Consider the following 106,059-nt stretch of genomic DNA (forward strand, 5'->3'; position numbering starts at 1 on the left):
ACTTGGTGATTGCTGCGGTCAGCGTCGTCTTGCCGTGGTCAACGTGGCCAATCGTGCCAATGTTGACGTGCGGTTTTGTACGCTCAAACTTTTCCTTTGCCATTCCTCAGGCGCCCTTTTGCGATTTGGGGGACCCTTGGTCCCGTGGTTACATCTGCGCGCGCGAGATATTTGGTTCAAAGCGGAAAATCAAGCACATCCTGAGGGAAATCCTCAAAACTATGCCGGGTTTTGTATCGCCTGTCCGGATTCAATCGGTTGGATCAGGCCGGGGCGCAGGTCGAACCAACCGTTGTCCTTGTGCTCTTCAGCCAGCCATTCCTCGACGCGGTCCGCCACTTTCAGTGCCAAACCGCTCATCTGCTCTTCCTTGGTGCGTTCGTTGCCCGAGCCCTTCAGAGCGCTGCCACCGGTCGTATCTTCGAGGACCTGGAACTGCTTGCCCTTGGCCAGAAACTGTTTCTTGCCGACATCGTAAACGTTGACCAGGACGATCGCTGTGCTTTTGGGGTTGTAGATCACCGGAATGCCGGGAGGCGCCAACATATAGCCTTCGAGGCTGATCCCGATGTCATACTCCTGCGAGCCCTGATAGCGACCAAGGCGGATATCGACGGCCTTCTGGATCGCTTCGGTCCACTCTTGGGGCGTCGCGTCCCGAGACACCGGCCCCTGGACGGCCTTGTCGGCAAACGCATAGTTCACGCGCAACTTGAATTCGCCCAGATCTTCCGGCTCTTCATAGAGTTGCGTCTGCGTGCAGGCGCCCACCAGGGCCAGTCCGGTAATCAGGGTCAAAATGCGCAACATTGTCTCGTCTCGATAGGCCTGTTTTTCTTTGATCTAGCGCACCGATGCAGCTTGTGCCAAGCCGTATCGGCAGATTTCCACCGTGGTCGGCGCAAGATCACGAGAACTTGTAATCGCGCGGGAACCCATAGGGCGGTTTTTTTCCGACGCTTGCGCGCTTTGCCAGCCATTGAGACATATCTGCCTCATGCCGCGTCTTGTCGCCGCCCATTGACCATTTCAGACCGTCCTCCCAGTTGAACGTCGTCAGGTCGGACAGGCCACCATCCAGCTCCAGCGTGCCCTGGCGCCCGCGCGCCATGTTGTATTTCTGCAGACGCACGCCCTTGCCACGCGTCATCTCGGGCAGTTCGGAGACCGGGAACACCAGAAACTTGCCGTTCTGTGATACCACAGCGACGTGATCGCCTTCGATCGGCTTGCAGATCACCGCGCGCTCGTCATCCTTGACGTTCAGCACCTGTTTGCCGTTGCGGGTCTGGGCCAGCACCTCGTCCTCGGGCACCATGAACCCGTTGCCAGCATCCGAAGCAACCAGAAGTTTGCGCCCCGGTTTGTGGATCAGGATGTCGACGATCTGTGCCTCGTTGGGCAGATCGACCATCAGGCGCAGCGGCTCACCCATTCCCCGGCCACCGGGAAGGTTCGCGGCGCTGACCGTATAGACCCGCCCGTTCGATGCGAAGACCAGCAGCCGGTCGGTGGTTTCCGCGTGGAAGATAAACCGCGGCCCGTCGCCGTCCTTGAACTTCAACTCGCGGTTCAGGTCGATATGGCCGGTCATGGCGCGGATCCAGCCCATCTGCGAGCAGACGACCGTAATCGGCTCTTTGTCGATCATCGCCTCAAGCGGCACGTCCTCGACCTCGCCTGCTTCGGCAAAGCGCGTGCGACGCGCGCCGCCCTCATAATCCTTGCCGAAGGTCTTCTTGGTCTCTTTCAACTGCTCGGCGATCTTGGCCCATTGCAGACCCTCATCCGCCAGCAGATCCTCAAGTTCTGCGCGCTCTTCCATCAGCGCGTCACGCTCGCGCACCAGTTCCATCTCTTCGAGACGACGCAGGCTGCGCAGGCGCATGTTCAGGATCGCGTCGACCTGAACTTCGGACAGTTCGCCCTCGCCCGGTTTGGGCGAGACATAGTCGGCCTCGCTGGTGGCGCGCACATGATCGATGCCCCAATTCTCGCGCATCAGCGCGGCTTTGGGGTCGTCGTCATAGCGGATGATATCGATCACCCGGTCCAGATTCAGGAAGGCAACAATGAAGCCCTCCAATACCTCAAGCCGGTGGTCGATCTTGGCCATCCGGTGACGCGAGCGGCGCAGCAGCACCTCTTGCCGGTGATCGAGGAAGGCGCGCAGCACCTCCTTCATCGAACAGACCTTGGGCGTCACCCCGTCGATCAGCACGTTCATGTTCAGGCTGAACCGCACCTCGAGATCCGAGTTGCGATACAGCATGTTCATCAACATCTCGGGGTCCACGTTCTTGGAGCGCGGCTCGAGGATGAGGCGGATGTCGTCGGCGGATTCGTCGCGCACATCGCCCAGGATCGGAATCTTCTTGGTCTGGATCAGCTCGGCGATCTTTTCGATCAGCTTGGATTTCTGAACCTGATACGGGATCTCGGTGACCACGATCTGCCACTGGCCGCGGCCCAGATCCTCGACCTCGTATTTGCAACGCAGCCGGAACGAGCCGCGCCCGGTGCGATAGGCCTGCGCAATATTCTCGGCCGGTTCGACGATGACGCCGCCCGTCGGGAAATCGGGCCCCGGCACATAGTTCAGCAGCGTGTCGTCACGCGCGTCGGGCGTCTTGATCAGATGCAGGCAGGCGTCGCACAGCTCGGCAATGTTGTGCGGCGGGATGTTGGTCGCCATGCCCACGGCAATGCCCGAGGCGCCATTGGCCAGAAGGTTCGGGAACTGTGCCGGCAAGACGACCGGTTCGGTCAGCGTGCCGTCATAGTTGTCGCGGAAATCGACGGCGTCCTCGTTCAGCCCCTCCAGCAACGCCTCGGCAACGATGGTCATCCGGGCCTCGGTGTAGCGCGAGGCCGCAGGGTTGTCGCCGTCGATATTGCCGAAGTTGCCTTGCCCGTCGACCAGCGGGTAGCGGACGTTGAAATCCTGCGCCAGACGCGCCATCGCGTCATAGATCGCGGCGTCCCCGTGCGGGTGATAATTACCCATCACGTCACCCGAGATCTTGGCCGACTTACGGAACCCACCGGTCGAGCTGAGTCGCAGCTCGCGCATGGCGTAGAGGATTCGCCGGTGAACCGGCTTCAGCCCGTCGCGCGCATCGGGCAGCGCGCGGTGCATGATGGTGGACAGCGCATAAGTCAGATAACGCTCGCCAATTGCCCGCCGCAGCGGTTCGGCCACCTCGCCTCCGGCGTCGGGGGCCTCCATGTTGGGGTCGTCGATCGTGTCGTTCATAGATGATGTGATACGACGCCCGGCGCGCGTGGTAAAGCAACCAAGGCATATTTTGCTGGGGACAAGTCGCGGTTTTTGCAACAGGGGGAGCCAACCCGGCGATTTCCCCCGATTTTCGACTCGGGACCCGAACTATGGTAGGATCCCAACAATTGAATGCTGCCTTTTTCTTGTTGTTATGATTACCGGGGGATGCGCCATGACGCGCCTTATGCTTGTTACTTTTGCCATGCTCGGCTGGTTCTTCTACGTCATGAGCGGTGGATCCGAATTCGAACCGCGCGGCACGCGCGCCGAGGCACCACCCGTCGTTGCGGCGGCTGAGAAACCCGAGCCCAGGCCACTGGTCCCCTCCCCGGCAACCGAACTTGTGACGAAGGTGGCCCTGCGCCCCGCCAAGCCGTCCGAACCCAAGCCGGAACCGATCCCAGCAGCCGATGCCGTCGATACCGAGGCGTTGCTGGCGCAGATCGCCGCCGGTCTGAATTCTGATCTGTCCAGTTTCGACAATACCGGCGGTACCTTCTCGCTGGCGTCGCTGGATGAAAACGCGGCCGTCCAGGTTCTGGACACCGAGTCCGAACCGGAAGCAGCAGCCCCTGCACCGTCAGAGCCGCCGAAAGACATTCGCATCGTGTCCGGCACTCGCGTGAACATGCGCGACGGCCCCGGCACGATCTATCCGATCATCGGCAAAGCGCGGATGGGTCAGCAGGTCGAAGTTCTGAGCGAGTCCGGAACCGGTTGGCTGCGCCTGCGCGTGTTGCCCGAGCAACAGGTTGGCTGGATTTCCTCCTCGTTGATCCGAAAAAGCACAAATTGACGTGATGCCGTCATTGCCGGAGGCCGATCCTCGCAATAGTTTTTGCCGAGGACGACTTTGGGGCAGACATGCAGAAATCCATCCTCATCACCGGATGCTCATCCGGCATTGGTCTGGACGCGGCACACGGAATGCGTGCGCGCGGCTGGCGTGTGTTTGCCGCCTGCAGACATCAGCGCGATTGCGACAGGCTGAGGGCTCAAGGCTTTGACAGCCCAAGAATCGACTATACCGATGCCGAAACGATCACTTCGGGATTGGACAATGTTCTCGAAGCAACGGGCGGCACGTTGGACGCGCTGTTCAACAACGGTGCCCATGGGCTGCCCGGCGCGATCGAAGACGTGCCCACCGACGGGTTGCGCCATATCTTCGAGACCAATGTTTTTGGCTGGCACGAACTGACCCGCCAGGTGATACCCGTCATGCGTGCACAGGGCCACGGCCGCATCGTGCAGAACTCGTCGGTACTGGGTTTGGTTGCCTTTCCTTGGCGCGGCGCCTACGTCGCCACGAAATACGCTATCGAAGGCCTGACCGACACGATGAGGCTGGAGCTGCGCGGCACCGGCATCAAAGTGGTGCTGATTGAACCCGGTCCCATCACCTCTAAACTGCGCGAGAAGGCCATACCGATTTTTGAACGGTTCATAGATTGGGAAAGCTCGGCCCTGCGCGACAAGTATGAGGAGTCGCTGCTCAAACGTCTGTACGAAGACTCGGGCCCCGACCGGTTCGAGCTGCCGGCGTCTGCGGTAACCGACAAACTTGCCCGCGCGCTCGAGGCAAAGTCGCCCAAGGCTCGATACTACGTGACCACACCGACCTATATCGCGGGTTATTTGCGCCGCATTCTGCCAACGGGTACGATTGACCGCATCCTTTCGGGTATCTGAGACGAAATTACCCGTTCGCTTTCGCGGGCCGCCCCGCTAGATGGAGCGGCAAGGATACAACAAATGCGGACGGTGAGTTCATGGACCTTCTAATGGGCGTACTTCTTTTGGCCATGGCGGCGGTCGTCGTTGTTCTGGCCATCGGCATATCCAATTTCGGCAAGGGCGGCATGGCGGCTGCCAAGAAAAGCAACAAGATGATGCGGCTGCGCATCCTGTTTCAGTTCATTGCCGTGGTGCTGATCGTGCTCTACGTCTATCTGCGTGGACAGGGAGTGCAGTAGATGGTCGTTCTGAACAAGATTTATACCCGCACCGGCGACGACGGCAAAACCGCGTTGGGCAATGGCGAACGGGTTGCGAAGTACTCGGGCCGCGTGGCGGCCTATGGCACGGTGGACGAACTGAACGCCTTTGTCGGCGTGGCTCGCACCGAGGCCGAGGGCGAGGTCGATGCGGCGCTCGCACGCATCCAGAACGATCTGTTCGACCTGGGCGCTGACCTGTGCCGCCCCGACATGGAAAAAGATGCCGAGGCTGATTACCCGCCCTTGCGGATCGCCCCGGCCCAGATCGACCGGTTGGAGTCGGAAATCGACGCGATGAATGCCGACCTTGAGCCACTACGCAGCTTCATCTTGCCGGGCGGATCAAAGCTGGCGGCGCATCTGCATGTCTGCCGCACGGTCTCGCGGCGCGCCGAGCGCCTGGCCGTCGAATTAACCAACATGGAACCGGTGAACGAGGCCGCGGTGAAATACCTCAACCGCCTCAGCGACTGGTTTTTCGTGGCAGCCCGTTGCGCCAACAATGGCGGCCGCGATGACGTCTTGTGGGTTCCGGGCGCGAACCGCTGAAAGCGGCACAACGTCCAGTGGACGTTGTGGCGACCGGAAGGGCGAAGCCCCGGCCCGAATGGCCGGCGCGAACCGCTGAAACCCGAGCTTCTTGAACGCGTTTTCGCACCATCCGGCGCGGCAAAACCGCCCATCGGCCGGGTAACAATCTTTCGTTCCTTCACGTCAAAAAGCGTGAAACGCGACGTCCCCACGACATGACGTGACGATTTTGCCCTGTCCCGACGCCCCGCAAGGCGCTATCTAGGCCGACGAGAGCATTGGTGGAGTCGCATTGCGGCTTGCCGTTTTTGTAAGGAGCGTACGCAAAAATGAAGGTACTTGTGCCTGTCAAGCGCGTGATCGACTACAACGTGAAAGTTCGTGTCAAAGCGGACGGCAGCGGTGTTGATCTCGCCAATGTCAAAATGTCGATGAACCCGTTCGACGAGATTGCCGTCGAAGAGGCGATCCGCCTGAAAGAAGCCGGCAAAGCCGACGAGGTCGTGGCCGTTTCGATCGGCGTCAAGCAGGCGCAGGAAACGCTGCGCACCGCGCTGGCCATGGGTGCTGACCGCGCCATTCTGGTGGTCGCGGCTGATGACGTCCACCAGGACATCGAACCGCTGGCCGTCGCTAAGATCCTGGCCAAGGTGGTCGAGGAAGAGCAGCCTGGACTGGTTCTGTGCGGCAAGCAGGCGATCGACAACGACATGAACGCCACTGGCCAGATGCTGTCGGCTCTGCTGGGCTGGAGCCAGGGCACCTTCGCGTCCGAGCTGGACATCGAAGGCGACACTGCCAAGGTCACGCGTGAAGTTGACGGCGGCCTGCAGACCATCAGCGTCAAGATGCCGGCCATCATCACCGTCGACCTGCGCCTGAACGAGCCGCGCTATGCGTCGCTGCCGAACATCATGAAGGCCAAGAAAAAGCCGCTGGATGAAAAAACCGCCGCCGATTACGGCGTCGACGTCACGCCGCACCTCGAAGTCGTCAAGACCGAAGAGCCGCCGGCACGCGCCGCTGGCATCATCGTGGGCTCGGTCGACGAGCTGGTCGGGAAACTCAAAGAAGCGGGGGCTGTGTAATGGCTGTACTTCTGCTTGCCGAAGTCAACAATGGCGAACTGGCGATCGACGCAACCGCCAAGGCGGTCACCGCTGCCAAGCAGCTGGGTGACGTGACCGTTCTGGCCGCGGGCGGCTCGGCCGCCGCTGCCGGCGAAGCCGCCGCCAAGATCGACGGCGTGTCCAAGGTTCTGGTCGCTGAAGACCCGTCGCTGGGTCACCGTCTGGCCGAATCGACCGCCGCGCTGATCGTCAGCCTGGCCGACGGCTATGAGCATATCGTGGCGCCCGCCACCACCGACGCCAAGAACGTCATGCCGCGCGTGGCCGCGCTGCTGGACGTGATGGTGATCTCGGACGCGTCCGGCGTCGTTGACGGCTCGACCTTCGAGCGCCCGATCTACGCGGGCAACGCGATCCAGACCGTCAAGTCGAACGATCCCAAGAAGGTCATCACCTTCCGTACGGCCAGCTTTGATGCGGCCGGCGAAGGCGGATCTGCCCCGGTCGAGACCGTATCGGTCGGTGAAAACCCCGGCCTGTCGGAGTGGGTCGAGGACAAGGTCGCCGAAAGCGACCGTCCAGAACTGACCTCGGCCGGCGTCGTTGTCTCGGGCGGCCGTGGTGTTGGCTCTGAAGAAGACTTCAAACTGATCGAAGCCCTGGCCGACAAGCTGGGTGCCGCGGTTGGTGCGTCGCGTGCGGCAGTCGACTCGGGCTATGCCCCGAACGACTGGCAGGTGGGTCAGACCGGCAAGGTCGTTGCACCCGATCTGTACATCGCGGTTGGCATTTCGGGTGCGATCCAGCACCTGGCCGGCATGAAGGATTCGAAGATCATCGTCGCGATCAACAAAGACGAAGAAGCTCCGATCTTCCAGGTCGCGGACTATGGCCTGGTCGCGGACCTGTTCCAGGCCGTGCCGGAGCTTACCGAAAAGCTGGGCTGACGGTCCTTCTTTTCGAGAACTCAAGGCCCGCCAAATTGGCGGGCCTTTTTCATTCGAGGTCTCGGATCGCAGGCAGCAAACGTTCGGCAATGGCCCGGTGCGTGGCTGGCCCGATCATATATTCCGCCATCGGTTGCTGCATCGTGCCGAACAGCATGTCCTCAAGATCATCCGAAGCACCTGAAGGGCGCACCGTCATCTTCACGGTTGGCACCCCTCCATCCGACACCCCATCAATCATGGCCTGTGTAATTGGTACCGGATCAGATACCCCGCGCGCATCCAGCCCGACTGCCGGGCTGTGATCCCAGTCCAGCCACAGCAGCAGAACCCGGCTGGTGACGTTGTCCAACAGGGTGCGAAGCGCCACTGCCCAAGCCCGCCGCAACTCGGCGGCCACCATTTCGAACCGTGCATCCGAAAAGGCCAACAACCTGGACATAAGGTGCCGCACAAAATGAACGTCGGCGAAGTCAACTTCGGGGTACAAGGCGGAAAGGTCCGAGGTCGCCTCGAGCACCCGATCATTGCGTCGGAGATGAACACGGTAGAACCGGTTGGACTGGTTCAGCGCCGATGGCAGTTGCAGAACGCAAACCTCGGCGCCATTCATCAGGCTCAGAATTTCCGGATCCCGCGCCAACCCCTCGGCACCCGTGAACAGACTGCCCAGATTCAGACACTGCATTTCCAGCCGCTGCTCCAACGCGGCGGGAAACGGAGAATCGACGAACCGACCGAATGTCTCGGTGCCGCCGACGCAGGCCACATATGGTACCTGCAACGCTCGCTTTGGCCCGCGAAACCACAATTTTGACGCCCCGTACCGGCAGACGGATTCCTCGACACCAGTCGCGCCCGACTCATGATAACTCATGTCAGCCACCCATTTTCTTCACCCAATCGCCATTCTGCGGCCTTAGGTGTTTAGAAAACTCTAATGTGCGCATTTGAAGCGAATTGGACCGGTCCCAACCCCTTGCCGCGCAACCCGGACTGCCGATAATGTCCCCCCTGAACCTTGATGCGGAAGGCAGTTCAATATGGACGTGAAATCAGTCGGAGTAATCGGCGCGGGCCAGATGGGCAACGGAATCGCCCATGTGATGGCGTTGGCAGAGTATAACGTTCTGCTGAACGACATCAGCCAGGATGCGCTGGATGCTGCCATTGAAACGATCAAGGGCAACCTGGCTCGTCAGGTGTCACGCGGCAAGATCGGTGACGACGAGATGCAGGCCGCACTGCAGCGGATCAAGACCACGCTGAACCTTCCGGAGATCGGCCAGACGGACCTCGTGATCGAAGCCGCGACCGAGCGTGAGGCCATCAAGCATGCGATTTTCGAGGATCTGCAGCCGCATTTGCAGGCTCACACGATCCTGACGTCGAACACCTCGTCCATTTCGATCACAAGGCTTGCCAGCCGGACGGATCGGCCGGAGCGGTTCATGGGGTTCCACTTCATGAACCCGGTTCCTGTCATGCAATTGGTCGAGTTGATTCGCGGTATCGCCACCGACGAAGAAACCTTTGCTACCTGCAAGGCCGTGGTGGATCGGTTGGGCAAAACCGCCGCCAGCGCCGAGGATTTTCCGGCCTTCATCGTGAACCGCATCCTGATGCCGATGATCAACGAGGCCGTCTATACTCTGTATGAAGGGGTCGGCAGCGTTCAGTCGATCGACCAATCCATGAAGCTGGGCGCCAATCATCCCATGGGCCCGCTGGAACTGGCCGATTTCATCGGGCTGGACACCTGCCTGGCCATCATGAACGTCCTCCATGAAGGGTTGGCGGATACAAAGTACCGCCCCTGCCCGTTGCTGACGAAATATGTCGAGGCCGGCTGGCTGGGCCGCAAGACCGATCGCGGGTTTTATGACTACCGTGGCGAGGTTCCGGTCCCGACGCGCTAAGCCGTCAAGGGACCGACCCGCTCGCCCGCGATATTTTCGCGCCAATGAACGGTGGATCAGGCTTGTGGTGACTGCCCCAAGGCCAGCGTGTGTTTTCTGAGCCAGGCCATGAATCCGCGCGGGTCGCGTTCGAGCAGTTTCATGTCCTCATCCGAAATCGGCTCTCCGATTACCGGGCCGATCGGTTTGTTGCAGGACCGGACGATCTCATGCAGCAGAAGTCCCTGACGCAGAATTGCCGATAGTTTGTTGGCAATCTGGTACCAGCGCGAGTTGCTGCCGGGGAAGTAGATGGGCAGGACCTTAGCACCGGATCGCCGGATCATCTTAGCTGTGAACACGTTCCATTCGCGTTCCTGAGCGGGGCCGAACCAGGTGTCGGAAGACATCACCACCCCGGATGGGAACAGCGCGACGACACCACCGTTCTTGAGGTGCTCCATCGCTTTGCCCCGCATCTCGAGCATCTTGCTTTGGGCTTCGGGGTCATGTGGAAACGGGACCGGGATCATGAACGAGGTCGCGGCCTCATCCAGCCCGGTCAGAACCGAGCGGGTCAGGATACGGTAGTCCTGGCGCACCCGTCCGATCAACTCGGCCAGGATCATGCCGTCCACCATCCCATGCGGGTGATTGGCTACCACCACAACGGGCCCCTCTTTCGGAATGCGCGCAATCTGGTGTTCGGGCGTGGTCAGGTCGATTCCCATGATACCAAGGGCACCACCCCAGAATTTCTGGCCGCGATACTTTTCATTCTGCTTTTCGAACTTGTTGACCATGCGCAGAATGGTCAGCTTGCCTGTGCACCATTCGATCGCCTTGATGGCCGTCGAGGTCCAGGCGTCGTCAAACGAATTTGCGTAGGTCAGCGTGCGGCGGTCGTAGATTTCGCCCGCTTCCGCGGTCTCGGCCACCACCGTGTTGGTCTTGGTATCGTGCGTGGTTTCCGCCAATTCCTGGTCTTCCCGTTCTTGTTTCGTAGCAGTGCCCTGCGTCAGAAACCTTCGCCGAACTTGTCGTTCACCAATGCTTCCAGCGCGACTGCCAGCGCCTCAGCATCCGGCCCGGACGTTTCGACGTCAATAGTCGTTCCACGCGAAGCCGCCAACATCAAAAGGCCCATAATGCTGTCACCCGACGCGGACATTCCGTCTTTGGACACTTCGGCGCGGGCGTCAAACCCTTCGACCACCTCGACCAGTTTGGCTGAAGCGCGCGCGTGCAAACCCTTTTCGTTGATTATTTTCAAGCTTTTGGTGGCCATATTCAATCGATCCGATGTCAGTCCAATGTCACATTTTGCGCATTGATGTACTTTCGTCCAGCCTCCATGGCCCTACGGACGGCGTCCCCGACCGGAAGTTGGCGGCTTTTGGCCAGTTTGATCAGCATCGGAAGGTTGGCGCCGTAAAGAATTCTGCGGTCCTGCGGCGCACAGGCGCGTAGACTGAGATTCGAGGGGCTGCCCCCGAACAGATCGGTCACGACAACAACTCCGTCGCCGACATCCACAGCATCCGCGGCCCGGCAGATTTCGGCCTGCTTTTCCTCGCGATCATGATCGGCGTCGATCGACACTGCCACAAGGCCGGGTTGCTTGCCCACGACGTGCTGCATGGCCGCCAGGTATTCCTGGGCCAATCCGCCATGCGCCACGATTACAATTCCGATCAATCCGGCCTCACATTCAACGATCGACGTTCCATCTCGCGGTGTCTAATTGCCACCGGCTGCCCCTGCTCTGCAAGGGCTTTTGCGACCGCTTCGGCCATCGCGACCGAGCGGTGTTGACCCCCGGTACAGCCAAAAGCGACCGACAGGTGCGTTTTGCCCTCGGCCTTGAAGGCGGGCAGCAGAGACAGCAACAGTTCCACCACCCGTTCGAAGAAGGCGGCATAGTTTGTGTCAGCCTGAACATAGGACGCAACGTCCGGATTGCGACCATCAGCCTCGCGCAGTTCCGGACGCCAATAGGGATTGGCCAGAAATCGGCAATCGAACACCATGTCCAGACCCAGCGGCAGCCCCCGTTTGTAGGAGAAGGACTCGATTGAAACGGCCAGATGCCGGCCCCCTTCCGGCGCGAACCAGCGTTCGACCTCGGATCGCAGCTGGTGCACGTTGAGCACGCTGGTATCGATCAGAGTGTCGGCGATCTCGCGGATCGGCTCCAACAATTCCTTCTCCTGACGGATACCGGTTTCGGGGCTGGCATCGGTTGCGACCGGATGACGGCGCCGGGTTTCCGAAAATCGGCGCAACAGCACTTCGTCGCTGCAATCCAGATAAAGCGTGGATAGGTCCACCTGGCTCATCCGACCCAGTTTGGCGACCAATTCGATAAAACCGATGGTCGAGAAATCACGATTGCGGGCATCGATCCCCAACGCCATCGGCCGGGAAGGATCCGCGCCCTCCATCAAGCGCAGCAACATGCCCATCGGCAAGTTATCGATGGCCTCATAGCCCAGATCCTCGAGCACATGAATCGCCGTCGACCGGCCCGCGCCCGACGGACCTGTCACCAGAACGATGCGCGTTTGTGCTGTCATGTGCTTGGCCATTGCGGATCGACGCGCCCCATTTTCATCAGTTGAACAAGTGCTGACGCCAAGTTGGGGACGCCTGCGGCTCGAAGCAAGGGAACAGGATGTCCCAGGACAAGAACCTGTCGCGGCTCCGGCAGTCGCTGGGCTTCCACCTGATCCAGATCCACGATCCATTCCAACGGAACGGGGCCGCAGGCCGTGGCGCGCAGCAGGCCGACGCCGCGGGCTTCGACCAATCCACGGATCTGAGGGACCGCATCCGCCATCACCCGGTCGCCCGACAGGGTTAAATTCACACGATCATCGGCGACCAGGTCCGCGCCGAAACCCATCATCTGCAATGCAAGTGCCGATTTTCCGGCCCCGGACGGCCCCGAAATCAGGGCGCCGCGGCCAGCAACGGCTACGCATGTGGCGTGCACGCAGACCGGATCATCGCTGGGCATCTCGGGAAGGCGCAAAGCGCACATCGCCTAGAGGGGAAGACCCACGACAAACCGCGCACCTTGCGGGTCCGACGTGATGTCCGCCTCGGTCGGACGGATGTTCTCGGCCCAGATGACGCCGCCGTGGGCCTCGACAATCTGTTTCGAGATCGCCAGTCCAAGGCCCGAGTTGTTGCCGAAATGCTCGGCCGGGCGCTGCGAGTAGAAGCGCTTGAAAACCTTGGTCAGAGCCTGGTCCGGAATACCGGGGCCGGTGTCTTCGACAACAACCAGAACCCGGTTTTCGCGTTGGCGCACCCAAACGCGGATCGCGTCGCTTTCCTCGCAGAAGGAGATGGCATTTGTGATCAGGTTCACGAATACCTGCGCCAGACGGGCCTCGAGCCCGTTTATGACGATGGGCTTGGACGGCAAATCCGTAATGTAGTCGATCCCCTTCGACCGGGCATCTTCGCCCAGGTACTGACCGATATTGCCTATCAGCTTCAGAAGATCGAAGGGCTGCTCCTGCTCTTTGACCAGTTCAGCATCCAGGCGGGACGCGTTCGAGATGTCGCTGACAAGGCGGTCCAACCGGCGGACATCGTGCTCGATGACGCCCAACAGTTTCTCACGTTGATCGTCGCGCTTGACCATTCGCAGCGTACCGACGGCCGATTGCAGGCTGGCCAAGGGGTTCTTGATCTCATGGGCGACATCAGCCGCGAACTGTTCGTTGGCGTCTATCCGGTTGTAGAGCGCCGTCACCATTCCCCGCAGCGCGCGGCTAAGCCGACCAATCTCGTCCGGGCGGGCGCTCAGGTCGGGGATGCGGATACGACCGGGATTAACCCCAGTGCCGCGGTCTTTGCCCATTTCGGCCGCAGCGGCCAGATCCGCCAACGGGTTCGCGATGGTCGAGGCCAACACAAGGCTGAGACCCACCGAGACCAGCAGGGCAACGACAAACATCTGCAGAATGCGCTCCTGCTCTTTCCGAGCCAGCGCGTCGATTTCTCCGGCGGGGCCGGCCATTGCGACAGCCCCCACAGGGGCGCCATCCAGAACGATCGGCGACGCCGCCACAATCACGGTGTCTCCGGCCGCGTCAGACACGGCGTGAACCTGCATGTGGCCGTCCAGCGCGTTTGGTATGATGTCCTGAACCCGCTGTGCCAGCGTCGGCGCCTCGGTTTCAGATCCGGTGGTGAAAACCGAATACAGACCATTCCAGACGGCGGTCAGGGCATCAGAGATCAATGTGCTGCCAGTCGGAACATCCGCTTCGGCCTGAATCAGGCCCGGCAATTCCGCCACGGTCGAGGAACCGCGAGTCCAGCCGATCAACGTGCCGGTGCTGTCATAGACGAAGACTTCGCCGCCCTCGGGGATGCTCAGCCCTGCAAGGGTCGCCTTGACGTTAAGGTCAGAAGCGTCCCGCGATCCGGCGACCTGGCGCAGCTGGGCCTCGAAGACGTTGCTGACCAGTTGCGCGTCTCCGATCAGGTCCCGCGCCGTTTGCTGGACCCTCTCTTTTCGGGTGTCGTCCAGGTACAATAGCCCCGCGACCAGGATCACCAAAGCAATCAGGTTGAACGTGATGATCTTGCGCGCCAGCGGCGAGTTGCGCAGCGTGAACAGAGTACGCCGCGATCGCCGCGCGCGCAGCTCGGCCGACTCGGGGTCTTGCGGGATGACCCAATCATCGCCCAGAACGACGTCACCGTCGCGCAACTCGCTGGATTGCTCGGTGTCACGCACGAAACAAATTCACCTTTGCAGAAAGCCGGCCCGGCTTATTCCTCGTTGTAACGGTACCCGATACCGTACAGCGTTTCGATAGCCGAAAACTCGGGATCAGCCGCACGCATCTTCTTGCGCAGACGCTTGATGTGGCTGTCGATGGTCCGGTCGTCGACATAGACCTGATCGTCATATGCGACATCCATCAGCTGATCGCGGCTTTTGACGAAGCCGGGGCGTTGCGCCAAGGCCTGCAGCAGCAGGAATTCCGTGACCGTCAGCGAAACATCGGTCCCCTTCCAGCTGACCGCGTGACGCAGGGGGTCCATGCGCAGATCGCCGCGCTCCATCACCTTTGCGTCCCCGGTGGTTGCAGCCGACGCATCCCCGTCGGTCGCTTCCTGACGGCGCAGCAGTGCACGGATGCGCTCGACCAGAAGGCGTTGAGAGAATGGCTTTTTCACGTAGTCATCCGCGCCCATCCGCAGGCCCAGAACCTCGTCGATCTCATCGTCTTTGGACGTGAGGAAAATCACCGGCATCTGGGTTTTCTGCCGCAGCCGCTGCAGCAAATCCATGCCGTCCATGCGGGGCATCTTGATGTCCAGAACCGCCATGTCCGGCAGTTTCTTGTTGAACGCATCAAGGGCTGCCTGCCCGTCATTGTAGGTTTCGACCTCGAACCCTTCGGCCTCGAGCGTCATGGATACGGACGTCAGAATGTTCCGATCGTCATCCACCAGTGCAATCTTAGACATAGGGCTGCCCCTTTACCTGCTCACTCACGATGTATTTTTGCTTTTTGTAGGGCATTCTTGGCTTTTTTAAGGCCGCGAATCAATCCGGATGTACGAATCGCGCCACATTGTTCACGATCCTGCGACAAAAAGGTCGTCCTGCGCTTCCGAAAGTGCCCGGGTTTTCCGACCGGAAAATCTTGGTTGCGCTAAACCCGGCCTTGGTTGCGCTAACTGTGCCAAACCGTCCTGTTCATGCCCTAAACGGCCGTGATATGAGGCCCTTATCCGCCGGACTAACCGGCACTACGCCTCATGAGCGCAGACGGCCCCAACCGCCGCAGCGCCGCCACAGGAGAAGACACGAATGACATTTGGACGGGTAAACCCGCAGTTCCGCCTCGAAGATCAAGGCATCGAGGGGCTGGGCAATGTCTATTACAACTTGATGGAGCCGGCGCTGATTCAGAAGGCGCTCAAGCGGAATGAAGGCACGCTGGGCAATGGCGGAGCGTTTCTGGTGTCCACCGGCAAGTTCACGGGCCGGTCACCCAAGGACAAGCACGTCGTCCGGACCGAAAGCGTGGCGGACAGCATCTGGTGGGAAAACAACGCGGAAATGAGCCCCGATGGCTTTGACGCGCTGTACGCCGACATGCTGGCCCATATGAAAGGCAAGGACTACTTCGTTCAGGATCTGGTTGGCGGCGCTGATCCTGCCTATGCGATCAATGTGCGCATGGTTACGGAACTGGCCTGGCACAACCTGTTCATCCGGCACCTGCTGCGTCGCCCGGACCGCGAGGACCTGGACGAATTCATCGCAGATTACACCATCATCAACTGCCCCAGCTTCCAGGCGGACCCGAAAAAGCACGATTGCCGCAGCGAAACGGTGATCGCGCTGAACTTTGACCGCAAACTGATTCTCATCGGCGGCACCGAATACGCGGGCGAGAACAAGAAGTCCGTGTTTACGCTTCTGAACTACCTGCTGCCCGAAAAAGGCGTGATGCCGATGCACTGTTCGGCCAACCATGCTGTGGGCAACCCCGTCGACACCGCCGTTTTCTTCGGCCTGTCCGGCACCGGCAAGACCACGCTTTCGGCTGATCCGGCACGTGTTCTGATCGGCGACGACGAGCACGGCTGGTCGGATCGCGGGACCTTCAACTTCGAAGGCGGATGCTATGCCAAGACAATCAATCTGAGCGCCGAAGCGGAACCCGAGATCTACGCGACCACGTCGAAGTTCGGCACGGTGATCGAGAACATGGTCTTCGATCCCGAAACCCTGAAACTGGATTTCAACGATGACAGCCTGACCGCGAACATGCGGTGCGCCTACCCGCTGGAATACATTTCGAACGCCTCCAAGACGGCTCTGGGCGGGCACCCGAAAAACATCATCATGCTGACCTGTGATGCCTTTGGCGTCCTGCCGCCGATCGCACGGCTGACCCCGGCGCAGGCGATGTACCATTTCCTGTCGGGCTTCACCTCGAAGGTTGCCGGAACCGAACGCGGCGTGACCGAGCCGCAGCCCACCTTCTCGACCTGCTTCGGCGCCCCGTTCATGCCGCGCCGCCCCGAGGAATACGGCAAGCTGCTGCGCGACAAGATCGCCCAGCACGGCGCAACCTGCTGGCTGGTCAATACCGGCTGGACCGGCGGCGCATACGGCGTTGGCAGCCGGATGCCGATCAAAGCCACGCGTGCCCTGCTGACGGCCGCATTGGACGGGTCGCTGGCCGATGCCGAGTATCGCAAGGACGCCAATTTCGGCTTCGACGTTCCGGTGACGGTCCCTGGTGTGCCCGAAGTTCTGCTGGATCCGCGCCGCACATGGGACGATCAGGCCGCATTCGACCGGCAAGCCGAAAAGCTGGTGCAGATGTTCGCCGAGAACTTTGAACAGTATTTGCCGTTCATCGACGAAGACATCAAAGCCGTCGCAATCGGCTGAACCGACATGCAGGGGCGAGGTTGCGGGCCCCTGCGCGCACAATAACGGGTCCTTGCAGTTATTTGTTCTTCCTGCAGTTGCAATGTGACATTGGCATGAACAAATTCGTTGCCCGCCTAAAAATCATGCAGTAAGTCAAGGACCCATTACAAGGAAATAGCCCGGCGCAAATTGCACCGGGCCAAGACTGAAAAAACCTTTGGGCAGCTCGCGCGCGGACACTCACACTCGCAAGATGAGCAGCCTAATCAAGGCGGTAGTGTATTATCAAGGGGATGAGTGTCAACATGAGATATGCCGCGTGATAGGCGACTATCATGGGTCATTTGACCAAGCGGATATCAATTCGTGGCACTGGTAAAATCAGGAATGGAAATGACCGAGATCTCGAAACTGGCGGAACTGCGCAAGTTGATGCAGAGCATGGAACGCACGTTGGGGCTCGAAGAGCTTTCTCCGGTAGAGCGTGACATTTATTACGCGGCCGAAGAGCTGTCGAAAGACACGCGCGAAGTCCGGACCTATGGCCTGATCGAGCACACTTTGGTGCAAAGCGTTTCGCGCCCGACCTTCTTCCGCGCCCTCAAGTCGCTGGTTCAGAAGGGCTACTTGTCTCAAAGCGGAAACGCCAATCGGGGACGGTATGTCGTCAACGCCCCGCGTTGACCGCTGAGCAGACCTAAAAGAAGCATTGCATTATGCGATCGTGGGCCTCTGACACGTTTTTTGCTTCGTTGGCCTATATCGGCGCCTCGTTTCTGACCTTTTGGGTTCTGATGCCCATGCAGAACGTGTTCTTTCCAGAGTACCCAAGCCGCGCCAGCCTGTTATTTCTTCCGCACGGCGTGCGGGTCCTTGCGGCGTGGCTCTTGGGGTGGCGTGCGATACTTGCCATGCTGCCCGGTGTCTTTCTGGTTTTCGCGACACTCGGTGGCTCGGACGTTTTTCTGACCAGCCGCCTGCTGGCCATCTTGATTGCGGTCACGACGGCGCCGGCCGTATTCTATTTGTTGAAATGGCTAGGATGGGATCTGTTTCCCGCCGCTGATCGGGCGCCCTGCTGGGCCTGCATCATGGGGGTCGGAGTCATCACGTCAATCCTGGTGTCCGGCCTGACCAACCTGGCTTTTGGCAGCGCGACGGCCGAGTATTTTGCCTTTTTGATCGGCGATCTTTCGGGACTGCTGTTCCTGATGTTCGGACTGTTTTTTGCCTTCCGCTATTTTGAACGTAAGGGTTGAGCGTTCAACCGAACACCCCCCTGCGCAGCAAGTTCGCACCTGCGATCATCAGAACCAACAAAGTCGCCTTGCGGAACGTGGCCTGATCAATCCGATCATGCATCTGCAATCCCAGCCACATGCCGGCCAAAGCCGGAAGGGTCAGCGCAGCCGAGAACGGCACGGTTTCAGCCCGCAACACGCCTGATCCAATATGCGCCACGACCAGAGCCAAGGCTCCCAAGCCATAGATTACGCCCTGAATGCGCAATTGTTCGGATTTGGGGGTATTCAGCGCAGTCAGATAGGCAACGGTCGGAGGTCCCCAAACGCCTGATATGCCGCCAATGAACCCGGTAACCGCACCGACTGCGGCCTCGATCTTCGGCGATTGTTCAGACAGGCTCAGTTTCACGCCCAGCAGTTGGATCGTGGCAAAGAACGTGACGGGAATTCCGATCATCAGAAGGAAAGCCTGCGATGGAACCAGGCTGATCAGCTGAGCGCTCGCCAACAAAAAAACCAGCCCGACGGAAAGAAAGACCCGGAACTGCCGGATCGAAGACATCGCTGCCGCGCGTCCTTCTCTCAAGGCCTGGATCCCGTTCGTCACAACCGTTGGCAGGATCAGCCCGGCCAGCGCAAGCTGAGGCGGCAGCATCATGCTGAGCCCCGAAATCAGGACCATCGGCATGGCGAAACCGACCATGCCTTTCACCGCTCCGGCCAGAAAGGCGACCGCGAACGCAAGGTAGAGTTCGGGCAGGGACATCAAAGAAAACAGATCCATTGCCCCTACATACCACCGCAGATTTTCTCTGCACCGCAAAATTCGTTACGTAATTTTTGGACCTTTTCGACGCATTTTGTGAATTTTTGTTGCGCTGCAGTTGCAGCATGATATGACCAGATAACCCAGCAAAGGACGTGATTCATGGCCCATGACGGACAAGATATGACGAACATGACTTCTCAGCCGGTTCTGCCTGATCTTCTGACCCTGACGGGGGCCGCGCTGCCGGCGGTTCAGTCCGTCTTTGACCGGGCGCGCGATGCCGTGCGCGCGATGGTCTCGGCCGAGGGTCGCGTCTCGGGCGCTTTGGTCGAGGCGAACCAGACCGCCGCGCATGGGCTGGCCTGGTTGGCGACCTACAACCAGTCGCTGCAGCAGATGCAGAAATGGGCCGAGGCGCTGGACGCCCAGGGCAAGTTCGGCGAGATGGAGCAGTTGCTGCACCAGATCGCCTTTGGCGAATATCTGCACCAGGTCGCCGGCGGCATCCCGATGAACCAGGGCGAGGTCGTGCGCCTGCAGGATCTGGGGCTGGGCTGGGATGCGCTGTCGGGCTTCCAATGCGCCGAGGTACAGACTCTGATGGCACAGGCCAACAGCCAGGCCGCGCGCAGCCGTCTGGTTCAGCTGATGCAAGACCAATCCGGGGCCACCATGTTCGGCGCCTCGGGCCTGGATGAAGAGCTTGAGATGATCCGCGAGCAGTTCCGCCGCTATGCGCTGGATCGTGTCGAGCCAAACGCCCATGAATGGCACCTCAAGGACGAGCTGATCCCGATGGAAATCATCGAGGAACTGGCCGAGATGGGCGTATTCGGCCTGACCATCCCCGAGGAATACGGCGGGTTCGGCCTGTCCAAGGCGTCGATGTGCGTGGTCTCCGAAGAACTGTCGCGCGGGTATATCGGCGTCGGCAGCCTTGGCACCCGGTCCGAGATCGCGGCCGAGTTGATCATCGCGGGCGGCACCGACGACCAAAAGGCCCAATGGCTGCCCAAGATCGCCAGCGCCGAGATCCTGCCGACGGCCGTGTTCACCGAACCCAACACCGGCTCGGACCTCGGCAGCTTGCGCACCCGCGCGGTCAAGGACGAAAACGGTGACTACAAGATCACCGGCAACAAGACCTGGATCACCCATGCCGCGCGCACCCATGTGATGACGCTGCTGGCGCGCACCGATCCCGAAACCACCGATCACCGGGGCTTGTCGATGTTCTTGGCTGAAAAAACGCCCGGCACCGACGACGACCCCTTCCCGACCCCCGGCATGACCGGCGGCGAGATCGAGGTGCTGGGCTATCGCGGCATGAAGGAATACGAGCTGGCCTTCGACGGCTTCCACGTCAAGGGCGAGAACCTGCTGGGCGGCGAGGAAGGCAAGGGCTTCAAGCAGCTCATGGAAACCTTCGAATCCGCGCGTATCCAGACCGCCGCCCGCGCCATCGGCGTGGCCCAAAGCGCGCTGGACATCGCCATGCAATACGCGCAGGAGCGCAAGCAGTTCGGCAAGGCCCTGATCAACTTCCCGCGCGTGTCCGGCAAGCTGGCCATGATGGCGGTCGAAATCATGATCGCCCGTCAGCTGACCTATTTCAGCGCCTGGGAAAAGGACAACGGCCACCGCTGCGATCTCGAGGCCGGGATGGCCAAGCTGCTGGGCGCGCGCGTCGCCTGGGCGGCGGCCGACAACGGGTTGCAGATTCACGGCGGCAACGGCTTTGCCCTCGAATACAAGATCAGCCGGGTGCTGTGCGACGCCCGCATCCTGAACATCTTTGAAGGTGCTGCCGAGATTCAGGCGCAAGTCATCGCGCGGCGTCTGCTGGCCTGAGCGCCCGGCCGTCGCGGTTTCCCCAACTTGACCCGGCCCAGCGCCGGGTCTTTTCTTTTGTACAAATCAAACAGGTTCTCGGGCCCCGATCTTCCGGATTGTACATCCCTGATCTGGACCGTACGCTCCGGCGGAGAACAAAATATGCCTTGGGTTCAGGCACCGGTTTCGGCTAAGTAGCCTGCGAACCGCATCATGCTGCGCCGCCGCAATGCAGATGCCCGAACAAGCCTTGCGGAGAAACCATGGCGCGCCTTCTGATCCTTGTTCTTGGCCTCTTGTTTGCAGGATGCAGCACGCCGTCCGGCACGACCTCGGGCGATGTTGCCGGTCTGACCCGCGCCATTCAGAACCTCAGCCCTGATGTCGATCCGCAGGAAGCCGCCCGCGCGGCGCAGATCGCCCATGACTATGCGCTGCAGCTGAGGGCCGAGTACCGGGTCACCGATCCGGCGATCATCCACAACGCCAAGGTCATCAACGGTTTTCGCGAACGCGGGCTGTGCAATGACTGGGCCGAGGACATCCTCAAGCGCCTGCGGAAAGAGAACTTCCGCACGCTGGACCTGCACTGGATCACTTCGCCGCCGACCCCGTTCCGGATCATCCACCACTCGGCCGCGATTAGTGCCAAGGGCGACGGGCCATATGACGCGATCGTTCTGGACGGCTGGCGCAACGGGGGTCACCTGTTCTGGGCCCCGGTGCGCGAGGACACACGCTACAACTGGCGCCCCCGGATGGAGGTGCGCGCCGAACTGCTGGCGCAATGACGCCAAGTCGGGATAGAAAGCCCTTATGCTGCGCCTGAGCCTGATCCTGCCCGCCCTTGCCCTGCTGCAATGTGACCGCGACGAAAGCGTCGCCGCCTATGGCGCAGCCGACCGCACCTGGGTGCTGCAGGAGGTGAACGGCCAACCCTATGACGCCAGCGCCCTGCTGCGCTTTCCCGAAGACGGCAAGATTGCCGGAAACGCGCCCTGCAACAGCTACTCGGGCACATTGAACGCGCCCTATCCGTGGTTCGAAATCACCGACCTGTCCGCCACCCGCGCCGCCTGCGCCGGGATTGAGGCCGAAGGGTTCTATTTCGCCGCGCTGCTGGCGATGACGCAGTCCGAGGTGTCGGGCGACGTGCTGATCCTGCGCAACGAGGACGGGCACGAGATGGTGTTCAAAGCCGCCGAGTGAACTGATCGACAAAGCGGGCACGAGCCTCGGGCAGCGGCGTGTGACCCAGCGATGGCGCCACGCGATGCGCCAGAAAATAGCCGGTCGTCCGCAGCCCGGCGGCGATCTCGTCATCCGGGGCGGCCCCCTGCCCGCGCAGCACCGGCGGCAGAGGCAACAGCCTGTCGGCCCAATCCCCGGCGCCTTCGGCGCTGACCGCCCGGCCGGTCTTGGGCGAGACATAGGCCAACCCCTCGTTCGTGCCGTTCACGGCGCAGCGGGTCAGGTCCAGCCCAAAACCCAGCTCTTCAAGCAGGGCCAGCTCCCAGCGCAGGTAAGCCAGCGGCCAGATCTCGTCCTGGCCCAGCAGATCCATCAGCTGTTCCGTCTGTCGATAGATGCCGGGGTGCGGTTCGCGTTCGGGCAGGCAGAAGGATAGCAGCGCCACGACCGCGTTCAGCCCCGACAGCGCCAGCCGCCCCGAAAACGCCGCTGCCGCGCGCGAGCGCAGCGGTTCCACCTGGAAGGTGCCGATATGTTCCTGCAGCCGCGCCCGCCACAGCACGTCCAACTGCGCGCCAGGTTGCAGAATGGGCGCGATCTTGCGGCTGGCACCCCCGCGCACCACGCCCGCGTGTCGGCCATGGGTTTCGGTGAACACCTCGATGATGGCCGCGGTTTCGCCGTGGCGGCGGGCGGTCAGAAGAATGCCATGGTCGCGCCAGTCCATGCGGGGCCCTTGGGTTGCCTTGAGGTCGCGTCGGACCGCGACGGTAGAGCGCGACGCGGAAAGAAGCAAATTCAATCGGAAGACACCGGCTGACGTGCCGGAATTGTGGACTTGGACCCGGGGCGATATTACCCAGAACAGGCAGCCACGAGACCAGACATGACCGACGCAACCTTTCCCAGTTTCAACCCTGCCTTCCGCCGCGCGGACATGACGGTGCATGCCGTGGGCCTGGCTTTGATCTTGATTGCGGGCGGCTTGCTGGTGGCTAAGGCGGCAACCCATCTGCAAGCCGCGCTGGTCGCCGCCGTCGTGGTTTACGTCTTGTGTGCGCTGGCGTCGAACCTGGCGTCCTGGGCCTATCACTTTCTACCGCTGCACGAGCGGCGCACACTGCTGCGGCGCATCGACCACGCGGCGATCTACCCCAGCATAACAGGCACCTTCACGCCGTTCTTCGTTCTGGCTGGCACGCCCTGGACTTTGGGCCTGTTGGTGGTGTGTTGGGCGCTGACGGCGGTGGCGGTCTGGAACAAGATCACCAACGAGACAGTGAAATCGCGCTGGTCGACGGCATCCTACCTGGGGTTGGGCGCGCTGGGGCTGCTGGCCCTGCCCGACCTGCGGGGCGTACCAGTGGCAACGTTGTGGTGCATTCTGGCCGGGTCGGGTTGCTATGTGATCGGAACCGCGTTCTACGCCTGCAAGACGCTGCCCTACCGCTATGCGATCTGGCACATCTGGGTGAACCTGGGCGGGATTGCCATGTTTGCGGGCGTCTGGCTGGCGCTGTCACCTCTGTGGGTGCCCGGAGCATCCTGACTGGCGCGGAACGGCCCGATCAGGAATAAGGGTTCTTCAGCGCAGATCCCGCTGATAGAAAGCACCCGGAACGGGGAACTAAAACGGGATCCAATGCCATGGACTGGCCGAATGACCTTCTGCGCCACATCTTCAATGACCCGGACACCCCCAACAGGATCAGGAAACGCATCCGCCGCGAATTGAAACCCACCGAGGTCGACTATCGCGGGTGCCGCATGCGCATTCATCCCGCCGACAACAACACGGAATTCCAGATCTGGCGCATGGGACGCACCCAGGAAGAACGTGCTTTGCGGCATATTCTGAAAGACCTCCCCAAGGACCGCCCGATCGTGGCCTATGATGTTGGCGCCAATGCCGGGGCTCACACCCTGCGCCTGGCAGCGGTCGCTGCGCCCGGATCGGTGATCCACGCATTCGAACCCAACCCTGTCATGCGGGCGCGGCTGGAAGAAAACATCCGCCTGAACGCATTTGACTGTATCCAGGTCCATGATTGCGCGATTTCGGACAATGGCGGCGAGATGGAGCTGTTCGTGCCCGCGCAGGGAAACCTGGGGCTGGCCAGACTGGGCGAACCGATGCGCGGCGCCAACGGCATATCGGTTCAGGTGCGGACGCTGACCGAGTTTCTGCCATCCGACCTGGATACGCCGATCGACCTGGTCAAGGTGGATGTCGAGGGCCAGGAAGACCGAGTGCTTGCCCCGCTGATCACCGAAGCCTCGGCCACCCGCAAACCCAAGGCGATCTTTTTCGAACTCCAGCACGAACGGTTCTGGTCGGTCGATATTGCGGGCATGCTGGAGCAAAACGGCTATGAATTGCGCGGCAAATTCGGACGCAACGCGCTTTATCGGCTGACCTGAAAGGTCCAGGCCTAGTCCAGCCCCTCTTCGTTCAGCAGATGCCGGCCTTGCCGGTCTTCGACCTCGATCACCCAAAGATCGGGGTCAAAGCTGCGCTGGCGGGCGATGGCCTCGTCCACCTCGGCCTCGGGACCTTTGGCCAGTTCGATCCATTTGCGCGCGCCGCTGAGCAGGTCGAAGCTGCGCTGAAAGGCGGTGGCATTGCCGTCAAGCGTGTTGAGCTTGACCAGAACCGCGCCGGCTGTGTCGTCGCCGTGGGCTACGACAAAGGCGGGGATCTCGTGCAGGCGCAGCCGGGCCAGATAGGCGTGGACCCAGAACTCGGCCGTCAGACGGGTCATGCGTTGCCGTCTTTGAAATCCAGCCCCATTTCCGAGTAGCGCTCGGCCTCTTCCAGCCAGTTGGGCCGGACCTTCACCTGCAGGAAAAGGTGGACCTTGCGATCAAGGAATTCCTCCAACTCGGCCCGAGCGGCCTGGCTGACGGCCTTGATTGTCTCGCCGCGCTTGCCCAGCACGATGCCCTTGTGGCCGTCGCGCATGACATAGATGACCTGGTCGATCTTGGCCGAACCATCCTTGCGCTCCTCCCAGTTCTCGGTCTCGACCGTCAGCTGATAGGGCAGTTCCTGATGCAGGCGCAGGGTCAGCTTTTCGCGCGTGATCTCGGCCGCGATCATGCGCAGCGGCAGATCGGCGATCTGGTCTTCGGGATAAAGCCAGGGGCCTTCGGGTAGATGCTGTGCCAGCCAGGCACGCAAGTCTTCGACGCCGTGGCCCTTTTCGGCCGAGATCATGAAGGTTTCGGCAAAGGGGAAGCGGTCATTCAGGTCGCGGGTCAGAGACAGCAGCGCGGGGGCCTCGACACGGTCGATCTTGTTGATCGCCAGCGCCACCTTGCGGCCCTGCGCGATCTCGGACAGGCCATCCAGGATGCGCTCGACGCCTTCGGTGATACCGCGATGCGCCTCGACCATCAGTACGATGATGTCGGCATCGGCCGCCCCGCCCCAGGCCGCCGCGACCATCGCGCGGTCAAGCCGGCGGCGGGGTTTGAACAGACCCGGCGTATCGACGAAGACCAGTTGCGCATCACCCTCCATCGCGACGCCGCGGATCCGGGCACGCGTTGTCTGCACCTTGTGCGTCACGATCGAGACCTTGGCCCCGACCATGCGGTTCAGAAGGGTGGATTTGCCTGCGTTGGGCTCTCCGATCAGGGCGATGAATCCGGCGCGTGTCGTCATTGTGTGGTGATCCTGTTTTCAAGTGCGCATCCCTATCGCAGAAAGGCACAGCGGGCCAGAGGCATTTGTCGCATTGCCGGGCCGGTACGGGAATGGCAGGACAGGCGCACAGGCCAAGCCGATCCCAGCCAGGCCGCAGACCCGCATCTTGAGGATCAGGCATGAAACGACGGGAGCTTCTTTTATCCGGCGGCGCTGCGATTGGAGCCGTCGGCTTGGGTGGACTTGCAATCGCGTCCAATAGCTCCGATCAGGAACTGGTGGTTCAAAGCGCCAGCTACATGTTTCGGGACCAGCCTACGCAAGGAATGGTCAGCCTGAGCCCCGACGCTCCGCCGCCCGTCCTTTTTGGACGTCAGGGTGAAGCGATGAGACTGACGGTCAAAAACACTCTGTCCGACTATACCTCGATGCACTGGCACGGGATGCGCATCCGCAATGATATGGATGGCGTGCCTTATCTGACCCAGATGCCGCTGGGACAGAACGAAAGCTTCACCTACGAGTTCACACCCCCAGACGCCGGAACCTACTGGTATCACCCGCACTGCATGACGATGGAGCAGATGGCGCACGGCCTGACCGGAGTGATGGTCATCGCTGAGCCTGAAGACGTCGGGTTCGACAGCGAGCAAGTGATCAACCTGCGGGACTTTCGCCTGGACGAGACGGGGGCATTTCTGCCCGCCTACACCCAGCGGGGCGCGGCCAGAGCCGGAACTTTCGGCAATGTGCAAACCGCGAACTGGCACCAGCATCCAGTCTATGACCACGCCGCCGGCAGCCTCGTGAGGTTGCGACTGCTCAATTCGGATACGACCCGGATCTACAAGTTGCACCTGACGGGCGGAAACGCGCAGATCATCGCGTGGGACGGTCACCCGGTCACCGTCGAACTGCCGATGCCGAGTGCCGACGATCCCTTGCTGGTGGGCCCCGGTCAGCGCGCGGATTTTGCCGTTGCAATGCCAGACGGCGAAGGGGCACAGGTCGATCTTGTGGCCAAACTGCCCGGTCAGCCCTTGAGGACGATGGCCGGCCTGCGATCGGTCGGGCGATCCGCGAGTCGAGACCTGAGAGAACTGAAGCCTTTGCCGAAGAACCCGGTCGCCCTGCCCGATCTCGGCAAAGCTCAGGTGCACGAATTCGTCTTCGGATGGACGCCAGAAGGTGAACTGCCGGACAATGGGTTCTGCGGGTCTCTTGGATACAATTTCTGGTCCATCAACCGGGTTCCCTGGTCCGGAGATGCTTCCTCGGATGTCGCGCCATTGGCGACGCTGGAACTGGGCAAAAGCTATGTCTTGAGGCTGCGCAATGAATCTCCGAACCTGCATCCGATCCATCTGCACGGGCTGGTCTTTGTGCCGTTGCGATCAAACCTGCGAGAGTTGCCGCCGCTGGTGACCGACACCATGCTGTTGTTGAAGGACGAGGTCGTTGAAATCGGGCTGGTCGCAGACAATCCGGGCGACTGGGCCTTTCACTGCCATGTGATCGAACATCAGAAGACCGGGCTGACCGGGTTCCTGCGGGTCGTTTGAGTCGCAAGGTCTAGCGGTTGCTGACGCGGTTCGTGATAGGTGGCCAGCCATTGCGGACATTCCCGGACAGATGAAGAGCAGGCAACGCCGCGATCGAAGAGATCAGCTTGTCAGACGATCCAGCAGAGCTTGCGCGGCCGCCTGTTCCGCCTGACGTTTGGAGCCGGCGGTTGCTTGGGCCTCGGATCCGTCCTGCAGCCGGGCCGCGATAGTGAAAACGGGGGCGTGATCCGGACCGCTTCGTGAAATCTCGACATAGGCGGGCGGTTTCTGCCCGCGCGCCTGCGCCCATTCCTGAAGCGATGTCTTGGCATCGCGCGCATCCGCTTCGACCGTGTGGATCCGGTCACCCCACAGCGACAGGATCACTTTCTGCGCGGCCTCAAAACCGGCATCGCGATAGACCGCGGCGATAACTGCCTCCATCGCGTCGCCCAACAGCGCCTGCTTGCGGCGCCCGCCCGACAGCATCTCTGACCTACCCAGCTTCAGAACCGCGCCGATATCGATCTGGCGGGCAACGTCGGCACAGGTTTCCTTGCGCACCAATGCGTTGAAACGGGGGGCCAGTTGGCCTTCAGTGGCCTTCTGGTCCGCTTCGAGCAATGCGGTGGCCATCACAAGACCCAGCACACGGTCACCCAGAAACTCGAGCCGCTGGTTGTCTGGACGTGTCGAAGACGAGACCGAACCATGGGTCAGTGCCCGAACCAGTAGTTCAGGGTTGGAGAACCTGTGTCCAAGACGTTTTTCGAACGCCTTCATGTCGGCCGAAAGCTTCAATTGACCGCCTTGAAGAACCGGTCACCGCGCCAGGTCCAGAAGAACAGCATCGAACGCCCGGCGGACGAGAACATGATGCGGTCGGCTCGACCGATCAGGTTTTCATAAGGAACGTAGCCGACGCCGCCTGCGACCTGTGGCACGCGGCTGTCACTGGAATTGTCACGGTTGTCGCCCATGAAGAAGTAGTGCCCTTCCGGCACGGTGTAGACACCCGTGTTGTCGGTACTCTGATTGCCGATATTCAGGATTTCATGCGACACGCCGCCCGGCAGCGTTTCGATCATCCGGGTCTTTTCACAGGTACCGCCGACGCCGACCGGGCCATTTTCACAGCGCGGCCGAAGGCGCTGAGGCCCTTGAGGCTCGGCGATTTCGGTAAAAGTGCCATCCGGGGTCTGCTTGGCTTCGGTGCCGTTGATGTAGACCACGCCATCCTTGATCTGAATTTTGTCTCCGGGCAGGCCGATCAGGCGCTTGATGTAGTCGCGCCCCGAAACCGGATGGCGGAACACGATGACGTCGCCACGCTCAGGCTCGCCGCCCAGCAGTCGGGTATTGTCGCCCCCCATCCAGCCGCAGATGTCCTCGGCATCGACATCGAGCCCGACGCTGGGGATGATCAGGCTGGGGCAGGACGCGTAGGAATAGCCGTAGGCCATCTTGTTGACGAACAGGAAATCACCGATCAGCAGCGTGGGTTTCATCGACCCCGACGGAATCCAGAACGGCTGAAAGAACAGAGTGCGGAAAACGCCCGCGATCAGCAGGGCATAGACGATTGTCTTGATCGTCTCCCAGATGGCGTTTCCGGATTTGGCTTGCTCGGCCATACTGCTCTCCAGTCCTTGCTCGGCTCGGGGGGTTACATGCGGCGCGGTCGCGGGGGTGTCAAGGCCGCTGCGTCGGGATCACCAAGCGGGCGCGCTTCGATCACCACGAAGGCCTGCGCCCATGGATGATCGTCGGTCAAGGTGACGTGGATGATCGCCTCGTGTCCTTCGGGCGTCATTTCCTTCAACCGTTCCGCGGCCCAGCCGGTCACATGCATGACGGGCTGACCGGTGCGCAGATTGGTGACAGCCATGTCCTTCCAAGCGATGCCCATGCGCAGCCCCGTGCCCAGCGCCTTGGAGCACGCCTCTTTCGCGGCCCAGCGCTTGGCGTAGGTTCCGGCCGTATCCCGCCGGCGCTCGGCCTTGCGCTGCTCGGTCTCGGTGAAGACACGGTTGCGGAACCGGTCACCGAACCGATCGAGCGTGCCCTGAATGCGCTCGATATTCGCAAGATCCGTACCGATGCCGAGTATCATGAGTTCGACTCTTTCTTTGCCCGTTCAAGAGCCTTGAACGCCGACCGGGCGCCCACCCACAGGAATAGCCGCGAAATGAGAAACGCCACGACAAAGGTGATCGTGAAACCGATCACCAAAAAGTTCACCGGGATACCGGCCAATCCCTCGGACATGCCCGGAACGACAAGAAAGAACAGCCCAGCCATGACAAGGTTGGTCAACATGCCGACGATGCCCATCCATAGTGCGGCGCTCCACATGTCGCCGCTGCCCGGCATGGTCTTGTGCGTCTGAACCTGTCGGTGTCCTTCGAATGTCGCAGCGGCCAAAAAGGGGATGAACGGCAGGAAACTGCTGGACAAGTCGATTCCGAACACCGCCGAAACGCCAAACAAAACAGCCGGGACCGCAATCGATGTGATTACGAAGACGACAAGAAACCTGGGAATGTTCAAGCGCATCGGGAGATCCAGAAGAAGGAGGCTTCAAGGCAGCGGATCATTGGCGCGCCTCATCCATCAGGCGGCGCATTTCCTGAATCGCTGGGGTGAGACCCCGGAAGATGGACTCGCCGATCAGGAAATGACCAATGTTCAACTCGCGCACTTCGGGGAAGGCGGCAACGGGCTGGACCGTGTCATAGGACAGGCCATGGCCGGCATGCACTTCGAGGCCCAGCGAATGGGCAAAGGCCGACATCTTGCGCAGCGCCTCCAGTTCGCGTTGCGCGTCGTCCACCCGACCCTCGGCATGGGCGTCGCAATAGGCACCAGTGTGCAGCTCGATCACTTCGGCGCCGATGCGGTGGGCGGCCTCGATCTGCTTGGGGTCTGCGGCGATGAAGATCGACACCCGGCAACCGACGTCACGAAGGGGCGCGATGAAATGCGCCAGACGGTTTTCCTCGCGCGCGACTTCCAGGCCACCTTCGGTGGTACGTTCCTCGCGCTTTTCGGGGACGATGCAGACCGCGTGCGGCTTGTGGCACAGAGCGATCTTCTGCATCTCATCCGTAGCCGCCATTTCAAAGTTCAGCGGAACCGACAGAACCTCCATCAGCCCGTCGATATCGGCATCCGAGATATGCCGCCTGTCTTCGCGCAGGTGCGCGGTGATGCCGTCGGCCCCGGCCTCTTCGGCAAGCTTTGCGGCGCGAAGCGGGTCGGGATAGGCGCCGCCACGGGCGTTGCGCACGGTGGCGACATGGTCGATATTCACGCCCAGGCGCAGAGGGGTGTCAGACATCCTTCGAATCCTTTTTTCTCGCGTCGCCCGAGCCTATCGGGTTTGGTCGGGGAACGGCAGAGCTTGCTTCGGCCAAGCGTTTGATTTCTTCGAACTTCGCCTTGATCTTTGCGCGGCGCCGCATCTGATAGGTTCGGATCACCGGCAGGCTGATATAGGTGCAGATCACGCCGGCCACGATGCCGGGAATGATGCCGCCAATCATGTAGGGAAAGAACACGTGGTCATAAAATTGGGACAGCCCGTGCCAATCAGCGACCCGATCGGAAAACATCGCCAGGAAGTTATCCTTGAGGTCCCCCATCGCGCTGGCAAATTTGCCCATCAGTCCCTTGGTGTCACCCTCTTCGTATTCGGTGCCCAGCAGGAAATGCCCAGTTTGCAGGCAGACCACGCCGATCGGAACGTAGGTCAGCGGGTTGCCGAAGAACGTGCCGCTCAACGCGGCAAGGATGTTGCCGTTCAGCAGCCGGGCCAAGACCGCGGCAACCAGAAAATGAAGGCCGTAGAAAGGAGTGAAGGACGCGAACACCCCGGCCCCGACCCCACGGGCAATGCGCTCGGGCGAATCCGGGAGACGACGGACACGGTGTTTGACATAGTGGAAGGCGCGGGTCCAACCGCCGCGAGGATACACCAACTCGGACAGGACCTGGAGTACCGAGCGGCGATCACGGCGCTTGAAAACCACTCCTGATCACCCCTTCTCAGCCAGCTGCGACCGCAGCGCTTGTCATGTCCCGGTACCGTTCGACTGCAGCCACGTCACTTTCCGCCTCGAGCATCAGCATCAGCGAATGCAGCTGTTCAAGATCCCGCACCTCGATACTGATCAGCAGACGATAGAAATCGGGCTTCCGGTCCACGAATTCCAGGTTCGAGATATTGGCCTTTTTCTCGCCGATCAATGTGCAAATACGTCCCAGCACGCCGGCGTCATTACCGATGGTCAGTTCCAACGTGGCGCCGTAAGCGGCCGGATGCGTGCCGGTATGCCAGTGAAGATTCACCCACCGTTGCGGCTGATCCTCGAATTCGGCAAGGCGATCGCAATCGATGGAATGCACCACCACGCCCTTGCCCCGAGACGTGATACCCACGATGCGTTCGCCCGGCAAAGGCTGGCAGCACGGCGCGCGTTCAAACCCCTGCCCCGGCTCAAGCCCGATCACGGCGCGACGCAAGGGGATTGCTTCGCCCTCGTCGCGGGTCAGGTCGGGATAGACCGCGGCCACCACATCATGGGCGGTCAGTTCGGCACTGCCGACGCGGGCCAGCAACTCATCGCTGTTCTTGATGCGCAGGTGTTTGGCGGCGGTTTCCAATGCCTTGTCGGTCGCCTTGCGGCCGACATGCTCGAACCCCGCGCGGACCAGTTCGCGCCCCAGTTTGATGAACCGTTCACGGTCAACCTCGCGCAGGGCGCGGCGGATGGCGGTGCGGGCCTTGCCAGTCACCGCAATCTCGAGCCACGTAACCTGCGGTGTCTGGCCGTCGGCGGTGATGATGTCGACCGATTGGCCATTCTTGAGCCGCGTCCACAGCGGCACGCGAATACCGTCCACCTTGGCCCCGACACAGGCATGGCCGATGCGCGTATGGATCGCGTAGGCGAAATCGATCGGGGTCGCACCACGCGGCAGTTTCACCACATCGCCTTTGGGGGTGAAGCAGAAGACCTGGTCCGAATACATCTCGAGCTTGACCGCCTCGAGGAAATCTTCGTGGTCTTCCTCGGTATCGAACTGCTCGGTCAGGTTGGCGATCCACTTCGCCGGATCGACCGCAAAGGGGTTTTCCGTCCGCACACCGTCACGATAGGACCAGTGCGCGGCAACACCGGTCTCGGCGACGTCATGCATCTGACGGGTACGGATCTGCACCTCGACCCGCTTGCCGTCACGGCCCGAGACCGTCGTATGGATCGACCGGTAGCCGTTCGATTTCGGCTGGCTGATATAGTCCTTGAACCGTCCCGGCACCGCGCGCCAGCGCTGGTGGATGGCCCCAAGGGTGCGATAGCAGTCTTCTTCGGTCTGGGTGATGATGCGGAAGCCATAGATGTCGGACAAGCGAGAGAAGCCCTGATCTTTTTCCTGCATCTTGCGCCAGATCGAATAGGGTTTCTTGGCGCGACCAAAGACTTCGGCCTCGATCCCCGCTTTCTCAAGCTCGTGCCGCATGTCGCCGGTGATCCGGTGAATCACGTCACCGGTTTCGCGCTGCAGCGTGATGAAGCGGCGGATGATCGACTGGCGGCCTTCGGGATTGAGGACGCGGAACGCCAGGTCCTCAAGCTCTTCGCGCATCCACTGCATGCCCATCCGACCGGCCAGCGGCGCGTAGATGTCCATCGTTTCGCGCGCTTTCTGCACCTGCTTTTCGGGGCGCATCGCCTTGATCGTGCGCATGTTGTGCAGCCGGTCGGCCAGCTTGACCAGGATCACCCGCAAGTCCTTGGACATGGCCATGAACAGTTTGCGGAAGTTTTCCGCCTGCTTGGTTTCGCGACTGGAGAGCTGCAGGTTGGTCAGCTTGGTGACGCCGTCCACAAGCATCGCCACCTCGTCGCCGAACAGCTCGGCGATCTTCGAGTAGCTGGCCTTGGTGTCCTCGATCGTGTCGTGCAGCAGTGCGGTGATGATCGTGGCATCGTCCAGACGCTGCTCGGTCAGAATGGCGGCGACTGCGACGGGATGCGAAAAATAGGGCTCGCCCGAATGCCGGAACTGCCCTTCATGCATCTGCAGTCCGAACTCATAGGCCCGGGCGATGCGATCTGCATTTGTCTTGGGGTTGTAGTTGCGGACCAGCGCAATCAGGTCGTCAACAGAAATCATCCGGTCCGCACCTTCGCTTGCAGGGCTTACCCCTGCCCCTGGGCCTCCATCAGGGCACGCAGGAGTTTCTCTTCGGACATGTCGTCATCTGCCGGCTTGTCCGACTCTGCACCCATCAACAGCGCCATCTGATCTTCTTCGGGCTCGTCGACCTCGATCTGGGTCTGGTTGGCCTCGATCAGACGTTCACGCAGCTCGTCCGCCGTCTGGGTTTCTTCTGCAATCTCGCGCAGAGACACGACGGGGTTCTTGTCGTTGTCGCGGTCAACGGTGATCGATCCGCCAGTGGAAATCTCGCGCGCACGATGGGCGGCAAGCATCACCAGTTCGAACCGGTTCGGTACCTTGTCTACGCAGTCTTCGACCGTCACGCGGGCCATGAGGCGCTCTCCACAAATGAATCCGTGTCAGGAAGGGGTTTATCTAAGCGCGAATCTCTGCCTTGACAAGCGGGAAATGCCCAGCATTGGCGGCTCAGAGAGGGGTTACGGCGGCAACCTCGTCCGCAGGCAGCTGTCCGATCATTTCCCGGACGGTCAAATCCAGCACCGGATGGCGCCAATCGGGCGCGACATCAGCCATCGGAACCAGCACGAATGCCCGGTCCTGCAGGCGCGGGTGCGGCACGATCAGTTGTTCGGGCGCGGATTGCACCTGCTGCTCCATCGGCAAATCCAGCCAGCGGCGGTATCCGTCCAGGTCCGGCAGAACGCGGTCGTCCCAGCAGACAAGATCAAGATCAAGTGTGCGCATACCCCAACGCTGAACCCTGGCGCGGCCGAACTCGGCCTCGACCTCGTGCAGCAGGCCCAGAACACCGCGCGGATCCAGTTCCGTCTCGATCACAGCGGCTGCGTTCACATAGTCCGGGCCGGCGCCCGCAGGGAAGCAGGGGGTCGAAAACAGCCGGCTTTTGGCCCGAATCACCAGCCCCTTGGCCTCCATCACCTCGAGAGCCTGCGCGAGTGTCACCTTGGGCCCGTTTCCTCTCAAGGTGAGATTTGCCCCCAACGCCACGACCACTTTTGACATGGATTTGACCACTTTTATCCCCGTATTCCGTTCAGAGAATACTTGCGATACAGGTCAAATAGCCTATTTTAAAGGCATCAATGCGCGAATTTATTTTTTTCACTCACAGACACCTCCGCGCGTTGAGCGATACCGGAAGGACAAATTAATGTTTTACAAGGACGAACGGCTTGCGCTGTTCATCGACGGCTCGAATCTGTACGCCGCCGCAAAAGCACTGGGGTTTGACATCGATTACAAGTTGCTTCGCCAGGAATTCATGCGTCGAGGCAAGCTTCTCAGAGCCTTCTACTACACAGCGCTGCTAGAAAACGACGAATACTCACCGATCCGTCCGCTTGTCGATTGGCTGCACTACAACGGCTTCACCATGGTGACCAAGCCGGCCAAGGAATACACCGACAGCATAGGGCGACGTAAGGTCAAGGGGAACATGGACATCGAACTGACTGTCGATGCCATGGAGCTTGCGCCGCGCGTGGATCATATCGTGCTATTTTCGGGTGATGGGGATTTCCGCCCGCTGATTGCCAGCCTGCAACGTCAGGGCGTGCGCGTGTCGGTCGTCTCGACCATCCGCAGCCAGCCGCCGATGATTTCGGACGAGCTGCGTCGTCAGGCCGACAATTTCATCGAGCTTGACGACCTGCGCGACGTGATCGGACGCCCTCCACGGGACGTGTCCGATGAACCGCGCACGGTAGCCGTCGCAGGAAAATAAGAACTCCGCCATCCACCACTCACACATGTGGAGCAATCGCGCGGTCAGGACTTCGTGTCCTGGCCGCGCTTCTTTAATCAAGAACCCGTGCTCAAACGGGTATTGGCTAACAGGACTTCGTGTCAGCATGATGACAAGGCTGTCGTGACTGGACCAACAGGTGGAAAAGCCTTACCTGTCCCTTTCAAGGAGACAGACGCATGACCAAGCCCCCCCTGACCCTGTATCTGGCAGCCCCGCGCGGGTTCTGCGCTGGCGTGGACCGCGCGATCAAGATCGTGGAAATGGCCCTGCAGAAATGGGGCGCCCCGGTCTATGTCCGGCACGAGATCGTGCACAACAAGTTTGTCGTGGACGGGCTGCGCGCCAAGGGTGCCGTCTTTGTCGAAGAGCTGGACGAATGCCCCGATGACCGGCCGGTAATCTTTTCCGCCCACGGCGTACCCAAATCGGTGCCCGCCGCAGCAGCCGCGCGCGAGATGATCTACGTCGACGCCACCTGTCCGCTGGTCTCCAAGGTCCATATCGAGGCCCAGCGCCACGCCGAGGCCGGGTTGCAGATGATCATGATCGGCCACAAGGGCCACCCCGAAACCGTCGGCACCATGGGCCAGCTGCCCGAGGGCGAGGTTCTGCTGGTGGAAACGGTTGACGATGTGGCCGGGGTGCAGGTCCGCGACCCCAAAAAACTTGCCTTCGTCACCCAGACCACCCTGTCGGTGGACGACACGCGCGATATCGTGGCCGCGCTGCAGGACCGGTTCCCGGCCATCGTCGGCCCGCACAAGGAAGACATCTGCTATGCCACCACCAACCGGCAGGAGGCAGTGAAGACCGTTGCGCCCAGGTCGGATGCGCTGCTGGTGGTGGGTGCGCCCAACTCCTCGAATTCGCGCCGCCTGGTCGAGGTGGCGTCCAAGGCGGGCTGCACCTATGCCCAGCTGGTGCAGCGCGCCACCGACATCGACTGGCGCGCGCTCGAAGGGATTTCCAGCATCGCCATCACCGCCGGTGCCTCGGCCCCCGAAGTTCTGGTAAACGAGGTGATCGACGCCTTCCGCGACCGCTATGACGTGACCGTCGAAACCGTCGAAACCGCCACCGAGAATGTCGAGTTCAAGGTGCCCCGCATTCTGCGCGTGCCCGCATGAGCGGCATCCCCCGCGCACCATTGGTTCTGGGCCTGGCCGGTCTGATCCCCTTCGTCTGGGGCGCGCTGACCTACCTGAGCGGAGACCTAAATGATTGGGGCAGCCGCGCGCTGGGCCCCCGGTTCGTGGGGCCCTATGTGCAGCTGTTTTATGGCGCTGTGATCCTCAGCTTCATGTCCGGCGTTCTGTGGGGCTTTGCCACCAAGACCTCGGGCAACCGGGCGGCGCTGTGTTATGTGCTGTCGGTCCTGCCGGCGCTGTGGGCGTTCTTCACCACCGGCGGCGGGCCGGTCGACGCGGGCACCAACCTGATGATCGGCTTTGCCGGGCTGCTGGTGTTGGACGCGCTGTTCTGGTCCTGGGGCCTGACACCGTGCTGGTGGATGAAACTGCGGCTGCTGCTGAGCGCCGTCGTGCTGGCCTGCCTGGCCGTTGGAGTAGTCCTGTGAGCGACAAACGAACCATCGACGCCTACACAACCCGTGTGGACGACTATCTGAAAGTGCCGCTGCCGCCCGAACAGATCGAAGCGCGCGCAGCCTTTGCGCAGGCGGTCGGCGACGGGCTGGTGCTGGATCTGGGGTCGGGTCCGGGTGCGGACAGCGGTTTCTTTCTGCGCCAGGGGCTGCGGGTTCGGGCGCTGGACGCCACACCGGCCTTTGTCGAACACGCCCGCGCAAATGGCGTGGACGCGCATCTGGGCACGTTCGACGACGTGACCGAAACGGCCGAATACGATGGGGTCTATGCCAGCTTTTCCCTGCTGCACGCCACGCGCGCCGAATTCCCGCGACACCTGGCCGCCATCCACCGGACCCTGAAGCCGGGCGGCGTGTTTTTTCTGGGCCTAAAACTCGGCACCGGAGAGCATCGCGACGAACTGGACCGCTACTACACCTATTTCACGCGCCCCGAGATCGAGACCGCAATGATCGAGGCCGGGTTCGTCATTGACCGTGTCACCACCGGTATGGGAAAGGGGCTGTCCGGATCTTATGACGGTTTCATTCTGGTGCTGGCCCATGCCTGATCTGTTTGCCTATACCGATGGTGCCTGTTCGGGCAATCCCGGCCCGGGGGGCTGGGGCGTGCTGCTACGAGCGATGGATGGAGAAACCGTCCTGAAAGAGCGCGAGTTGAACGGCGGTGAGGCCGAGACCACCAACAACCGGATGGAGCTGCTGGCCGCGATCAGCGCGCTCGAAACATTGGAACGGCCCTCGAAAATCACCATCGTGACCGACAGCGCCTATGTGAAAAACGGGGTGACGGGCTGGATCCACGGGTGGAAGCGCAACGGCTGGAAGACAGCAAGCAAGAAGCCCGTCAAGAACGTGGACCTGTGGCAGCGGTTGGACGAAGTCCAACAGCGCCATGACGTGACCTGGGAATGGGTCAAGGGCCATGCCGGCCACCCCGAAAACGAACGCGCAGATGAGTTGGCACGCGCGGGCATGGCCCCGTTCAAGCCGAAAAAGGCCCGCACATGAGCGGTCTGGCCCTGCTGGACTATGCCTCGGTTCTGGTCTTTGCGCTGACCGGGGCGCTGGTGGCCAGCCGGGCGCAGCTGGACCTTGTGGGATTTGCCTTCATCGCCTGTCTGACGGCGGTGGGCGGTGGCACGGTGCGTGATCTGCTGCTGGATCGGCACCCGGTCTTCTGGGTGGGCCAACCTGACTATATCCTGATCGCGGTGGCGGCGGCGGTGGTCGTGTTTTTCACCGCGCACCTGGTCGAAAGCCGCTACAACTGGTTGGTCTGGCTGGACAGTTTCGCGCTGTCGATCGCCGCGGCCGCGGGAACGGGCGCGGCGCTGGCGCTGGGTCAGTCGGGCGTGATCGTGGTGCTGATGGGAGTGACCACCGGCTGCCTGGGCGGGCTGATGCGCGACGTGGTCTGCAACGAGGTACCGCTAGTGCTGAAACAGGGCGAGCTCTATGTCTCGTGCGCCTTCACCGGGGCGCTGGTGGCCGTGGTGGCCACACGTCTGGGGCTGGAGACGCTGCTGGCACTGGGCCTGTGCGCGCTGTCCTGCTGGGCGCTGCGGGCCGGATCGCTGCTGTTCGGCTGGCAGTTGCCGGTCTACAAGGCACGCCCGCCGCGGAGCTAGAGGCCGCGCCAGACCTCTTCCTCGGTCAGGTTCAGAGATGTGAAATCTTCGGCCCGCAACGATCTGTCAGCCTCCCACTCCATGAAGAACTCATCCAATTGCGGCGGAGCGATCATCGTGTCCGAAAGCATCGAATGCACTTGTCCCCGATGGTGAATCTGGTGCTGCAGCAAGTGCAGGATCGTGCGGTCGTACCGCTCGACTTGCACCAATTCCCCACGTGGAATCCTGACGCGTGCAGTTTCATCCAAAACCTTCTCATCGCGGCAAACATCCACGAAACGTCGGTCGATGGCGCGTTGGTGCGCCGAAAGCTCGGGCAAGTCGGGATAGGGAGTTTCCGGGTCGAAGGCGTCCAATCCCATTGGCCGGCCTTCCAGAGCGGTGACGTAGAAAAGATCAACCGTAAAAATGTGATTGAGAGTCTCGATGATGGACGGGAAGAAACCAGTACGGTGCTTCGCCAGTTCTTCGGGGGGCAATTGCGCGCAAGCCTCCAGAATTCGGTGGTTGGCCCATGCGTTGTTATAAGCTTGTGGGAAAAAATAGTTTTTCATTGCCGATGCCTAGTTGATTGCCAAAGCACTGTCTAGCGTGGCCTGCGGCCTGCCGCATCAACGCCGGAAATAGGTCTTCCAGATCCAGATCAGCAGCAGCGCGCCCAGCACCGCGCCGACGAATCCGGGCATCCAGCCCATGACCGTCAGCAAGGCGCGCATGATCAGCCCGCCCACCACGGCCCCGGCGATACCGATCAGCAGGGTGGTGGGGATGTCCGCCTCGATCCGCATCAGGCGGGTGGCCAGAAATCCGGCCGCGGCGCCGATGACGATCAAGGCAAGGACGGGCATCTCATTTCCTCCAGTGCGTGGGCACGATGATCAAGGCCCCCACCGACGAGATCACCGCATCCAGCCCCGGCGGTCCAAAGCTGATGCCGAACATGATGCGGATGAAATAGAACAGGAACGCCCCGCCCACGCAGATGATGATGGATTGCAGATAACCGTTGTGGGTAAAGCCCGTCACCTCGGACAGATAGCCGACGATGCCGGCAATCACGACGGTACCCATCATCACCATGAACATCAGGACGTCTCCGAGCCGAGGCGGGTTCCGGCCGGGATCGGCCAGCCCCGCAGGAAGGTTTCCCTATCCTGCGCCGCCTTGCCCGCCCGTTGCAAGCGCAGCAGTTCGACTGCGCCGGTGCCGCAGGCCACGCGCAGCGCGTCGTCCAGCACCTCGCCCGGCACGCCCTGCCCGTCCGACAGGCGCGAGGCGAGCAGCTTGACGCGCTCGCCCTCGATCTGAGTCCAGGCGCCGGGAAAGGGCGACAGGCCGCGGATCTGGCGATCGACCTCGACGGCGGGGCGCGACCAGTCCACGCGGGCCTCGGCCTTGTCGATCTTGGCGGCATAGGTCACGCCGACCTCGGGCTGCGGCTCGGGGGTCAGCTCGGGCAGGCGGTCCAGAGCCTGCACGATCAGATCGGCGCCCATCGCCGACAGGCGGTCATTCAGCTGGGCGGTGGTTTCCTCGGCTCCGATCGGGGTGGCCTGACGCAGCAGGACGGGGCCGGTGTCCAGACCGGCCTCCATCTGCATGACGCAGATCCCGGTCTCGGCATCGCCCGCCATGATCGCGCGGTGGATCGGCGCGGCCCCGCGCCAGCGCGGTAGCAGGCTGGCGTGGATGTTCAGGCAGCCATGCCGGGGTGCGTCCAGAATCGGCTGCGGCAGGATCAGCCCATAGGCCACGACCACCGCCACATCGGCCTTCAGCGCGGCAAAGGCGGCCTGTTCCTGGGGCGATTTCAGCGTGGTGGGATGACGCACCGGCAGGCCCAGCGCCTCGGCGCGGGCATGCACCGGCGTGGGCCGGTCCTTCTTGCCGCGACCGGCCGGGCGCGGGGGCTGGCAATAGACGGCGGCGATCTCGTGCCCGGACTGCACCAGCGCATCCAGCACCGGTACCGAGAACTCGGGTGTTCCCATGAAGATGACACGCATGCCGCTCTACCCCGCCTTTTTCGCCTTGCGCAGCAGCATGTCGCGTTTGACCTTGCTGAGACGGTCGAAATACATCCGGCCGTTCAGATGGTCGATCTGGTGCTGCACGCTGGTGGCTTCGATGCCGACGAAATCGCGCCGGTCGATCTCGCCTTTTTCATTGAGAAATCGGACCGTCACCGCACGCGGACGTTTGATCTTGGCCGACACGCCCGGCAGGTTCGGGCTGGCCTCGTCATGCTCGCGCAGCTCGATCGAGCTGTGCAGGATTTCGGGGTTGGCCAGGCGCACCGCGCGGCCGCGCTCAGCCGAGCCGTCCACGACCGCCAGCCGCAGCATCACTCCGATCTGGGGCGCGGCCAGGCCGACGCCGGGCATCGCCTCCATCGTGTCGATCATGTCGTCCCAGATGGCGCGGATCTCATCGGTGATCTCGGTCACCGGCTCGGCCTTGGTGCGCAGGCGCTTGTCGGGCCATGGCAGGCAGGGACGGACGGTCATGCGCGGGCAAGCTCGCGCTTGAGCTTGACCATCTTGCGCGTGATCATCTGGCGTTTCAGCGGCTTGAGATAGTCGATGAACAGCTTGCCGTTCAGGTGGTCGATCTCGTGCTGCACACAAGTGGCCCAGAGCCCGTCGAAGGTTTCGCGCTGCGCCTTGCCGTTCTGGTCCATCCAGACGACCTCGACCTCGGCCGGGCGGGTGACCTCGGCGAACTGATCGGGGATCGACAGGCAGCCTTCCTCGTAGACGCTGGTTTCGTCCGAGGCCGAGATGATCTCGGGGTTGAACATCACCAACGGGCGGGGGGTGGCGCCTTCCTCTTTGACGCAATCCAGCACGATCAGCCGTTCCAGCACGCCGATCTGGGGCGCGGCCAGCCCGATGCCCGGCGCGTCATACATGGTTTCCAGCATGTCGTCGGCCAGCGTGCGCAGCTCGTCTGACAGGTCGTCCACGGGCGCACAGACCTTTTTCAGGCGGGGATCAGGATGGATCAGGATGTTGCGTTTCATGGGGCTGATTTAGGTCATCGCGCGCGTGGCCGCAACGCCCCCCTTGCGCCGGGCGAATTTCCCGATAGCTTTCGGGCCAACGAATGGAGCAGACATGACTTTCAACGACCTGATCGACCGCCGGGGCACCTTCAGCTCGAAATGGGACAAGATGGAGAAACTCTATGGTGTCTCGCCCGAGGACGGGCTCGCCATGTGGACCGCCGATTCCGACTATGCCACCGCGCCCTGCGTGATTGAGGCGGTGCGCCGCGCGGCGGATCACGGGGTGTTCGGCTATTCCTGGCAGCACCCGGCCTATCTGCAGGCGGTGCAGTGGTGGATGCAGAACCGCCACGACTGGGCGATCGACACCGATTGGGTTCTGACCACACAGGGTCTGGGCAACGCCATCGCGCTGAGCCTCGATGTGTGGAGCGAACCGGGTGACGGGGTTGTGATCTTCACGCCGGTCTATCACGAGTTTGCGCACAAGGTGAACAAGACCGGCCGCCGGGTGGTGGAATGCCCGCTTGTGCGGGCCGGCGACACCTATGAGATCGACCTGGATGACGCTCAGTCGCGGCTGGACGGGTCGGAAAAGCTGTTGCTGTGGTGCTCACCACAGAACCCGTCCGGGCGGGTCTGGACACCGGACGAGCTGCGCGCGGTGGCGGCTTTTGCCGAACGCAATGGGTTGATCCTGATCTCGGACGAAGTGCATCACGATCTGGTCTATCCCGGGCATACATTCGTGCCGATGGACGTTGCCGCGCCGGATGCACGGCCCTGGACGGTGACGCTGACCGCACCGTCCAAGACCTTCAACATCGCCGGCCAGCGCACGGGCAACATGATCATTCCCGACGACAAGCTGCGGGCGCAAATGCGCCACCGGCTGAACACGCTGGACTACGACCCCAGCGCATTGGGCGTGGCGATGATCACCGCAGCCTACTCACCCGAGGGCGCCGAATGGGTGGATGCCCAGATCGACCACCTGAACGGCAATCGCGCGCTGTTCGATGCCGCGATTTCCGAGATCCCCGGCCTGTGGTCGATGCCCCTGCAGGCGACCTACTTGGCCTGGGTCGATTTCTCGGGCACCGGAATGGACCACGCCGAATTCGTGCGCCGTCTGCGCGATGATGCGCGGATCGCAACGTCATCCGGTCCGGGGTTTGGAACGGGAGGCGAGACCTTCGAACGGTTCAATCTCGCCACTCAGCGGGCGCGGGTCGAGGACGCGTGCGCCCGTTTGAAACTTGCTTTTTCCGACCTTCAATAAGGCCGCGCGAACGGTCTGCCCTAGTCGTCTTTGCCGAGAAGGGCGATTGGGGCATCCGGCGCGCGATAGAAATCCAGTGGCGCCTTGTCCGCCGCGACGGTGCTGCGCTTGAACTCATATCGCATCTGGCCGCCGTCTTCCTCGTCAGCGACGATCAGGCATTGATACAGGTGGTTGGCGCCGTCAAAAATATCGACCAGTCCACGTAGACGCGGTGTTGTCTCGGCCTCGACGGCGAAACCATCCTTCCACAATTTGAGGATTCTGTAGGTATTGTCGCCCATTTCCACCCGCAGACGGCTGGACTTCTTGAGCGATGCGATTCGGGCCGCATCCAATTCGGCGCTAATTTCCTTGGAAACATAAGTACTCATCAAAATTCCCCCCAAGCTATGCCATCTATTGTGGGGGTATCTTCGTAAAAATCCAGTGAAGCCCGACCGTTGACGCGGATCTGTGGGCGATTTGTTGCACAGACATCCCGGGTGGCACTGTGCGACTGCGCAGAGATGCTGCGCGCCTTCGGCGATGTGAACTGCGGCGCTGTCGCACTAAGCTTTGTCCGGAGACGGAAACGGAGGATCCAAGATGGGCCTGTTGGTCGACGGCACCTGGCACGACACCTGGTATGACACGAAATCCACCGGCGGAGCGTTCAAACGTTCGGCTGCCCAGTTTCGAAACTGGATAACGACCGATGGCAGTGCGGGTCCCTCGGGCAAGGATGGTTTCAAGGCTGAAGCCGGGCGATATCACCTGTATGTCAGCCTGGCCTGTCCATGGGCGCACCGGACGTTGATCTTCCGCCAACTCAAGGAACTTCAGGACCTGATCACCGTATCGGTGGTTCATCCGGACATGCTGGACCGCGGATGGACTTTCCAGACCGACGATCACGGCGCCACCGGCGATGCTTTGTATGGGCTGGACTATGCCTATCAGGTCTACACACGCGCCGACCCGAACTACTCGGGCCGAGTGACGGTGCCGATCCTGTGGGACAAGGTGCAAGAGACCATCGTGTCGAATGAAAGCTCGGAAATCATCCGCATGTTCAATTCGGCCTTCGACCAAATCACTGGCAACACCGACGACTACTGGCCCGCCGAGATGCGCGACGCGATCGAAGAGGTCAATGCGAGGGTCTACTCAAACGTGAACAACGGCGTCTACAAATCCGGCTTTGCCACCTCGCAGGAGGCCTATGACGCGGCCGTGCACCCCCTGTTCGACACGCTGGATTGGCTGGAAGATCGGCTGTCCACGCACCGATACCTGATGGGGGATCGCCTGACCGAGGCCGACTGGCGCCTATTCACGACCCTGATCCGGTTCGACCCGGTCTATCACCTGCATTTCAAGTGCAACCGCAGGCGGCTGATCGACTATCCCAACCTGTGGGCCTACACGCGCGAACTGTATCAATGGCCGGGCGTGGCGGGCACGGTAAACATGCACCATATCGTGCGGCACTATCACTACAGTCACGACAGCATCAATCCGCACCGGATCATCCCGATCAACCCCACCCTGGACTATTGGGAGCCGCACGGACGCGATCAACGCCCCGCGGCGTAGTGTTCGACCATCGCCGCCAGATCCTCGGGCGGCGTTCCGCTCTGGACATAGGCGCAGGCGTTGGGGCTGTGCGCAAAGATCGATCCGTCGGAAAAGAACGTTGTGTTGGTGACGAAGATCACCCGGGCATCCGGGCGGCGATAGCTGGCGAAATCCGCGACCGCCAACGCGCTGCCTGAATCCAGAACCAAGTCCAGGATTATGATGTCGAAGGGCGTGCCGTAAAGTGCAAGGATCGCTGCCTCCTGGCTTTCGACCAGAGAAACCTCAGCCCCCTGCCGTTCCAGGTGCCGCTGCCAGACCCGACCCAGGTCGGGGTTACTCTCAACAATCAGAACTTTCATTTGCAACAACCTCGGCACTTGATAAGGTGAGTGGTGCCGACCCCCATAAGCTGTGATCACGTTATTTCGTTAACAAAGGGTTAACGGTCGCTCCAGCCCTCCTCTATGAACCGGATTTGCTTGTAAAAACGGCGTAAATCCGCTTGAAGCGGGGTAAATTCGGCGTTTTGGACGATTCCGGCATGACTGACCGCACTGACGACTTGAACCCACGCGGCAAGCGTGACCACGGCGGTGGGTTGGACGACGCCATTGCCCGCCACCGCGGCGCGCGAGCGGAATGGATCGACCTGTCGACCGGGATCAACCCGCACCCCTACCCGGTGGCGGACCTCACGTCCGAAGACTGGACCGCCCTGCCCGACCACGGGGCCTTTGCCCGGCTGAGCGATGCGGCCCGCCGGTTCTGGGGTGTGCCGGACGGCGCGGCGATTCTTCCCGCGCCGGGCGCTTCGGCCCTGATCGCGCGGATCCCGGCGCTGGCCCCCGTTGGTGCGGTCCAGATCACCACGCCCACCTACAACGAACATGCCGCCGCCTTTGCCGCGCAGGGCTGGACGGTGCAGCCCGGCGGCCCGACGCAGGCGCGGGTGATCGTGCATCCCAACAATCCCGACGGCCGGATCTGGCAGGCCGAGGACGCCGATGCGCCGCTGACCGTGATCGACGAAAGCTTTTGCGACGTGACGCCCCAAGCATCATTGATCCGCCTGTCCGAGCGCTCCGGCGTGATCGTTCTGAAAAGCTTTGGCAAGTTCTGGGGACTTGCAGGTCTGCGGCTGGGCTTTGCCATCGGGCATCCCGACCTGATCGCGCGACTGAACGATCTGACCGGCCCCTGGGCGGTGTCCGGGCCGGCCTTGCGCATCGGCGCGCAGGCCCTGAATGACACGGCCTGGGCCGAGGCCACACGCGCCCGACTGGCCCGTGATACGGAACGGCTGGATACGCTGATGACCGGCAAGGGCGCGCATTTGGTCGGCGGAACCACGCTGTTCCGCCTGTATGACGTGGACGATGCCGCCGCCTGGCAGGACCGGCTGGCACAGGCCCATATCTGGAGCCGCATCTTCCCCTATTCCGACCGGTTCCTGCGGCTGGGCCTACCGCCCGAGCATGGCTGGGCACGCCTCGAGGCGGCGCTGTGAGCACCGCCCTGACGCTGACCCTGGCGATGCTGCTGGACGCCGCATTGGGCGAGCCCGACTGGCTGTGGTCGCGTCTGCGCCACCCGGCGGTGCTGATGGGCAACGCCATCGGCTGGCTGGACCGCCGCCTGAACCACGGCACGCATCGACGGGCCAAGGGCGTGCTCGTCGCCATTCTGCTGGTCCTGGGCGGCTGGGTGGTCGGTGCCGCGCTTGCGTGGCTTGGCTGGGCGGTCGAGGTCGTGGTCTGCGCGATCCTGTTGGCACAGAACTCTCTGGTGGCGCATGTCCGCGCCGTGGGCGTCGCGCTGCGGCGGTCCCTGCCCGAGGGACGCGCGGCGGTGGCGATGATCGTGTCGCGCGACACCTCGCAGATGACCGAGGCACAGGTGGCGCGCTCGGCCATCGAGAGCGCCGCCGAGAACCTCAGCGACGGGGTGATCGCCCCGGCTTTCTGGTTCCTGCTGGGCGGCCTGCCGGGGCTGCTGGTCTACAAGGCGGTGAACACCGCCGACAGCATGATCGGCTACCGCAATGACACGTACCGAGACTTCGGCTGGGCCGCCGCCCGGCTGGACGATCTGCTGAACCTGATCCCGGCGCGGCTGACTTGCCTGATGATCGTGGCCCTGTCGGGACAGTGGCGCCAATGGCGGGCCATCTTCGCGGACGCGCAGCGCCACATTTCGCCCAATGCCGGCTGGCCCGAGGCCGCCATGGCCCACGCGCTGGACGTGGCACTGGCCGGGCCGCGCAGCTATGACGGGCAGATGCGCGATCTGGCCTGGGTCAACGGCGAGGCCCGGCGCACGATCGGCGCAACGGAGGTTTTCCGCGCATGCGGGATCCTTTGGCAGGTTTGGGGGCTTGCGTTGGCCGGGCTGACGGTGTGGGTTGTTCTGAACACGGTTTTCTGAGGATGGTTTTCGTCATGCGCTTTGTCTCGGGCCTTGTGGCCGCTTGCCTGTTCGCCGCCCCGGCCCTTGCCCAATGCGGCGGCGGCTTCAACGCCTTCGTTCGCGGACTGAAGACCGAAGCGGCACAGCAGGGGTTCGACACGGCCACGGTCGATGCGTTCTTCAACGGTGTGCAGCAGGACCCCAAGGTGCTGAAGGCCGACCGCGCGCAGGGCGTATTCCAGAAACCGTTCATCGAATTCTCGCGTCGCCTGATCTCGCAGGATCGGATCAGGCGCGGCCAGGCGATGGCACAGAAATACGACGCCGTGTTCGACCGGATCGAGGCCGAATACGGCGTGTCGCGCGGGGTCCTGTTGGCCTTCTGGGCGTTCGAGACGGATTACGGCGCGTTCCAGGGCGATTTCAACACCCGCAATGCGTTAGTGACGCTGGCCCATGATTGCCGCCGCCCCGAGCTGTTCCGGCCGCAGATCTTCGCCGCGATCGAGCTGTTCCGGAACGGCGATTTCGACCCGAACCGCACCACGGGCGCATGGGCGGGCGAGATCGGCATGGTGCAGATGCTGCCCCGCGACATTCTGGAAAACGGCGTGGACGGTGATGGCGACGGGCATGTGCGGCTGAAAACCTCGCCCCCCGATGCGCTGATGTCGGGTGGCAAGATGCTGTCTCATCTGGGCTGGCAGCCCGGTCAGCCCTGGCTGCAGGAGGTCACCGTGCCCGCACAGATGGACTGGTCGCTGAGCGGGCCGGGCAAACCGCGCCCGGTGTCAGACTGGCAGGCGATGGGCGTGCAGGCGCGCAGCGGGACATTGGCCAACCTGCCGGCTTCGCTGATCCTGCCGCAGGGGCGCAAGGGGCCAGCCTTTCTGGCCTATCCGAATTTCGATGTCTATTTCGAGTGGAACCAAAGCTTTGTCTATGTCCTGACCGCTGCCTATTTCGGAACGCGTCTCGAAGGCGCACAAGTCTATTCTGCGGGCAACCCCGATCCAGGCCTGACCGGTGCCCAGATGAAACAGCTGCAGGCGAAACTGCAGGCGCGCGGCCACGACGTGGGCAAGATCGACGGCATCTTGGGGGCCGGAACGCGCGCTGCAGTACAGGCTGAACAGGCCCGGCTGGGACTGCCTGCGGACGCATGGCCGACGGTTGACTTGCTGAACCGGCTCTAGCCGCTCAATCCGTTGGGTCGTGGAACACCAGCGTGAATCCCTCCTCAGGCGTCGGTTCGGCGTAATGCCTGGAAAACCGGCGGAACTGTTCTTCGGTCGCGGCAAAGGCGTGGTCGCCCGCTGCGTTTCGTGCTTGCAGTCGGGCCAGACAAACGGCGTCGGGCGTGGTCAGCACATGCATCTGATGCGCGGCATCGGTCTGATCCAGAATTTCGCGCATCCAAGCACGGGTTTCGACCGTGTTGGCCGGGAAATCCAGAACAACCGACATGCCCGCCTCAAGCAGAGTCGTGACATGCGGACCCATCGCCGCGCGCAGACGCGTGGAACAGCGCAGATAATCGGCACCTGTCACCATCTGATCGGCAAAAAGCGGCTTCAGCCAGGCGTCCTCGGAAATCAGAACCGTGCCGGGCTGCCTCACGAGCTGGGCGGCAAGCGTCGATTTTCCCGCGGCGATCTTGCCGCAAAGCATGTGCAGGGTCGGAGCGGGTCGGGTCATCGGTCGATTCCTGGTTGGGCACGGCGGGTGAAGGAGAGGCCCCGATCACTCGGGTCGCACCGGGTAACGTTCACCTTTTTCGGTGATCAGGATCAACCGGCCATTGTTGCGCACGTACAGATCGCAGCGGTCGAACCCGTTGCGGTACTGCACACAGATGCTGCCATCAGCGGCGATGCTGTAGGTTCCGAAGGCCGTTCCGCCGCCATTGACCGTCGAATAAGTATAGGAATAGGCCCCACCGGCCGAGTATTTCGACTGCCCGTCGTCATAGAAAGTCAGCGTTCGCCCGGCCAGCGCGTTCAGTTCAGCGGGGCTCAGGGGGATATCACCGGGGCGTACAGCCCATTCGGCAGCCCAGAGCGGCGAGGCGGCGCAGGCCGCGGCGATCAGCAACACGTGTTTCATGCAGCCAGCCTAGCCCGGCCCGGCCCGATCGCGGAATAACGTTGCAGTGAGCGGTCAGGCGACCATCTGCTCGGCCTTCTTCAGATCGACCGAGACCAGTTGGCTGACGCCCTGTTCCTGCATGGTCACGCCGAACAGACGGTCCATCCGCGCCATGGTCACCGCGTGGTGGGTGATGATCAGGAACCGCGTGTCGGTCTGGCGGCACATCTCGTCCAGCAGATCGCAGAACCGGGTCACGTTGGCATCGTCCAGCGGCGCATCAACCTCGTCCAGCACGCAGATCGGCGCGGGGTTGGCCAGGAACACGCCGAAGATCAGCGCGGTGGCAGTCAGGGTTTGCTCCCCGCCCGACAACAGACTGAGGGTCGACAGCTTCTTGCCCGGCGGCTGGCACATGATCTCGAGCCCCGCATCCAGCGGGTCGTCGCTCTCGACCATCACCAGGTTGGCCTCGCCACCGCCGAACAGATGCTTGAACAGCATGGCGAAGTTCGCATTGACCTGTTCGAAAGCGGTCAGCAGGCGCTCGCGGCCCTCACGGTTGAGGCTGGCGATGCCGCTGCGCAGCGCCTTGATCGCCTCTTCCAGATCGGATTTCTCGCTGTTGAGCGTGTCGAACTCCTCCTGAACCTCCTTGGCGTCCTCCTCGGCGCGCAGGTTCACCGCACCCATCGCGTCGCGCTGGCGCTTGTGGCGGTTCACCTCAGCTTCCAGGGCATCGGCGGCGGGCATGTCATCGGGGTTCACGTCCAGCTGGTTCAACAGCTGGTTCGGGGTCAGTTGCTGATCCTCGGCGATGCGCTCAGCAGCAGCGGCAACACTTTCCTTAGCCGCCTCGAACCGCGCCTCGGCCGCGGCGCGGGCTTCGCGCGCCTCCGAGGCCTTGCGCTCGGCCCCGCGCTCGGCCAGCACGGCCTCGCGTTGCAGCGCTTCGGCCTGGGCTAGCTTGTCGGCGGCCTCGGCGCGGCGGGCCTCGGCGGCCTCGATCATCTCGTTCAGCTCTTCGCGCGCCTCGGCGATCTCGGCGGGCGCGGCCATCGCCTCGGTCAGCTCTTCCTCGGAACTGGCTTTGCGCTCGGCCAGCTCGGCGATGCGCTTCTCGGCGGTTTCCAGACGGTGTTTCCAGCCGCTCAGGTCCTTGGCCACCTCCTGCGTGCGGCGGGTGCGGGCCTCGCCCTCGCGGCGCAGCTCGTCATGGGTCGAGCGATGCGTCAGCATGGTGATCCGCGCGGCCTCGACCGTCTGCTTGATGTCCTCGACCCGGGCGCGGGCGGTGTCCAGATCGCCCAACTCGGCCACCGCGGCCTCAGCCTCGCGCAGCTGGGCGCGGGCCGCCATCGCATCCTGCTTGTGACGGTCGACCGCAAGCGTCAGGTTCTCCAGCTTGCCCTGCGCCAGGTTGCGGTCGGCCTCAGCCCGGCTGAGCGCGCGGGCGGCCTCGGCCATGCGTTGGTCGGCGGCGCGGCGGGCCTCGCGGGCGCGGCGGTCGGCCTCGGTCACCTCGGTCAGTTGCCGCGACAGAGCCTCATGCGCGGCGCGGGCGCCGTCGGCCTGCGCCTCGACCTGCGCCAGCTGCTGTTTCAGCGCCTCAAGCTTGTTGAGCTGCTCGAGCCGCAGCGCCGCGGCGCTGGGGGCATCCTCGGCCCAAGCGCGGAACCCGTCCCAGCGCCACAGATCGCCCGAGCGCGACACCAACCGTTGGCCGGGTTTCAGCAAGGGTTGCAGCCGCGCACCCTGATCCGCGTCGATCAGGCCGATCTGCGCGATGCGACGGCTGAGGCGGTCCGGCCCCGAGACGTGCAGCGCCAGCGGCTCGGCCCCGTCCGGCAACGGTTGATCGGCGTCATAGCCCGGCACCTGCACCCAGCCCGACGGGCCATCGCCCTCGACCAGCGGGGCGCGGAGGTCATCCGCCAGCGCGGCCCCCAGCGCCTTTTCAAAGCCCGGCTCGACCCGCAGCAGGTCCAGCACCTGCCCGCCCTCGGCGGTGTCGCGCTCGACCAGCTTGGCCAGCGCGGTGGTCTCGGCCCGGATCGCGCCCAACTCGCCCTCAGCCTCGGAGCGTTGGGCGCGGGCCTCGGCCTCGCGCGCCTGCGTTTCACCGCGCAGCTCGTCGGCGGCGGCCAGCGCTTCTTCGGCGGCTTCGGCGGCCTCGCGCGCCTCTTCCTCGGCGGCTTGCGCGGCCTCGAACGCTTCGTCGGCGCGGGTCAGCGCGGCGCGCGCCTCGGCAACGGCCGCGCGGGCCTTTTCCTCTTCGGCCTCGGAGCGTGCCAGCGTCTTGCGGCTGTCCTCGACCAGGCGCTGCGCCGATTGGTGACGCGCGACTAGGCGGGCGGTGTCCTCGGTTTCCTGCGCCAGCAGATCCTCGCGCTCCTGCAGAACCGCGGCGGCTTCGCGGGCGATTTCGGCGGCTTCGGCCAGCTTGTCGTCATGGCCCTCGGCGGCCTTGGCCAGTTCGCGGGCCTCCCATTCCAGCCGTTCGATCATCTCGCCGGCGTCGCGGTTCAAACCGGTTTCACGCTCGATGTCGCGGCCCAGTTGCTGGATACGGGCGGTTAGGGTTTCGATGGTCTGGCGCGCGCGGGTTTCCTGATCGGACAGCTGATCGCGCTGCACCTGCTGGCGCTGCAGGACGGCGGCGGCGATGGCCTCTTCTTCGCGTAGCGGCGGCAGGGTTTCTTCGATCTCGGCGCGTTTCGCGCTTGCGGCGCGGGCCTCGGCCTCGGCGCGCGCGGCTTCGGTGGTGCGGTCGCGCAGACGCTCTTCGGCCTGCTGGCGGGCCATGTCGGCCTCTTTCCAGCGGCGATACAGCAACATGCCCTCGGCCTGGCGCAATTGCTCGCCGATTTCGCGATACCGCGCGGCCTGACGGGCCTGGCGCGCCAGCTGCGCCAACTGCGTGCCCAACTGTTCCAGCACGTCATCGACGCGGGTCAGGTTGGCCTCGGTGCCCTTGAGCTTCAGTTCGGCCTCATGCCGGCGCTGGTACAGACCCGAGATGCCGGCGGCCTCTTCCAGAATGCGGCGGCGGGCGCGGGGTTTGGCGTTGATCAGCTCGGCGATCCGGTTCTGCCCCACCAGCGCGGGTGAATGTGCGCCAGTCGAGGCGTCGGCGAACAGCATCTGCACGTCGCGGGCACGCACGTCCTTGCCGTTGGCCTTGTAGGCGCTGCCCACGTCGCGGGTGATGCGGCGCACGATCTCGATCTGGTCGCTGTCATTGAACCCGGCCGGGGCCAGACGTTCCGAGTTGTCCATGGTCAGGACGACCTCGGCGAAGTTGCGCGCTGGACGGGTGGCAGCACCGGCAAAGATCACGTCCTCCATCGCGCCGCCGCGCATCGATTTGGGACGGTTCTCGCCCATCACCCAGCGCAGCGCCTCGAGCAGGTTGGACTTGCCGCAGCCGTTGGGCCCCACAACACCGGTCAACCCGTCTGCGATGATCAGATCGGTCGGATCGACGAAGCTTTTGAAGCCGGTGAGTTTGAGTTTGGTGAAGCGCAAAGGCCGATTTCCATGATTCCCGTTCCCTGAAAGTCTGGACAAGGGAATGCCCGCGAGTCAACGAAGTTGCGCAGGATATGGGATATTGGGCCGAGTTATCCACAATATCTTGCTGATTTGGGCGGAATTGCGCGGAGTCAATAAGGCGAACACTCGAACACCTGGTATCCGGTGTCCGCCCCGCTTTCATAGGTTCCGAAGTCGATGCATTCATAGTTGGTCGGCGTGACCGCAGCCAGCAACAGCCGGTCCGACGCCCTGCGGTCGCAGGCGAGGATGCCCACGGTCACCGCCGCGTCGCCCAGCACATCGGCGACCGGACAGCCCGCGACCTGAGCCATGGCCAAGGCGGCCCGATCTCGGACCGGCCCCAGCCGCGGGGCATATTGGCTGTTGATGCGGACCGCCTCGGCCAGGTCACCGCGCAGGCGCACGTCGAACACGCTGCCGTTCACGGCCACGCGGGTCGCTGGCACGTCGCGGAAATGGGGCGTGCCGGCCGAGCAACCGGCCAGCAACAGCAAGGCGAGGAACCGGATCATGCCGCAGCTTTGCGGCAAAATGGTTAACGAAAGCTTTCCCGCGCTCAGCCGCGCAGGAGCGTGCCCAGCCGTTCAATGCCCTCGGCAATCGTGGCCTCGTCCGAGTTGGAGAAACTCAGCCGGATCGTGTTGGCGCCGCTGCCATCGGGGTGAAAGGCCTGGCCGGGCACAAAGGCGACCTTGACCGTCTCAAGCGCGCGGGCCAGCAGCTGCGCGCCATCCGAGCCGGGCGGCAGGGTCAGCCAGATGAACATGCCACCCTCGGGCCGGGTCCATTGCACGCCTTCGGGCATGTGCCGATCCAGCGCCGCCAGCATCGCGTCGCGGCGCGCACCGTAGGTTGCGCGCACTTTCAGGATGTGGCTGTCGAAACAGGTTTGGGCCACTTGGTGCACGGCCATCTGGTTGATGGTGGCCGAATGCAGGTCAGCGGCCTGTTTCATCAGCACAAGCTGCGCGATGACGGGCCGCGCCGCCACGACCCAACCCACCCGCAATCCGGGCGACAGGGTCTTGGAAAAACTGCCGCAATAGATCGTCCGGCAGGCTTGCAGATCGCCCTTCCGCGCCAGTTCCAGCGCAAGGATCGGCGGGATCGCCTGCCCGTCATAGCGCAGGGCCTGATAGGCGCCGTCCTCGATCAGGGCGCAGTCCAACTCCTCGGCCAGATCCAGAAGGGCCTCGCGCCCCTGCCGATCGACGGTCTCACCGGTCGGGTTTGCAAAATCGGGAGACAGATAGCCGTATTTGACGGTCCCCGGCCCCGCCGCGGCCCGGTATTGCGCCGCGCCCGCATTGCCGCCTTCGCGCAACCGGTCAAAGCGTGGTTCATAGGCGTTGAAGGCCGCCAAGGCGCCCAGGTAGGTCGGCCACCCGACCAGCGCCGTGTCGCCGGGCGACAGAAACAGTTTGCCCAGATAGTCGAGCGCCTGCTGCGAGCCCGAGGTGATCAGTACGTCGTCGGGGCCGCAGTCGATGCCGATCTTGCGCATGTGGCCGGCGATGCATTCCCGCAACGGCATGTACCCTTCGGACACGGAATACTGCAGCGCCTGCGCGCCGCCGCCAGCACCAAGTGCCTGTTGGAATGCCTGAGAAAACGCCTCGGTCGGAAAAAGCGCCGGGTCGGGGATACCGCCGGCAAAGGAAATGATGCCGGGTTGATCCAGCAGCTTCAGCAGCTCTCGGATTTCAGACGCCTTCATTCGCGCGGCGCGCGTTGCAAATAGCTGGTGCATGTGCCGAGCCTCCTCCGCTGGGTCGGACCGACGCTATGACCTCTGCGTTTAAAGTCAATAATACTGACCTAGTGTTTCAGCCAATGTGATCGCGGCCCGTTCTTGCACGGGCCGGGCATATGTGGTCATATGATTTGACCAATTTTCAGCGATGATCCGATGCCCTTTCAGAAAGTCCAGACCGAGAAACTGTCCCTGGCCGTCGTCAAACAGATCGAACTGCTGATCCTGCGCGGGATCCTGCGCCCCGGTGAGCGCCTGCCGTCCGAGCGCGAGCTGGCCGACCGGCTGGGTGTGTCGCGCCCGTCGCTGCGCGAGGCGATCTCGCAACTGCAGGAGCAGGGCCTGCTGACCGCCAAGGCAGGGTCAGGCATTTATGTGGCCGAGGTTCTGGGCTCGGCCTTTTCGCCCGCACTGATCCGTCTTTTCGGCAGCCATGACGAGGCCGTATTCGATTACCTGTCGTTCCGGCGCGACATGGAAGGGCTGGCGGCCGAACGCGCCGCGCGTCTGGGCTCGGGCAGCGACCTGAAGGTGATCCAGACGATTTTCGACAAGATGGAGGCCGCCCATGCCCGCAACGCGGCCGATGACGAGGCCCATCTGGACGCGCAGTTCCACATGGCCATCATCGAGGCCAGCCACAACGTGGTGATGCTGCACATGATGCGGTCGATGTTCGATCTGCTGCGGCAGGGCGTGTTCTACAACCGCCAGATCATGTTCCACCAGCGCACCACACGCGACGCTATCCTGAACCAGCACAGGGCAATCAACGCAGCCCTTCAGGCCCGCGACCCCGAAACCGCCCGGCAGGCAGTGGAACAGCATCTGAGCTTTGTCGAACGCTGCATGGAAGACCAGCAGAAGGCCCGGCGCAACGAACTGATCGCGCGCCAGCGGCTGGAACATGAGGTTGGCAACTTGGGCGGTTGAGGCCCTCTGCCTCTCACTGCGCCTTCAACCCCAGCGTTTCATAAAGGCGCCTGTATTGCTCGGCCACGATTGGCATCGCATAGCTCTGCAGGGCATGTTTGCGCGCAGCATTCCCGTCGCGCTTCTGCCCTTGAGCCTCGCAGGAACGCTGATCATCAATCACCCCCTTTAGGCAATCCGCCAAGTCCCGCGCATCAAACGGCTTGGCCAGCCGCCCGCACCCGGGGTTCGGGACCAGATCGGGCAATCCACCGATCTTGAACCCGACGATCGGAATACCGCAAGAAAGCGCCTCGACGCCGGTGTTGGGCAGGTTGTCTTGTCGGGACGGCAACGCAAAAACGTCCGCGCACGCATAAACAGACCGCAGTTCCTCGGGCACTGAATGTTGTCCAGTGAAATGAGCCGGAAAGGGCAGATCGACCTCATGCGCATCCGCGCCGAATATCAGAACCCGGATATCAGATCTTTCCTGTTTCAGGATCGACAGAGCTTCCTTGAGGTGCCTAAATCCTTTGCGCGGATCGCTGTCGCCCCCCATGGCCCCAAAACCGATGACAGCAGAGTCGCGTGGCAGACCCAATCGATCTCTTGCCGCGTCTCGGTCGGTGGGGCGCCAGACATCGGTATCGATTGCGTTGGGAATGACTGAAACGGGCCAGTCCTGCGTCAAGGTGCTTTGCCGGGCGCAATCCGCCAGCCAGCGGCTGGGTGCAACAAGATGGAACGGCCGCGTCCAAAACCGCTGTTTTCTCTTCCAGACACGGCGGTTCAGCCTGCTCGCTCGGCTATCCTGCTCGGTCGCGTAACCGTTTTTCCAGGCATCGCCCTCAGAGTAGTGCTCCACCCCACAGAACGGCCACATGTCATGCATGGTCCATACAACCGGATGACACAGGTTTCCGATCTCGCGGATTGACATCAGATCCGAGTTGACCCAGTGCAGGTTCAGAATTTGTGAGGGCTGCTGGTTCAGGTACTTCGCCAAGCCCGAACGGACCTGACCCAGCGAAATCAAACCCGAGAAATCCGCTTCATGCCGGCGCCGGATACTGCGCGCCATTTCCCGTTGAATCATTCGTCCCAGACCCTTGGCCGGCTTGAACGTGGTGATGCCTGGCCCTTCCTGACCTCGCGCAACGGTCATGGTTGAGTTCACGCCGCTGGCGTTTAGGGCCATATGCAGCCGGTGCGCCGCAATCGCCGCGCCCCCCTCAGAACTACTGAAACTGATGTGGTTTACCTTGAGCACCGCGACTCCATTTGTCCGGCGTAGAATCTGGTCACGAGCCCCAGAGTCACGACGCTTGGTTCCGCCCGTTTTCTAGCGCATGAAATACTCGAAAGAAGCACGTCAGGGCTGTTTCTCGTGCAGGTACAAATAGTCGGTACTGCCATTTCCATAGACGCAGACATACCCTGCTGCCCTCAGCGCCTTGTCTGCGGCATCAACCCGCTGAAAGGCTTTCTTTCCGGGCCGGTTGAGTTCGTCGTATTCGACGCAGATCTGCTGGGGCCGCAGCCCGTCTGCCAGAATCTGCTCAAGAACTTCGACTTCCGCACCTTCTATGTCGAGCTTCAACAGCTGGACTTCCTCGATTGGAATTGCGTGATCGTCCAGTACTTCCTGCAATGTATCGGCCTGAACCATCAGGTGATCGGTATCCTGACGATAATCGTTCTGGAAATTCACGATCGAGTGCGACACATGCTCGGGGTTCTTGGGAAGAAAAAAACGCAGTGTCTCGTTGCGGCACCAAAGGGCGCGATCGACCATTATCAGGTTGTCTTCACTGCAGGTGCTCAGGTCGTAGGCTTCAACGGGCTGTGAACCACCTGAAACGTAGCCCGTTTCACCCACTTGGCCGAAACGCTTTTTCATCGCGCCAAAATGGGCCACGGCCCGAGGTGTCGGATCGATGATCACGACCCTAGCGCTGTAGCGGTTCGCAAACTCGACGTCGAAAGACGCGTCCTCTCCAAGACCAGCGCTGACGATCGTGCAGCCCTGCAGACTCTCGTCCTCGAGGAAAGTCCAGCCACCATAGTCAGAGCCGAGTGTGACCAGGCGCAAACCGTGCCTGGCCCGAACCGTTTGCAGCCTGTGGCGCTTGTAGCGCTTTTCGCGAAGCCAGTTTCCTATGCGCTCTATCATCTTTCCCTCTTGGACATGAGCCTGCCGACAAACCTGTTGAGCTTGCGCCTGATCTTTTCCAGTTTGCCGGGTTTGGTCAGGTAATACAGTTTCACCTGCTCCACCGCATCGGTATTTTCCGAGATCTGGTCAGGTAAGCCCGGCGAAAGGTTGGAGTTCAGGCGGCTGCGCGTGTAGGATTTGTTCACCACACCATGACTGCCGGATCCATCAAAACCGATGTTCTCGACATAGGAAAAATATGGGGACAGGCACAATCCGCGATTCCGGAAAATGGTCGCGTACCAGAAAACCGCCCATGTCTTCAACTCGCCGGTCTGGTTCGCCAGAACCTGCGACCAATAGTCCTGTGCCCCGTCGAGGTTGAAGCGGGCGATGTCTGCGTCTGAAAACTCATCCACCAACGCGTCAGGGTCGCGGCTGTAATGCGCCCAACGGTCCGCCCAGGTTGCCCATCCCCAGCAGCTCATGAAACGCCACAGATATGCGCCCTGCGCTCGGCGAAAGGCAGGCACGTCCTCATTGTACCCGGCTATGTGCCAGACATCCGGAGTATCCCTGTAGCGCTCCAGGGCAAGGTTCATATAATGCAGAAAGGCTGGCGACGTGAGGATATCATCTTCGAGAATGATCGCACGGCCATGCTCGGCCATCATCTGCGAAACACCCTCCTCGATCGATACGGCCAGCCCTGCATTCTGGTCACGTCGGCGCAGCTCGATACTGGCGAACCCCTGCTGCGTTTCGGCGACCTGCGCAACAGCGTCGACAATCGGCTTCTCGGCATCATTGCGAGGGCCGTCGATGAATACGGTCAAGGATGTCGACGCGGCCAAGGGCGATTGCGCCAGGGCATCCAACGTCCGCCGCGTATGTTCGGGTCGGTTGAACGCGAACACGCACACAGGTGCGGGATCAACAATCTTGGTATGTCCGGATGTCATCGTACCTCACCGAAACGCCACAAGCTGACTGCTCTGAATCAACAGACAATGACGCGGGCTACAAGCAAAAAACCCGAAAGCGGACAGCTTTCGGGTTTTGGAGATTGCGATTGGCTCGTGCCGAACAGCTCAGTGCAGCTTGTCACCGACCTCGGAGATCGCCGAGTCAATCAGCTTGTTGGCTTGCGCCGCAGTCATCTGCTTGGCCAACACGGACTTGGCAGCCGCAACGGCCGCAGTAACAGCCTGGTCGCGCACTTCCTTCACCGCCGAAGCCTCGGCCGATGCGATTTGATCCTGTGCGGCAGCCAAACGACGCGCGATGGATTTCTCCAAGTCCGCCTTTGCCTGTTCGGCAGCCAGAACCGAATCTTCCTTCGCCGCGGCCACGATGGCTTCGGCCTGAGTCTGCACTTCGCGCTGCTTGCGTTCGTATGAGGCCAGCAGGCTGCGCGCTTCTTCATGCAGGGCACGGGCCTCGTCCAGCTCGGCCTTAATGCCTTCGGCGCGGTTGTCCAGCGCCCCGCCAATCATCGAGGGGACCTTGAAATAGAACAGGACCGCGATAAAGACGATGAAGCCCAGCGTCACGACGAAATCGGTGTTCGCCAGCGAGAAGAACGGACCGCTTGCGGCCAGCGCCGGGCTGGCGAAGCCTGCGGTCAGGATAAGAGCAAGTGTATTCCGCATGTCACTTATCCTTTCATCTGCGCGCTGATGGCACTGCTGATGGCTTTGGCGTCCGCCTCGCCGCCCAGCGCAGTCACCAGTTCGGCCGCCGTATCGTTGGCAACCAGTTGAATGCTTTCCAGCGCTCCGGCACGGATTTCGGCAATTGCCTTCTCCGATTCTGCCGCCTTGGCCGCGATTTCCGCGTCTGCCTTGGCAATCGCGTCATCCAGGTCCGCCTGGATTTCGGCACGCGCTTCGGCTGCGATCCGCTGAGCCTCGGCACGGGCATCGGCCAGCGCCTTGTTATAGGCCTCTTCGGCCTCGACCGCCTTGGCCTTCAGATCTTCGGCCGCAGCCAGGTCATTTGTAATGGTCCCCTGACGCTCGGCCAGGATCGCCGCGATGCGCGGCAGGGCCACGCGGGACAGGACCAGAAAGATGACGACCAGCGTAATGACCAGCCAGAAGATCTGGTTGGGGAACCAATCGAAGCAGAGCTGCGGCATCCCGATGGCCGAGCCATGGGAATCGACGCATTTGCCGACTGCTTCTGCAGCTATGGGTTCTGTCGCCATGATGTCCTCCGTCGGAACGTTGTCTTTACAACAGGTGGGCCGCTATGGCTTGGGCCCACCTGCGCGTAAGGATCAGGTTCCGCAGATTAAACGGCGAACATCAGCAGCAGCGAGACCAGGAATGCGAAGATCCCCAGGGCTTCTGCGAATGCGATACCGATGAACAGGGTTGCGGTCTGCGAAGCAGCCGCCGAAGGGTTGCGCAGAGCGCCGGCCAGGAAGTTGCCGGCCACGTTGCCCACCCCGATTGCGGCCGCGCCGGAACCGATTGCTGCCAGGCCTGCGCCGATGTGTGCGAGATCGCCTTCCATGATGTATCTCCTTACGAATTGGAAGTTTCGATTTTGGGTTATCGTTCCTGTGCCAGGGTCGCCCCTGATCAGTGATGCGGATGCAGAGCGTCCTTCAGATAAACACAGGTCAGAATGGTGAATACGTAGGCCTGGATGAAGGCCACCAGGACCTCGAGGCCGTACATCGCGGTGATCGCCAGAACCGATACGGGCGAGATCACGGCGACCGCGGCGAAGCCGGCGAAAACCTTGATCACGGCGTGGCCGGCCATGACGTTACCCGCAAGACGAATGGAGTGACTGACCGGGCGCACGAAGTACGAGATCAGCTCGATGATCGCCAGGATCGGGCGCAGCGCCAGCGGTGCGCTGGACACCCAGAACAGGCTCAGGAAGCCGGCGCCGTTCTTGACAAAGCCCAGAACGGTCACTGTCAGGAACACGGCCAGCGCCAGCGGAATTGTGACCGCGAAATGCGATGTCGTGGTAAACGAGGTCGGGATCAGGCCGAGGAAGTTCGCGGTGACGATGAACATGAACAGGGTCATGACATACGGGAAGTACTTGACGCCTTCCTTGCCACAGATGTCTTCCAGCATCTTGTAGATGAAGCCGTAGGCCAGCTCGGCGATCGACTGCATGCGGGTCGGGACGATGGCGCGCTTCGAGGTGCTCAGCACCAGCAGGCCGATGATGGCCAGAACCGCGAAGAACAGCCACAGGGTCACGTTAGTGGGCGTGTACCAAGCCATCTCACCGCCGAAAAGCGGCTTGACGATGAACTGGTCCATCGGATGGAAAACCAGGCTGCTGCCTTCTGCTGCGGTGGTCTCGGTCGCCACGTTCAGTCCCTCTCGTCCTTCTCGGCCTGTGTCGAGGCCGCTTGTTTCTCTTGAGCTTCTTGCGCGCTGCGGAGCATGACCTTCACGCCCGCGACAAGGCCCAGCAATGTGAACAGCACCAGGAAGATCGGGATCGTCCCGAACAGGCTGTCCAGCCCGTACCCGATGCCAAATCCGATCCCCAGACCGGAAACCATCTCGATGACCATCCGCCAGGCCAGCTCGCCCCCGGATATGTCAGCGTCCGCACGAGGTTTCGGCGCTTTGGCCTTTTTTGCCGCGTCGATCTTGGCCTCAAGCTGCGTCAGGCGCTGCTTTGGGTCGTCATCGGTCACGGGCGTTTCCCTCGCACAGTCTTGGCGCAGTTGCTAAGCGGCCTCGCGCGCAGAGTCAACGCTGTTGATGGCTCCAATTGACGCAGCTTAAGCCTATGTTTTCAAATGATTTTTATGGACACGCTCTGACTGACGATCGGGCCGCGAACAAACCATGCCGCTGGAAACATCGGATTCCGCATATTCAACCAAATGGTTGACCAAACTTTCCCGCTGTGGTTCAGCGGGATCATGTCCGATGACCTCGATACCGTCTTTGCGGCCCTGGCCGACCCCACGCGGCGCGCGATATTGGCGATGCTGCTCGAGGATGACATGGCCGTCACCGACGTGGCCCAGCCGTTCGAGATGTCGCTGGCGGCGATCTCGAAGCACCTTACGATCCTGACCCGAGCCGGGCTGATCAGTCAGGAAAAGCGTGGCCGGGTGAAATGGTGCAAGCTGGAACCCGACGCCCTGCGCGCGGCCTCGGTCTGGATGCAGGGGTTCGGGCAGTTCGAACCCGTGAATCTGGACGCGTTCGAGCGGTTTCTGGAAAACCAGCTTTCCGCGGGGGACGAGGCCTAGCGCACCACGAAGACCGACATGCTGGCATGTTTGGCCAGATATCCGGCATGGCTGGACAGGATGAAGTCGGTAATCCGTGGCGCATGGGTGCCCACCACGATCAGGTCGGCACCGATCTCTTCAGCGGTGCGGGCCAGATCACCATCCACTTCGACCGCCACATCCACCGAATGAATGTTGCGGAAATCAACTTGCGCTCCGCTGGCCTGGGACAACTCGTCCGCCAGATCGGAAAGGTGGTCCTTGATCGCGGATTCGGTTTGCGTGGGGTCGCCGGGCTGGTTGCTTGTCACGCTGACGATGGTGATCCGCGCGCCCTGCCACCGGGCGATCTGTGCCGCAACTTCGGCCGCTTTGCGCACTTCGGGTGGCAGATGCAGATCGACGGGAAACATTATGTGTTGGAACATCAGTCCCTCCTTTCACGCCGACAGCTTAGCGGGTTTGACATAACCGGCCCTTGATGTGGCTCAATCCAAGAGGATCAGCCTTGCTGGCTGTACTCGACCCCTGTGACCACACCGCTGGGATCGGCGCGGCACAGCCACGGGGCCTGAGCGCCGGCCACTGTGACTTGTGTGACGGTTCCCGCCGGTTCGGCAGTTGTCGACAGAGCCTGGACATCCGCGGGGCTCCGGTTGGCCTCAGCAGCCACCAATGCCTCGCAGCTGGCTTGAAGGGTTGAATTGTCGGTGGTGTCCTGCGTACACCCAAAAACCAGCATTAGCGTGGCCGAGGCAATCAATCTGTGCATGTTCCGGTCCTTTCGGAGTTTGCCCCACCCTGCCACGAACGGGCGCTTTGGCAAAGGTCAGTCCGGCGCGGTTTGTCGCCGAGCCATCCCCAGGTCATCCCCTTTCAGCAACAGCACCAGGGCAAGGATCGTCAGCCCTATCCCCACAAGAACAAGAAGGCCAGGCGCCGGCTGGCCCAGCGCGATCTGCCAGATGATCACCCAGCTGGGCGTCAGGTAGGTATAGGCCATGACCTTGGCCGATGGCAGCAGTAGCGTGGCATATTGCAACAGAACGAAGGTGGCCGCGCTGGCGCAGACGGCCACATAGAACAGACCGATCCAGACGATCGCCGGCAGGTTGGCCCAGTCGGTCGCGCGGATGTCGGACCAGCCGAACACCGTCAGCACCGCGCATCCGGCCACAAGCGTGCCGAAGGTGAACACGACCGGCGGCTCGCCCCGGTTCAGCTTGCGCACCATGGGCGTATAGATCGCATGGGCCACGCAGCCCCAGAAATAGATGATCTCGCCCTGCCCGATCTCAAAGGCGCGAAAGGCCAGCCAATCGGCGCGGAACACCACCCAAAGCGCGCCAACCGCGCCCACGCTCAATGCAAGGGCCATGTGCGGGGTGGTGATCTGGCGCAGCAGGACCCAACCCGCCACCGCCGACAGGATCGGCGTCAGGGTAAACACCGCCGCCGCGCTGACCGGCGGCGCGGTCTTCAGCCCGTAGAACATCAACACGAAATAGGCCGAGAACAGCCCGCCCAGCACCAGATACCGCCACGGCGCGCGCGCCGCGCTGCGCGGCAGGCCGGTCGTCATCAGCGCCGCGATGCCGATCACCACGCCGGCAATTGCGAACCGCGCGGCGTTCAACGCCGCCGGCGCGATCTCGTTGGCGATCATCGAGCCCAGCGAGAAACTGCCCGCCACCAGCGCCGAGAACACCAGCATGGCCAGATGGCCACGCGCCTGCGGGCTCATGGCAGCCAGTCCTTTGCCTGCTCCTTGAGGAATTTCAGAAAGGTCTGCACCTTGTTGGTGCGGTGCAGATCCACATGGGTCACCAGCCACAGGTTGCCGGCCCATTCCGGCAGCGGCTCCATCACCTCCTGCAACTGCGGATGGCGGGCGGCCTCCCACCGGGCCATGAAGCCGATCCCTGCCCCGGCCAGAACCGCTTCGGCCACGGTGAAGTTGTTGGAGCAGCGGAAGGTGATCGCCTCGGCCGGGACATTGGCGCGCAGCCAGCGCGAAAAAGGCGCGCGGCTGTTTTCGTCATCCGCCCCGACGAAGGCGTGGTTGGGGAAATTCTCGACGCCCGCGGGCAGGCCGCGCCGCGCGATATAGTCCTGACTGGCATAAAGCCCCACTTCTTGCGTCATGAAGGGCTGCACCACGTTGTCCGGCTGATCTGGGGCCGCACCGGCACGGATGGCCACATGCGCCTCGCCATATTCCAGGCGGAACAGGCGGTCGCCGGTCAGATAGCGCACGATCAGATCGGGATGGTCCTGCTGGAACGCGGTCAGCGTGGGCACCACCAGCGGTGCCAGCGAGGCCAGCGAAGTCACCACCAGCTCGCCCGAGACATCGTCTCCGCGCCCCTTCAGCCGCCCGACCAGCTGGTTGAACTGATCCTCGGTGGCCTGGGCCACGCGCAGCAGATCCTCGCCCGCCTCGGTCGGGGTGTAGCCGCGCGCGTGGCGCTGGAACAGCTTGACCTTCAGCCGGGCCTCGATCGCATCGATATGGCGGATCACCGTGGCGTGGTGCACCCCCAGAACCTCGGCCGCGCCGCTGACCGTGCCCATACGCGCTACCTGATAGGCGGTGCGGACCTCGTCCCAATTGTCCATGACAATACCAATTCTGTGCAATTTCCAACAATGACTGTTGATTTATCCCAGTTTCGTTCGCTCACGCAATACTCATATTGGGCTCAGACACAAAATCCGAACCCTGAGAAGGACCCACGCTATGACAAAGACCATCCTGCATATCGACGCCTCGGCCCGCCGCACCGGCTCGGCCACCCGCGACCTGTCGGCCCGCATCGTCCAGCACCTGGGCGCCGGCCGCATCATCCGCCGCGACCTGGCCACGCCCCTGCCCCTGCTGACCGAGGACTGGATCACCGCCAACTTCACCCCCGCCGATCAACGCGACGCCACCCAGCGCGACCTGCTGGCCCTGTCGGACGAGTTGGTCAAGGAACTGCAGCAGGCCGACACGGTGGTGATCGGGCTGCCGATCTACAATTTCTCGGTCCCCGCTGCCTTCAAGGCCTGGATCGACCTGGTCGCCCGCGCGGGACTGACATTCTCGTATACCGAAAACGGCCCCAAGGGCCTGCTGGAAGGCAAGCGCGCCATCCTCGCCATCGCTTCGGGCGGCACTGCCGTGGGGTCCGAGATCGACTTCGCCACCGGATACGCCCGCCATGTGCTGGGCTTCATCGGCATCCACGACGTGGATGTGGTGGCCGCCGACCGCATGGCGCTGGATCCGGAAGCCGCGCTGAGCAACGCGCAGAAAGCCGTGGCCGAACTGGCCGCCTGATCCGGCCACTGGCCATCCTTGGTCAAACCGTCCAATCTGCACCCGAACTGGATCGGCAGATTGGACGGTTGTCATGAAGAAGATCGGAATTCTGGGCGGGGTCGGCTGGGCGTCGACAATAGACTATTACCGCGCCATCGCCGAGGGCGCCGGGCGCCATTTTGCAGACCGTGGGCACGGATCACCGCTGCCTGTTCCTCCGATGACCATCGAATCCGTCACCCAGGCCAGAACCCGCGCGCTGCGCGGAACTGCCGGCGACGAAGCAAGCTGGTCCGCGTTCGATGCCCTTTTCCGCGATGCACTGCTGACGCTTGAGCAGGCGGGATGTGATTTCGGCATCATTGCCTCGAACACACCTCACGCCCGTTTGCATGCGATCCGGCAGGGCGTGACCATGCCGATCCTGAGTATCTTTGATGCAACCGCCGTGGCCACCAAAACGACACGCGCCAAATGCGCGCTGGTGCTGGGAACCTCGGTCACGATGCAAGCGCGCCACTATGCGGAAAGGCTGGCGGTTGAAGGCATCACAGCCAATGACCGACTTCCCGAGGACCAGATCGCGGAAATGCAGGCCATGATCGACACCGAGTTCTATGGCGGTGCCTCGGCCAATGCCCGCCACCGTCTGCTGGCGTTCTGCAACCGGCACGCCGCCCCCGGAACCGCGATCCTGCTGGCCTGCACCGAATTGCCGCTGGCCTTTCCCCAACATCTTGATGACCCGGTTTTCGAGACCGACGGGCACCTGTTCGTCAATCCCTCGGCCGCCCATGTCGCCGCCGCGTTGAAAGAGGCGCTGAGCGATTGATCAGGGATGCCAGGTAACCTCGCACCCGATCCGGTCGAAGAAGGCCATCAGGTCGTCGCGCGCCATGGCCACCGTCCGGTCGTTGACAAGCGGATGCATATAAATCACGTCCGCATGCTGCGCCGCGTCGTCCATGAAAAACCGCACATCGTTGCCGACGCCGTTGATCATCGCCAGCGGGCTGACCGCGCCGGGACGGATGCCAAGGTTCTGCATCAGCCGATCCGCCGACCCGAAGGACAGGTTGCCCACCCCCAGTTCGGCGCCCAGCGCCTTGAGGTCGATCTCGCGGCTCTGCTCCAGCGTCACCAGGTAGTTCCGCTTTTTCTTGTCGCGCAGATACAGGTTCTTGAGCCGCAACGCGTTTTCGCCCGGCACCATGAACTGATCCTCGACCGCCTTCGACTCTTCGACCGTCCGCAGCGGGACGTGGCTGTGCAGGCGATAGGGCAGCCCCCAATCGTCCAGCTGCGCCAGCAGTGCATCGGAACTAAGCGGCAATGTGTCCTGAAAGGCGGATGAGGCGTCCATGGTCTTCTCCCGAATAGCGCAGCAGTCATGGCCGACGGGGCAAGACGATGCAACCCGGCAAGCGCGGATGGTTGACTCAGGCAGCCAATGGGCCTAAACGCCAACGCAACATCCGGAAGCGTCTGTTCTTCCGGTCCCTTGAGTCGTTCAGGGATCGCCCCCCACCAGCGAGTTTCGCCCGTGGGGGCGTTTGTGCATTGACCCGTCTGCCCCTATCTATGGGGCGCCAACCGACAACCGGCGAAGGAGGCCGAAGGCATGTTTGAAAATCTATCCGAACGCCTCTCTGGCGTCTTTGACCGGCTGACCAAACAGGGCGCCCTGTCCGAGGAAGACGTCAAGACCGCCCTGCGCGAAGTTCGCGTGGCGCTGCTTGAGGCTGACGTGTCGCTGCCGGTGGCGCGTGCGTTCGTCAAGAAGGTGCAGGAACAGGCGACCGGCCAGGCGGTGACCAAGTCGATCACGCCGGGCCAGCAGGTCGTCAAGATCGTGCACGACGCGCTGGTCGATACCCTGCGCGGCGAGGAAGACCCCGGCAAGCTCAAGATCGACAACCCGCCCGCGCCGATCCTGATGGTCGGCCTGCAGGGCTCGGGCAAGACGACGACCACCGGCAAGCTGGCGAAACGTCTGAGAGAGAAAGAGGGCAAGAAGGTCCTTATGGCCTCGCTGGACGTCTACCGCCCGGCGGCAATGGACCAGTTGGCGGTTCTGGGCACCCAGATCGGGGTGGACACCCTGCCGATCGTGCCGGGCCAGAAACCGGTGGACATCGCCAAGCGCGCCAAGCAGCAGGCCACGCTGGGCGGCTATGACGTCTACATGCTGGATACCGCGGGCCGTCTGCATATCGACGAAGTGCTGATGGACGAAGTCGAGCAGGTCCGCAACGTGGTCGACCCGCGCGAGACCCTGCTGGTGGTCGACGGCCTGACCGGTCAGGTCGCCGTCGAGGTGGCCGAGGAGTTCGACGCCAAGGTCGGCATCTCGGGCGTGGTCCTGACTCGGATGGACGGCGACGGGCGCGGCGGCGCGGCACTGTCGATGCGCGCGGTCACCGGCAAGCCCATCCGCTTCGTGGGTCTGGGCGAGAAGATGGATGCGCTGGAAACCTTCGAGCCCGACCGCATCGCGGGCCGAATCCTGGGTATGGGCGACATCGTGGCCCTGGTCGAAAAGGCCCAGGAGACCATGGAGCTCGAGCAGACCGAGCGCATGATGAAGCGCATGATGAAGGGTCAGTTCAACATGAACGACCTGAAGATGCAGCTGGAGCAGATGATCCAGATGGGCGGCATGCAGGGCATGATGGGCATGATGCCGGGCATGGGCAAGATGGCCAAGCAGATGGATCAGGCCGGACTGGACGACCGGATCCTGCGCCAGCAGATCGCCATGATCCAGTCGATGACCAAGAAGGAACGCGCCAACCCCGCGCTGCTGCAGGCCAGCCGCAAGAAACGCATCGCGGCCGGTTCGGGCATGGAAGTCAGCGACATCAACAAGCTGCTCAAGATGCACCGGCAGATGTCGGACATGATGAAGAAGATGGGCAAGATGGGCAAAGGCAAGATGCTGAAACAGGCCATGAAAGGCATGTTCGGCAAAGGCGGGCCCAGCCCCGAGGACATGGCTGCGGGCATGGACCCCAAGGCGCTGGAAGCCGCAGCCAAGGCGATGGGCGGCAAGATGCCCGGCGGCATGCCCGGCATGGGCGGCGGCATGGCCCTGCCCCCCGGCCTGAGCGGGTTCGGAAAGAAGAAGTAAATGACCGCGCCCGTCGCATATCCTTGGGAGGCTCCGGCCACCGGCCCCGCTGCCGCTCTGTCGGCGCGGCTGGCTGCGGACTTGCCGCGGCTGGAGACTGCGCGGCTGGTGCTGCGCGCGCCGCGGATCGGGGATTTCGACACCTATGCCGACATCCTGATGTCGGACCGCGCCAAACACATGGACGGCCCGTTTGACCGGCAGGCGGCTTGGCTAGATTTCTCGCAAAACGTCGCGGGCTGGCTGCTGCGCGGCGCGGGAATGTGGGCCATCGAGGACCGCTCGGGCGGTCAGGTTCTGGGGTTCGTGTCGGTCGGCATGGAATTCGGCGACCGCGAACACGAGCTGGGCTATCTGCTGACCGAAGCCGCCGAGGGGCGTGGCTTTGCAACCGAGGCGGCCGAAGCCGCCCGCGACTTTGCGCTGGGTCCGCAGGCCCTGCCGACACTGGTCAGCTATGTAGACCTCGACAACGCGGCCTCGGTCCGCGTGGCCGAGCGCCTGGGCGCCCAGCGCGACCTACAGGCCGAGGCCGGGTTCGACGAGCCGGTTCTGGTCTATCGCCACCTGCCCGGCGACGAAGATGGCGGGATGGAGGCCTACGCATGACGACCTTCGCCATCCCGACCCTTGAGACCGAGCGCCTGATCCTGCGGGCGCCGCATCTGGACGATCTGCCGGCGATGACAGCCTTCTACGCGACCGAGCGCAGCCACATGGTGGGCGGGCCAAGGGATGCGGCGGGCTGCTGGAACGGACTGGCGAACCGGCTTGGCCACTGGGCGCTGCGTGGCTATGGCCTGTGGCACCTGACCGAAAAGTCCAGCGGTTCTTTCGTGGGCTGGACCGGCATGATCTATGTGCCGGGCTGGGACGAACCCGAACTGGGCTGGACCCTGATGGAACAGGCCGAGGGCAAGGGCCTGGGCTTCGAGGCCGCGCAGGCCGCCCGCGACCACGCGGCGCGCCATCAGGGGCTGAACGGCGTCATCAGCTATATCGCCCACGCCAATGACCGCTCGCGCGCTCTGGCGGAGCGCCTCGGTGCGACCTACGAGCGCGAGGGCGAAGTGCTGGGCAAGTCCGCGCAGATCTGGCGGCACCCGAAACTCGACACGTCAACGACCGATCTGACCACCGAAAGGACCGGCCAATGAACAATCCCGTGACGCGGGCCGCGGCCTTGCTGAAAGACCACCGCGAAAGCATCGACCGCTTGGACGCGATCCTGGTCTATACGCTGGCCGAGCGGTTCAAGCACACGCAGGCCGTTGGCAAGCTCAAGGCCGAACACGAACTTCCCCCGTCCGATCCCTCGCGCGAGGCCGCGCAGATCGCACGGCTTGAAGACCTGGCGAAAGAGGCGGATCTGGACCCCGATTTTGCCAAGGCTTTCCTGAATTTCATCATTCAGGAAGTCATCCGACACCACAAGAAACACCAGAAATAGCCGGAACATTCCGGCCAACGCCATCCAAAGGAGATACCACAATGGCAATGAAAATTCGTCTGGCCCGTGGCGGCTCGAAAAAGCGCCCCTTCTACCGCATCGTTGCAGCTGACAGCCGCATGCCTCGCGATGGCCGTTTCATCGAGAAGCTGGGCACCTACAACCCGCTGCTGCCGAAGGACAGCGAAGAGCGCGTAAAAATGAACATGGAGCGCATCCAGTACTGGCTGGACCAGGGCGCGCAGCCGACCGACCGGATCGCCCGCATGCTGGAAGCCGCCGGCGCCAAGGAAAAAGCCGAGCGCAACAACCCTCAGAAGGGCACCCCGGGCAAGAAGGCCCAGGAGCGCGCCGAAGAGAAAGCCGCCAAGGCTGCTGAAGCCGCAGAGGCTGCTGCCGCTCCGGCCGAAGAAGAAGCTGCTGCTGCAGAAGAGTAAACAGGCGGGCGCGTGCAGGATCAGGCTTTCACCGAAGACTTCCGCACGCAGTTCGATCTGTTGATGCGGCTCCGGCGCGATGTACGCCGGTTCCGCACCGACGCGGTGGACGAGGCAGTGCTGACGCGCTGCCTCGACGCGTTTCAGCTGGCCCCTTCGGTGGGGCTGAGCGAACCGTGGCGCGTGATCCGCGTCGAGAGCCCAGCGGCCCGGACCGCGGCGCTGGAGAATTTCAAGGCGGCCAATGACGCCGCGCTGTCGGGTTATTCCGGTGACCGGGCGCAGCTGTACAGCCAGCTGAAACTGTCGGGCATGCAGGAGGCGCCGGTGCAGCTAGCGGTGTTCTGCGATGACTCCACCGACAAGGGCCAGGGGCTGGGCGCAGGCACCATGCCCGAGATGCGCCGTTATTCGGTGGTCTCGGCCGTCACTTTGTTCTGGCTGGCGCTGCGCGCGCATGGCCTGGGGCTGGGCTGGGTCTCGATCCTCGATCCCGACCGGCTAGCCCGCGACCTGTCGGTGCCCGAAGGCTGGCGGCTGATCGGTTATTTCTGCGTGGGCTGGCCCGAGGACTGCTCGGACACGCCCGACCTGGAAACCCATGGCTGGGAGTGCCGCCGCGGCAGCCTGCCGGTGGAAACGCGGTAGGGTGGCATGTTTGGATTGATACGCCTTCCCATCCTGCTGCTGATCGCCTTTATTGTGGGCGTGTTCTTTGAACGCAACAATCAACGCGAAGCCTGCGGCGAAATCGGTGTCTGGGAAAGTGGAATATGCGTGACAACGGAAATGCCCAATGACTGATCTGATCTGTGTCGGCAGCATCGCCGGGTCCTTTGGCGTACGCGGCGAGGTCCGCCTGAAAAGCTATTGTGCGGTACCCGAGGATATCGAGACCTACTCCCCCCTGACCGACGAGAGTGGCGCCCAGCGCTATCCACTGATCATCACCCGCGCAATCAAGAACGGGTTTGCCGCGCGTCTGGGCGGGGTCGAAACCAAGGAACAGGCGGACGCCCTGAAGGGGCTGCGCCTTTATGCCCGGCGCGAGCAGTTGCCATCGCTTCCGGATGACGAATTCTATCACGCCGACCTTTTGGGGCTTGAGGTTTATGACACCGGCGGAACCCTGTTGGGGCGGGTCAAATCGGTGCAAAACCACGGCGCCGACGACCTGCTCGAACTGCACGGGCCGGGGCTAAAATCGACTGTATTCCTGCCATTCACCAAGGCCGCCGTACCCACAGTTGACCTTGAGGCTGGGCGTATCGTCGCCGACCCTCCCGAGGGTCTGCTGTGACGCGGCGCATCTTGCTGCATCTGGGCCTTCACAAGACCGGCACGACTGCCGCGCAATCCTTTCTGTTCGAGAACCGAGCGCTTATCTGGCCGCGCCACGCATTGGTTCTGCCATATGTCACCCGCAAATCCGGGTTATCCGAAGCCGCCACGCGCCATTCGCTGTATGGGACATTCGGTACGCTGTCCGAATTCGGCAATCGCTGGCGCGAAATTCTGGCGAAGCTGGATTTCGGGGAAAAGCGCGGGCTGATCCTGAGCGAGGAGAACTTCTCGGGGCTTCGCCCCAGCCGCAATCTGGTTGTGGGATACGCCGAAGCCCCTGATCTGGCCGCCTGCGTGGTCGATACGCTGCGCAACCGGCTTGTCGGGTCGGAACTGGACATCACCGTCTATCTCTCGTTGCGCCAGCGCGGCAGTTGGATCCGCAGCCTCTGGGCCCATGATCTTCAGCGCACGCGGCTTGTGCAGGATTTTGACACGTTCCGCGAGAAGCTCGAAGAGCTCCCGTCGCTGCAGCAGACTGCGGACGCCGTTCGTGATCGGCTGCCCTCGGTTCGAGTGCAGACCGAATGGCTGGAAGACCTACGTGAGCGCAGCTTTGGCCCCGGCACACCTTTTGCCGAGTTCCTGGATCTTCCGCCCGAGAAAGCCGCCCTGCTGGTCAAGCCCACTCGGTCAAACCCGGCATTGCCGCGAGAAGCGCTGTCCGAAATGCTCGAGTTGAACCGATCGGGGCTGGACGAGGCGGCGCTGGTCCGACAGAAAGCCCGCATCGTCGAACGCGCCCAAAACAGCCTGACCACGAACACATGACGGACAAACCTGCAAAGTCATATGGCCGCAAGGCTATTCGCCCCACGCTGAAACCGCGTGAGCTGCTGACGCCCACGCCGGACCTGCATGGCGTGTGGAAGGCCAAGGTGATCACGCTGTTCCCATCTGCCTTTCCCGGCGTCTTGGGCGAAAGCCTGACCGGCAAGGCGCTGCAAGAGGGGCTGTGGCAACTGGAAACGGTCGATCTGCGGCAGTTCGGAGTCGGCAAGCATCGCAATGTCGACGACACGCCCGCAGGCGGCGGTGCCGGCATGGTGTTGCGGCCGGATGTACTGGGGGCCGCCATTGATCACACGATGGATGGGGTACAGGGCAACTGGCCGCTGATCTACCTCAGCCCGCGCGGGCGCCGGATGGATCAGCGCATGATGCAGAATTTGGCCCGGTGCGATGGCATAACCCTGTTGTGTGGCCGCTTTGAAGGCGTTGATGAACGGGTTTTGGAGCACTACGGCATCCGGGAAGTCTCGCTGGGCGATTTCGTCATGACCGGAGGCGAGATTGCCGCCCAGGCGCTGATCGATGCCACCGTGCGACTGCTGCCCGGCGTTCTGGGCAATCAGGCCTCGACCGAGGAAGAGAGCTTTTCGTCCGGCTTGCTGGAACATCCACAATACACTCGGCCGGCCGAGTGGAACGGGCGCGAGATCCCTCCGATCCTGATGTCCGGACATCATGGGCGCATCGCCGAATGGCGTCACCAGATGGCGGAAGAGATTACCCGCACGCGCCGCCCGGACCTGTGGGATGCCTACCTGAAGGCGCGCGGGGAAGTCGACGACTAGGGTGCGCCCGCCTTCCATCGCGCCCAGATATCAGGCGAGCCATTGAAGGCGTTGATGTCCACCCGCCCCTGCACGCCGGGAACCAAACCGGTACCCGTATACTGCCAGAACCGCCAGACTGCCTTGGGATAGACATTGCGCGGATGCCCCGCGACCGAGCGCAGCCAGAACTCGGTCTTTGGCAGCCGTCCGATCCCTGTGTCCTCGTAGAAATCGACCGTGGTGTAGACGATCGGCCGGCGGCCGTAATGTCGCTCCAGTATGTCGAGGAACCTTTCCGCCTCGGCCCGCACCGTCTTGCCATCGGGGCGCAGGGTGCAGGTTTTGGAATGGGGGGTCCATTCCATGTCCAGCACATGCGGCAGGTCGGCCCCACGTGGAACGTTTCGAATGAACCAGCGGGCCTGCTCGGCCGCGGGGCGGCAGAAGTAGTAATAGTGATATGCCCCCCACGGAACCCCTGCCGCACGAGCGCCCTGACTGTGATCCTGGAACATCGGATCGGCCACGTCGCCCCCTTCGGTCGCCTTAATGAACACGAAACTGACCCCCGAGGCCTTGGCCTGGCGCCAGTCGATCGGTCCCTGCCAGCGCGAGACGTCGAGCCCATGCACGGGATAGTGCTCGGGCCGCCGCCGCTCCCAGTCATGCGGGTCGGCATCCGCAAAGGCTGGGTACAAAACCGAAGGTCCGGAAAGGCCCGCGACCATCGGTTGGTCTACGATTTGGGGCGCCGGCGCACGACGCCCGCAAGACATCAGTGTCAGCGCTAGAACCACGCATAAAATCGCTTTGCTCATCCTGTTGCTCTGCCTCTAAACCTGCCCTCAAATTATGACCCAGAATGCCCGATCCCCGGCACAAGGCAACGTCGCGGTACAGGTGACGGCGGATTCCCACCAAATCCACCGCGATTTGGCCTGAAAACCGGCGATTTGGGCTTGATATACACGTCCGACTTCCCTAAACGGGCGCAATCTGGTGCCGCCTTTCGGGCGACTCCGGTGTTTTGGGTTGATCGCAGGAACGCACCTGCCCTTCTTCGGATCAGGGAAGCTGTGGAATAACCCGGACCAAAAGGAACATTCGACCTGACCTCTGGCGGGCTGCAGATCGCGGGACCCGGAGAAGACCAAGAGCTCTCAGATCGTGCCCAACTTCGTGGACCAACCACGAGCAGATAGGAGTAACTGCGATGGACCTGATCGCACAGCTTGAGGCGGAACAGATTGCCGCCCTGGGGAAAGACATCCCCGACTTCAAAGCCGGTGACACCATCCGTGTCGGCTACAAGGTGACCGAAGGCTCGCGCACCCGTGTGCAGAACTACGAAGGCGTCTGCATCGCGCGCAAAAACGGCGACGGCATCGCCGGATCGTTCACCGTTCGCAAGATCTCGTTTGGCGAAGGCGTGGAGCGTGTGTTCCCGCTGTATTCGACCAACATCGACAGCATCACCGTTGTCCGTCGTGGCCGCGTCCGTCGCGCCAAACTGTACTATCTGCGTACCCGTCGCGGTAAATCCGCTCGTATCGCAGAAGTCACCAACTACAAGCCCAAGGCTGGCGCCGAGGCGTAAGGAGCGGAAAGATGAAAAAAGACATCCATCCCGACTACCACATGATCGACGTCAAACTGACCGACGGCACCGTGATCCAGATGAAATCGACCTGGGGCGCCGAAGGCGATCAGCTGGCCCTGGAAATCGACCCCTCCTCGCACCCCGCGTGGACCGGTGGCTCGTCGCGTCTGATGGACGCCGGCGGTCGCGTGTCGAAGTTCAAGAAGAAATACGAAGGCCTGGGTTTCTGAACCCACGCCTTTTCGGAATTTCCAAGGCCGTCCCCATGGGGGCGGCCTTTTTCGTTGGCCGCTTCTATTGCGCGTCCGGCACGTCGAGATCAAAGACGATGATCCCGTCAGCACCATTCTGACACAGATCACACAGCTGACCGCCCAACCGGCGGTGTTTCGGGTGTTCGGCATAAGCCTGCACGGCGGTTCGATCCGCAAAGCGGATCACGAACCCATCGCGATAGTCCTGCGACTTTCCTTCAAAATCGAGATTGGGGCCGCTTTCAAAGGTCAAGACCCCCTCCAGGTCGGCGCATAGCTCGGCCAAGCCGGTCAGAACGGCACGGCGCGCGTCCTGCGGTGCATCTGATCGGAAAGTGAAGAACACGCAGTGCAATATCATGATTTCGGTTCCTGGTTGGGCAAAGTCAGATCCAGTAGGCCAAGGCGAGTGGCAGCACCAGGATCGTCGTCAGGGTTGAGACCATGATGTATCCGGCCACTTCCGGGCCATATTCCGGAACATGCTGGTCGATGAACAGGTATGTCGCAACCGAGGACGGCATCAGGCAGCAGAGGATCAGCGCTCCGCGTTCGACCCCGGTAAAGCCGAACAGCCAGACAAGCGTGGTGGCGATCCCGACGGCCAGAACGAGATGCAGACCTGTCAGAACGACCGCCCGGCCAAGGCTGCCCGTCCGACGCGTGGCCAGCGTGTGACCCAGTGTCAGCAACATCAGCGGGATCGACAGCCCGCCCAGAATGTCAAAGGATTTGGCGATCGGTTGCGGCAGGGTAGACCCCGTAGCCATCAGCGTCAGCGCGATGATAACCGCATAGATGATCGGAGATGTTGCAAGCTTGCGCGCCGAGAACTCTCCGGCCGGGATCCACATGCCGACCGTGAAAATACTCACCAATACCACGACGACAAAAGCCATCGTATAGGCCATGCCCGCATCGCCCAGTGCCAGCAAAGTGATCGGCAATCCGATATTGCCCACATTGCCATGCATCAGCGGGGTCAGAAACGCCCGCACCGGCCAACGCAACAGCCGCAACGCCAGAAATCCGAGCACGCCGAACGCCGCAATGGCGAGGGCAGCAGCAGCCATCATGTCCAGAAACGTGGCAATCTGGATCTTGGTGGCGGACAGATGGGAGATGATCAGTGTCGGATATCCCACCTTCGAGACAATCCCGCCGATCACCTTGTTGTCGAACGGTGCGCGCGCGACCGCCAGCCCGTACCCCACACCGGCACAGATCAGCACCGGCAGAACGATGTTCAATACGTTCAGGAATACGTGCTCCAAACCGGGTCCTTGCGTCCAAGTCAGTTTGCAGACTGTGGCGACGGACGCCCCGTTTGGCAACATCCAAGCGTCAAGCGGCGGGTATCGCGAAAAAATCCAATTTAGACACTGATATTGTCCCGCAGACCCTACAGGACCGCTTTTCTTCGCGGATCACACAACATATAGTGGGTTCAAACAACGTGTAGGCAATCACGGCGCGACTTGGGAATACAGGTATGGCACATATCATCGTTGTGGGGAACGAAAAGGGCGGCGCAGGCAAGTCGACGGTTTCCATGCATGTTGCAACCGCGCTTGCGCGTTTTGGAAACAAGGTCAGCACCCTGGATCTGGACCTGCGGCAGCGCAGCCTGGGCCGCTACTTCGAGAACCGCCGCAATTTCCTGTCCACGGAAAAGCTGGAACTGCCCAGCCCGCGCCACCATGACCTGCCCGAGATCGACGCAAGCAAGCTCAAACCCGGAGAGAACATCTATGACCACCGCCTGTCCGCCGCCGTGGCCGAGTTGGAGAGCGACAGCGATTTCATCCTGATCGACTGCCCCGGCTCCCACACAAGGCTGAGCCAGGTGGCCCATTCGCTGGCCGACACGCTGATCACGCCGCTGAACGACAGTTTCATCGATTTCGACCTGCTGGCCCGGATCGACTCGAAGGGCGAAAAGATTCTCGGCCCCTCGGTCTATTCCGAGATGGTCTGGAACGCGCGGCAATTGCGGGCGCAGGCCGGGCTGAAACCGATCGACTGGGTCGTGGTGCGCAACCGCGTGGGCACCCAACGCATGGTCAACAAGGAAAAGATGCAGCGCGCCATCGAAATGCTGTCGCAGCGCATCGGCTTCCGCGTTGCCTCGGGCTTTTCCGAGCGTGTGATCTTTCGCGAACTGTTTCCGCGCGGGCTGACTCTGCTGGACCTCAAGGATATCGGGGTGAAACAGCTCAACATTTCGAACATCGCCGCGCGGCAGGAGCTGCGCGACATGATGCGTGAACTGAACCTGCCCGGGGTCGAGATCGACTTCTAAGCCGTCGGCGCGAAGATCGTGAACAGCTCTTTGGGTTCGGGTACGCCGCGCAGCATGTAGCGCCCGACCGAGATCAGTTCCTGTTCGCAGGGCTGAGCGGCGCGGGCCACGTCATCCGAGATCAAGATACGTCGATCCAGCGATCGGTGCATGCCTGCAATACGCGCAGCCTGGTTCACCGCCGGTCCGATCACAGTGAAATCCAGCCGGCTTTCAGCACCGATATTGCCGTAAAGGATTTCGCCCGAATGCAGAGCAAGGGTGAAATTGGCAACCGGCAAGCCGGCGGCAGCCCGTTCCGCGTTGAGCACTGCAATGCGCTCTTGCAGAACAGTCACAGCGGCCAGCGCGGCGCGGGCGTCCTCGTCGATCTCGCCCACGTCGAACATGGCCATCAAGCCGTCGCCCATGAATTTCAGGATATTGCCGCCACAACCCTGAACGACCTCGACCGCCACGGCCAGATAGTCGTTCAGCATCGCGATGATGTCCGACCCCGGAAGGCGTTCGGCCAGGCCGGTAAAGCCCTCGAGGTCGAAATTCCAGATCACAGCGTCGATCTGCTGTAGCGACCCGCGCCGGATTTCACCCGACAGTACACGGTGGCCAGCATCCCCGCCCAGATAGACACGCAACAGATCCTGCGCCATCTTCCGGTTCGCGGCCGATTTCAAGGCGAGGCCCAGATGCGGCAGGGCATATCGGATAAGATCCAGATGCGTTTCGTCGAACCCCTCGGCGTGATCCGTCGCCCAAGACATCAGAACCCCCTCGGGCATCTGGTCCAGCGCGATCCGGCGCTCGGGTTCGACCTTCTGCAAAACCAGCCCGGATGCGAAATAGTCGGTGGCGCCCCTCTGGTGCAGTTCGTTGAGAAACGGAAACCGGCTGGGTTCGTTCTGGTCCTTCAACCTCTCGCGCAGTTCCTTCGCGCCGGTCTGCAGCATCTCGTAAAGCGGGCTGTTCACCCATTGTGCGGGCGGTACCTCGGTGTGTTCGTAATTCTCGACGCTGCCCCCTTCGTCACGGTACCAGTTGAAGCCGGTACCGCCATAAGTGGGGTGATAGGCGCTCTGGGCGGCGTGAAACCGCATCAGGGGAACGCCCGCATCCACAAGCCGCAGGCAATAGCCTTCCAGTATTTCCGACTGTTCGGCCCCCTCCAGCCCCCGGTCCAGCAACCATCCGATCAGGTTTTCGGCGTAGGCTTTGGGGTCGGTGGATGGCATCTTGGGGCTCCGTCTGGTCTGCACCCCACTTGGGGGTTGCGGGGCCAGATTACCAGAGGTCAGTCCATCCCGGCCAGCCGCCGCAGCATCATCCGCAACAGGGCCGCCTCGCCTGTGGTGAACATGCCCGCCAGCCGGGCGTCATAGTCGCGGGCGATGTCGCGCAATTCGCGGTACACCGTCAGACCGGCGGGGGTCAGGGTCAGCCGCTCCATCCGGCGGTCGTTTTCGTCGCGGGTGCGCCGCAGGTATCGGCGCTGTTCCAGCTTGTGCACCGCGCGGCTGATCTTGGTCTTGTGCATCTTGGCACGTTCCCCGATCTGCTTGGCGGTCATCTCTCCGTAATTGCCCAGATGGAACAACACGCGCCATTCGGTGCGCAGCATCCCATAGCGGTTCTTGTAGACCTTTTGAAAATCCAACGAGCTTTCCTCGGCTGCCTGGTTGAGCAGGAAAGGCAGGAAATTTCGCAGGTCGAAGTCATCTTTTTCGGCGGAATCTGGCTGTGTCATGGTTGTTAGTTACAAAATCAACTATTATCCGACAAGCAGCAAACGGAGGAACCCCGATGAATCGTCCGACTGACCCGCACGCTCTGACCCAAGCCAGCACGCCCGTTGGCACCCACGCAGGCTATATGCCCGGCTTTGGAAACGACTTTGAGACCGAGGCGCTGCCCGGCGCGCTGCCGCAGGGCATGAACAGCCCGCAGAAATGCAACTATGGCCTTTACGGCGAACAGCTCAGCGGCACCGCCTTCACCGCCAACCCGCCCGAGCGCACCTGGTGCTATCGCATCCGGCCGTCGGTCAAGCATTCCCACCGCTATGAAAAGATCGACCTGCCCTATTGGAAAAGCGCCCCGAATGTCGATCCAGACGTGATCAGCCTGGGCCAGTACCGCTGGGACGCGGTGCCTCATTCCGACCAGCCGCTGACCTGGCTGACCGGCATGCGCACCATGACCACCGCCGGGGACGTGAACACCCAGGTCGGCATGGCCAGCCACATCTATCTGGTCACTGAATCGATGGTCGACGACTATTTCTTCTCGGCCGATTCCGAGCTGCTGGTGGTGCCGCAGGAAGGCCGGCTGCGCTTTGCGACCGAGCTGGGCATCATCGACCTGGAACCCAAGGAGATCGCCATCATCCCGCGCGGCCTGGTTTACCGTGTCGAGGTGCTGGAAGGTCCCTGCCGCGGTTTCGTCTGCGAAAACTACGGCCAGAAATTCGAGCTGCCGGGCCGCGGCCCGATCGGCGCCAACTGCATGGCCAACCCGCGTGACTTCAAGGCGCCTGTCGCGGCGTTCGAAGATCGCGAGGTGGCCTCGACCGTGACGATCAAGTGGTGCGGCCAGTTCCACACCACCAAGATCGGCCACAGCCCGCTGGACGTGGTGGCCTGGCATGGCAACTACGCGCCCTACAAATACGACCTGCGCACCTACTGCCCGGTCGGGGCCATCCTGTTCGACCACCCCGATCCGTCGATCTTTACCGTGCTGACCGCGCCTTCGGGCGTGCCGGGCACCGCGAATATCGATTTCGTCCTGTTCCGCGAACGCTGGATGGTGATGGAGGACACGTTCCGCCCGCCGTGGTACCACAAGAACATCATGTCCGAGCTGATGGGCAATATCTACGGCCAGTATGACGCCAAGCCGCAGGGCTTCGTGCCGGGCGGCATGAGCCTGCACAACATGATGATCCCGCATGGCCCCGACAAGGAAGCCTTTGAAAAGGCATCCAACGCCAATCTGGGGCCGGACAAGCTGGACAACACCATGTCCTTCATGTTCGAGACCCGCTTCCCGCAGCACCTGACCGCCTTTGCCGCGAACGAGGCGCCGCTGCAGGATGACTACATCGATTGCTGGACGGATCTGGAAAAGAAATTCGACGGCACGCCCGGCAAGAAATGACACCGGTGGCCCACGGCCACCGCACTGCACAAGGAAACGCAATGCCATTGATGAAATCCTGGGTGGCCTCGGCCAATGACGCGAACCACCCGTTTCCGCTGAACAACCTGCCCTATGGCGTCTTTTCGACTGCAGGTTCCGAGCCGCGCTGCGGCGTGGCCATCGGGGACATGATCCTCGACGTGTCCGCCGCCGAGGCCGAGGGGCTGATCACTTTGGGCGACGAGCCGCTGTTCGATCTGCCCTTCTGGAACCCGCTGATGGAACAGGGTCCGGCTGTCTGGGCCGCGCTGCGCGAGCGGCTGACCGCCCTGCTGGCGAAAGGGTCGAAAGAACAGGACAAGGTCGAACCGCTGCTGGTTCCGCAGGCCGAGGCCCAACTGCACATGCCTTTCGCCGTCAGCGAATACACCGATTTCTACGCCGGCAAGCACCACGCCACCAACGTCGGCACCATGTTCCGCGGCCCGGAAAACGCGCTGCCGCCCAACTGGTTGCACATCCCCATTGGCTACAACGGACGGGCCTCGTCTGTGGTAGTCTCGGGCACCGATATCCGCCGCCCGTGGGGGCAGTTGAAGTCGCCCGACCATGACCGCCCCGCCTTCCTGCCCAGCCGCCGTTTCGACATCGAGCTGGAGATGGGCGCCATCGTCGGCACCCCGTCCGACGGCCCGATCACCGTGCAGGAGGCCGACGATCATATCTTTGGCTATGTCCTGCTGAACGACTGGTCTGCGCGCGACATCCAGGCCTGGGAATACCAGCCGCTGGGCCCGTTCCAGGCCAAGGCGACCGCTACCTCGATTTCGCCGTGGATCGTAACCAAGGCCGCGCTGGACCCTTTCCGCTGCGACACGCCCCCGCGTGAGGTCGAACTGCTGGACCACCTCAAGGACTGCGGCCCAATGCTCTATGACATCGAGCTTGAGGTGACGATGGCGCCCGAGGGCAAACCGGCATCCACCATCGCCCGCACCAATTACAAGGAAATGTATTATTCCTCGGCGCAGCAACTGGCGCATCATACCACCTCGGGTTGCCCGATGAACGTGGGCGACCTGCTTGGCTCGGGCACGATTTCGGGGCCGACGAAGGACAGCCGCGGCTCGCTTCTGGAACTCAGCTGGGGCGGCAAGGAACCCATCACGCTGGAGACCGGCGAAACGCGCAGCTTCATCGAGGACGGCGACACGCTGACCCTGAAGGGCGCTGCCCTGGGCGACGGCTACACGATCGGCTTCGGCGATTGCACCGGCACGGTGCTGCCCGCCCTTGAAGACCCATACGCACGATAAGGAGCGCCAAATGGCCAAGGCATTCGCGTCCCAAGGGGACATGACCGAAAAGAAGATCTCGTTCACCGAGGTGGGCGAAGGGCTGTATGCCTTCACCGCCGAGGGCGATCCCAACTCGGGCGTCATCATCGGCGATGACAGCGTGATGGTGGTCGAGGCGCAAGCCACACCGCGCCTGGCGCAAAAGGTGATCGACTGCATCCGGTCCGTAACTGACAAGCCGATCACTCATGTGGCGCTGACCCACTACCACGCGGTCCGCGTGCTGGGCGCCAGCGCCTTCGGTGCGCAACAGATCATCATGTCGGACATGGCCCGCGCCATGGTCGTCGCGCGCGGGCAAGAGGACTGGGACAGCGAGTTCCAGCGTTTCCCGCGCCTGTTCGAAGGCCACGAAAGCATCCCCGGCCTGACCTGGCCCACCACCACCTTCAACGACACGATGACGGTCTATCTGGGCAACCGCCGGGTCGACCTGATGCATCTGGGGCGGGCGCATACCGCCGGTGACATCGTCATCCACGTGCCCGACCAGAACGTGATGTTCACCGGCGACATCGTCGAATATCACTCGGCCTGCTATTGCGGTGACGGGCATTTCAGCGACTGGGGCGATACGCTGGATCAGATCCAGTGGTTCGACGTGGACGCCATCGCCCCGGGGCGCGGCGATGCGCTTGTCGGCAAGGAAATGGTGAACGCCGCCATCGAGAACACCCGCGATTTCGTCGAAAGCACCTATCGCCCGGCCGCCAAGGTGGCGGCGCGCGGCGGCAGTCTGAAAGAGGCCTGGGACGCAGTGCGTGCGGAATGCGATCCGAAATTCTCGGACTACGCCATCTATGAACACTGTCTGCCCTTCAACGTGGCCCGTGCCTATGATGAAGCGCGCGGCATCGACACCCCGCGCATCTGGACCGCCCAGCGCGATCTGGAGATGTGGGAGGCCCTGCAAGGCTGAGAAATGGCCCGGCGACTTGATCCAGATCGTGTTGCCGGCCTGAAAACGATGCGACCATGGAGGAGAGCCATCGGCGCCACGCGCCGGTGGGCAGGGATTGTGCGCCACGCGCACAGAACTTGGGGAGAGAGCCCATGAACAAGATTTTTGAACAGCCGCTCTATGCCTATGCCCGCAGCCCCGATCAGGATGCCCCCGCCCCGGTGCGGCATCAGGTGATCGTGATTGGCGCGGGTCCGGTCGGGCTGGCCGCCGCCATCGATCTAGCCCAACAGGGCGTCGAGGTGGTGGTGCTGGACGACAACGACAAGGTCAGTTTCGGCAGCCGCGCCATCTGTTTCGCCCAGCGCACGCTGGAAATCTCCGACCGACTGGGTTGCGCCCGGCCGATGGTGGACAAGGGCGTGCTGTGGAACACCGGCAAGGTGTTTTTCGACGACCGAAAGGTCTATGAATTCAACCTGCAGCCCGATGAGGGGTACGCCCATCCGGCCTTCATCAACCTTCAGCAATACTACTTTGAGCAGTTCATGGTCGAACGGGTCCGCGCGTTGCAGGCCCAGGGCGCACCGCTCGAGATCCGTGGCCGCAACAAGGTCGAGGCGATCGGCACCCATGACGACCACGTCAAGCTCGAGGTGGAAACGCCCGAGGGGTCGTACACCGTCGAGGCCGACTGGCTGATCGCCTGCGACGGGGCCAACTCGCCCACCCGCCGGATGCTGGGACTGGATTTCGTGGGCCGCGTGTTCGAGGACAACTTCCTGATCGCCGACGTGATCATGGAGGCCGATTTCCCGACCGAGCGCTGGTTCTGGTTCGACCCGCCCTTCAACCGTGGCCAGTCGGCGCTGTTGCACAAACAGCCCGACAATGTCTGGCGCATCGACCTGCAACTGGGCTGGGACATCGACAAGGAACGGGAAAAGCGCCCCGAAAACGTGATCCCGCGCCTCAAGGCGATGCTGGGCGAGGATGTCCAGTTCGAGTTGGAATGGGTCAGCATCTATACCTTCCAGTGCCGCCGGATGGAGAAGTTCCGCCACGGCCGCGTCCTGTTTGCCGGCGACAGCGCGCATCAGGTCAGCCCCTTCGGCGCGCGCGGGGCCAATTCGGGCCTGCAGGACACCGACAACCTGTGCTGGAAAATGAAGATGGTCCTTGACGGCACCGCCCCCGACAGCCTGCTGGACAGCTATGATGTCGAGCGCATCCACGGCGCGGACGAAAACATCCTGAACTCCACCCGCTCGACTGATTTCATCACGCCGAAATCGGAAATGTCACGCATCCTGCGCGACGCGGTGCTGGACCTGAGCGAACATTATGAGTTCGCCCGCCCGCTGGTGAATTCCGGGCGGTTGAGCGTGCCCTGCACCTATGACGGCTCGCTGCTGAATTCGGCCGATGCGCTGAATGGTCCGGCCGAAACGCGCCCCGGATCGCCCTGCCCCGATGCGCCGCTGGGGGATGCGTTCCTGTTGCCCAAGCTGGCGGGCAAGTTCACCCTGCTGACCATCGACGCCGACGCCCCAGACAGGATCGAGGAAGAGGGCGTGACGGTCGAGCGGCTGGCGCTGTCGGTCAAGGACGACCGGACGCTGGCGCTAAAGCGGCGGTATCTGGGCGACGCGGAAGGTGCGGTCTATCTGATCCGGCCCGACCAGCATGTGGCGGCGCGGCGCGACAGCTATGAAGACAACGCGTTCCGGCATGCGATCCGCCGGGCCATCGGCAAGGAGTAGGCACAATGGATGAACTGATCCTCACCCCGAATATCGACGGCGCGGATGATTTCTATGCCGATCTGCTGGCCGCGCACGACGGTCTGGACAAGGCCGAAAGCGATGCGCTGAATGCGCGGCTGGTGCTGGTGCTGGCCAACCATATCGGCGACCGGGCCATCCTGAAACAGGCGATCGACGCGGCCAAAGCCCGATGAGCGACGTCGTCCTGTATGACTACTGGCGGTCCTCGGCCAGCTACCGGGTGCGCATCGCGCTGAACCTGGCCGGGATCGCCTATCGCGCGCAGACCGTCGATCTGGTCAAGGGCGAGCAGACCGCGACCGCGCATCTGGCACGCAACCCGCAGGGCTTTGTGCCGGTGCTCGAGATCGACGGCGTGCAACTGACCCAGTCGCTGGCCATTCTGGACTATCTCGACCGGACGCGGGGCCTGAACCTACTGCCGGACGAGCCGGTTGCGCGGGCCAGGGCGCAGGCGCTGGCCCATGCCATCGCGGTCGATCTGCACCCGGTCTGCAACCTGAAGGTCGCCCGCCACGCCACGCAGCTGAGCGGCAGACGGGGCGACATGCCCGGCGACTGGATGCGCCATTTCATCCGCCCCGGTCTGTTGGCCTTCGAGGCGATGCTGGAAGGGTTCGAACAAGCCCCCTATTGCACGGGATCAACGCCCGGGCTGGCCGATCTGTGCCTGATCCCGCAGATGTACAACGCCCGGCGCTGGCAGGTCGATCTGTCGGACATGCCGCGCATTCTGGCGGTCGAGGCGGCCTGTGCCGACCACCCCGCCTTTGCAGCGGCCCACCCGGACGCCCACGCGCCGGGCTGAGCCGCGCACAGGGTCTGTTTGCCGATGCGTCTGTGCACCGGCGCCGATCGGGCCTAGCCTTGTGCCGGAAACCACCGCACGAGGCCCCCGATGCCACAGATCACCGGCTATCACGCCCATGTCTATTTCGACGCCGAAACGCAGGACACCGCCCGCCGTGTCTGCGGGGAGGCTGCACGCCTGCTCCCTGTCCAGATGGGCCACATGCACAGCCGCAATGTCGGCCCTCACCCCCGCTGGAGCTGCCAGCTGAGCTTTGCCGCCGATGCCTTCGACAAGGTGATACCGTGGCTGATGCTGAACCGGCAGGGGCTGACCGTGTTCACCCACCCCGAAACCGGCCAGCACCTGCCCGACCACCGCGACCGGGCGATCTGGATGGGCGAGATGCTGGATCTGGACCTGTCGATCTTTGACCGGCAGGGCGCCTAGCCCAGCGCCCGCGCCTGTTCCCTGAGCTTGAATTTCTGGATCTTGCCCGTCGATGTCTTGGGCAGCGGCCCGAACACCACCGTCTTGGGTGCCTTGAAATGGGCCATCTGATCGCGGCAGAACGCGATCAAATCGGCCTCGGTCGCTTCGGCGCCCGGCTTCAGCTCGACAAAGGCGCAAGGCGTCTCGCCCCATTTCTCGTCCGGTTTGGCGACCACGGCGGCCTCCATCACGGCGGGGTGCTTGTAGAGGACATCCTCGACCTCGACCGACGAGATGTTCTCGCCCCCCGAAATGATGATGTCCTTTGACCGGTCCTTCAGCGCGATATAGCCGTCGGGATGCATCACCCCCAGATCGCCCGAGGCAAACCAGCCGCCGCGGAACGCTTTCTGCGTGGCCTCGGGGTTCTTCAGATACCCTTTCATCACGATGTTGCCCTGCATGAAGATCTCGCCCATGGTCTCGCCATCGGCCGGCACCGGCTCGAGCGTTTCGGGATCAGCCACCATCAGCCCCGACAGGGCAACGTATTTCACCCCCTGCCGCACCTTGAGCGCGGCGCGCTCCTCGGCGGGCTTGTCGTTCCATTCGTCCTTCCAGGCGCACACGACCGACGGCCCGTAGGTCTCGGTCAGGCCATAGACATGAGTGACTTCGATGCCCATCCCCTCCATCGCCGCGATCACCGCGGCGGGCGGCGGGGCACCTGCGGTCATCACCTTGATCTCATGATCGAAATCCTTGAGATGATCGGGCGCGTTGGCCAGCATGTTCAGAACGATGGGCGCGCCGCAGAAATGGGTCACGCGCTCGTCGCGAAAGGCGCGGTAGATCGGCTCGTCCCGCACCGCGCGCAGGCAGATGGACGTGCCCGCGTTCGCGGCCATGGTCCAGGGGAAACACCAGCCGTTGCAGTGGAACATCGGCAGCGTCCACAGATAGACCGAATGCTGCGGCATGCCCCATGTCAGGATGTTCGACGTGGCATTCAGCGCCGCGCCACGGTGGTGATAGACGACACCCTTGGGGTTGCCCGTGGTGCCAGAGGTGTAGTTCAGCGTGATCGCGTCCCATTCATCGGCGGGCAAAGACCAGTCGAATTCCGGGTCGCCCTCGGCCAGCAGGTCGTCATAGGTCTGCGCGCCCAGTTTCTCACCTCCGTCGAAACTCGGGTCCTCGATGTCGATCACCAGAATGTCGTGGTCCACCTGCTCCAGCGCCTGCTTCACCACGCCCGAGAATTCGGGATCGACCAGCAGCACCTTGGATTCGGCGTGGTTGAGGATGAAGGCGATGATCGGGGCATCGAGCCTTGTGTTGATCGTGTTCAACACCGCGCCTGCCATGGGCACACCGAAATGCGCCTCGTACATTTCGGGGATGTTGGCGGCGATGATCGATACCGTGTCGCCCGCGCCCACCCCACGCGCGGCCAGCGCACTGGCCAACTGGCGGCAGCGCGCATAGGTCTGCGCCCAGCTATGGCGCCGGTCACCATAGACCACGGCGGGATAGTCAGGGTAAACGGCCGCGGTCCTCTCGATATAGCTGAGCGGGGACAGGGCCGTAAAATTTGCCGGGCCTTTGTCCAGATCGCGCTGATAAATGCTGTGGGTCGCCATCCGCCTCTCCTCCCCAAGTCGTCGGATTTTTCGTATTGAGCACAAAGGTTGCCGCAAAACAAACCCGTAAAAATACGCGAGGCGAATATACTGGAGCTACGTGATCGGGTAATCTGGCCCTACTGCGTACCGGGCTTTCGGGCTGATCTGCGGTATCTGGTTCATCCGCGCCCGCCGGGCATCGTGATTCCCGCGCGTCGCGTCTTACTGAAAGGACATGTCATGGACGGCACGTTCAACGAAAACGATCTTTCCCGCGTGGTCGAGGCCGACCGCGCCCATATCTGGCACCATCTGATCCAGCACAAGCCGTTTGAGACGAACGATCCGCGCATCATCGTCGAAGGCAAGGGCATGCGCGTCTGGGATCAAAAGGGCAAGGAACACCTGGATGCCGTCTCGGGCGGCGTATGGACGGTGAATGTGGGCTATGGCCGCGAATCCATCTGCAAGGCCGTCTACGACCAGTTGATGAAGCTGTGCTACTTTGCGAACTCGGCGGGCTCGATCCCCGGGGCGCTGTTTGCCGAAAAGCTGATCGAGAAGATGCCGGGCATGAGCCGGGTCTACTACACCAACTCGGGAAGCGAGGCGAACGAGAAGGCTTTCAAGATGGTCCGCCAGATCGCCCACAAGAAATACGGCGGCAAGAAGACCAAGATCCTGTATCGCGACCGCGACTATCATGGCTCGACTCTGGCGGCGATGTCGGCGGGCGGTCAGGATGAGCGCAACGCGCAATACGGCCCCTTTGCGCCGGATTTCGTGCGCGTTCCGCACTGCATGGAATACCGCAAGCACGAATTGGACGGCGCACCCGAAGAGAGCTTTGGCGAATGGGCCGCCGATCAGATCGAAGCCGTGATCCTGCGCGAAGGCCCCGACACCGTAGGCGCGCTGTGCCTTGAGCCGGTGACCGCCGGCGGCGGCGTGATCGAAGCGCCCGAGGGCTATTGGCAGCGCGTGCAGGAGATCTGCAAGAAATACGACATCCTCCTGCATATCGACGAGGTCGTCTGCGGCGTGGGTCGCACCGGTACCTGGTTCGGGTACCAGCAATACGGCGTGAAACCCGATTTCGTGACCATGGCCAAAGGCGTGGCCTCGGGCTATGCCGCGATTGCCTGCATGGTGACCACCGAGGAAGTCTTTGACATGTTCAAAGACGATGCCGCGGACCCGATGAACTATTTCCGCGACATCTCGACCTTTGGCGGCTGCACCGCTGGGCCCGCGGCGGCGATCGAGAACATGCGCATCATCGAAGACGAGAACCTGCTGGGCAATTGCGCCGCGATGGGTGATCGCATGATGGGCAACCTGCAGGCACTGATGGACAAGCACAAGGTCATCGGTGACGTGCGCGGCAAGGGCCTGTTCCTGGGTGCCGAACTAGTCGCGGATCGCGCGTCCAAAGAACCGGTGGACGAAAAGCTGGCCCAAGCGGTCGTGGCCGATTGCATGGCGCAAGGGGTAATCATCGGCGTGACCAACCGTTCAGTCCCCGGGCGCAACAACACGCTGTGCTTCTCGCCCGCTTTGATCGCCACGGCGGACGACATCGACCAAATCACCGATGCGGTTGATGGCGCACTGGGGCGTGTGTTCGGGTAAACCCAGCGCGGGATAAAAGACCAAGTGAAACCGGCGTTCTTCGCGCCGGTTTCTTTTTTGAGCCCTATTCGCTCAGGCAATAGACTTTGTTTGAGTCAATCAGCGCATCCAGACCCAAATATTAGGATTTGCGCCCGCTGATGACAAAATGGGTTAGAGAAAAGAAAAACCGGCCCTTCGCGGCCAACGATCTCTGCTCATCCGCCCATTCCCTGGCTTCCTGATCCGGAACGAGCTTGTTGGACTCGGCGAACCTTTTCATCAGGGTGATCATCATATTGGCCAGCCCATCTGGCCGGAGTTCGTTATCGCAAATCGTGATTGGCGCGACGCTTTCCACTGTGAAACCCTGGTCTCTCAAAATCGGCGGCAGTAGAGCGGGCACGTCTCTCCCGACAAAGTGCTTGTCCCAGGCTTTTATCATCCGATCCATTCTTGCCGGATCATCACTGCACCAAACCAGACTGTCGAAATGGATGTCGCCCACGACAAGCAGACCACCCGTCCTGAGACAGCGATGGGCCTCCTCCACCGCGGCGGCAATGTCGTTCAAGTACTCGTAAACCTGAACCGACACCGCCTTGTCGAGTGACGCGTCCTTGGCCGGAAGTTGGCCTGCCTCACCCTCCATGATCTGGACCCAGTCATATTCATGGCAGCGGTTTTTGGCGGAACTCCGCATCGCCTCACTTGGGTCGATGCCCAAAACACGCCCGGTCGGACCAACCGCCCGAGCAAGCTCTGCTGTCAAAAGACCATTTCCGCACCCAACGTCCGCGATGGTATCACCCGGGGCTGGTCGCAACGCGTCAAAAGACCCTCGCCGCCGTCGGGTGACATCGGCACCTTGATACACGCTATCGAGTAGGCGCGTTGTTGCTGCATCAAATTCAAGCATGGCACTCGCAAAACCAATGTTGGTCAATTCAGCACGTGCAAGCCTAGCGGTTTTTGGCCCGGATGTCTGCCTGCGCAAAAAGCCGGCACTCAGGCACCAAAAAAGCCGCCCCTAGTCGGGCGTCCTTTCTCTCACTGTTTAGCGAATGAGGATCAGGAGGCCAGAGGGGCAAGTACCCTCGCGAGGACACCACCCAACGGTTCCAGTTCGCGCGACCTGCGTTTTTGGGCGTCAGTTGGCTCTTTTGATCTCAACTTCATCAAATTCGAAACGACCAGTTCCAAAGGCTGCCAGGCCTATCCCTGCCCGAGCGCCCTGGCCGGGGTTCGAGGACGTTCGCTTTGAAAACAGCGTTTGAACGACCTTGGTTCCGTTGGCATAGAAAACCACATGCGCTCCTCGGACCTGGAAGGTCAGCTTGTTCGGGGCGCCGACGCGTATCGCGTCATGTCTGTCTGCGTGTACCAGCCTCAATTGGCGGCCGTCCTTTTGCAGTACGTGATAGCGCCCTTTGTCGTCCACAGTGAACGCCACGTATTTCCCGGACTTTCCGCTGCCAACCAGAATGCCCACACCGCTTTTGCCGCTGAACTCTCCGTCCACCACGGCAGAGATTACCATGTCCTGCGTGCTCTCCAACGAATCCGAGCCGGGAAACTTCACCCACGCCACGTCGTTGAACTGAAGGCTGCGCGCATCCTGTCTGTTCTCCATGACGAATTTTCCATCGGCCATATAGACGACCCAGGGCGGCTTGGCCGATTGAAAGTCGATCTGCCCACCCAGTATGAGCGTCGTGTCGTCGCCATCAAAGGTTTCAACCAATACGTCAGGGAGGTCAGGTTCGGTGATCGTGCCACTGTCGGGTGGCAGATCACCACTGCAGTCAAGACAAGAAGGGCTTGGGTAAGTCTTTGGCAAATAGGCATTTCAGTATTCCGCATTCAATTCATCAGTGAAACTTAACAGATGATTACATCAAATGCGTGTAGTGACCATAACGGAATCCCATACTTGGTTTACGCGAAATCCAATCTGGTCGATCCAAAGAAAAAAGCCGCCCCGAACGGGACGGCCTTTCTTTCACTGTCTCTCGAAAGAGGATCAGGCAGCCAGAGCGGCCTGTGCCTTGGCGACGATCGCGCCGAACGCTTCCGGCTCGTGCACGGCCAGGTCGGCCAGGACTTTGCGGTCCACTTCGATGCCGGCCAGGTTCAGGCCGTTGATGAAGCGGGAATAGGTCAGAGCTTCGTCATGCGAACGAACAGCGGCGTTGATGCGCTGGATCCACAGAGCACGGAAGTTGCGCTTGCGGTTCTTGCGGTCGCGGGTTGCGTACTGGTTGGCCTTGTCGACGGCCTGACGGGCAACCTTGAAGGTGTTCTTGCGGCGGCCATAGTAACCTTTGGCGGCCTTGATGACCTTCTTGTGACGGGCGTGAGTTACGGTTCCACCTTTAACGCGGGACATATCGGTATCTCCTCTTAGCGGTCGTAGGGCATGTAGCCCTTGACGATCTTGGCGTCGGGGGCGGACAGGGTGGTGGTGCCACGGGCGTCGCGGATGAACTTCTTGGTCCGCTTGATCATGCCGTGCCGTTTGCCGGCCTGGCCAGCCATGACCTTGCCGGTCGCAGTCACCTTGAAGCGCTTCTTGGCGCTCGATTTGGTCTTCATCTTGGGCATTTCCGTCTCCTTTCAGGGTTCGGTCCGAAACGCGACTCGGCATGCCACATCGGCCGGTCGCGCGATCAGATGCGCCGTTTACGCAAGTTCGGTCATGCTGGCAAGGGGTTTTTGACCCGTTCGGGTGCTTTTTGCACCGGGGTCGGGAACCGGGGCAGCAGGGCCGCCCCGGTTGGTGTCATCAGTCGGCGAACTTGCGGATTTCGCCGCTTTTCAGTCGCGCGCTGTACGAGGCCAGTTCCTGACGCACCACTTTCATCAGGAAGTAGAGCGCAAAGACGTTGACCACGGCCATGGCAAAGATCGCCGCATCCGAGAAGTCGATCACCGGGCCCAGGTTGGCCGCAGCCCCGATCACCACGAAGACGCAGAAGATGATCTTGAACACCAGTTCCTTGGTGTGGCCCTCGCCGAACAGATAGGTCCAGGCCTTGAGGCCGTAATAGGACCAGCTGATCATGGTCGAGAAGGCGAACAGGATCACCGCGATGGCCAGGATGTAGGGGAACCAGCTGAAGGCGCTGCCGAAGGCGGCCGAAGTCAGGCTGACACCGGTGTTGCCATCGACGGTTGCGATCGCGGTGCCCGCTTCGTTCAGCACGTACAGGCCGGTTGCCGGGTCGATCACCAGCTGCTGGGTGATGATGATCACCAGCGCGGTCATGGTGCAGATCACCACGGTGTCGATGAACGGCTCGAGCAGTGAAACAAAGCCCTCGGTGATCGGCTCCTTGGTGCGAACGGCCGAGTGTGCAATGGCCGCCGAACCCACGCCTGCCTCGTTCGAGAAGGCGGCGCGTTTGAAGCCCTGGATCAGAGCACCGACCATGCCGCCGGCCACGCCCAGACCGGTGAAGGCACCAGCGAAGATCTGACCGAAGGCCCAGCCGATCATGTCAGCGTTCATGATGATGATGACCAGCGCAGTTGCGACGTACAGGATGCCCATGAACGGCACGACCTTCTCGGTCACGCGGGCGATCGACTTCAGGCCGCCCACGATGACCATGAACACCACGGCCGCGAAGACCAGGCCGGTGATCCAACCGGGATAGTCACCAACGATACCCGCGATCTGCTGGTGCGCCTGGTTGGCCTGGAACATGTTGCCCCCGCCCAGCGCGCCAAGGATACAGAAGATCGAGAACAGGACCGCCAGGATCTTGCCGCCGGGCAGACCCAGCTCGGCAAAGCCCTTGGACATGTAGTACATCGGGCCGCCCGAAACGGTGCCGTCTTCGTACTCGTTGCGGTACTTCACACCCAGCGTACATTCGGTGAATTTCGACGCCATGCCCAGAAGGCCGGCGAGGATCATCCAGAAGGTCGCACCGGGTCCGCCGATGCCGACTGCCACGGCGACGCCCGCGATGTTGCCCAGGCCGACGGTGCCGGACAGCGCCGTTGCCAGCGCTTGGAAGTGACTGACCTCGCCCGCATCGTTGGGGTCGGAATAGTCACCTTTCACCAAGCTGATCGCATGGCTGAAGAACCGCATCTGCACAAAGGCGAAATACAGCGTGAACACCGTTGCGGCCACGACCAGCCACATCACGATCCAGGGAAAGCTCGTTCCCGGAAAAGGTGCGAAGATGAAGCTGACGAAGGGGCCCGTCAGATTCGCGAAGGTCTGGTTGATCTTTTCATCCAGACCGGGGGCCTCCTGCGCAAGTGCGGGGTTGGCCAGCAGGGCCGAGGCCGCACCGGACAGGCCCAGGGTTTTGATCGATTTCATGTCTGCTCCTCCCGTCAGTTCACGACTGTGACCGGAACGTCGGCGTGCATGACCAGATTCTGGGTCGAACTGCCGAAGATTCGCTTTTTGATGCCGTCAGCCGAGGATCGTCCCACGACGATCTGCGATCCGCCGTTTTCGACCGTGATCGCGTTCAGCGTTTCGGCCACATCGCCATGGCGGACAATACCGCGGGCGCTGAAGCCTGCGGCCTTCAAGGCCTCGACGGCGGGTTCCACCACGCGGCTGGTGGCAAGCGCGATCTCCTCTTCGCGCCGCTTGTGCCGCAGGGCGTTTTCCTCGGGAGTTTGGAAAGTATAGGGCGACCATTCGATGACATAGGCAACCAGCAGTTCACACGATCCAATCCGACTTGCCAGATCCTTGGCAAAGCCGACCGCGCGATCTCCGGTCTCTGTCCCGTCCAGTCCTATGACAATTTTCGTTGTCATCTCGTTCCTCCGTTTTTGTTGATTTGGCCGGGGCCCGTGCCCCCGGCAGGGCAGCCGGAACCTGGAACTCGTTTTACAAGACTGCCCTTCGGTCAAGTATCAGGAAAAATCACTAGGAAAAGGAGATTTTTTCGGTCTATTTTCAGGAAAATATGCCGCCAGACCTCAAAAACGCAGGGAAATTGCCTGATGGACAGGGATTTGGATAAGATCGATCAACGGATATTGGCCGAGCTCGAGGCCAATGGACGCCTGCCAATAGTCGAACTGGCGGCCCGAGTAAACCTGACCAACACGCCGTGTTCCGAGCGGGTGAAACGGCTGGAAAAGAGCGGGTACATCACCGGCTACAGCGCGGTGATCGACAAAGAGAGGCTGGGGCTGGGGCACTTGACGGTGGTGCAGGTTTCGCTGACGGCCACAGCCGAACACTCGCTGGACCGTTTCAACGAAGCCGTGCGACGGGTACCTGAAATCGAAACCTGCCTGATGGTCGCCGGATCATTCGACTACATGCTGACCGTTCGGACACGCGACATCGCGCATTTCCGAACAGTGTTGGGCGACAAGATCAACAAGCTTCCGGGGATACACCAGACAAGCTCGTTCACGGTGATGGAGACCGTAAAAGAGCCTGTCGGCGCCAAAGCAAGACCCGGCGGACCGGGTGGCTGATCCTATTCGGGATCCGTCGAGTAGATCAGTCGCTCGTCGCAGGGAGCGACGCGCAGGATGTTGGTCGAGCCTGGCACGTTGAACGGGACACCGGCGGTCACCACGATCTGATCCGAGGCGCCGGCAAACCCGCTGGCTCGCGCCGCGCGCGCCGCATTGACCACGGCGCTTTTGAACCGCTCGAGCTCGGGCGTCATCACGCAGTGACAGCCCCAGCTGAGACACAGACGCCGCGCGGTGCCCCGCAGCGAAGTCATGGCGATGATCGGGACACCGGGACGCTCGCGGGCGGTGAGCAGTGCGGTGGTGCCGCTTTGGGTAAAGCAGCAGATCGCCTTGATGTCGGTCTTTTCGGCGATTTCACGGGCCGCAGCCACGATGCCGTCGGCAACGGTCGTTCCCTTGGTCTGGCGCGAGGCGTCGATGATCTGTTTGTAGGTTGGGTCGGCTTCGACCTCGATCGCGACTTTGTTCATGGTCTGAACGGCCTCGATCGGATACGAGCCCGCGGCCGACTCGGCGCTCAGCATGATGGCGTCGGTTCCCTCATATATGGCGGTGGCGACGTCCGACACTTCGGCGCGGGTGGGCATCGGGCTTTCGATCATACTTTCCAGCATCTGGGTCGCAACGATAACCGGCTTGGCGGCAGCGCGGCACTTTCGGACCAGTCGCTTTTGAATCGGAGGCACGGCCGAGACCGGGAGTTCGACGCCCAGATCGCCACGGGCGACCATGATGCCGTCCGATGCGTCGAGGATTTCGTCAAACGCCTCGACCGCCGCGGGTTTTTCAATCTTGGACAGGATAGCGGCGCGACCGTCAGCCAGGGCGCGCGCTTCGTACACGTCCTTGGCCCGCTGCACGAAGCTCAGCGCAAGCCAGTCGACGCCCAGCTGACAAACGAACTCCAGATCGTCGCGGTCCTTCTCCGACAGGGCCGCCAGCGGCAGCACCACGTCGGGCACGTTCACACCCTTGCGGTTCGAGATGGTTCCGCCGATTTCAACTTTGCAATCCGCGAAATCGGGGCCGCATTTCTCAACCACAAGCCGGATCTTGCCGTCGTTGACCAGCAGATGCGCCCCCGCTTCCAACGCCTGAAAAATCTCGGGGTGCGGCAGGCAGACCCGGCTGACATCGCCCGGAGTTTCGTCCAGATCCAGACGGAACGCGGCACCTTCGACCAGGTCCTCTGCATCATTCGCAAACACACCGACCCGCAGTTTCGGGCCCTGAAGGTCCGCCAGAATGGCGATCGGGCTGTCGAGGTCCTTTTCGATCTGACGGATGATCCGGTGGCGTTCACGGATTTCGTCGTGGCTGCCATGGCTCATGTTCAGGCGGAAAACATCGGCGCCGGCCTCGTGCAGAGCACGGATCATATCATAGTCGTTGGACGCCGGGCCCAGCGTCGCCACGATTTTCACATTTCTCAGGCGTCGCATCGATCTTGCTCTCCTTGATGGTCGAATGTTACCGCAAACAATAGTCGGTTTGCTTATTGCGCAATTCCCTTTCCGAGGCAACTGTCCTACACCTGCGGCAAACAAGATGACAGGCTCATGACATACACTCCGTTTTACGTGCACGGGGCGGATCGCCCGTCCCGCTGGCTGATCACGTGCGACCATGCCACCAACACCGTCCCGCCGCAGATCAACGGCGGCGACCTGGGCCTTCCGCGTGAGGACATGGAGCGCCACATCGCCTATGACGTGGGCGCCTACGAGGTGTCGAAACATCTGGGCGAGATCCTGAACGCGCCGGTGATCGCGGCCAATTTCTCGCGGCTGGTGATCGACCCGAACCGAGGCGAGGACGACCCGACCCTGTTGATGAAACTGTACGACGGGTCGATCATCCCGGCCAACCGTCATGCCGACGCCGCCGAGCGCGATCGGCGCCTGAACCTGTGCTATCGCCCCTATCACGAGGCGCTGGCCAAGATGGCCGCCCTGCCCCACGCCGTGATCGTGTCGATGCATTCCTTCACGCGCCAGTTGCGGGGCCGCCCGCCGCGCCCCTGGCATATAGGCATCCTGCACACCGCGGACGAACGGTTCTCGACCCCGCTGATCGACCGGCTGCGGACCGAGGAGGATCTGTGCGTCGGCGTCAACGAACCTTATACCGGCGTACTACCCGGGGATGCGATCGACCGGCACGCCACCGCTTTTGGCCGTCCCAATGCACTGATCGAGCTGCGCAACGACCTGATCGCCGATCATTCCGGGCAACGCGCCTGGGCCGAGCGGCTGGCGCCGATCCTGCAGGACGCGCTGGCCGCAAGCGGGCTGTAACGCTGGAAAATCCGCGACCAAACGACGCCTGTCCTCTTGCGCGGCGCGCGGGCGGCCCCCATTTTTCGGGGTGAAAGGAGGCCGTCATGACACCTGAAACCCTGACAGCCTTTTTCGGCTGGATGACCGTTCTGAACTTTGCGGTCCTGCTGCTGTCGACCCTGATGGTGGTGATCCTGCAGGACCGCATCGCTGCCATTCACGGCCGCATGTTCCAGATGGAAAAGGCCGAGGTCAGAAAGGCCTATTTCAAGTATCTTGCGAACTACAAGATCCTGACCCTGATCTTCTGCCTGATGCCCTGGATTGCCCTCAAGCTGGTCTGAACCGGCGCGCGTTGTGCAATGGCCTCGGGCTTGCTAGGTCTGGATCAAATCCCACGAACCGGAGCCCGCCCATGGACCCCCAGACCGAGATTGAACTGCAGGCCGCCGCTTTCCGCCGCCTGCGAAAACACCTGATGCAGGACCGTACCGACGTTCAGAACATCGACATGATGAATCTGGCCGGGTTCTGCCGAAACTGCCTGGCGCGGTGGTTTCAGGAAGCCGCCAATGAAAAAGGCATCGAAATGGGCAAGGATGAAGCCCGCGAAATTTTCTATGGCATGACCATGGACGAGTGGAAATCCAGATACCAGACCGAGGCCAGCCCCGACAAACAGGCCGCCTTCAAGGTCGCGTTCGAGGAAAACGTCGGCAAAAAAGACTGACGCATTAACGAAAAGGCCCGCCAGATCGGCGGGCCATGGGGTTCAGATCGCCGCCTTGCGGCTTTCGTCCAGATAGATCTCGCGCAGCCGCTTGGCGATCGGGCCCGGCGTGCCGTCGCCCAGCGCCACGCCGTCGATCTCGACCACCGGCATCACGAAAGCACTGGCCGAGGTGGTAAAAGCCTCGTCGGCCTCTTTTGCTTCGTCGATGGTGAACAGGCGTTCTTCGACTTCCATCTGAGCCTCGGCCGCCATGCGCAGCACCGCCTTGCGGGTGATCCCGTGCAGGATGTCGTTCGACAGCGGGCGGGTAACGATCTTGCCGTTCTTGACGATATAGGCGTTGTTGCTGGTGCCTTCGGTGACATACCCGTCTTCAATCATCCAAGCATCGTCGCACCCAGCGGCCTTGGCCATCATCTTGCCCATGGACGGGTACAGAAGTTGCACCGTCTTGATGTCGCGGCGGCCCCAGCGGATATCCTCGATCGAGATGATCTTGGCCCCTTTCTTCGCCGCCGGATTGTCAGCCAGACCGGGCTTGTTCTGAGTGAACAGAACCAGCGTCGGCTTGGTGCCGGCCGAGGGAAATACGAAATCGCGGTCGCCGTCGCTGCCTCGGGTGACCTGCAGATAGACCAGCCCCTCGGTGATGCCGTTCAGCTCGACCAGCTTGCGGTGGATTTCAAGCAGCTCGTCCTTGCTGCAGGGTTCGGCCATCTGCAATTCGTCCAGCGACCGCTTCAGGCGCACCGCGTGACCCTCGAAATCGATCAGCTTGCCGTCCAGCACGCTTGTCACCTCATAGACGGCATCCGCCATCAGAAAGCCTCGGTCGAAGATCGAGACCTTGGCTTCGGTCTCGGGCAGGTATTCGCCGTTCACGTAAACGGTACGGGTCATGTTCGTCTCCATCAGCCCCAGAGTTCCGCCTCGGGCGGGTGTACTCCGGCATCATCAAAAATCAGCGGGGTGTCGCGGTCTTCGGCCAACAGAAGCGGGCCGTCAAGGTCCGTCACCAGCGCACCCTGCGCCACCAGTGTCGCAGGCGCCATCGCCAGAGAGCTGCCGACCATGCAGCCCACCATGATCCCATAGCCCTCGGACTGCGCCGCGCGGCGCAGCTCCAGCGCCTCGGTCAAGCCGCCGGTCTTGTCCAGCTTGATGTTGATCACGTCATATTTGCCCTTCAGCCCGGGCAGGCTGGCGCGATCGTGGCAGCTCTCGTCGGCACAGACCGGCACCGGACGATCGAGTCCGATCAGCGCCTCGTCATCTCCGGCGGGCAGCGGCTGTTCGACCAGCGCGACTCCCAACCGCACCAGATTCGGCGCCAGATCGGCATAGACCTCGGCCGACCAGCCCTCGTTGGCATCCACGATGATCTTCGCATCCGGCGCCCCGGCTCGTACGGCCTCGAGCCGCGGCATGTCGTCGGGCGTGCCCAGCTTGATCTTCAACAGCGGACGATGCGCGTTCTTCGCCGCCTGCGCCCGCATGGCGCCGGGCGTGTCCAGCGACAGGGTATAGGCGGTGATCTCGGGCTTGGGCGCGGGCAGGCCGGCCAGTTCCCAGGCGCGCCTGCCCGCCCGCTTGGCCTCAAGGTCCCACAGGGCGCAATCCACCGCATTGCGCGCGGCGCCGGCGGGCAGCAGGTCCATCAGCGACTGGCGCGTGAATGCTTCTGGCAAAGCGCGGATCTCGGCCTCGACCGACTCCAGCGTTTCGTCATACCGGGCATAAGGCACACATTCGCCCCAGCCCTGATGCGCCCCATCCGTCAGGCGCACCGTCAGTACCTTGGCCTCGGTCCGCGACCCGCGCGAGATGGTGAATACCTGCGCCAACCGGAACACATCACGAGAGACGTCGATTTGCACGCGTCCACTCCTTACTCTTTGCAATTTCCCGGGCCGGTGGCGGGCTCCCCCGCCATCGGCGCCCCGGTTGGATCACATCGCGGCCAGCGCGTCCACCAGCTTGCCCGCGCCGAACCGGTACGGATCGGTCGTTGGCAGGCCCATCTCGGCCTCGACCTTGGCGATGTAGGCTTTCGCGTCCTCCTCGCTCAGGTGCTGGGTGTTGATCGACACACCCGCGACCTGGCAGGCAGGGTTGGCGACGCGCGCCAAAGGCAGGGCCGTGTCGCGCAGCTGTTCCAGCGTCGGCAGGGAGTATTCCGGCAGACCGCGCATATGGGTGCGGGTCGGCTCGTGGCACAGGATCAGAGCATCCGGCTGACCGCCATGGATCAGCGCCATGGTCACGCCGGAATACGAGACATGGAACAGCGACCCCTGCCCCTCGATGTGATCCCAGTGATCAGGATCGTTCTCGGGCGTCAGGTACTCGACGGAACCGGCCATAAAATCGGCCACCACGGCGTCGAGCGGAACGCCCTGCCCAGTGATCAGAATGCCGGTCTGACCGGTAGCGCGGAAGGTCGATTTCATGCCGCGCTTGCGCATCTCGGCATCGATCGACATGGCCGTGTACATCTTGCCCGCCGAACAATCGGTGCCCACCGCCAGACAGCGCTTGCCGCTGCGTTTGCGCCCGTTGGCGATCGGATAACCCACCGTGGGCACGCGAACGTCATGCAGGGTGCATCCATGGGTCTGGGCCGCGGCCACCAGATCGCCTTCGTCGCGCAGCAGGTTGTGCAGGCCCGAGGCCAGGTCATAGCCCATTTCCAGCGCGGCGATCAGGACCTCTTTCCAGGCCTGGCTGATAACGCCACCGCGGTTCGCGACACCGATCACCAGCGTCTTGGCGCCGGCGGCCTTGCCTTCGGCCAGGGTCATGTCGGTCAGTCCCAGATCGGCCTTGCAGCCCTCCATCCGCAGCTGACCCACGGCGTTTTCCGGGCGCCAGTCCCGAATGCCGATCGCGACCTTGGCGGCCAGTTGGTCGGGGGCATCTCCCAAAAACAGCAAATACGGTGTCTCGATCATCGCGCGCTCTCCTTTTCTTGCGCCACAACCTATTGAAGGCCGTCAACGAGCGTTTCTCGTTTTCCTCCGACCTGCCGCACATCGAACGGAGAATTTTGCAAGATTCCCCCGAGTGGCGCAAAAAGCTTCGAAATTTTCAAAATGATGAAACTTTGACCGCTGCGTTCCGGGGGTTGCGCACAGCTTTCTGCAACAGCATTGCCGCAACTGCACAATCAGGCTTGCGCAGGGTCGCGCAATTTAATACCCAATTGCCAACTGAAATCGCAATTTCATTACTCAGCGAGGTGCCGATGAGCTTTCGTATCCAACCCGCCGCCCCGGCGCGACCAAACCGCTGTCAGCTGTTTGGCCCCGGATCCAACACCAAGCTGTTCCCCAAGATGGCCGCCTCGGCCGCGGACGTGATCAACCTCGACCTCGAAGATTCGGTGGCCCCGTCCGACAAGGAGACCGCCCGCGCCAACGTGATCGAGGCGCTGAACACCGTGGATTGGGGCAACAAGTACATGTCGGTGCGCATCAACGGGCTGGATACGCCCTATTGGTACCGCGACGTGGTGGACCTGCTGGAACAGGCCAGCGACCGGCTGGATCAGATCATGATCCCCAAGGTGGGCTGCGCCGAGGATGTCTATGCGGTTGACGCTCTGGTCACTGCGATTGAACGCGCCAAGAGCCGCACCAAGCCCATCAGCTTCGAGGTCATCATCGAATCCGCCGCCGGCATCGCCCATGTCGAGGAAATCGCGGCCTCCTCCCCGCGCCTTCAGGCCATGAGCCTGGGCGCGGCCGATTTCGCCGCCTCGATGGGAATGCAGACCACGGGAATCGGCGGCACGCAGGAAAACTATTACATGCTGCGTGAGGCCCAGAAATACTGGTCGGACCCGTGGCACTGGGCGCAGGCTGCCATCGTGGCTGCCTGCCGCACCCACGGGGTGCTGCCGGTCGACGGACCGTTCGGCGACTTCTCGGACGACGAAGGCTATATCGCGCAGGCGCGCCGCTCGGCGACGCTGGGCATGGTCGGCAAATGGGCGATCCACCCCAAGCAGATCGCGCTGGCCAATCAGGTTTTCACCCCGTCGGACGAGGCGGTGACCGAAGCGCGCGAGATCCTAGCCGCGATGGAGCAAGCCAAGGCCAATGGCGAAGGCGCCACGGTCTACAAAGGACGGCTGGTCGACATCGCCTCGATCAAGCAGGCCGAGGTGATCGTGGCGCAGGCCGAGCTGATTGCCGCAAACGGCTGATGGGGAATTATGAGAAAAGGCGCTCGTTCTGTGCGCCTTTTCCTGACTTCGGTTGGCCTCAGCGGCCGAACACGTTGTTTGGTGTCCAGGTAAACTTCTCACCCTGCTTGCCGGATTTCATCATCAGGCAGGACGTTCCCAGCTTCTGGAAATAGATGATTTTCAGAGGGTACCAGCCCGCCTTTGGAACTTCGACCTCGGTGCGCTGGTTGGCTTCACACCCCTGAATCCCGGTGACACGGCCGATCTGCTGACCACCGACATAGGCCTCGAGCCCGTCATTGGACCAGGTTTCAAGCTCGTAAATGCCTGGAGAATCAAAGCGCATGTACCCGGTGATTTCAGCGGCAACGTTGTATGGGTCCGTGAACGTCAGAACCGGCTCGCCCTTGTTGGTGTCGGCATAGTCCAGCCCGCGCAGTGGCTTGCCTGGTTTGGCCTTGGACAATACGCTTTTGGCCTGGCTCAGATCGCGGATCTTTCTCTGAGTGCCCTGCCCAACATATTTCACGTTCAACCCCGCCTTGGGATTGGGCTGCGGGTTGGCGGGCTGCAATTTCAAAGGCGCGGCAAATGCGGCACCGGCGACAATCGCCACCACGGTCGCCAATACGCCTGTCCGAACAAAACTCATGATCGTGTCTCCCTGACATCGCGCCCTGTTCGATCTGATGCCGAATTTCTGGCGCTTTCAGGCCGACGATATTCCGGGATACACATGCCTGCAAGGCCCTAGCGGCAGTGGGCTCAAGCTCAGGCCCGCAGGTCTTTCGGGGATCCCATGACCACGTAGGACGTGATCGAGGTGACATGGGGCAACGTGCCCAATACGTCGGTATGGAAGGTCTTGTAGGTCGACAGGTCAGCGCACTCCACCCGCAGCAAGTATTCGATCGTACCGGTGATATTGTGGCATTCGACCACTTCGGGCGCCAATTGCACCGCTTTTTCAAAACCTTCCTGAGCGGCCTTTGTGTGCTCACCCAGTCCGACGCCGATATAGGCGACAAAACCGACGCCCATCGCCGCAGGGTTCAAAACGGCGCGATACCCGCTGATGACGCCGGACCGCTCAAGCTCTTGCACCCGGCGTAGACAGGCTGACGGCGAAAGCCCTACGCGGTCCGCCAGTTCAAGGTTGCTGATCCGGCCATTTCGGGCCAGCTCTTGCAATATTTGCTGATTCCTGAGGTCAATATTCGCCATTTGTTGCAAGCTTTATGCAATCGAGAACGAAATCGCAATTTCATTTGACCAAACCTGGGCGATCTTTGCGCCATGACTTACGACATCCTACTTGCGCTGGTCGCGTTCGCCTTTGTCTCGTCCATCACGCCAGGGCCGAACAATCTGATGCTCATGGCCTCAGGGGCGAATTTCGGGTTCCGGCGGACAATCCCCCATATGCTGGGTATCGGCCTGGGATTCATGCTGATGGTTTTGTTGGTCGGCGCAGGATTGGTGCAGGTGTTCGAGGCCTATCCCATCAGCCACGTGATCCTCAAAATCGCGTCGGTGGCCTATCTGCTATTCCTCGCGTGGCGAATTGCCAATGCGGCTCCTGCCAAGGGCCCGGGGCACGTCGGACGGCCCATGACGTTTCTGCAGGCGGCAGCGTTTCAATGGGTGAACCCCAAAGCCTGGGCCATGGCGCTGACGGCAACGACGGCCTATGCCCCGGGCCAGACCCTGCAAGCCATTGCGCTGGTTGCCCTTGTATTCGGCTGCGTGAACTTGCCATCTGTCAGCACTTGGACGGTTCTGGGCCAGCAGATGGCACGCGTGCTGACCAGCCGGCGACGTCTGACCGTGTTCAACTGGTCGATGGCGGCTCTTCTGGTGATTTCGTTGTACCCGGTGCTGTGGCCAGGGTGAGGTCGCAGGCACGCGTACCATGTCGCCGCGCGCGGGGAAACGCACCCCGACATGCGGTGCCGAGTTGCATCCGGGGCGACCTCGGGTCATATAGCGGAGAACTTTCGCGTTGAGAGGCGTCATGACCCAGTATCTGGATTTCGAAAAACCGCTGGCTGAGATTGAAGGCAAAGCTGAAGAGCTGCGCGCCCTGGCCCGCGCCAACGAAGAGATGGACGTATCGGACGAAGCCGCCGCGCTGGACGCCAAGGCGGCCAAGCTGCTGGACGAGTTGTACAAGGACCTGACGCCCTGGCGAAAATGCCAGGTGGCCCGCCATCCCCAACGTCCGCACTGCAAGGATTATGTCGAGGCCCTGTTCACCGAATTCACCCCGCTGGCTGGTGACCGCAATTTTGCCGACGATCTGGCGGTCATCGGCGGCCTAGCACGGTTCAACGATCAGCCGGTGATGGTGATCGGGCATGAAAAAGGCTCGGACACCAAATCTCGGATCGAGCGCAACTTCGGCATGGCCCGCCCCGAAGGCTATCGCAAAGCCGTGCGCCTTATGGAAATGGCTGGTCGGTTTGGTCTGCCGGTGATCACCTTGGTGGATACCGCCGGCGCGTATCCGGGCAAGGGCGCGGAAGAACGCGGGCAATCCGAAGCGATCGCCCGTTCAACCGAGATGTGTCTGAAAATCGGTGTTCCGCTGGTGTCTGTCATCATCGGCGAAGGCGGCTCGGGCGGCGCGGTGGCATTTGCCACGGCCAACCGGGTGGCGATGCTGGAGCACTCGATCTATTCGGTGATTTCGCCCGAGGGTTGCGCGTCGATCCTTTGGAAAGATGCAGAAAAAATGCGCGAGGCCGCCGAGGCGCTGCGCCTGACCGCGCAGGACCTTCAAAAGTTGGGCGTCTGCGACCTGATCATCTCCGAACCCAAAGGTGGCGCGCATCGCGACCGCCCGGCTACGATCGAATCCGTGGGCAAGGCGATCGCCAAGATGCTGAAGGATCTGAACGGCAAGGATGCCGCCGCGCTGATCAAGGACCGGCGTCAGAAATTCCTGGACCTGGGGTCCAAGGGACTGGCGGCCTGATCCGTCAACCACCCAAAGAGCGCAACAAGCTGACCGAGGGCACGCCCGTTACGGGCAGGCCCTTGGCTTGCTGATAAGCGGTTATGGCCGCGGAGGTATTCTTGCCAATCACCCCATCAGCGCCTTGCGTGTCATACCCGGCAGCAGTCAGACGCCGCTGCAACTCTTTGCGATCTTCCAGCGTCAGGCCGGTTTCGTCGGGCCCGAAAGACGCCTGAAAAGGTGCGCCACCGGCGATCCGATCCGACAGGTGCCCGACCCCGATCGCGTAGCTGTCCGAGTTGTTGTAGCGTTTGATCACCTGGAAATTGCGGAACACCGCTATGCGCGGCCCGGGTTTCTGCGGCTGCAGAATTGCAACCGGTGTGCCCGAGTTTGCCGCCGCAGATCCGACCTCACCCCCCCAAGGCTGGCCCCGCACCCAACCCGCCCGCGACAGGTAGGCAGCCGTCGAAGCCAGCGAGTCCGTCGGATCGTCGGACCAGATGTCGCGTCGGCCGTCTCCGGTGAAATCCACGGCGTAGGCCAGATACGAGGTCGGGATGAATTGCGTATGCCCCATGGCACCGGCCCAGCTGCCGGTCATGTTGGCCGGCGACGTGTCACCGTTTTGAAGGATCTTCAACGCCGCAATCAGCTGGCTTTCGAAGAACACCCCGCGACGCCCGTCATAGGCCAGCGTGGAAAGGGCCGAAATAACGGGCACATCGCCCCGCCGCTGCCCATAGCGGCTTTCCAGCCCCCAGACCGCCACCACGACCTCTTTGTCGACGCCATAGCGCGACTCGATCTGCGTGAGGGTGGCGTTGTGGCGTTGCAGCATCTGCTTGCCGGTACTGATCCGCTCGTCTGACGCGGCGATGGCCAGATAGTCTTCGAGCGAGCGCTTGAACTCGACCTGGTTGCGGTCGCGTTCGATCACATCTGGTAGGTAACCGGCACCCTGAAACGCCCGGTCGATCGTCGCTTGCGAAATACCCTGCCCGGCCGCGCGCGCCTTGAAACTTGCAACCCAGGAATCCCAGCCGGCATCGGGCACTGCCCGCATTCGCGACGCGGTTGTTCCGGTTGGCGCGGACCCGCCCGCGCAGGCGCTCAGGAAACCTGCACCGAGACCCAGTGAGAATGTCCGTCGATTGATCATGGCTGAAATCTGCTCTTGTTTGTTGTTGGCAGCAGCGTAGCGCAGCAAATGCTTTGAGGCCAGCTTCGCAACCGCCGTCCGTTTGGATTTTTCACTTTGGGCAAAGGCCCGCTCAACTGACCAGCAGGCGCAGACCCTGGGTCACATCCGATCGCACCGCCAACCGCAAACCCGGCTCGTCCCCCGCCTTCAGAGCGGCGATGATCAGCTTGTGATAATGCGGCGGTTCGGTCCGTCGCAGGCGGCCATAAAGAGCGCGCATGGTCGGACCAAGCTGTAGCCAGACGGTTTCGGCCATCGCAAGCATGGCCGGAGCCTGCGCCCGCAGATAAAGCGTGCGGTGAAACTCGAGGTTCGTTCGGATGTAGCCGACCGCATCACGCTTGGTCACCATTTCGGCCACGGTCATGTTGATGCTCTGCAATCGGTCGATCAGAGCCATATGCGCCCGAGGCAGCGCACGGCTGGCCAGCTCGACCTCCAGCAAGGCCCGCAGCGCGGCCAATTCTTCGATCCGGTCGTTGCTGAGTTCGGGCGTGGAGACCCGCCCCGAGTTGGACAGAAAGAGCGCCCCTTCGGCGGCCAGACGGCGCACGGCTTCGCGCGCCGGCGTCATGGACACACCGAACTCCTTGCCGATGCCGCGCAGCGTCAGCGCCTGACCGGGTGGAATTTCTCCATGCATGATTCGAGACCGCAGGGCGCGGTA

Annotated in this window: 129 protein-coding genes (1 of these 129 only partly in view); 59 read left to right on the forward strand and 70 right to left on the reverse strand. The window is 62.2% G+C overall.

What is annotated here, in order from left to right:
- From ACR0NY_RS17450 to ACR0NY_RS17460, 3 genes are all read right to left on the reverse strand, one after another.
- Window positions 1–103, reverse strand: a 103-nt coding sequence (locus ACR0NY_RS17450; RefSeq protein ID WP_377181647.1) for a GTP-binding protein, incomplete at its 3' end; no start/stop codon positions are given.
- A gap of 116 nt (window positions 104–219) precedes the next feature.
- Entirely contained in the window at window positions 220–810 is a 591-nt protein-coding gene (locus ACR0NY_RS17455) for a hypothetical protein (RefSeq protein WP_170366314.1), read from the reverse strand.
- Between the two features lie 97 nt (window positions 811–907).
- On the reverse strand, window positions 908–3,256 hold the full coding sequence (locus ACR0NY_RS17460) for a DNA topoisomerase IV subunit A (RefSeq protein ID WP_170370021.1): 2,349 nt from the start codon (window positions 3,254–3,256) through the stop codon (window positions 908–910).
- 199 nt (window positions 3,257–3,455) lie between these two features.
- Between ACR0NY_RS17460 and ACR0NY_RS17465 the strand changes: the two genes are divergently transcribed.
- The 6 genes from ACR0NY_RS17465 to ACR0NY_RS17490 all read left to right on the forward strand — a co-directional run bounded on the left by ACR0NY_RS17465 (window position 3,456) and on the right by ACR0NY_RS17490 (window position 7,831).
- On the forward strand, window positions 3,456–4,079 hold the full coding sequence (locus ACR0NY_RS17465; RefSeq protein WP_254432992.1) for an SH3 domain-containing protein: 624 nt from the start codon (window positions 3,456–3,458) through the stop codon (window positions 4,077–4,079).
- Window positions 4,080–4,147: 68 nt separating this feature from the next.
- A complete protein-coding gene (locus tag ACR0NY_RS17470) occupies window positions 4,148–4,975 on the forward strand; it encodes an SDR family NAD(P)-dependent oxidoreductase (protein WP_170342623.1) in 828 nt (275 codons plus the stop codon).
- Window positions 4,976–5,055: 80 nt separating this feature from the next.
- Window positions 5,056–5,259, forward strand: coding sequence for a twin transmembrane helix small protein (locus tag ACR0NY_RS17475; RefSeq protein WP_093965306.1), 204 nt, complete (start codon window positions 5,056–5,058; stop codon window positions 5,257–5,259).
- On the forward strand, window positions 5,260–5,832 hold the full coding sequence (locus tag ACR0NY_RS17480) for a cob(I)yrinic acid a,c-diamide adenosyltransferase (protein WP_170342624.1): 573 nt from the start codon (window positions 5,260–5,262) through the stop codon (window positions 5,830–5,832). It begins immediately after the preceding gene.
- A 311-nt stretch (window positions 5,833–6,143) separates the two neighbouring features.
- The gene (locus tag ACR0NY_RS17485; protein ID WP_170370023.1) at window positions 6,144–6,902 is read left to right on the forward strand and encodes an electron transfer flavoprotein subunit beta/FixA family protein; all 759 of its coding nucleotides are present in this window, start codon (window positions 6,144–6,146) and stop codon (window positions 6,900–6,902) included.
- Window positions 6,902–7,831: an electron transfer flavoprotein subunit alpha/FixB family protein gene (locus ACR0NY_RS17490; RefSeq protein WP_170342627.1), complete on the forward strand. Its 930-nt coding sequence runs from the start codon at window positions 6,902–6,904 to the stop codon at window positions 7,829–7,831. The genes ACR0NY_RS17485 and ACR0NY_RS17490 overlap by 1 nt, the downstream gene beginning before the upstream one ends.
- A gap of 49 nt (window positions 7,832–7,880) precedes the next feature.
- Here the strand turns inward: ACR0NY_RS17490 and ACR0NY_RS17495 are convergent, their stop codons facing one another.
- Window positions 7,881–8,708, reverse strand: coding sequence for a DUF6473 family protein (locus tag ACR0NY_RS17495; RefSeq protein ID WP_217354989.1), 828 nt, complete (start codon window positions 8,706–8,708; stop codon window positions 7,881–7,883).
- Window positions 8,709–8,874: 166 nt separating this feature from the next.
- Between ACR0NY_RS17495 and ACR0NY_RS17500 the strand changes: the two genes are divergently transcribed.
- Window positions 8,875–9,750: a 3-hydroxybutyryl-CoA dehydrogenase gene (locus tag ACR0NY_RS17500; protein ID WP_170342631.1), complete on the forward strand. Its 876-nt coding sequence runs from the start codon at window positions 8,875–8,877 to the stop codon at window positions 9,748–9,750.
- A gap of 56 nt (window positions 9,751–9,806) precedes the next feature.
- On the opposite strand, the gene ACR0NY_RS17505 is transcribed toward ACR0NY_RS17500, so the two are convergent.
- Genes ACR0NY_RS17505 through ACR0NY_RS17535 form a run of 7 tightly spaced genes read right to left on the reverse strand, consistent with a single transcriptional unit; the run spans window position 9,807 to window position 15,228 of the window.
- Window positions 9,807–10,706: a lysophospholipid acyltransferase family protein gene (locus ACR0NY_RS17505; RefSeq protein WP_170342633.1), complete on the reverse strand. Its 900-nt coding sequence runs from the start codon at window positions 10,704–10,706 to the stop codon at window positions 9,807–9,809.
- Between the two features lie 41 nt (window positions 10,707–10,747).
- On the reverse strand, window positions 10,748–11,017 hold the full coding sequence (locus tag ACR0NY_RS17510; protein WP_093965295.1) for an HPr family phosphocarrier protein: 270 nt from the start codon (window positions 11,015–11,017) through the stop codon (window positions 10,748–10,750).
- A gap of 17 nt (window positions 11,018–11,034) precedes the next feature.
- Entirely contained in the window at window positions 11,035–11,427 is a 393-nt protein-coding gene (locus tag ACR0NY_RS17515) for a PTS sugar transporter subunit IIA (protein ID WP_093965293.1), read from the reverse strand.
- The gene (rapZ, locus tag ACR0NY_RS17520) at window positions 11,424–12,305 is read right to left on the reverse strand and encodes an RNase adapter RapZ (RefSeq protein ID WP_170342634.1); all 882 of its coding nucleotides are present in this window, start codon (window positions 12,303–12,305) and stop codon (window positions 11,424–11,426) included. The genes ACR0NY_RS17515 and rapZ overlap by 4 nt, the downstream gene beginning before the upstream one ends.
- A complete protein-coding gene (locus ACR0NY_RS17525) occupies window positions 12,302–12,772 on the reverse strand; it encodes an HPr kinase/phosphorylase (protein WP_254432993.1) in 471 nt (156 codons plus the stop codon). The genes rapZ and ACR0NY_RS17525 overlap by 4 nt, the downstream gene beginning before the upstream one ends.
- A gap of 3 nt (window positions 12,773–12,775) precedes the next feature.
- Window positions 12,776–14,488, reverse strand: a complete 1,713-nt coding sequence (locus tag ACR0NY_RS17530) for an ATP-binding protein (RefSeq protein ID WP_170342636.1) — start codon at window positions 14,486–14,488, stop codon at window positions 12,776–12,778.
- Between the two features lie 35 nt (window positions 14,489–14,523).
- Window positions 14,524–15,228 carry a response regulator transcription factor gene (locus ACR0NY_RS17535; RefSeq protein WP_170342637.1) on the reverse strand — a complete coding sequence of 235 codons (705 nt, stop codon included), beginning with the start codon at window positions 15,226–15,228 and terminating at the stop codon, window positions 14,524–14,526.
- A gap of 346 nt (window positions 15,229–15,574) precedes the next feature.
- Between ACR0NY_RS17535 and ACR0NY_RS17540 the strand changes: the two genes are divergently transcribed.
- From ACR0NY_RS17540 to ACR0NY_RS17550, 3 genes are all read left to right on the forward strand, one after another.
- The gene (locus tag ACR0NY_RS17540; protein ID WP_170370027.1) at window positions 15,575–17,173 is read left to right on the forward strand and encodes a phosphoenolpyruvate carboxykinase; all 1,599 of its coding nucleotides are present in this window, start codon (window positions 15,575–15,577) and stop codon (window positions 17,171–17,173) included.
- Window positions 17,174–17,521: 348 nt separating this feature from the next.
- Window positions 17,522–17,839 carry a hypothetical protein gene (locus ACR0NY_RS17545; RefSeq protein WP_254920234.1) on the forward strand — a complete coding sequence of 106 codons (318 nt, stop codon included), beginning with the start codon at window positions 17,522–17,524 and terminating at the stop codon, window positions 17,837–17,839.
- 32 nt (window positions 17,840–17,871) lie between these two features.
- A complete protein-coding gene (locus ACR0NY_RS17550) occupies window positions 17,872–18,414 on the forward strand; it encodes a hypothetical protein (protein WP_254432994.1) in 543 nt (180 codons plus the stop codon).
- 4 nt (window positions 18,415–18,418) lie between these two features.
- Here ACR0NY_RS17550 and ACR0NY_RS17555 read toward each other — a convergent pair whose 3' ends face one another.
- A complete protein-coding gene (locus tag ACR0NY_RS17555) occupies window positions 18,419–19,183 on the reverse strand; it encodes a sulfite exporter TauE/SafE family protein (RefSeq protein WP_170342640.1) in 765 nt (254 codons plus the stop codon).
- A 144-nt stretch (window positions 19,184–19,327) separates the two neighbouring features.
- Here ACR0NY_RS17555 and ACR0NY_RS17560 point away from each other — a divergent pair, with 144 nt between their 5' ends.
- The 3 genes from ACR0NY_RS17560 to ACR0NY_RS17570 all read left to right on the forward strand — a co-directional run bounded on the left by ACR0NY_RS17560 (window position 19,328) and on the right by ACR0NY_RS17570 (window position 22,210).
- Window positions 19,328–21,019, forward strand: a complete 1,692-nt coding sequence (locus ACR0NY_RS17560) for an acyl-CoA dehydrogenase family protein (protein ID WP_170342641.1) — start codon at window positions 19,328–19,330, stop codon at window positions 21,017–21,019.
- 245 nt (window positions 21,020–21,264) lie between these two features.
- Complete coding sequence (locus ACR0NY_RS17565; protein WP_170370029.1) at window positions 21,265–21,792, forward strand: hypothetical protein; 528 nt, start codon at window positions 21,265–21,267, stop codon at window positions 21,790–21,792.
- Between the two features lie 25 nt (window positions 21,793–21,817).
- Entirely contained in the window at window positions 21,818–22,210 is a 393-nt protein-coding gene (locus ACR0NY_RS17570; RefSeq protein WP_170361550.1) for an META domain-containing protein, read from the forward strand.
- Here the strand turns inward: ACR0NY_RS17570 and recO are convergent.
- On the reverse strand, window positions 22,194–22,919 hold the full coding sequence (recO, locus tag ACR0NY_RS17575) for a DNA repair protein RecO (RefSeq protein ID WP_170370031.1): 726 nt from the start codon (window positions 22,917–22,919) through the stop codon (window positions 22,194–22,196). The genes ACR0NY_RS17570 and recO overlap by 17 nt on opposite strands.
- A gap of 159 nt (window positions 22,920–23,078) precedes the next feature.
- Between recO and trhA the strand changes: the two genes are divergently transcribed.
- Together trhA and ACR0NY_RS17585 are read left to right on the forward strand one after the other, a co-directional pair.
- Window positions 23,079–23,741, forward strand: coding sequence for a PAQR family membrane homeostasis protein TrhA (gene trhA, locus ACR0NY_RS17580; protein WP_170370039.1), 663 nt, complete (start codon window positions 23,079–23,081; stop codon window positions 23,739–23,741).
- A 98-nt stretch (window positions 23,742–23,839) separates the two neighbouring features.
- On the forward strand, window positions 23,840–24,613 hold the full coding sequence (locus ACR0NY_RS17585; protein ID WP_170370042.1) for an FkbM family methyltransferase: 774 nt from the start codon (window positions 23,840–23,842) through the stop codon (window positions 24,611–24,613).
- A gap of 11 nt (window positions 24,614–24,624) precedes the next feature.
- On the opposite strand, the gene ACR0NY_RS17590 is transcribed toward ACR0NY_RS17585, so the two are convergent.
- Together ACR0NY_RS17590 and era are read right to left on the reverse strand one after the other, a co-directional pair.
- Window positions 24,625–24,954: a DUF1491 family protein gene (locus ACR0NY_RS17590; protein ID WP_149776390.1), complete on the reverse strand. Its 330-nt coding sequence runs from the start codon at window positions 24,952–24,954 to the stop codon at window positions 24,625–24,627.
- On the reverse strand, window positions 24,951–25,859 hold the full coding sequence (era, locus tag ACR0NY_RS17595) for a GTPase Era (protein WP_170342652.1): 909 nt from the start codon (window positions 25,857–25,859) through the stop codon (window positions 24,951–24,953). Before era ends, ACR0NY_RS17590 begins: the two co-directional genes overlap by 4 nt.
- A gap of 161 nt (window positions 25,860–26,020) precedes the next feature.
- On the opposite strand from era, the gene ACR0NY_RS17600 reads away from it, so the two are divergent.
- Window positions 26,021–27,403, forward strand: coding sequence for a multicopper oxidase family protein (locus tag ACR0NY_RS17600; protein WP_170370044.1), 1,383 nt, complete (start codon window positions 26,021–26,023; stop codon window positions 27,401–27,403).
- A 102-nt stretch (window positions 27,404–27,505) separates the two neighbouring features.
- On the opposite strand, the gene rnc is transcribed toward ACR0NY_RS17600, so the two are convergent.
- The 9 genes from rnc to folK all read right to left on the reverse strand — a co-directional run bounded on the left by rnc (window position 27,506) and on the right by folK (window position 34,609).
- Complete coding sequence (gene rnc / locus ACR0NY_RS17605; RefSeq protein ID WP_170342656.1) at window positions 27,506–28,186, reverse strand: ribonuclease III; 681 nt, start codon at window positions 28,184–28,186, stop codon at window positions 27,506–27,508.
- Window positions 28,183–29,019 (reverse strand): signal peptidase I, encoded by an 837-nt coding sequence (gene lepB, locus ACR0NY_RS17610; RefSeq protein ID WP_170342658.1) that lies wholly within the window; start codon window positions 29,017–29,019, stop codon window positions 28,183–28,185. Before lepB ends, rnc begins: the two co-directional genes overlap by 4 nt.
- A gap of 32 nt (window positions 29,020–29,051) precedes the next feature.
- Window positions 29,052–29,498 carry a holo-ACP synthase gene (gene acpS, locus ACR0NY_RS17615; protein WP_093965271.1) on the reverse strand — a complete coding sequence of 149 codons (447 nt, stop codon included), beginning with the start codon at window positions 29,496–29,498 and terminating at the stop codon, window positions 29,052–29,054.
- Complete coding sequence (locus ACR0NY_RS17620) at window positions 29,495–29,941, reverse strand: ABZJ_00895 family protein (protein WP_170342659.1); 447 nt, start codon at window positions 29,939–29,941, stop codon at window positions 29,495–29,497. The genes acpS and ACR0NY_RS17620 overlap by 4 nt, the downstream gene beginning before the upstream one ends.
- 37 nt (window positions 29,942–29,978) lie before the next feature.
- Complete coding sequence (locus tag ACR0NY_RS17625; protein ID WP_170342672.1) at window positions 29,979–30,725, reverse strand: pyridoxine 5'-phosphate synthase; 747 nt, start codon at window positions 30,723–30,725, stop codon at window positions 29,979–29,981.
- Window positions 30,718–31,416 carry a DUF2062 domain-containing protein gene (locus ACR0NY_RS17630; RefSeq protein WP_170342673.1) on the reverse strand — a complete coding sequence of 233 codons (699 nt, stop codon included), beginning with the start codon at window positions 31,414–31,416 and terminating at the stop codon, window positions 30,718–30,720. Before ACR0NY_RS17630 ends, ACR0NY_RS17625 begins: the two co-directional genes overlap by 8 nt.
- A gap of 16 nt (window positions 31,417–31,432) precedes the next feature.
- Window positions 31,433–33,565 carry a RelA/SpoT family protein gene (locus ACR0NY_RS17635; protein ID WP_170342675.1) on the reverse strand — a complete coding sequence of 711 codons (2,133 nt, stop codon included), beginning with the start codon at window positions 33,563–33,565 and terminating at the stop codon, window positions 31,433–31,435.
- A 26-nt stretch (window positions 33,566–33,591) separates the two neighbouring features.
- Window positions 33,592–33,945, reverse strand: coding sequence for a DNA-directed RNA polymerase subunit omega (rpoZ, locus tag ACR0NY_RS17640; RefSeq protein WP_093965263.1), 354 nt, complete (start codon window positions 33,943–33,945; stop codon window positions 33,592–33,594).
- A 94-nt stretch (window positions 33,946–34,039) separates the two neighbouring features.
- A complete protein-coding gene (gene folK / locus ACR0NY_RS17645; RefSeq protein ID WP_437342597.1) occupies window positions 34,040–34,609 on the reverse strand; it encodes a 2-amino-4-hydroxy-6-hydroxymethyldihydropteridine diphosphokinase in 570 nt (189 codons plus the stop codon).
- A gap of 136 nt (window positions 34,610–34,745) precedes the next feature.
- Here folK and ACR0NY_RS17650 point away from each other — a divergent pair, with 136 nt between their 5' ends.
- The 6 genes from ACR0NY_RS17650 to ACR0NY_RS17675 all read left to right on the forward strand — a co-directional run bounded on the left by ACR0NY_RS17650 (window position 34,746) and on the right by ACR0NY_RS17675 (window position 38,579).
- Window positions 34,746–35,318, forward strand: coding sequence for a LabA-like NYN domain-containing protein (locus ACR0NY_RS17650; protein ID WP_170370048.1), 573 nt, complete (start codon window positions 34,746–34,748; stop codon window positions 35,316–35,318).
- A 200-nt stretch (window positions 35,319–35,518) separates the two neighbouring features.
- Entirely contained in the window at window positions 35,519–36,469 is a 951-nt protein-coding gene (gene ispH / locus ACR0NY_RS17655) for a 4-hydroxy-3-methylbut-2-enyl diphosphate reductase (RefSeq protein WP_170370050.1), read from the forward strand.
- A complete protein-coding gene (locus ACR0NY_RS17660; RefSeq protein WP_170370052.1) occupies window positions 36,466–36,918 on the forward strand; it encodes a DUF3429 domain-containing protein in 453 nt (150 codons plus the stop codon). Before ispH ends, ACR0NY_RS17660 begins: the two co-directional genes overlap by 4 nt.
- The gene (locus ACR0NY_RS17665; protein ID WP_170370054.1) at window positions 36,915–37,499 is read left to right on the forward strand and encodes a class I SAM-dependent methyltransferase; all 585 of its coding nucleotides are present in this window, start codon (window positions 36,915–36,917) and stop codon (window positions 37,497–37,499) included. The genes ACR0NY_RS17660 and ACR0NY_RS17665 overlap by 4 nt, the downstream gene beginning before the upstream one ends.
- A complete protein-coding gene (rnhA, locus tag ACR0NY_RS17670) occupies window positions 37,492–37,959 on the forward strand; it encodes a ribonuclease HI (RefSeq protein ID WP_170370056.1) in 468 nt (155 codons plus the stop codon). The genes ACR0NY_RS17665 and rnhA overlap by 8 nt, the downstream gene beginning before the upstream one ends.
- Window positions 37,956–38,579 carry a trimeric intracellular cation channel family protein gene (locus tag ACR0NY_RS17675; protein WP_170370058.1) on the forward strand — a complete coding sequence of 208 codons (624 nt, stop codon included), beginning with the start codon at window positions 37,956–37,958 and terminating at the stop codon, window positions 38,577–38,579. The genes rnhA and ACR0NY_RS17675 overlap by 4 nt, the downstream gene beginning before the upstream one ends.
- Here the strand turns inward: ACR0NY_RS17675 and ACR0NY_RS17680 are convergent.
- From ACR0NY_RS17680 to def (ACR0NY_RS17705), 6 genes are read right to left on the reverse strand one after another with little or no spacing between them, the layout of a single operon-like run.
- Complete coding sequence (locus ACR0NY_RS17680) at window positions 38,576–39,136, reverse strand: DinB family protein (protein ID WP_170370060.1); 561 nt, start codon at window positions 39,134–39,136, stop codon at window positions 38,576–38,578. The genes ACR0NY_RS17675 and ACR0NY_RS17680 overlap by 4 nt on opposite strands.
- A gap of 57 nt (window positions 39,137–39,193) precedes the next feature.
- On the reverse strand, window positions 39,194–39,430 hold the full coding sequence (locus ACR0NY_RS17685) for a GlsB/YeaQ/YmgE family stress response membrane protein (RefSeq protein WP_149776373.1): 237 nt from the start codon (window positions 39,428–39,430) through the stop codon (window positions 39,194–39,196).
- Between the two features lies 1 nt (window position 39,431).
- Window positions 39,432–39,668 (reverse strand): hypothetical protein, encoded by a 237-nt coding sequence (locus tag ACR0NY_RS17690; protein ID WP_005981317.1) that lies wholly within the window; start codon window positions 39,666–39,668, stop codon window positions 39,432–39,434.
- Window positions 39,668–40,588, reverse strand: coding sequence for a methionyl-tRNA formyltransferase (gene fmt, locus ACR0NY_RS17695; RefSeq protein ID WP_170370062.1), 921 nt, complete (start codon window positions 40,586–40,588; stop codon window positions 39,668–39,670). Before fmt ends, ACR0NY_RS17690 begins: the two co-directional genes overlap by 1 nt.
- 6 nt (window positions 40,589–40,594) lie before the next feature.
- Entirely contained in the window at window positions 40,595–41,089 is a 495-nt protein-coding gene (def, locus tag ACR0NY_RS17700) for a peptide deformylase (RefSeq protein ID WP_005981313.1), read from the reverse strand.
- Window positions 41,086–41,604 carry a peptide deformylase gene (gene def / locus ACR0NY_RS17705; RefSeq protein ID WP_170342688.1) on the reverse strand — a complete coding sequence of 173 codons (519 nt, stop codon included), beginning with the start codon at window positions 41,602–41,604 and terminating at the stop codon, window positions 41,086–41,088. Before def (ACR0NY_RS17705) ends, def (ACR0NY_RS17700) begins: the two co-directional genes overlap by 4 nt.
- Window positions 41,605–41,698: 94 nt before the next feature.
- Between def (ACR0NY_RS17705) and ACR0NY_RS17710 the strand changes: the two genes are divergently transcribed.
- Window positions 41,699–42,871: a MalY/PatB family protein gene (locus ACR0NY_RS17710; RefSeq protein ID WP_170342690.1), complete on the forward strand. Its 1,173-nt coding sequence runs from the start codon at window positions 41,699–41,701 to the stop codon at window positions 42,869–42,871.
- A gap of 20 nt (window positions 42,872–42,891) precedes the next feature.
- Here the strand turns inward: ACR0NY_RS17710 and ACR0NY_RS17715 are convergent, their stop codons facing one another.
- Window positions 42,892–43,245 (reverse strand): hypothetical protein, encoded by a 354-nt coding sequence (locus ACR0NY_RS17715; protein WP_093965240.1) that lies wholly within the window; start codon window positions 43,243–43,245, stop codon window positions 42,892–42,894.
- Window positions 43,246–43,459: 214 nt separating this feature from the next.
- Between ACR0NY_RS17715 and ACR0NY_RS17720 the strand changes: the two genes are divergently transcribed.
- Window positions 43,460–44,449 carry a glutathione S-transferase family protein gene (locus tag ACR0NY_RS17720; RefSeq protein ID WP_170342691.1) on the forward strand — a complete coding sequence of 330 codons (990 nt, stop codon included), beginning with the start codon at window positions 43,460–43,462 and terminating at the stop codon, window positions 44,447–44,449.
- On the opposite strand, the gene ACR0NY_RS17725 is transcribed toward ACR0NY_RS17720, so the two are convergent.
- On the reverse strand, window positions 44,431–44,793 hold the full coding sequence (locus ACR0NY_RS17725) for a response regulator transcription factor (RefSeq protein WP_170342693.1): 363 nt from the start codon (window positions 44,791–44,793) through the stop codon (window positions 44,431–44,433). The genes ACR0NY_RS17720 and ACR0NY_RS17725 overlap by 19 nt on opposite strands.
- A gap of 182 nt (window positions 44,794–44,975) precedes the next feature.
- Here ACR0NY_RS17725 and cobD point away from each other — a divergent pair, with 182 nt between their 5' ends.
- Genes cobD through ACR0NY_RS17740 form a run of 3 tightly spaced genes read left to right on the forward strand, consistent with a single transcriptional unit; the run spans window position 44,976 to window position 48,036 of the window.
- On the forward strand, window positions 44,976–45,941 hold the full coding sequence (gene cobD, locus ACR0NY_RS17730; RefSeq protein ID WP_170342695.1) for a threonine-phosphate decarboxylase CobD: 966 nt from the start codon (window positions 44,976–44,978) through the stop codon (window positions 45,939–45,941).
- Window positions 45,938–46,858: an adenosylcobinamide-phosphate synthase CbiB gene (gene cbiB, locus ACR0NY_RS17735; RefSeq protein WP_170342697.1), complete on the forward strand. Its 921-nt coding sequence runs from the start codon at window positions 45,938–45,940 to the stop codon at window positions 46,856–46,858. Before cobD ends, cbiB begins: the two co-directional genes overlap by 4 nt.
- Window positions 46,859–46,872: 14 nt before the next feature.
- A complete protein-coding gene (locus ACR0NY_RS17740; protein ID WP_170342699.1) occupies window positions 46,873–48,036 on the forward strand; it encodes a lytic murein transglycosylase in 1,164 nt (387 codons plus the stop codon).
- Between the two features lie 4 nt (window positions 48,037–48,040).
- Here ACR0NY_RS17740 and ACR0NY_RS17745 read toward each other — a convergent pair whose 3' ends face one another.
- The 5 genes from ACR0NY_RS17745 to ACR0NY_RS17765 form a co-directional block, all read right to left on the reverse strand.
- Complete coding sequence (locus ACR0NY_RS17745; RefSeq protein WP_170370064.1) at window positions 48,041–48,538, reverse strand: P-loop nucleotide/nucleoside kinase family protein; 498 nt, start codon at window positions 48,536–48,538, stop codon at window positions 48,041–48,043.
- 45 nt (window positions 48,539–48,583) lie between these two features.
- A complete protein-coding gene (locus ACR0NY_RS17750) occupies window positions 48,584–48,946 on the reverse strand; it encodes a hypothetical protein (protein ID WP_170342703.1) in 363 nt (120 codons plus the stop codon).
- A 54-nt stretch (window positions 48,947–49,000) separates the two neighbouring features.
- Window positions 49,001–52,456 carry a chromosome segregation SMC family protein gene (locus ACR0NY_RS17755; RefSeq protein WP_170342705.1) on the reverse strand — a complete coding sequence of 1,152 codons (3,456 nt, stop codon included), beginning with the start codon at window positions 52,454–52,456 and terminating at the stop codon, window positions 49,001–49,003.
- A gap of 137 nt (window positions 52,457–52,593) precedes the next feature.
- Window positions 52,594–52,998, reverse strand: coding sequence for a hypothetical protein (locus ACR0NY_RS17760; protein ID WP_170342707.1), 405 nt, complete (start codon window positions 52,996–52,998; stop codon window positions 52,594–52,596).
- 44 nt (window positions 52,999–53,042) lie between these two features.
- A complete protein-coding gene (locus ACR0NY_RS17765; RefSeq protein ID WP_170370066.1) occupies window positions 53,043–54,236 on the reverse strand; it encodes an aminotransferase-like domain-containing protein in 1,194 nt (397 codons plus the stop codon).
- Between the two features lie 159 nt (window positions 54,237–54,395).
- On the opposite strand from ACR0NY_RS17765, the gene ACR0NY_RS17770 reads away from it, so the two are divergent.
- The gene (locus ACR0NY_RS17770; protein ID WP_170342711.1) at window positions 54,396–55,172 is read left to right on the forward strand and encodes a FadR/GntR family transcriptional regulator; all 777 of its coding nucleotides are present in this window, start codon (window positions 54,396–54,398) and stop codon (window positions 55,170–55,172) included.
- Between the two features lie 13 nt (window positions 55,173–55,185).
- Here the strand turns inward: ACR0NY_RS17770 and ACR0NY_RS17775 are convergent, their stop codons facing one another.
- The 8 genes from ACR0NY_RS17775 to ACR0NY_RS17810 all read right to left on the reverse strand — a co-directional run bounded on the left by ACR0NY_RS17775 (window position 55,186) and on the right by ACR0NY_RS17810 (window position 60,988).
- Entirely contained in the window at window positions 55,186–56,424 is a 1,239-nt protein-coding gene (locus tag ACR0NY_RS17775) for a glycosyltransferase (RefSeq protein ID WP_170342713.1), read from the reverse strand.
- Window positions 56,425–56,526: 102 nt separating this feature from the next.
- The gene (locus ACR0NY_RS17780) at window positions 56,527–57,327 is read right to left on the reverse strand and encodes an FkbM family methyltransferase (protein ID WP_170342715.1); all 801 of its coding nucleotides are present in this window, start codon (window positions 57,325–57,327) and stop codon (window positions 56,527–56,529) included.
- Entirely contained in the window at window positions 57,324–58,271 is a 948-nt protein-coding gene (locus ACR0NY_RS17785; protein WP_170366233.1) for a glycosyltransferase family protein, read from the reverse strand. The genes ACR0NY_RS17780 and ACR0NY_RS17785 overlap by 4 nt, the downstream gene beginning before the upstream one ends.
- Window positions 58,272–58,400: 129 nt before the next feature.
- Window positions 58,401–58,961 (reverse strand): F0F1 ATP synthase subunit B, encoded by a 561-nt coding sequence (locus ACR0NY_RS17790; RefSeq protein WP_093965218.1) that lies wholly within the window; start codon window positions 58,959–58,961, stop codon window positions 58,401–58,403.
- Between the two features lie 5 nt (window positions 58,962–58,966).
- Window positions 58,967–59,518: a F0F1 ATP synthase subunit B' gene (locus tag ACR0NY_RS17795; RefSeq protein WP_170366231.1), complete on the reverse strand. Its 552-nt coding sequence runs from the start codon at window positions 59,516–59,518 to the stop codon at window positions 58,967–58,969.
- 86 nt (window positions 59,519–59,604) lie between these two features.
- Window positions 59,605–59,829 carry a F0F1 ATP synthase subunit C gene (locus ACR0NY_RS17800; protein WP_005981269.1) on the reverse strand — a complete coding sequence of 75 codons (225 nt, stop codon included), beginning with the start codon at window positions 59,827–59,829 and terminating at the stop codon, window positions 59,605–59,607.
- Between the two features lie 68 nt (window positions 59,830–59,897).
- Window positions 59,898–60,653: a F0F1 ATP synthase subunit A gene (locus tag ACR0NY_RS17805; protein ID WP_093965215.1), complete on the reverse strand. Its 756-nt coding sequence runs from the start codon at window positions 60,651–60,653 to the stop codon at window positions 59,898–59,900.
- Between the two features lie 2 nt (window positions 60,654–60,655).
- Window positions 60,656–60,988 carry an AtpZ/AtpI family protein gene (locus ACR0NY_RS17810; RefSeq protein WP_093965213.1) on the reverse strand — a complete coding sequence of 111 codons (333 nt, stop codon included), beginning with the start codon at window positions 60,986–60,988 and terminating at the stop codon, window positions 60,656–60,658.
- Between the two features lie 231 nt (window positions 60,989–61,219).
- On the opposite strand from ACR0NY_RS17810, the gene ACR0NY_RS17815 reads away from it, so the two are divergent.
- Window positions 61,220–61,555: an ArsR/SmtB family transcription factor gene (locus ACR0NY_RS17815; RefSeq protein ID WP_093965326.1), complete on the forward strand. Its 336-nt coding sequence runs from the start codon at window positions 61,220–61,222 to the stop codon at window positions 61,553–61,555.
- Here ACR0NY_RS17815 and ACR0NY_RS17820 read toward each other — a convergent pair.
- The 4 genes from ACR0NY_RS17820 to ACR0NY_RS17835 form a co-directional block, all read right to left on the reverse strand.
- Window positions 61,552–61,965, reverse strand: coding sequence for a universal stress protein (locus ACR0NY_RS17820; protein WP_170342718.1), 414 nt, complete (start codon window positions 61,963–61,965; stop codon window positions 61,552–61,554). The genes ACR0NY_RS17815 and ACR0NY_RS17820 overlap by 4 nt on opposite strands.
- Before the next feature lie 74 nt (window positions 61,966–62,039).
- Window positions 62,040–62,309, reverse strand: coding sequence for a hypothetical protein (locus ACR0NY_RS17825; RefSeq protein ID WP_170342720.1), 270 nt, complete (start codon window positions 62,307–62,309; stop codon window positions 62,040–62,042).
- A 57-nt stretch (window positions 62,310–62,366) separates the two neighbouring features.
- Window positions 62,367–63,281, reverse strand: coding sequence for a DMT family transporter (locus tag ACR0NY_RS17830; protein ID WP_170370068.1), 915 nt, complete (start codon window positions 63,279–63,281; stop codon window positions 62,367–62,369).
- A complete protein-coding gene (locus ACR0NY_RS17835; protein ID WP_170342724.1) occupies window positions 63,278–64,156 on the reverse strand; it encodes a LysR family transcriptional regulator in 879 nt (292 codons plus the stop codon). The genes ACR0NY_RS17830 and ACR0NY_RS17835 overlap by 4 nt, the downstream gene beginning before the upstream one ends.
- Before the next feature lie 121 nt (window positions 64,157–64,277).
- Between ACR0NY_RS17835 and ACR0NY_RS17840 the strand changes: the two genes are divergently transcribed.
- Entirely contained in the window at window positions 64,278–64,859 is a 582-nt protein-coding gene (locus tag ACR0NY_RS17840; protein ID WP_170342725.1) for an FMN-dependent NADH-azoreductase, read from the forward strand.
- A 73-nt stretch (window positions 64,860–64,932) separates the two neighbouring features.
- Entirely contained in the window at window positions 64,933–65,673 is a 741-nt protein-coding gene (locus ACR0NY_RS17845; RefSeq protein WP_170342727.1) for an aspartate/glutamate racemase family protein, read from the forward strand.
- Here the strand turns inward: ACR0NY_RS17845 and ACR0NY_RS17850 are convergent, their stop codons facing one another.
- The gene (locus ACR0NY_RS17850; RefSeq protein ID WP_170342729.1) at window positions 65,674–66,204 is read right to left on the reverse strand and encodes a prolyl-tRNA synthetase associated domain-containing protein; all 531 of its coding nucleotides are present in this window, start codon (window positions 66,202–66,204) and stop codon (window positions 65,674–65,676) included. It lies immediately after the preceding gene.
- Between the two features lie 258 nt (window positions 66,205–66,462).
- On the opposite strand from ACR0NY_RS17850, the gene ffh reads away from it, so the two are divergent.
- The 10 genes from ffh to trmD are packed head-to-tail and all read left to right on the forward strand — an operon-like array spanning window position 66,463 to window position 72,779.
- Window positions 66,463–67,971 carry a signal recognition particle protein gene (ffh, locus tag ACR0NY_RS17855; RefSeq protein WP_170343386.1) on the forward strand — a complete coding sequence of 503 codons (1,509 nt, stop codon included), beginning with the start codon at window positions 66,463–66,465 and terminating at the stop codon, window positions 67,969–67,971.
- On the forward strand, window positions 67,972–68,580 hold the full coding sequence (locus ACR0NY_RS17860) for a GNAT family N-acetyltransferase (RefSeq protein WP_170370069.1): 609 nt from the start codon (window positions 67,972–67,974) through the stop codon (window positions 68,578–68,580).
- The gene (locus tag ACR0NY_RS17865; RefSeq protein WP_170342733.1) at window positions 68,577–69,128 is read left to right on the forward strand and encodes a GNAT family N-acetyltransferase; all 552 of its coding nucleotides are present in this window, start codon (window positions 68,577–68,579) and stop codon (window positions 69,126–69,128) included. The genes ACR0NY_RS17860 and ACR0NY_RS17865 overlap by 4 nt, the downstream gene beginning before the upstream one ends.
- A complete protein-coding gene (locus tag ACR0NY_RS17870; protein ID WP_170342735.1) occupies window positions 69,125–69,421 on the forward strand; it encodes a chorismate mutase in 297 nt (98 codons plus the stop codon). Before ACR0NY_RS17865 ends, ACR0NY_RS17870 begins: the two co-directional genes overlap by 4 nt.
- Window positions 69,422–69,462: 41 nt before the next feature.
- Window positions 69,463–69,858: a 30S ribosomal protein S16 gene (rpsP, locus tag ACR0NY_RS17875; protein ID WP_093965193.1), complete on the forward strand. Its 396-nt coding sequence runs from the start codon at window positions 69,463–69,465 to the stop codon at window positions 69,856–69,858.
- A gap of 12 nt (window positions 69,859–69,870) precedes the next feature.
- Window positions 69,871–70,506: a 5,6-dimethylbenzimidazole synthase gene (bluB, locus tag ACR0NY_RS17880; protein WP_170370071.1), complete on the forward strand. Its 636-nt coding sequence runs from the start codon at window positions 69,871–69,873 to the stop codon at window positions 70,504–70,506.
- Window positions 70,507–70,512: 6 nt separating this feature from the next.
- The gene (locus tag ACR0NY_RS17885) at window positions 70,513–70,662 is read left to right on the forward strand and encodes a hypothetical protein (RefSeq protein WP_170342739.1); all 150 of its coding nucleotides are present in this window, start codon (window positions 70,513–70,515) and stop codon (window positions 70,660–70,662) included.
- Window positions 70,655–71,158, forward strand: coding sequence for a ribosome maturation factor RimM (gene rimM, locus ACR0NY_RS17890; RefSeq protein WP_093965189.1), 504 nt, complete (start codon window positions 70,655–70,657; stop codon window positions 71,156–71,158). Before ACR0NY_RS17885 ends, rimM begins: the two co-directional genes overlap by 8 nt.
- A complete protein-coding gene (locus ACR0NY_RS17895; RefSeq protein ID WP_170370073.1) occupies window positions 71,155–71,973 on the forward strand; it encodes a hypothetical protein in 819 nt (272 codons plus the stop codon). The genes rimM and ACR0NY_RS17895 overlap by 4 nt, the downstream gene beginning before the upstream one ends.
- On the forward strand, window positions 71,970–72,779 hold the full coding sequence (gene trmD, locus ACR0NY_RS17900; RefSeq protein WP_170370075.1) for a tRNA (guanosine(37)-N1)-methyltransferase TrmD: 810 nt from the start codon (window positions 71,970–71,972) through the stop codon (window positions 72,777–72,779). The genes ACR0NY_RS17895 and trmD overlap by 4 nt, the downstream gene beginning before the upstream one ends.
- Here the strand turns inward: trmD and ACR0NY_RS17905 are convergent.
- Window positions 72,776–73,579 (reverse strand): glycoside hydrolase family 25 protein, encoded by an 804-nt coding sequence (locus ACR0NY_RS17905; RefSeq protein WP_170370077.1) that lies wholly within the window; start codon window positions 73,577–73,579, stop codon window positions 72,776–72,778. The genes trmD and ACR0NY_RS17905 overlap by 4 nt on opposite strands.
- 395 nt (window positions 73,580–73,974) lie before the next feature.
- Here ACR0NY_RS17905 and rplS point away from each other — a divergent pair, with 395 nt between their 5' ends.
- Window positions 73,975–74,358, forward strand: a complete 384-nt coding sequence (gene rplS / locus ACR0NY_RS17910; RefSeq protein ID WP_093965183.1) for a 50S ribosomal protein L19 — start codon at window positions 73,975–73,977, stop codon at window positions 74,356–74,358.
- A gap of 11 nt (window positions 74,359–74,369) precedes the next feature.
- Entirely contained in the window at window positions 74,370–74,591 is a 222-nt protein-coding gene (gene rpmE / locus ACR0NY_RS17915) for a 50S ribosomal protein L31 (protein WP_093965180.1), read from the forward strand.
- 64 nt (window positions 74,592–74,655) lie between these two features.
- Here rpmE and ACR0NY_RS17920 read toward each other — a convergent pair whose 3' ends face one another.
- The gene (locus tag ACR0NY_RS17920) at window positions 74,656–74,976 is read right to left on the reverse strand and encodes a Dabb family protein (RefSeq protein ID WP_170370079.1); all 321 of its coding nucleotides are present in this window, start codon (window positions 74,974–74,976) and stop codon (window positions 74,656–74,658) included.
- 25 nt (window positions 74,977–75,001) lie between these two features.
- The gene (locus tag ACR0NY_RS17925) at window positions 75,002–75,889 is read right to left on the reverse strand and encodes an AEC family transporter (RefSeq protein ID WP_170370081.1); all 888 of its coding nucleotides are present in this window, start codon (window positions 75,887–75,889) and stop codon (window positions 75,002–75,004) included.
- Window positions 75,890–76,107: 218 nt separating this feature from the next.
- On the opposite strand from ACR0NY_RS17925, the gene ACR0NY_RS17930 reads away from it, so the two are divergent.
- Complete coding sequence (locus tag ACR0NY_RS17930; RefSeq protein WP_170370083.1) at window positions 76,108–76,917, forward strand: division plane positioning ATPase MipZ; 810 nt, start codon at window positions 76,108–76,110, stop codon at window positions 76,915–76,917.
- Here the strand turns inward: ACR0NY_RS17930 and ACR0NY_RS17935 are convergent.
- The gene (locus ACR0NY_RS17935) at window positions 76,914–78,146 is read right to left on the reverse strand and encodes an adenylate/guanylate cyclase domain-containing protein (RefSeq protein ID WP_170342750.1); all 1,233 of its coding nucleotides are present in this window, start codon (window positions 78,144–78,146) and stop codon (window positions 76,914–76,916) included. The two genes, ACR0NY_RS17930 and ACR0NY_RS17935, sit on opposite strands and share 4 nt — an antisense overlap.
- 59 nt (window positions 78,147–78,205) lie before the next feature.
- Window positions 78,206–78,658, reverse strand: coding sequence for a MarR family winged helix-turn-helix transcriptional regulator (locus tag ACR0NY_RS17940; protein ID WP_093965172.1), 453 nt, complete (start codon window positions 78,656–78,658; stop codon window positions 78,206–78,208).
- A gap of 56 nt (window positions 78,659–78,714) precedes the next feature.
- On the opposite strand from ACR0NY_RS17940, the gene hmgA reads away from it, so the two are divergent.
- The 7 genes from hmgA to ACR0NY_RS17975 all read left to right on the forward strand — a co-directional run bounded on the left by hmgA (window position 78,715) and on the right by ACR0NY_RS17975 (window position 85,338).
- Window positions 78,715–80,070, forward strand: coding sequence for a homogentisate 1,2-dioxygenase (gene hmgA, locus ACR0NY_RS17945; protein ID WP_170342752.1), 1,356 nt, complete (start codon window positions 78,715–78,717; stop codon window positions 80,068–80,070).
- A 41-nt stretch (window positions 80,071–80,111) separates the two neighbouring features.
- On the forward strand, window positions 80,112–81,368 hold the full coding sequence (gene fahA / locus ACR0NY_RS17950) for a fumarylacetoacetase (protein WP_170370085.1): 1,257 nt from the start codon (window positions 80,112–80,114) through the stop codon (window positions 81,366–81,368).
- Between the two features lie 10 nt (window positions 81,369–81,378).
- Entirely contained in the window at window positions 81,379–82,329 is a 951-nt protein-coding gene (locus ACR0NY_RS17955) for an MBL fold metallo-hydrolase (RefSeq protein WP_170342754.1), read from the forward strand.
- 134 nt (window positions 82,330–82,463) lie between these two features.
- The gene (locus ACR0NY_RS17960) at window positions 82,464–84,074 is read left to right on the forward strand and encodes an FAD-dependent oxidoreductase (RefSeq protein WP_170370087.1); all 1,611 of its coding nucleotides are present in this window, start codon (window positions 82,464–82,466) and stop codon (window positions 84,072–84,074) included.
- 5 nt (window positions 84,075–84,079) lie between these two features.
- Complete coding sequence (locus ACR0NY_RS17965) at window positions 84,080–84,271, forward strand: DUF2783 domain-containing protein (protein ID WP_005981201.1); 192 nt, start codon at window positions 84,080–84,082, stop codon at window positions 84,269–84,271.
- The gene (maiA, locus tag ACR0NY_RS17970; RefSeq protein WP_170370089.1) at window positions 84,268–84,906 is read left to right on the forward strand and encodes a maleylacetoacetate isomerase; all 639 of its coding nucleotides are present in this window, start codon (window positions 84,268–84,270) and stop codon (window positions 84,904–84,906) included. The genes ACR0NY_RS17965 and maiA overlap by 4 nt, the downstream gene beginning before the upstream one ends.
- Window positions 84,907–84,996: 90 nt before the next feature.
- On the forward strand, window positions 84,997–85,338 hold the full coding sequence (locus ACR0NY_RS17975) for a DOPA 4,5-dioxygenase family protein (RefSeq protein ID WP_170342759.1): 342 nt from the start codon (window positions 84,997–84,999) through the stop codon (window positions 85,336–85,338).
- Here the strand turns inward: ACR0NY_RS17975 and ACR0NY_RS17980 are convergent.
- The gene (locus ACR0NY_RS17980) at window positions 85,335–86,963 is read right to left on the reverse strand and encodes an acyl-CoA synthetase (RefSeq protein WP_170370091.1); all 1,629 of its coding nucleotides are present in this window, start codon (window positions 86,961–86,963) and stop codon (window positions 85,335–85,337) included. The genes ACR0NY_RS17975 and ACR0NY_RS17980 overlap by 4 nt on opposite strands.
- A 222-nt stretch (window positions 86,964–87,185) precedes the next feature.
- Here ACR0NY_RS17980 and ACR0NY_RS17985 point away from each other — a divergent pair, with 222 nt between their 5' ends.
- Window positions 87,186–88,577, forward strand: a complete 1,392-nt coding sequence (locus ACR0NY_RS17985) for an aminotransferase family protein (RefSeq protein WP_170342762.1) — start codon at window positions 87,186–87,188, stop codon at window positions 88,575–88,577.
- A 121-nt stretch (window positions 88,578–88,698) separates the two neighbouring features.
- On the opposite strand, the gene ACR0NY_RS17990 is transcribed toward ACR0NY_RS17985, so the two are convergent.
- From ACR0NY_RS17990 to ACR0NY_RS18015, 6 genes are all read right to left on the reverse strand, one after another.
- Window positions 88,699–89,475 (reverse strand): methyltransferase domain-containing protein, encoded by a 777-nt coding sequence (locus tag ACR0NY_RS17990; protein ID WP_170370093.1) that lies wholly within the window; start codon window positions 89,473–89,475, stop codon window positions 88,699–88,701.
- 231 nt (window positions 89,476–89,706) lie between these two features.
- Window positions 89,707–90,300, reverse strand: coding sequence for a hypothetical protein (locus ACR0NY_RS17995; protein WP_170342766.1), 594 nt, complete (start codon window positions 90,298–90,300; stop codon window positions 89,707–89,709).
- Window positions 90,301–90,579: 279 nt separating this feature from the next.
- The gene (gene rplT, locus ACR0NY_RS18000; protein WP_093965154.1) at window positions 90,580–90,945 is read right to left on the reverse strand and encodes a 50S ribosomal protein L20; all 366 of its coding nucleotides are present in this window, start codon (window positions 90,943–90,945) and stop codon (window positions 90,580–90,582) included.
- A gap of 14 nt (window positions 90,946–90,959) precedes the next feature.
- The gene (rpmI, locus tag ACR0NY_RS18005) at window positions 90,960–91,160 is read right to left on the reverse strand and encodes a 50S ribosomal protein L35 (protein WP_005981143.1); all 201 of its coding nucleotides are present in this window, start codon (window positions 91,158–91,160) and stop codon (window positions 90,960–90,962) included.
- Window positions 91,161–91,341: 181 nt separating this feature from the next.
- Window positions 91,342–92,895, reverse strand: a complete 1,554-nt coding sequence (locus ACR0NY_RS18010; RefSeq protein WP_170370095.1) for an alanine/glycine:cation symporter family protein — start codon at window positions 92,893–92,895, stop codon at window positions 91,342–91,344.
- Between the two features lie 14 nt (window positions 92,896–92,909).
- The gene (locus ACR0NY_RS18015; RefSeq protein WP_093965150.1) at window positions 92,910–93,347 is read right to left on the reverse strand and encodes a universal stress protein; all 438 of its coding nucleotides are present in this window, start codon (window positions 93,345–93,347) and stop codon (window positions 92,910–92,912) included.
- A 189-nt stretch (window positions 93,348–93,536) separates the two neighbouring features.
- On the opposite strand from ACR0NY_RS18015, the gene ACR0NY_RS18020 reads away from it, so the two are divergent.
- The gene (locus tag ACR0NY_RS18020) at window positions 93,537–94,022 is read left to right on the forward strand and encodes an Lrp/AsnC family transcriptional regulator (RefSeq protein WP_093965149.1); all 486 of its coding nucleotides are present in this window, start codon (window positions 93,537–93,539) and stop codon (window positions 94,020–94,022) included.
- 2 nt (window positions 94,023–94,024) lie between these two features.
- Here the strand turns inward: ACR0NY_RS18020 and pyk are convergent, their stop codons facing one another.
- Window positions 94,025–95,470 carry a pyruvate kinase gene (gene pyk / locus ACR0NY_RS18025; RefSeq protein ID WP_170342769.1) on the reverse strand — a complete coding sequence of 482 codons (1,446 nt, stop codon included), beginning with the start codon at window positions 95,468–95,470 and terminating at the stop codon, window positions 94,025–94,027.
- Window positions 95,471–95,587: 117 nt separating this feature from the next.
- On the opposite strand from pyk, the gene ACR0NY_RS18030 reads away from it, so the two are divergent.
- The 3 genes from ACR0NY_RS18030 (at window position 95,588) to ACR0NY_RS18040 (ending at window position 97,037) form a co-directional block, all read left to right on the forward strand.
- The gene (locus tag ACR0NY_RS18030; RefSeq protein ID WP_170370097.1) at window positions 95,588–96,325 is read left to right on the forward strand and encodes an N-formylglutamate amidohydrolase; all 738 of its coding nucleotides are present in this window, start codon (window positions 95,588–95,590) and stop codon (window positions 96,323–96,325) included.
- Between the two features lie 86 nt (window positions 96,326–96,411).
- A complete protein-coding gene (locus ACR0NY_RS18035; RefSeq protein ID WP_170370099.1) occupies window positions 96,412–96,651 on the forward strand; it encodes a DUF6868 family protein in 240 nt (79 codons plus the stop codon).
- Window positions 96,652–96,722: 71 nt separating this feature from the next.
- Entirely contained in the window at window positions 96,723–97,037 is a 315-nt protein-coding gene (locus tag ACR0NY_RS18040) for a DUF1244 domain-containing protein (protein WP_170342773.1), read from the forward strand.
- A gap of 42 nt (window positions 97,038–97,079) precedes the next feature.
- Here ACR0NY_RS18040 and ACR0NY_RS18045 read toward each other — a convergent pair whose 3' ends face one another.
- The 3 genes from ACR0NY_RS18045 to dgcN form a co-directional block, all read right to left on the reverse strand.
- Window positions 97,080–97,940 (reverse strand): D-amino-acid transaminase, encoded by an 861-nt coding sequence (locus ACR0NY_RS18045; protein WP_170370100.1) that lies wholly within the window; start codon window positions 97,938–97,940, stop codon window positions 97,080–97,082.
- Between the two features lie 11 nt (window positions 97,941–97,951).
- Window positions 97,952–98,917: an N-acetyl-D-Glu racemase DgcA gene (gene dgcA / locus ACR0NY_RS18050; RefSeq protein WP_170370102.1), complete on the reverse strand. Its 966-nt coding sequence runs from the start codon at window positions 98,915–98,917 to the stop codon at window positions 97,952–97,954.
- Between the two features lie 72 nt (window positions 98,918–98,989).
- The gene (dgcN, locus tag ACR0NY_RS18055) at window positions 98,990–99,991 is read right to left on the reverse strand and encodes an N-acetyltransferase DgcN (protein WP_170370104.1); all 1,002 of its coding nucleotides are present in this window, start codon (window positions 99,989–99,991) and stop codon (window positions 98,990–98,992) included.
- Window positions 99,992–100,284: 293 nt separating this feature from the next.
- Here dgcN and ACR0NY_RS18060 point away from each other — a divergent pair, with 293 nt between their 5' ends.
- A complete protein-coding gene (locus ACR0NY_RS18060) occupies window positions 100,285–101,247 on the forward strand; it encodes an L-malyl-CoA/beta-methylmalyl-CoA lyase (protein ID WP_170370106.1) in 963 nt (320 codons plus the stop codon).
- Window positions 101,248–101,305: 58 nt separating this feature from the next.
- On the opposite strand, the gene ACR0NY_RS18065 is transcribed toward ACR0NY_RS18060, so the two are convergent.
- Window positions 101,306–101,881: a PA14 domain-containing protein gene (locus tag ACR0NY_RS18065; protein ID WP_170370108.1), complete on the reverse strand. Its 576-nt coding sequence runs from the start codon at window positions 101,879–101,881 to the stop codon at window positions 101,306–101,308.
- Window positions 101,882–102,000: 119 nt separating this feature from the next.
- Window positions 102,001–102,453: an Lrp/AsnC family transcriptional regulator gene (locus tag ACR0NY_RS18070; protein ID WP_093965133.1), complete on the reverse strand. Its 453-nt coding sequence runs from the start codon at window positions 102,451–102,453 to the stop codon at window positions 102,001–102,003.
- 72 nt (window positions 102,454–102,525) lie between these two features.
- Between ACR0NY_RS18070 and ACR0NY_RS18075 the strand changes: the two genes are divergently transcribed.
- Together ACR0NY_RS18075 and ACR0NY_RS18080 are read left to right on the forward strand one after the other, a co-directional pair.
- Complete coding sequence (locus ACR0NY_RS18075) at window positions 102,526–103,122, forward strand: LysE family translocator (RefSeq protein ID WP_093965131.1); 597 nt, start codon at window positions 102,526–102,528, stop codon at window positions 103,120–103,122.
- A gap of 121 nt (window positions 103,123–103,243) precedes the next feature.
- Window positions 103,244–104,206, forward strand: coding sequence for an acetyl-CoA carboxylase carboxyltransferase subunit alpha (locus tag ACR0NY_RS18080; RefSeq protein WP_170370110.1), 963 nt, complete (start codon window positions 103,244–103,246; stop codon window positions 104,204–104,206).
- A gap of 4 nt (window positions 104,207–104,210) precedes the next feature.
- On the opposite strand, the gene ACR0NY_RS18085 is transcribed toward ACR0NY_RS18080, so the two are convergent.
- Together ACR0NY_RS18085 and ACR0NY_RS18090 are read right to left on the reverse strand one after the other, a co-directional pair.
- Entirely contained in the window at window positions 104,211–105,350 is a 1,140-nt protein-coding gene (locus ACR0NY_RS18085; RefSeq protein ID WP_170370112.1) for a lytic murein transglycosylase, read from the reverse strand.
- Window positions 105,351–105,462: 112 nt separating this feature from the next.
- Window positions 105,463–106,059: the 3' portion of a GntR family transcriptional regulator gene (locus tag ACR0NY_RS18090; protein ID WP_093965127.1), read on the reverse strand. It continues 51 nt past the right edge of the window; the window shows 597 of its 648 coding nt (coding positions 52–648); its start codon lies beyond the right edge, outside the window; its stop codon occupies window positions 105,463–105,465.

Source organism: Ruegeria sp. BJ5 (assembly GCF_056537865.1).

What these genes read in the sequence shown, in the direction of transcription:
- maiA (WP_170370089.1), top strand. Translation starts at nt 84,268, where the DNA reads ATGAGCGACGTCGTCCTGTATGACTACTGGCGGTCCTCGGCCAGCTAC.
- ACR0NY_RS17470 (WP_170342623.1), top strand. Translation starts at nt 4,148, where the DNA reads ATGCAGAAATCCATCCTCATCACCGGATGCTCATCCGGCATTGGTCTG.
- ACR0NY_RS17660 (WP_170370052.1), top strand. Translation starts at nt 36,466, where the DNA reads ATGAGCGGCATCCCCCGCGCACCATTGGTTCTGGGCCTGGCCGGTCTG.
- ACR0NY_RS17495 (WP_217354989.1), bottom strand. Translation starts at nt 8,708, where the DNA reads ATGAGTTATCATGAGTCGGGCGCGACTGGTGTCGAGGAATCCGTCTGC.
- ACR0NY_RS17780 (WP_170342715.1), bottom strand. Translation starts at nt 57,327, where the DNA reads ATGATAGAGCGCATAGGAAACTGGCTTCGCGAAAAGCGCTACAAGCGC.
- ACR0NY_RS17830 (WP_170370068.1), bottom strand. Translation starts at nt 63,281, where the DNA reads ATGAGCCCGCAGGCGCGTGGCCATCTGGCCATGCTGGTGTTCTCGGCG.
- ACR0NY_RS17465 (WP_254432992.1), top strand. Translation starts at nt 3,456, where the DNA reads ATGACGCGCCTTATGCTTGTTACTTTTGCCATGCTCGGCTGGTTCTTC.
- ACR0NY_RS17885 (WP_170342739.1), top strand. Translation starts at nt 70,513, where the DNA reads ATGTTTGGATTGATACGCCTTCCCATCCTGCTGCTGATCGCCTTTATT.
- ACR0NY_RS17600 (WP_170370044.1), top strand. Translation starts at nt 26,021, where the DNA reads ATGAAACGACGGGAGCTTCTTTTATCCGGCGGCGCTGCGATTGGAGCC.
- ACR0NY_RS17820 (WP_170342718.1), bottom strand. Translation starts at nt 61,965, where the DNA reads ATGTTCCAACACATAATGTTTCCCGTCGATCTGCATCTGCCACCCGAA.
- ACR0NY_RS17770 (WP_170342711.1), top strand. Translation starts at nt 54,396, where the DNA reads ATGCCCTTTCAGAAAGTCCAGACCGAGAAACTGTCCCTGGCCGTCGTC.
- ACR0NY_RS17965 (WP_005981201.1), top strand. Translation starts at nt 84,080, where the DNA reads ATGGATGAACTGATCCTCACCCCGAATATCGACGGCGCGGATGATTTC.
- ACR0NY_RS17795 (WP_170366231.1), bottom strand. Translation starts at nt 59,518, where the DNA reads ATGGCGACAGAACCCATAGCTGCAGAAGCAGTCGGCAAATGCGTCGAT.
- ACR0NY_RS18010 (WP_170370095.1), bottom strand. Translation starts at nt 92,895, where the DNA reads ATGAAATCGATCAAAACCCTGGGCCTGTCCGGTGCGGCCTCGGCCCTG.
- hmgA (WP_170342752.1), top strand. Translation starts at nt 78,715, where the DNA reads ATGAATCGTCCGACTGACCCGCACGCTCTGACCCAAGCCAGCACGCCC.
- ACR0NY_RS18045 (WP_170370100.1), bottom strand. Translation starts at nt 97,940, where the DNA reads ATGACCCGTACCGTTTACGTGAACGGCGAATACCTGCCCGAGACCGAA.
- dgcN (WP_170370104.1), bottom strand. Translation starts at nt 99,991, where the DNA reads ATGATCGAGACACCGTATTTGCTGTTTTTGGGAGATGCCCCCGACCAA.
- ACR0NY_RS17710 (WP_170342690.1), top strand. Translation starts at nt 41,699, where the DNA reads ATGACTTTCAACGACCTGATCGACCGCCGGGGCACCTTCAGCTCGAAA.
- ACR0NY_RS17475 (WP_093965306.1), top strand. Translation starts at nt 5,056, where the DNA reads ATGGACCTTCTAATGGGCGTACTTCTTTTGGCCATGGCGGCGGTCGTC.
- recO (WP_170370031.1), bottom strand. Translation starts at nt 22,919, where the DNA reads ATGGACTGGCGCGACCATGGCATTCTTCTGACCGCCCGCCGCCACGGC.
- ACR0NY_RS17825 (WP_170342720.1), bottom strand. Translation starts at nt 62,309, where the DNA reads ATGCACAGATTGATTGCCTCGGCCACGCTAATGCTGGTTTTTGGGTGT.
- fmt (WP_170370062.1), bottom strand. Translation starts at nt 40,588, where the DNA reads ATGCGTGTCATCTTCATGGGAACACCCGAGTTCTCGGTACCGGTGCTG.
- pyk (WP_170342769.1), bottom strand. Translation starts at nt 95,470, where the DNA reads ATGCGACGCCTGAGAAATGTGAAAATCGTGGCGACGCTGGGCCCGGCG.
- ACR0NY_RS17815 (WP_093965326.1), top strand. Translation starts at nt 61,220, where the DNA reads ATGTCCGATGACCTCGATACCGTCTTTGCGGCCCTGGCCGACCCCACG.
- ACR0NY_RS17840 (WP_170342725.1), top strand. Translation starts at nt 64,278, where the DNA reads ATGACAAAGACCATCCTGCATATCGACGCCTCGGCCCGCCGCACCGGC.
- ACR0NY_RS17510 (WP_093965295.1), bottom strand. Translation starts at nt 11,017, where the DNA reads ATGGCCACCAAAAGCTTGAAAATAATCAACGAAAAGGGTTTGCACGCG.
- trmD (WP_170370075.1), top strand. Translation starts at nt 71,970, where the DNA reads ATGACGGACAAACCTGCAAAGTCATATGGCCGCAAGGCTATTCGCCCC.
- ACR0NY_RS17555 (WP_170342640.1), bottom strand. Translation starts at nt 19,183, where the DNA reads ATGGATCTGTTTTCTTTGATGTCCCTGCCCGAACTCTACCTTGCGTTC.
- ACR0NY_RS17680 (WP_170370060.1), bottom strand. Translation starts at nt 39,136, where the DNA reads ATGAAAAACTATTTTTTCCCACAAGCTTATAACAACGCATGGGCCAAC.
- ACR0NY_RS17480 (WP_170342624.1), top strand. Translation starts at nt 5,260, where the DNA reads ATGGTCGTTCTGAACAAGATTTATACCCGCACCGGCGACGACGGCAAA.
- ACR0NY_RS17985 (WP_170342762.1), top strand. Translation starts at nt 87,186, where the DNA reads ATGGACGGCACGTTCAACGAAAACGATCTTTCCCGCGTGGTCGAGGCC.
- ACR0NY_RS18080 (WP_170370110.1), top strand. Translation starts at nt 103,244, where the DNA reads ATGACCCAGTATCTGGATTTCGAAAAACCGCTGGCTGAGATTGAAGGC.
- ACR0NY_RS17585 (WP_170370042.1), top strand. Translation starts at nt 23,840, where the DNA reads ATGGACTGGCCGAATGACCTTCTGCGCCACATCTTCAATGACCCGGAC.
- ACR0NY_RS17980 (WP_170370091.1), bottom strand. Translation starts at nt 86,963, where the DNA reads ATGGCGACCCACAGCATTTATCAGCGCGATCTGGACAAAGGCCCGGCA.
- ACR0NY_RS18035 (WP_170370099.1), top strand. Translation starts at nt 96,412, where the DNA reads ATGACACCTGAAACCCTGACAGCCTTTTTCGGCTGGATGACCGTTCTG.
- ACR0NY_RS17990 (WP_170370093.1), bottom strand. Translation starts at nt 89,475, where the DNA reads ATGCTTGAATTTGATGCAGCAACAACGCGCCTACTCGATAGCGTGTAT.
- ACR0NY_RS17570 (WP_170361550.1), top strand. Translation starts at nt 21,818, where the DNA reads ATGCTGCGCCTGAGCCTGATCCTGCCCGCCCTTGCCCTGCTGCAATGT.
- ACR0NY_RS17845 (WP_170342727.1), top strand. Translation starts at nt 64,933, where the DNA reads ATGAAGAAGATCGGAATTCTGGGCGGGGTCGGCTGGGCGTCGACAATA.
- ACR0NY_RS17565 (WP_170370029.1), top strand. Translation starts at nt 21,265, where the DNA reads ATGGCGCGCCTTCTGATCCTTGTTCTTGGCCTCTTGTTTGCAGGATGC.
- rapZ (WP_170342634.1), bottom strand. Translation starts at nt 12,305, where the DNA reads ATGACAGCACAAACGCGCATCGTTCTGGTGACAGGTCCGTCGGGCGCG.
- ACR0NY_RS18040 (WP_170342773.1), top strand. Translation starts at nt 96,723, where the DNA reads ATGGACCCCCAGACCGAGATTGAACTGCAGGCCGCCGCTTTCCGCCGC.
- ACR0NY_RS17800 (WP_005981269.1), bottom strand. Translation starts at nt 59,829, where the DNA reads ATGGAAGGCGATCTCGCACACATCGGCGCAGGCCTGGCAGCAATCGGT.
- ACR0NY_RS17790 (WP_093965218.1), bottom strand. Translation starts at nt 58,961, where the DNA reads ATGCGGAATACACTTGCTCTTATCCTGACCGCAGGCTTCGCCAGCCCG.
- ACR0NY_RS17745 (WP_170370064.1), bottom strand. Translation starts at nt 48,538, where the DNA reads ATGACCCGACCCGCTCCGACCCTGCACATGCTTTGCGGCAAGATCGCC.
- ACR0NY_RS17455 (WP_170366314.1), bottom strand. Translation starts at nt 810, where the DNA reads ATGTTGCGCATTTTGACCCTGATTACCGGACTGGCCCTGGTGGGCGCC.
- rplT (WP_093965154.1), bottom strand. Translation starts at nt 90,945, where the DNA reads ATGTCCCGCGTTAAAGGTGGAACCGTAACTCACGCCCGTCACAAGAAG.
- ACR0NY_RS17675 (WP_170370058.1), top strand. Translation starts at nt 37,956, where the DNA reads ATGAGCGGTCTGGCCCTGCTGGACTATGCCTCGGTTCTGGTCTTTGCG.
- rpoZ (WP_093965263.1), bottom strand. Translation starts at nt 33,945, where the DNA reads ATGGCCCGCGTGACGGTCGAAGACTGCGTAGACAAGGTACCGAACCGG.
- ACR0NY_RS18020 (WP_093965149.1), top strand. Translation starts at nt 93,537, where the DNA reads ATGGACAGGGATTTGGATAAGATCGATCAACGGATATTGGCCGAGCTC.
- ACR0NY_RS18065 (WP_170370108.1), bottom strand. Translation starts at nt 101,881, where the DNA reads ATGAGTTTTGTTCGGACAGGCGTATTGGCGACCGTGGTGGCGATTGTC.
- rpmI (WP_005981143.1), bottom strand. Translation starts at nt 91,160, where the DNA reads ATGCCCAAGATGAAGACCAAATCGAGCGCCAAGAAGCGCTTCAAGGTG.
- trhA (WP_170370039.1), top strand. Translation starts at nt 23,079, where the DNA reads ATGACCGACGCAACCTTTCCCAGTTTCAACCCTGCCTTCCGCCGCGCG.
- fahA (WP_170370085.1), top strand. Translation starts at nt 80,112, where the DNA reads ATGCCATTGATGAAATCCTGGGTGGCCTCGGCCAATGACGCGAACCAC.
- ACR0NY_RS17535 (WP_170342637.1), bottom strand. Translation starts at nt 15,228, where the DNA reads ATGTCTAAGATTGCACTGGTGGATGACGATCGGAACATTCTGACGTCC.
- ACR0NY_RS18015 (WP_093965150.1), bottom strand. Translation starts at nt 93,347, where the DNA reads ATGACAACGAAAATTGTCATAGGACTGGACGGGACAGAGACCGGAGAT.
- ACR0NY_RS17500 (WP_170342631.1), top strand. Translation starts at nt 8,875, where the DNA reads ATGGACGTGAAATCAGTCGGAGTAATCGGCGCGGGCCAGATGGGCAAC.
- ACR0NY_RS17920 (WP_170370079.1), bottom strand. Translation starts at nt 74,976, where the DNA reads ATGATATTGCACTGCGTGTTCTTCACTTTCCGATCAGATGCACCGCAG.
- ACR0NY_RS17870 (WP_170342735.1), top strand. Translation starts at nt 69,125, where the DNA reads ATGAACAATCCCGTGACGCGGGCCGCGGCCTTGCTGAAAGACCACCGC.
- rnhA (WP_170370056.1), top strand. Translation starts at nt 37,492, where the DNA reads ATGCCTGATCTGTTTGCCTATACCGATGGTGCCTGTTCGGGCAATCCC.
- def (WP_170342688.1), bottom strand. Translation starts at nt 41,604, where the DNA reads ATGAAACGCAACATCCTGATCCATCCTGATCCCCGCCTGAAAAAGGTC.
- ACR0NY_RS17550 (WP_254432994.1), top strand. Translation starts at nt 17,872, where the DNA reads ATGCGATCGTGGGCCTCTGACACGTTTTTTGCTTCGTTGGCCTATATC.
- ACR0NY_RS17905 (WP_170370077.1), bottom strand. Translation starts at nt 73,579, where the DNA reads ATGAGCAAAGCGATTTTATGCGTGGTTCTAGCGCTGACACTGATGTCT.
- ACR0NY_RS17620 (WP_170342659.1), bottom strand. Translation starts at nt 29,941, where the DNA reads ATGCGCTTGAACATTCCCAGGTTTCTTGTCGTCTTCGTAATCACATCG.
- ACR0NY_RS17540 (WP_170370027.1), top strand. Translation starts at nt 15,575, where the DNA reads ATGACATTTGGACGGGTAAACCCGCAGTTCCGCCTCGAAGATCAAGGC.
- ispH (WP_170370050.1), top strand. Translation starts at nt 35,519, where the DNA reads ATGACCAAGCCCCCCCTGACCCTGTATCTGGCAGCCCCGCGCGGGTTC.
- rpmE (WP_093965180.1), top strand. Translation starts at nt 74,370, where the DNA reads ATGAAAAAAGACATCCATCCCGACTACCACATGATCGACGTCAAACTG.
- ACR0NY_RS17750 (WP_170342703.1), bottom strand. Translation starts at nt 48,946, where the DNA reads ATGAAACACGTGTTGCTGATCGCCGCGGCCTGCGCCGCCTCGCCGCTC.
- ACR0NY_RS17785 (WP_170366233.1), bottom strand. Translation starts at nt 58,271, where the DNA reads ATGACATCCGGACATACCAAGATTGTTGATCCCGCACCTGTGTGCGTG.
- ACR0NY_RS17865 (WP_170342733.1), top strand. Translation starts at nt 68,577, where the DNA reads ATGACGACCTTCGCCATCCCGACCCTTGAGACCGAGCGCCTGATCCTG.
- ACR0NY_RS17935 (WP_170342750.1), bottom strand. Translation starts at nt 78,146, where the DNA reads ATGCCATCCACCGACCCCAAAGCCTACGCCGAAAACCTGATCGGATGG.
- cobD (WP_170342695.1), top strand. Translation starts at nt 44,976, where the DNA reads ATGACTGACCGCACTGACGACTTGAACCCACGCGGCAAGCGTGACCAC.
- ACR0NY_RS17960 (WP_170370087.1), top strand. Translation starts at nt 82,464, where the DNA reads ATGAACAAGATTTTTGAACAGCCGCTCTATGCCTATGCCCGCAGCCCC.
- rpsP (WP_093965193.1), top strand. Translation starts at nt 69,463, where the DNA reads ATGGCAATGAAAATTCGTCTGGCCCGTGGCGGCTCGAAAAAGCGCCCC.
- ACR0NY_RS17625 (WP_170342672.1), bottom strand. Translation starts at nt 30,725, where the DNA reads ATGTCTGACACCCCTCTGCGCCTGGGCGTGAATATCGACCATGTCGCC.
- rplS (WP_093965183.1), top strand. Translation starts at nt 73,975, where the DNA reads ATGGACCTGATCGCACAGCTTGAGGCGGAACAGATTGCCGCCCTGGGG.
- ACR0NY_RS18085 (WP_170370112.1), bottom strand. Translation starts at nt 105,350, where the DNA reads ATGATCAATCGACGGACATTCTCACTGGGTCTCGGTGCAGGTTTCCTG.
- rimM (WP_093965189.1), top strand. Translation starts at nt 70,655, where the DNA reads ATGACTGATCTGATCTGTGTCGGCAGCATCGCCGGGTCCTTTGGCGTA.
- lepB (WP_170342658.1), bottom strand. Translation starts at nt 29,019, where the DNA reads ATGGCCGAGCAAGCCAAATCCGGAAACGCCATCTGGGAGACGATCAAG.
- ACR0NY_RS17650 (WP_170370048.1), top strand. Translation starts at nt 34,746, where the DNA reads ATGTTTTACAAGGACGAACGGCTTGCGCTGTTCATCGACGGCTCGAAT.
- ACR0NY_RS17460 (WP_170370021.1), bottom strand. Translation starts at nt 3,256, where the DNA reads ATGAACGACACGATCGACGACCCCAACATGGAGGCCCCCGACGCCGGA.
- ACR0NY_RS17740 (WP_170342699.1), top strand. Translation starts at nt 46,873, where the DNA reads ATGCGCTTTGTCTCGGGCCTTGTGGCCGCTTGCCTGTTCGCCGCCCCG.
- ACR0NY_RS18030 (WP_170370097.1), top strand. Translation starts at nt 95,588, where the DNA reads ATGACATACACTCCGTTTTACGTGCACGGGGCGGATCGCCCGTCCCGC.
- ACR0NY_RS18075 (WP_093965131.1), top strand. Translation starts at nt 102,526, where the DNA reads ATGACTTACGACATCCTACTTGCGCTGGTCGCGTTCGCCTTTGTCTCG.
- def (WP_005981313.1), bottom strand. Translation starts at nt 41,089, where the DNA reads ATGACCGTCCGTCCCTGCCTGCCATGGCCCGACAAGCGCCTGCGCACC.
- ACR0NY_RS17940 (WP_093965172.1), bottom strand. Translation starts at nt 78,658, where the DNA reads ATGACACAGCCAGATTCCGCCGAAAAAGATGACTTCGACCTGCGAAAT.
- ACR0NY_RS17715 (WP_093965240.1), bottom strand. Translation starts at nt 43,245, where the DNA reads ATGAGTACTTATGTTTCCAAGGAAATTAGCGCCGAATTGGATGCGGCC.
- ACR0NY_RS17765 (WP_170370066.1), bottom strand. Translation starts at nt 54,236, where the DNA reads ATGCACCAGCTATTTGCAACGCGCGCCGCGCGAATGAAGGCGTCTGAA.
- ACR0NY_RS17760 (WP_170342707.1), bottom strand. Translation starts at nt 52,998, where the DNA reads ATGATCCGGTTCCTCGCCTTGCTGTTGCTGGCCGGTTGCTCGGCCGGC.
- ACR0NY_RS17490 (WP_170342627.1), top strand. Translation starts at nt 6,902, where the DNA reads ATGGCTGTACTTCTGCTTGCCGAAGTCAACAATGGCGAACTGGCGATC.
- ACR0NY_RS17485 (WP_170370023.1), top strand. Translation starts at nt 6,144, where the DNA reads ATGAAGGTACTTGTGCCTGTCAAGCGCGTGATCGACTACAACGTGAAA.
- ACR0NY_RS17860 (WP_170370069.1), top strand. Translation starts at nt 67,972, where the DNA reads ATGACCGCGCCCGTCGCATATCCTTGGGAGGCTCCGGCCACCGGCCCC.
- era (WP_170342652.1), bottom strand. Translation starts at nt 25,859, where the DNA reads ATGACGACACGCGCCGGATTCATCGCCCTGATCGGAGAGCCCAACGCA.
- ACR0NY_RS17975 (WP_170342759.1), top strand. Translation starts at nt 84,997, where the DNA reads ATGCCACAGATCACCGGCTATCACGCCCATGTCTATTTCGACGCCGAA.
- ACR0NY_RS17635 (WP_170342675.1), bottom strand. Translation starts at nt 33,565, where the DNA reads ATGATTTCTGTTGACGACCTGATTGCGCTGGTCCGCAACTACAACCCC.
- ACR0NY_RS17850 (WP_170342729.1), bottom strand. Translation starts at nt 66,204, where the DNA reads ATGGACGCCTCATCCGCCTTTCAGGACACATTGCCGCTTAGTTCCGAT.
- ACR0NY_RS17930 (WP_170370083.1), top strand. Translation starts at nt 76,108, where the DNA reads ATGGCACATATCATCGTTGTGGGGAACGAAAAGGGCGGCGCAGGCAAG.
- ACR0NY_RS18060 (WP_170370106.1), top strand. Translation starts at nt 100,285, where the DNA reads ATGAGCTTTCGTATCCAACCCGCCGCCCCGGCGCGACCAAACCGCTGT.
- ffh (WP_170343386.1), top strand. Translation starts at nt 66,463, where the DNA reads ATGTTTGAAAATCTATCCGAACGCCTCTCTGGCGTCTTTGACCGGCTG.
- acpS (WP_093965271.1), bottom strand. Translation starts at nt 29,498, where the DNA reads ATGATACTCGGCATCGGTACGGATCTTGCGAATATCGAGCGCATTCAG.
- ACR0NY_RS17590 (WP_149776390.1), bottom strand. Translation starts at nt 24,954, where the DNA reads ATGACCCGTCTGACGGCCGAGTTCTGGGTCCACGCCTATCTGGCCCGG.
- ACR0NY_RS17525 (WP_254432993.1), bottom strand. Translation starts at nt 12,772, where the DNA reads ATGTGCGCTTTGCGCCTTCCCGAGATGCCCAGCGATGATCCGGTCTGC.
- ACR0NY_RS17835 (WP_170342724.1), bottom strand. Translation starts at nt 64,156, where the DNA reads ATGGACAATTGGGACGAGGTCCGCACCGCCTATCAGGTAGCGCGTATG.
- ACR0NY_RS17725 (WP_170342693.1), bottom strand. Translation starts at nt 44,793, where the DNA reads ATGAAAGTTCTGATTGTTGAGAGTAACCCCGACCTGGGTCGGGTCTGG.
- ACR0NY_RS18070 (WP_093965133.1), bottom strand. Translation starts at nt 102,453, where the DNA reads ATGGCGAATATTGACCTCAGGAATCAGCAAATATTGCAAGAGCTGGCC.
- ACR0NY_RS17560 (WP_170342641.1), top strand. Translation starts at nt 19,328, where the DNA reads ATGGCCCATGACGGACAAGATATGACGAACATGACTTCTCAGCCGGTT.
- ACR0NY_RS17955 (WP_170342754.1), top strand. Translation starts at nt 81,379, where the DNA reads ATGGCCAAGGCATTCGCGTCCCAAGGGGACATGACCGAAAAGAAGATC.
- ACR0NY_RS17720 (WP_170342691.1), top strand. Translation starts at nt 43,460, where the DNA reads ATGGGCCTGTTGGTCGACGGCACCTGGCACGACACCTGGTATGACACG.
- ACR0NY_RS17685 (WP_149776373.1), bottom strand. Translation starts at nt 39,430, where the DNA reads ATGCCCGTCCTTGCCTTGATCGTCATCGGCGCCGCGGCCGGATTTCTG.
- ACR0NY_RS17690 (WP_005981317.1), bottom strand. Translation starts at nt 39,668, where the DNA reads ATGTTCATGGTGATGATGGGTACCGTCGTGATTGCCGGCATCGTCGGC.